The 112,569-nt window shown below is 50.8% G+C and carries 122 protein-coding genes, 3 tRNA genes, 3 pseudogenes, 1 riboswitch and 1 other annotated feature; of the genes and pseudogenes, 66 read left to right on the top strand and 62 right to left on the bottom strand.

Features of this window, described 5'->3' with window-relative positions:
- The 10 genes from cpsG to ugd all read left to right on the top strand — a co-directional run.
- A partial coding sequence (gene cpsG / locus OGY71_RS01280; protein WP_286612702.1) for a phosphomannomutase CpsG occupies positions 1-1,260 on the top strand: 1,260 nt, incomplete at its 5' end.
- Complete coding sequence (locus OGY71_RS01285) at positions 1,250-2,212, top strand: WavE lipopolysaccharide synthesis family protein (RefSeq protein WP_032934492.1); 963 nt, start codon at positions 1,250-1,252, stop codon at positions 2,210-2,212. The genes cpsG and OGY71_RS01285, both read left to right, overlap by 11 nt.
- The gene (locus OGY71_RS01290) at positions 2,209-3,312 is read left to right on the top strand and encodes a glycosyltransferase (RefSeq protein WP_003834223.1); all 1,104 of its coding nucleotides are present in this window, start codon (positions 2,209-2,211) and stop codon (positions 3,310-3,312) included. The genes OGY71_RS01285 and OGY71_RS01290 overlap by 4 nt, the downstream gene beginning before the upstream one ends.
- Position 3,313: 1 nt before the next feature.
- Entirely contained in the window at positions 3,314-4,435 is a 1,122-nt protein-coding gene (locus OGY71_RS01295) for an EpsG family protein (protein ID WP_155848042.1), read from the top strand.
- A 2-nt stretch (positions 4,436-4,437) separates the two neighbouring features.
- On the top strand, positions 4,438-4,815 hold the full coding sequence (locus OGY71_RS01300) for an HAD-IIIC family phosphatase (protein ID WP_003834218.1): 378 nt from the start codon (positions 4,438-4,440) through the stop codon (positions 4,813-4,815).
- The gene (locus OGY71_RS01305) at positions 4,812-6,434 is read left to right on the top strand and encodes a hypothetical protein (protein WP_003834215.1); all 1,623 of its coding nucleotides are present in this window, start codon (positions 4,812-4,814) and stop codon (positions 6,432-6,434) included. The genes OGY71_RS01300 and OGY71_RS01305 overlap by 4 nt, the downstream gene beginning before the upstream one ends.
- Positions 6,431-7,168, top strand: coding sequence for a glycosyltransferase family protein (locus OGY71_RS01310; RefSeq protein ID WP_003834213.1), 738 nt, complete (start codon positions 6,431-6,433; stop codon positions 7,166-7,168). The genes OGY71_RS01305 and OGY71_RS01310 overlap by 4 nt, the downstream gene beginning before the upstream one ends.
- Complete coding sequence (locus OGY71_RS01315; protein WP_155848043.1) at positions 7,159-8,586, top strand: polysaccharide biosynthesis protein; 1,428 nt, start codon at positions 7,159-7,161, stop codon at positions 8,584-8,586. Before OGY71_RS01310 ends, OGY71_RS01315 begins: the two co-directional genes overlap by 10 nt.
- A 106-nt stretch (positions 8,587-8,692) precedes the next feature.
- Positions 8,693-10,099, top strand: a complete 1,407-nt coding sequence (gene gnd / locus OGY71_RS01320) for an NADP-dependent phosphogluconate dehydrogenase (protein WP_008785171.1) — start codon at positions 8,693-8,695, stop codon at positions 10,097-10,099.
- A 234-nt stretch (positions 10,100-10,333) separates the two neighbouring features.
- Positions 10,334-11,500: a UDP-glucose 6-dehydrogenase gene (gene ugd / locus OGY71_RS01325; RefSeq protein WP_003834206.1), complete on the top strand. Its 1,167-nt coding sequence runs from the start codon at positions 10,334-10,336 to the stop codon at positions 11,498-11,500.
- Positions 11,501-11,560: 60 nt separating this feature from the next.
- Here the strand turns inward: ugd and OGY71_RS01330 are convergent.
- Positions 11,561-11,856, bottom strand: a pseudogene (locus tag OGY71_RS01330) (protein CapI); the annotation flags it as partial.
- 158 nt (positions 11,857-12,014) lie between these two features.
- On the opposite strand from OGY71_RS01330, the gene wzzB reads away from it, so the two are divergent.
- Positions 12,015-12,998: an LPS O-antigen chain length determinant protein WzzB gene (gene wzzB, locus OGY71_RS01335; protein WP_286612711.1), complete on the top strand. Its 984-nt coding sequence runs from the start codon at positions 12,015-12,017 to the stop codon at positions 12,996-12,998.
- A gap of 55 nt (positions 12,999-13,053) precedes the next feature.
- On the opposite strand, the gene hisIE is transcribed toward wzzB, so the two are convergent.
- The 9 genes from hisIE to hisL form a co-directional block, all read right to left on the bottom strand.
- Complete coding sequence (hisIE, locus tag OGY71_RS01340) at positions 13,054-13,665, bottom strand: bifunctional phosphoribosyl-AMP cyclohydrolase/phosphoribosyl-ATP diphosphatase HisIE (RefSeq protein WP_003834201.1); 612 nt, start codon at positions 13,663-13,665, stop codon at positions 13,054-13,056.
- Positions 13,659-14,435, bottom strand: coding sequence for an imidazole glycerol phosphate synthase subunit HisF (hisF, locus tag OGY71_RS01345; RefSeq protein ID WP_003834199.1), 777 nt, complete (start codon positions 14,433-14,435; stop codon positions 13,659-13,661). Before hisF ends, hisIE begins: the two co-directional genes overlap by 7 nt.
- Positions 14,417-15,154 carry a 1-(5-phosphoribosyl)-5-[(5-phosphoribosylamino)methylideneamino]imidazole-4-carboxamide isomerase gene (gene hisA, locus OGY71_RS01350; RefSeq protein WP_003834196.1) on the bottom strand — a complete coding sequence of 246 codons (738 nt, stop codon included), beginning with the start codon at positions 15,152-15,154 and terminating at the stop codon, positions 14,417-14,419. The genes hisF and hisA overlap by 19 nt, the downstream gene beginning before the upstream one ends.
- On the bottom strand, positions 15,154-15,744 hold the full coding sequence (gene hisH, locus OGY71_RS01355; protein ID WP_001103544.1) for an imidazole glycerol phosphate synthase subunit HisH: 591 nt from the start codon (positions 15,742-15,744) through the stop codon (positions 15,154-15,156). The genes hisA and hisH overlap by 1 nt, the downstream gene beginning before the upstream one ends.
- Positions 15,744-16,811: a bifunctional histidinol-phosphatase/imidazoleglycerol-phosphate dehydratase HisB gene (gene hisB, locus OGY71_RS01360; RefSeq protein ID WP_003834194.1), complete on the bottom strand. Its 1,068-nt coding sequence runs from the start codon at positions 16,809-16,811 to the stop codon at positions 15,744-15,746. The genes hisH and hisB overlap by 1 nt, the downstream gene beginning before the upstream one ends.
- A complete protein-coding gene (hisC, locus tag OGY71_RS01365; RefSeq protein WP_003834193.1) occupies positions 16,808-17,887 on the bottom strand; it encodes a histidinol-phosphate transaminase in 1,080 nt (359 codons plus the stop codon). Before hisC ends, hisB begins: the two co-directional genes overlap by 4 nt.
- Complete coding sequence (gene hisD, locus OGY71_RS01370; RefSeq protein ID WP_063940463.1) at positions 17,884-19,188, bottom strand: histidinol dehydrogenase; 1,305 nt, start codon at positions 19,186-19,188, stop codon at positions 17,884-17,886. Before hisD ends, hisC begins: the two co-directional genes overlap by 4 nt.
- A gap of 127 nt (positions 19,189-19,315) precedes the next feature.
- Positions 19,316-20,215 carry an ATP phosphoribosyltransferase gene (hisG, locus tag OGY71_RS01375; RefSeq protein WP_003834191.1) on the bottom strand — a complete coding sequence of 300 codons (900 nt, stop codon included), beginning with the start codon at positions 20,213-20,215 and terminating at the stop codon, positions 19,316-19,318.
- A gap of 44 nt (positions 20,216-20,259) precedes the next feature.
- Positions 20,260-20,382, bottom strand: a sequence feature (His leader region).
- Positions 20,358-20,405 (bottom strand): his operon leader peptide, encoded by a 48-nt coding sequence (hisL, locus tag OGY71_RS01380; RefSeq protein ID WP_100250077.1) that lies wholly within the window; start codon positions 20,403-20,405, stop codon positions 20,358-20,360. (Overlaps the previous feature by 25 nt.)
- Positions 20,406-20,579: 174 nt before the next feature.
- Between hisL and OGY71_RS01385 the strand changes: the two genes are divergently transcribed.
- The 4 genes and pseudogenes from OGY71_RS01385 (at position 20,580) to plaP (ending at position 24,006) form a co-directional block, all read left to right on the top strand.
- A complete protein-coding gene (locus OGY71_RS01385) occupies positions 20,580-21,404 on the top strand; it encodes an SDR family oxidoreductase (RefSeq protein ID WP_003834190.1) in 825 nt (274 codons plus the stop codon).
- A 41-nt stretch (positions 21,405-21,445) separates the two neighbouring features.
- Positions 21,446-22,430: pseudogene (locus OGY71_RS01390) on the top strand (LysR family transcriptional regulator).
- Positions 22,431-22,592: 162 nt separating this feature from the next.
- A complete protein-coding gene (gene yoeI / locus OGY71_RS23155) occupies positions 22,593-22,655 on the top strand; it encodes a membrane protein YoeI (protein ID WP_099045591.1) in 63 nt (20 codons plus the stop codon).
- On the top strand, positions 22,645-24,006 hold the full coding sequence (gene plaP / locus OGY71_RS01395) for a putrescine/proton symporter PlaP (protein WP_003834188.1): 1,362 nt from the start codon (positions 22,645-22,647) through the stop codon (positions 24,004-24,006). The genes yoeI and plaP overlap by 11 nt, the downstream gene beginning before the upstream one ends.
- Before the next feature lie 57 nt (positions 24,007-24,063).
- On the opposite strand, the gene sbcB is transcribed toward plaP, so the two are convergent.
- The gene (sbcB, locus tag OGY71_RS01400) at positions 24,064-25,488 is read right to left on the bottom strand and encodes an exodeoxyribonuclease I (RefSeq protein WP_003834187.1); all 1,425 of its coding nucleotides are present in this window, start codon (positions 25,486-25,488) and stop codon (positions 24,064-24,066) included.
- 399 nt (positions 25,489-25,887) lie between these two features.
- On the opposite strand from sbcB, the gene phsA reads away from it, so the two are divergent.
- From phsA to OGY71_RS01435, 7 genes are all read left to right on the top strand, one after another.
- Entirely contained in the window at positions 25,888-28,161 is a 2,274-nt protein-coding gene (gene phsA, locus OGY71_RS01405; RefSeq protein WP_275145709.1) for a thiosulfate reductase PhsA, read from the top strand.
- A 14-nt stretch (positions 28,162-28,175) separates the two neighbouring features.
- Entirely contained in the window at positions 28,176-28,754 is a 579-nt protein-coding gene (gene phsB / locus OGY71_RS01410) for a thiosulfate reductase electron transport protein PhsB (protein ID WP_003834185.1), read from the top strand.
- Positions 28,751-29,518, top strand: a complete 768-nt coding sequence (phsC, locus tag OGY71_RS01415) for a thiosulfate reductase cytochrome B subunit (RefSeq protein WP_191222409.1) — start codon at positions 28,751-28,753, stop codon at positions 29,516-29,518. The genes phsB and phsC overlap by 4 nt, the downstream gene beginning before the upstream one ends.
- A 139-nt stretch (positions 29,519-29,657) precedes the next feature.
- Positions 29,658-30,830, top strand: coding sequence for a serine-type D-Ala-D-Ala carboxypeptidase DacD (gene dacD / locus OGY71_RS01420; RefSeq protein WP_032934491.1), 1,173 nt, complete (start codon positions 29,658-29,660; stop codon positions 30,828-30,830).
- 123 nt (positions 30,831-30,953) lie between these two features.
- Complete coding sequence (sbmC, locus tag OGY71_RS01425) at positions 30,954-31,421, top strand: DNA gyrase inhibitor SbmC (protein ID WP_008785156.1); 468 nt, start codon at positions 30,954-30,956, stop codon at positions 31,419-31,421.
- 107 nt (positions 31,422-31,528) lie between these two features.
- Positions 31,529-32,587, top strand: a complete 1,059-nt coding sequence (locus tag OGY71_RS01430; RefSeq protein WP_003834178.1) for an FUSC family protein — start codon at positions 31,529-31,531, stop codon at positions 32,585-32,587.
- Between the two features lie 238 nt (positions 32,588-32,825).
- Entirely contained in the window at positions 32,826-33,161 is a 336-nt protein-coding gene (locus tag OGY71_RS01435) for a DUF496 family protein (protein WP_003834176.1), read from the top strand.
- 40 nt (positions 33,162-33,201) lie between these two features.
- Here OGY71_RS01435 and OGY71_RS01440 read toward each other — a convergent pair whose 3' ends face one another.
- The 21 genes from OGY71_RS01440 to pduA all read right to left on the bottom strand — a co-directional run bounded on the left by OGY71_RS01440 (position 33,202) and on the right by pduA (position 49,962).
- Positions 33,202-34,068 (bottom strand): L-threonine kinase, encoded by an 867-nt coding sequence (locus OGY71_RS01440; protein WP_286612719.1) that lies wholly within the window; start codon positions 34,066-34,068, stop codon positions 33,202-33,204.
- A gap of 92 nt (positions 34,069-34,160) precedes the next feature.
- Complete coding sequence (locus tag OGY71_RS01445) at positions 34,161-35,375, bottom strand: acetate/propionate family kinase (RefSeq protein WP_003834172.1); 1,215 nt, start codon at positions 35,373-35,375, stop codon at positions 34,161-34,163.
- Entirely contained in the window at positions 35,360-35,812 is a 453-nt protein-coding gene (pduV, locus tag OGY71_RS01450) for a propanediol utilization protein PduV (RefSeq protein ID WP_125363437.1), read from the bottom strand. Before pduV ends, OGY71_RS01445 begins: the two co-directional genes overlap by 16 nt.
- A gap of 4 nt (positions 35,813-35,816) precedes the next feature.
- Positions 35,817-36,167 (bottom strand): propanediol utilization microcompartment protein PduU, encoded by a 351-nt coding sequence (gene pduU / locus OGY71_RS01455; RefSeq protein WP_003834168.1) that lies wholly within the window; start codon positions 36,165-36,167, stop codon positions 35,817-35,819.
- Positions 36,167-36,721 (bottom strand): propanediol utilization microcompartment protein PduT, encoded by a 555-nt coding sequence (gene pduT / locus OGY71_RS01460; RefSeq protein ID WP_003030201.1) that lies wholly within the window; start codon positions 36,719-36,721, stop codon positions 36,167-36,169. Before pduT ends, pduU begins: the two co-directional genes overlap by 1 nt.
- Before the next feature lie 2 nt (positions 36,722-36,723).
- Positions 36,724-38,079 (bottom strand): cobalamin reductase PduS, encoded by a 1,356-nt coding sequence (gene pduS, locus OGY71_RS01465; RefSeq protein WP_126317740.1) that lies wholly within the window; start codon positions 38,077-38,079, stop codon positions 36,724-36,726.
- Positions 38,076-39,188: a 1-propanol dehydrogenase PduQ gene (locus OGY71_RS01470; protein ID WP_003834163.1), complete on the bottom strand. Its 1,113-nt coding sequence runs from the start codon at positions 39,186-39,188 to the stop codon at positions 38,076-38,078. Before OGY71_RS01470 ends, pduS begins: the two co-directional genes overlap by 4 nt.
- Before the next feature lie 10 nt (positions 39,189-39,198).
- The gene (gene pduP / locus OGY71_RS01475) at positions 39,199-40,584 is read right to left on the bottom strand and encodes a CoA-acylating propionaldehyde dehydrogenase PduP (protein ID WP_063940453.1); all 1,386 of its coding nucleotides are present in this window, start codon (positions 40,582-40,584) and stop codon (positions 39,199-39,201) included.
- Complete coding sequence (gene pduO / locus OGY71_RS01480; RefSeq protein ID WP_191222411.1) at positions 40,581-41,588, bottom strand: two-domain cob(I)yrinic acid a,c-diamide adenosyltransferase PduO; 1,008 nt, start codon at positions 41,586-41,588, stop codon at positions 40,581-40,583. Before pduO ends, pduP begins: the two co-directional genes overlap by 4 nt.
- 8 nt (positions 41,589-41,596) lie before the next feature.
- Positions 41,597-41,872, bottom strand: a complete 276-nt coding sequence (locus OGY71_RS01485) for a EutN/CcmL family microcompartment protein (RefSeq protein ID WP_003030211.1) — start codon at positions 41,870-41,872, stop codon at positions 41,597-41,599.
- Between the two features lie 3 nt (positions 41,873-41,875).
- On the bottom strand, positions 41,876-42,367 hold the full coding sequence (gene pduM, locus OGY71_RS01490) for a microcompartment protein PduM (protein ID WP_191222412.1): 492 nt from the start codon (positions 42,365-42,367) through the stop codon (positions 41,876-41,878).
- Positions 42,364-42,996 carry a phosphate propanoyltransferase gene (locus OGY71_RS01495; RefSeq protein ID WP_008785145.1) on the bottom strand — a complete coding sequence of 211 codons (633 nt, stop codon included), beginning with the start codon at positions 42,994-42,996 and terminating at the stop codon, positions 42,364-42,366. The genes pduM and OGY71_RS01495 overlap by 4 nt, the downstream gene beginning before the upstream one ends.
- Positions 42,996-43,460, bottom strand: coding sequence for a BMC domain-containing protein (locus tag OGY71_RS01500; protein WP_148361809.1), 465 nt, complete (start codon positions 43,458-43,460; stop codon positions 42,996-42,998). Before OGY71_RS01500 ends, OGY71_RS01495 begins: the two co-directional genes overlap by 1 nt.
- Before the next feature lie 24 nt (positions 43,461-43,484).
- A complete protein-coding gene (gene pduJ / locus OGY71_RS01505) occupies positions 43,485-43,760 on the bottom strand; it encodes a propanediol utilization microcompartment protein PduJ (protein WP_001057752.1) in 276 nt (91 codons plus the stop codon).
- A gap of 19 nt (positions 43,761-43,779) precedes the next feature.
- Positions 43,780-44,130, bottom strand: a complete 351-nt coding sequence (locus OGY71_RS01510) for a glycerol dehydratase reactivase beta/small subunit family protein (RefSeq protein ID WP_111465407.1) — start codon at positions 44,128-44,130, stop codon at positions 43,780-43,782.
- Positions 44,120-45,952: a diol dehydratase reactivase subunit alpha gene (locus OGY71_RS01515; protein ID WP_003839013.1), complete on the bottom strand. Its 1,833-nt coding sequence runs from the start codon at positions 45,950-45,952 to the stop codon at positions 44,120-44,122. Before OGY71_RS01515 ends, OGY71_RS01510 begins: the two co-directional genes overlap by 11 nt.
- Positions 45,953-45,967: 15 nt before the next feature.
- The gene (pduE, locus tag OGY71_RS01520; RefSeq protein WP_003834133.1) at positions 45,968-46,486 is read right to left on the bottom strand and encodes a propanediol dehydratase small subunit PduE; all 519 of its coding nucleotides are present in this window, start codon (positions 46,484-46,486) and stop codon (positions 45,968-45,970) included.
- 14 nt (positions 46,487-46,500) lie between these two features.
- Positions 46,501-47,175, bottom strand: coding sequence for a propanediol dehydratase medium subunit PduD (pduD, locus tag OGY71_RS01525; protein ID WP_003834131.1), 675 nt, complete (start codon positions 47,173-47,175; stop codon positions 46,501-46,503).
- A gap of 10 nt (positions 47,176-47,185) precedes the next feature.
- Positions 47,186-48,850, bottom strand: coding sequence for a propanediol dehydratase large subunit PduC (gene pduC, locus OGY71_RS01530; protein WP_003030249.1), 1,665 nt, complete (start codon positions 48,848-48,850; stop codon positions 47,186-47,188).
- An 18-nt stretch (positions 48,851-48,868) separates the two neighbouring features.
- The gene (pduB, locus tag OGY71_RS01535; protein ID WP_003834129.1) at positions 48,869-49,681 is read right to left on the bottom strand and encodes a propanediol utilization microcompartment protein PduB; all 813 of its coding nucleotides are present in this window, start codon (positions 49,679-49,681) and stop codon (positions 48,869-48,871) included.
- The gene (gene pduA / locus OGY71_RS01540) at positions 49,681-49,962 is read right to left on the bottom strand and encodes a propanediol utilization microcompartment protein PduA (RefSeq protein ID WP_003030255.1); all 282 of its coding nucleotides are present in this window, start codon (positions 49,960-49,962) and stop codon (positions 49,681-49,683) included. Before pduA ends, pduB begins: the two co-directional genes overlap by 1 nt.
- Positions 49,963-50,487: 525 nt before the next feature.
- On the opposite strand from pduA, the gene pduF reads away from it, so the two are divergent.
- The 23 genes from pduF to ldtA all read left to right on the top strand — a co-directional run bounded on the left by pduF (position 50,488) and on the right by ldtA (position 70,552).
- Positions 50,488-51,297 carry a propanediol diffusion facilitator PduF gene (pduF, locus tag OGY71_RS01545; protein ID WP_003030258.1) on the top strand — a complete coding sequence of 270 codons (810 nt, stop codon included), beginning with the start codon at positions 50,488-50,490 and terminating at the stop codon, positions 51,295-51,297.
- Positions 51,298-51,500: 203 nt separating this feature from the next.
- A complete protein-coding gene (pocR, locus tag OGY71_RS01550; protein WP_003834122.1) occupies positions 51,501-52,412 on the top strand; it encodes a transcriptional regulator PocR in 912 nt (303 codons plus the stop codon).
- 332 nt (positions 52,413-52,744) lie between these two features.
- Positions 52,745-52,919: riboswitch (cobalamin riboswitch) on the top strand.
- An 88-nt stretch (positions 52,920-53,007) separates the two neighbouring features.
- Positions 53,008-54,387 (top strand): cobyrinic acid a,c-diamide synthase CobB, encoded by a 1,380-nt coding sequence (locus OGY71_RS01555; protein ID WP_003834119.1) that lies wholly within the window; start codon positions 53,008-53,010, stop codon positions 54,385-54,387.
- Positions 54,384-55,343 carry an adenosylcobinamide-phosphate synthase CbiB gene (gene cbiB, locus OGY71_RS01560; RefSeq protein ID WP_003834117.1) on the top strand — a complete coding sequence of 320 codons (960 nt, stop codon included), beginning with the start codon at positions 54,384-54,386 and terminating at the stop codon, positions 55,341-55,343. Before OGY71_RS01555 ends, cbiB begins: the two co-directional genes overlap by 4 nt.
- A 10-nt stretch (positions 55,344-55,353) precedes the next feature.
- A complete protein-coding gene (locus OGY71_RS01565) occupies positions 55,354-55,986 on the top strand; it encodes a cobalt-precorrin-8 methylmutase (RefSeq protein WP_003834115.1) in 633 nt (210 codons plus the stop codon).
- A complete protein-coding gene (gene cbiD, locus OGY71_RS01570; RefSeq protein ID WP_003834113.1) occupies positions 55,983-57,119 on the top strand; it encodes a cobalt-precorrin-5B (C(1))-methyltransferase CbiD in 1,137 nt (378 codons plus the stop codon). Before OGY71_RS01565 ends, cbiD begins: the two co-directional genes overlap by 4 nt.
- A complete protein-coding gene (locus OGY71_RS01575; protein ID WP_003834111.1) occupies positions 57,113-57,718 on the top strand; it encodes a cobalt-precorrin-7 (C(5))-methyltransferase in 606 nt (201 codons plus the stop codon). Before cbiD ends, OGY71_RS01575 begins: the two co-directional genes overlap by 7 nt.
- Complete coding sequence (locus OGY71_RS01580; RefSeq protein WP_003834109.1) at positions 57,708-58,277, top strand: decarboxylating cobalt-precorrin-6B (C(15))-methyltransferase; 570 nt, start codon at positions 57,708-57,710, stop codon at positions 58,275-58,277. The genes OGY71_RS01575 and OGY71_RS01580 overlap by 11 nt, the downstream gene beginning before the upstream one ends.
- The gene (locus tag OGY71_RS01585) at positions 58,270-59,043 is read left to right on the top strand and encodes a cobalt-precorrin-4 methyltransferase (protein ID WP_003030275.1); all 774 of its coding nucleotides are present in this window, start codon (positions 58,270-58,272) and stop codon (positions 59,041-59,043) included. Before OGY71_RS01580 ends, OGY71_RS01585 begins: the two co-directional genes overlap by 8 nt.
- Entirely contained in the window at positions 59,024-60,079 is a 1,056-nt protein-coding gene (gene cbiG, locus OGY71_RS01590) for a cobalt-precorrin 5A hydrolase (protein ID WP_003834107.1), read from the top strand. The genes OGY71_RS01585 and cbiG overlap by 20 nt, the downstream gene beginning before the upstream one ends.
- On the top strand, positions 60,079-60,804 hold the full coding sequence (locus OGY71_RS01595) for a precorrin-3B C(17)-methyltransferase (protein WP_003030278.1): 726 nt from the start codon (positions 60,079-60,081) through the stop codon (positions 60,802-60,804). Before cbiG ends, OGY71_RS01595 begins: the two co-directional genes overlap by 1 nt.
- A complete protein-coding gene (locus OGY71_RS01600; RefSeq protein WP_191222413.1) occupies positions 60,801-61,586 on the top strand; it encodes a cobalt-precorrin-6A reductase in 786 nt (261 codons plus the stop codon). Before OGY71_RS01595 ends, OGY71_RS01600 begins: the two co-directional genes overlap by 4 nt.
- Before the next feature lie 10 nt (positions 61,587-61,596).
- Positions 61,597-62,391 carry a sirohydrochlorin cobaltochelatase gene (gene cbiK / locus OGY71_RS01605; RefSeq protein WP_191222414.1) on the top strand — a complete coding sequence of 265 codons (795 nt, stop codon included), beginning with the start codon at positions 61,597-61,599 and terminating at the stop codon, positions 62,389-62,391.
- A complete protein-coding gene (locus OGY71_RS01610; RefSeq protein WP_191222415.1) occupies positions 62,388-63,101 on the top strand; it encodes a cobalt-factor II C(20)-methyltransferase in 714 nt (237 codons plus the stop codon). Before cbiK ends, OGY71_RS01610 begins: the two co-directional genes overlap by 4 nt.
- On the top strand, positions 63,098-63,835 hold the full coding sequence (gene cbiM, locus OGY71_RS01615) for a cobalt ECF transporter S component CbiM (protein WP_003834098.1): 738 nt from the start codon (positions 63,098-63,100) through the stop codon (positions 63,833-63,835). The genes OGY71_RS01610 and cbiM overlap by 4 nt, the downstream gene beginning before the upstream one ends.
- 2 nt (positions 63,836-63,837) lie before the next feature.
- Positions 63,838-64,119, top strand: a complete 282-nt coding sequence (locus OGY71_RS01620) for an energy-coupling factor ABC transporter substrate-binding protein (protein ID WP_003030289.1) — start codon at positions 63,838-63,840, stop codon at positions 64,117-64,119.
- Entirely contained in the window at positions 64,106-64,783 is a 678-nt protein-coding gene (locus tag OGY71_RS01625; RefSeq protein WP_003834087.1) for an energy-coupling factor ABC transporter transmembrane protein, read from the top strand. The genes OGY71_RS01620 and OGY71_RS01625 overlap by 14 nt, the downstream gene beginning before the upstream one ends.
- A gap of 8 nt (positions 64,784-64,791) precedes the next feature.
- Positions 64,792-65,607: an energy-coupling factor ABC transporter ATP-binding protein gene (locus tag OGY71_RS01630; protein WP_191222416.1), complete on the top strand. Its 816-nt coding sequence runs from the start codon at positions 64,792-64,794 to the stop codon at positions 65,605-65,607.
- Positions 65,604-67,124 carry a cobyric acid synthase gene (locus tag OGY71_RS01635; RefSeq protein WP_003834085.1) on the top strand — a complete coding sequence of 507 codons (1,521 nt, stop codon included), beginning with the start codon at positions 65,604-65,606 and terminating at the stop codon, positions 67,122-67,124. The genes OGY71_RS01630 and OGY71_RS01635 overlap by 4 nt, the downstream gene beginning before the upstream one ends.
- A complete protein-coding gene (gene cobU, locus OGY71_RS01640; protein ID WP_191222417.1) occupies positions 67,121-67,666 on the top strand; it encodes a bifunctional adenosylcobinamide kinase/adenosylcobinamide-phosphate guanylyltransferase in 546 nt (181 codons plus the stop codon). Before OGY71_RS01635 ends, cobU begins: the two co-directional genes overlap by 4 nt.
- Positions 67,663-68,406 (top strand): adenosylcobinamide-GDP ribazoletransferase, encoded by a 744-nt coding sequence (gene cobS, locus OGY71_RS01645; RefSeq protein ID WP_003834082.1) that lies wholly within the window; start codon positions 67,663-67,665, stop codon positions 68,404-68,406. The genes cobU and cobS overlap by 4 nt, the downstream gene beginning before the upstream one ends.
- A gap of 24 nt (positions 68,407-68,430) precedes the next feature.
- The gene (cobT, locus tag OGY71_RS01650) at positions 68,431-69,495 is read left to right on the top strand and encodes a nicotinate-nucleotide--dimethylbenzimidazole phosphoribosyltransferase (protein WP_003834080.1); all 1,065 of its coding nucleotides are present in this window, start codon (positions 68,431-68,433) and stop codon (positions 69,493-69,495) included.
- Positions 69,496-69,622: 127 nt separating this feature from the next.
- Positions 69,623-70,552: a L,D-transpeptidase gene (gene ldtA, locus OGY71_RS01655; RefSeq protein ID WP_164562638.1), complete on the top strand. Its 930-nt coding sequence runs from the start codon at positions 69,623-69,625 to the stop codon at positions 70,550-70,552.
- A 24-nt stretch (positions 70,553-70,576) separates the two neighbouring features.
- Here ldtA and OGY71_RS01660 read toward each other — a convergent pair whose 3' ends face one another.
- From OGY71_RS01660 to mtfA, 5 genes are all read right to left on the bottom strand, one after another.
- A complete protein-coding gene (locus OGY71_RS01660) occupies positions 70,577-71,260 on the bottom strand; it encodes an ABC transporter ATP-binding protein (protein WP_191222418.1) in 684 nt (227 codons plus the stop codon).
- A gap of 10 nt (positions 71,261-71,270) precedes the next feature.
- Positions 71,271-72,959, bottom strand: coding sequence for an ABC transporter permease (locus OGY71_RS01665; RefSeq protein WP_125112520.1), 1,689 nt, complete (start codon positions 72,957-72,959; stop codon positions 71,271-71,273).
- Entirely contained in the window at positions 72,943-73,980 is a 1,038-nt protein-coding gene (locus OGY71_RS01670) for an extracellular solute-binding protein (protein ID WP_148361817.1), read from the bottom strand. Before OGY71_RS01670 ends, OGY71_RS01665 begins: the two co-directional genes overlap by 17 nt.
- 260 nt (positions 73,981-74,240) lie before the next feature.
- A tRNA-Asn gene (locus tag OGY71_RS01675) sits at positions 74,241-74,316 on the bottom strand.
- Positions 74,317-74,448: 132 nt separating this feature from the next.
- The gene (gene mtfA / locus OGY71_RS01680; protein ID WP_003834071.1) at positions 74,449-75,213 is read right to left on the bottom strand and encodes a DgsA anti-repressor MtfA; all 765 of its coding nucleotides are present in this window, start codon (positions 75,211-75,213) and stop codon (positions 74,449-74,451) included.
- A 93-nt stretch (positions 75,214-75,306) separates the two neighbouring features.
- Between mtfA and OGY71_RS01685 the strand changes: the two genes are divergently transcribed.
- Positions 75,307-75,396, top strand: a tRNA-Ser gene (locus tag OGY71_RS01685).
- A gap of 169 nt (positions 75,397-75,565) precedes the next feature.
- On the opposite strand, the gene ompC is transcribed toward OGY71_RS01685, so the two are convergent.
- The gene (gene ompC, locus OGY71_RS01690; RefSeq protein ID WP_286612725.1) at positions 75,566-76,711 is read right to left on the bottom strand and encodes a porin OmpC; all 1,146 of its coding nucleotides are present in this window, start codon (positions 76,709-76,711) and stop codon (positions 75,566-75,568) included.
- 441 nt (positions 76,712-77,152) lie between these two features.
- Here ompC and OGY71_RS01695 point away from each other — a divergent pair, with 441 nt between their 5' ends.
- The 3 genes from OGY71_RS01695 to OGY71_RS01705 all read left to right on the top strand — a co-directional run bounded on the left by OGY71_RS01695 (position 77,153) and on the right by OGY71_RS01705 (position 79,800).
- A complete protein-coding gene (locus tag OGY71_RS01695; RefSeq protein WP_191222419.1) occupies positions 77,153-77,845 on the top strand; it encodes a phosphohydrolase in 693 nt (230 codons plus the stop codon).
- A 76-nt stretch (positions 77,846-77,921) separates the two neighbouring features.
- On the top strand, positions 77,922-79,340 hold the full coding sequence (locus OGY71_RS01700; RefSeq protein ID WP_410198769.1) for a DNA cytosine methyltransferase: 1,419 nt from the start codon (positions 77,922-77,924) through the stop codon (positions 79,338-79,340).
- Complete coding sequence (locus OGY71_RS01705; RefSeq protein ID WP_191222420.1) at positions 79,333-79,800, top strand: very short patch repair endonuclease; 468 nt, start codon at positions 79,333-79,335, stop codon at positions 79,798-79,800. Before OGY71_RS01700 ends, OGY71_RS01705 begins: the two co-directional genes overlap by 8 nt.
- On the opposite strand, the gene yedA is transcribed toward OGY71_RS01705, so the two are convergent.
- Positions 79,792-80,712 carry a drug/metabolite exporter YedA gene (yedA, locus tag OGY71_RS01710; protein WP_003834062.1) on the bottom strand — a complete coding sequence of 307 codons (921 nt, stop codon included), beginning with the start codon at positions 80,710-80,712 and terminating at the stop codon, positions 79,792-79,794. The two genes, OGY71_RS01705 and yedA, sit on opposite strands and share 9 nt — an antisense overlap.
- A 178-nt stretch (positions 80,713-80,890) precedes the next feature.
- On the opposite strand from yedA, the gene OGY71_RS01715 reads away from it, so the two are divergent.
- Positions 80,891-81,802: a DUF808 domain-containing protein gene (locus tag OGY71_RS01715; protein ID WP_003834061.1), complete on the top strand. Its 912-nt coding sequence runs from the start codon at positions 80,891-80,893 to the stop codon at positions 81,800-81,802.
- 77 nt (positions 81,803-81,879) lie between these two features.
- The gene (locus tag OGY71_RS01720) at positions 81,880-82,065 is read left to right on the top strand and encodes a YodC family protein (RefSeq protein ID WP_003834060.1); all 186 of its coding nucleotides are present in this window, start codon (positions 81,880-81,882) and stop codon (positions 82,063-82,065) included.
- A gap of 206 nt (positions 82,066-82,271) precedes the next feature.
- On the opposite strand, the gene yodD is transcribed toward OGY71_RS01720, so the two are convergent.
- A complete protein-coding gene (gene yodD / locus OGY71_RS01725) occupies positions 82,272-82,499 on the bottom strand; it encodes a YodD family peroxide/acid resistance protein (protein WP_003030417.1) in 228 nt (75 codons plus the stop codon).
- Positions 82,500-82,662: 163 nt separating this feature from the next.
- On the opposite strand from yodD, the gene dsrB reads away from it, so the two are divergent.
- The gene (gene dsrB / locus OGY71_RS01730; protein WP_003030419.1) at positions 82,663-82,851 is read left to right on the top strand and encodes a protein DsrB; all 189 of its coding nucleotides are present in this window, start codon (positions 82,663-82,665) and stop codon (positions 82,849-82,851) included.
- A gap of 54 nt (positions 82,852-82,905) precedes the next feature.
- Here the strand turns inward: dsrB and rcsA are convergent, their stop codons facing one another.
- The 14 genes and pseudogenes from rcsA to fliF form a co-directional block, all read right to left on the bottom strand.
- Positions 82,906-83,529 (bottom strand): transcriptional regulator RcsA, encoded by a 624-nt coding sequence (rcsA, locus tag OGY71_RS01735; protein WP_003030421.1) that lies wholly within the window; start codon positions 83,527-83,529, stop codon positions 82,906-82,908.
- Between the two features lie 233 nt (positions 83,530-83,762).
- Positions 83,763-84,603: pseudogene (gene fliR, locus OGY71_RS01740) on the bottom strand (flagellar biosynthetic protein FliR).
- An 8-nt stretch (positions 84,604-84,611) separates the two neighbouring features.
- Positions 84,612-84,881, bottom strand: coding sequence for a flagellar biosynthesis protein FliQ (gene fliQ / locus OGY71_RS01745; RefSeq protein WP_003030425.1), 270 nt, complete (start codon positions 84,879-84,881; stop codon positions 84,612-84,614).
- Between the two features lie 9 nt (positions 84,882-84,890).
- On the bottom strand, positions 84,891-85,628 hold the full coding sequence (gene fliP, locus OGY71_RS01750; RefSeq protein WP_003834056.1) for a flagellar type III secretion system pore protein FliP: 738 nt from the start codon (positions 85,626-85,628) through the stop codon (positions 84,891-84,893).
- Positions 85,628-86,005, bottom strand: coding sequence for a flagellar biosynthetic protein FliO (gene fliO / locus OGY71_RS01755; protein ID WP_103014243.1), 378 nt, complete (start codon positions 86,003-86,005; stop codon positions 85,628-85,630). Before fliO ends, fliP begins: the two co-directional genes overlap by 1 nt.
- Positions 86,005-86,418, bottom strand: coding sequence for a flagellar motor switch protein FliN (fliN, locus tag OGY71_RS01760; RefSeq protein WP_003030433.1), 414 nt, complete (start codon positions 86,416-86,418; stop codon positions 86,005-86,007). The genes fliO and fliN overlap by 1 nt, the downstream gene beginning before the upstream one ends.
- Positions 86,415-87,419 carry a flagellar motor switch protein FliM gene (fliM, locus tag OGY71_RS01765; protein ID WP_286612727.1) on the bottom strand — a complete coding sequence of 335 codons (1,005 nt, stop codon included), beginning with the start codon at positions 87,417-87,419 and terminating at the stop codon, positions 86,415-86,417. Before fliM ends, fliN begins: the two co-directional genes overlap by 4 nt.
- Positions 87,420-87,423: 4 nt before the next feature.
- The gene (gene fliL, locus OGY71_RS01770) at positions 87,424-87,891 is read right to left on the bottom strand and encodes a flagellar basal body-associated protein FliL (RefSeq protein WP_003834054.1); all 468 of its coding nucleotides are present in this window, start codon (positions 87,889-87,891) and stop codon (positions 87,424-87,426) included.
- A 104-nt stretch (positions 87,892-87,995) separates the two neighbouring features.
- Positions 87,996-89,210, bottom strand: a complete 1,215-nt coding sequence (gene fliK, locus OGY71_RS01775) for a flagellar hook length control protein FliK (protein ID WP_286612728.1) — start codon at positions 89,208-89,210, stop codon at positions 87,996-87,998.
- Positions 89,207-89,650: a flagellar export protein FliJ gene (fliJ, locus tag OGY71_RS01780; RefSeq protein WP_003834052.1), complete on the bottom strand. Its 444-nt coding sequence runs from the start codon at positions 89,648-89,650 to the stop codon at positions 89,207-89,209. The genes fliK and fliJ overlap by 4 nt, the downstream gene beginning before the upstream one ends.
- Before the next feature lie 21 nt (positions 89,651-89,671).
- The gene (gene fliI, locus OGY71_RS01785) at positions 89,672-91,042 is read right to left on the bottom strand and encodes a flagellar protein export ATPase FliI (RefSeq protein ID WP_191222422.1); all 1,371 of its coding nucleotides are present in this window, start codon (positions 91,040-91,042) and stop codon (positions 89,672-89,674) included.
- Positions 91,042-91,749, bottom strand: coding sequence for a flagellar assembly protein FliH (fliH, locus tag OGY71_RS01790; RefSeq protein WP_003834049.1), 708 nt, complete (start codon positions 91,747-91,749; stop codon positions 91,042-91,044). Before fliH ends, fliI begins: the two co-directional genes overlap by 1 nt.
- Positions 91,742-92,740 (bottom strand): flagellar motor switch protein FliG, encoded by a 999-nt coding sequence (gene fliG, locus OGY71_RS01795; protein ID WP_003834047.1) that lies wholly within the window; start codon positions 92,738-92,740, stop codon positions 91,742-91,744. The genes fliH and fliG overlap by 8 nt, the downstream gene beginning before the upstream one ends.
- Positions 92,733-94,406, bottom strand: a complete 1,674-nt coding sequence (gene fliF / locus OGY71_RS01800) for a flagellar basal-body MS-ring/collar protein FliF (protein ID WP_286612729.1) — start codon at positions 94,404-94,406, stop codon at positions 92,733-92,735. Before fliF ends, fliG begins: the two co-directional genes overlap by 8 nt.
- Before the next feature lie 216 nt (positions 94,407-94,622).
- Between fliF and fliE the strand changes: the two genes are divergently transcribed.
- Entirely contained in the window at positions 94,623-94,937 is a 315-nt protein-coding gene (fliE, locus tag OGY71_RS01805) for a flagellar hook-basal body complex protein FliE (RefSeq protein WP_003834044.1), read from the top strand.
- Positions 94,938-94,992: 55 nt separating this feature from the next.
- On the opposite strand, the gene yedF is transcribed toward fliE, so the two are convergent.
- Together yedF and yedE are read right to left on the bottom strand one after the other, a co-directional pair.
- Positions 94,993-95,226 carry a sulfurtransferase-like selenium metabolism protein YedF gene (gene yedF, locus OGY71_RS01810; protein WP_000790504.1) on the bottom strand — a complete coding sequence of 78 codons (234 nt, stop codon included), beginning with the start codon at positions 95,224-95,226 and terminating at the stop codon, positions 94,993-94,995.
- On the bottom strand, positions 95,223-96,428 hold the full coding sequence (gene yedE / locus OGY71_RS01815; protein WP_003839093.1) for a selenium metabolism membrane protein YedE/FdhT: 1,206 nt from the start codon (positions 96,426-96,428) through the stop codon (positions 95,223-95,225). The genes yedF and yedE overlap by 4 nt, the downstream gene beginning before the upstream one ends.
- A 185-nt stretch (positions 96,429-96,613) precedes the next feature.
- On the opposite strand from yedE, the gene yedD reads away from it, so the two are divergent.
- Positions 96,614-97,027, top strand: coding sequence for a lipoprotein YedD (yedD, locus tag OGY71_RS01820; protein ID WP_003030454.1), 414 nt, complete (start codon positions 96,614-96,616; stop codon positions 97,025-97,027).
- Between the two features lie 40 nt (positions 97,028-97,067).
- Here yedD and amyA read toward each other — a convergent pair whose 3' ends face one another.
- From amyA to fliD, 4 genes are all read right to left on the bottom strand, one after another.
- On the bottom strand, positions 97,068-98,555 hold the full coding sequence (amyA, locus tag OGY71_RS01825) for an alpha-amylase (protein ID WP_003834042.1): 1,488 nt from the start codon (positions 98,553-98,555) through the stop codon (positions 97,068-97,070).
- 68 nt (positions 98,556-98,623) lie between these two features.
- The gene (fliT, locus tag OGY71_RS01830) at positions 98,624-98,995 is read right to left on the bottom strand and encodes a flagella biosynthesis regulatory protein FliT (RefSeq protein ID WP_003030458.1); all 372 of its coding nucleotides are present in this window, start codon (positions 98,993-98,995) and stop codon (positions 98,624-98,626) included.
- Positions 98,995-99,402: a flagellar export chaperone FliS gene (fliS, locus tag OGY71_RS01835; RefSeq protein ID WP_003834041.1), complete on the bottom strand. Its 408-nt coding sequence runs from the start codon at positions 99,400-99,402 to the stop codon at positions 98,995-98,997. Before fliS ends, fliT begins: the two co-directional genes overlap by 1 nt.
- A 15-nt stretch (positions 99,403-99,417) precedes the next feature.
- The gene (fliD, locus tag OGY71_RS01840; protein ID WP_003834040.1) at positions 99,418-100,821 is read right to left on the bottom strand and encodes a flagellar filament capping protein FliD; all 1,404 of its coding nucleotides are present in this window, start codon (positions 100,819-100,821) and stop codon (positions 99,418-99,420) included.
- Between the two features lie 255 nt (positions 100,822-101,076).
- Between fliD and OGY71_RS01845 the strand changes: the two genes are divergently transcribed.
- The 8 genes from OGY71_RS01845 to sdiA all read left to right on the top strand — a co-directional run bounded on the left by OGY71_RS01845 (position 101,077) and on the right by sdiA (position 108,459).
- Complete coding sequence (locus tag OGY71_RS01845; RefSeq protein ID WP_003834039.1) at positions 101,077-102,582, top strand: FliC/FljB family flagellin; 1,506 nt, start codon at positions 101,077-101,079, stop codon at positions 102,580-102,582.
- A 162-nt stretch (positions 102,583-102,744) separates the two neighbouring features.
- Complete coding sequence (locus OGY71_RS01850; RefSeq protein ID WP_003030465.1) at positions 102,745-103,464, top strand: RNA polymerase sigma factor FliA; 720 nt, start codon at positions 102,745-102,747, stop codon at positions 103,462-103,464.
- A 57-nt stretch (positions 103,465-103,521) separates the two neighbouring features.
- Complete coding sequence (gene fliZ / locus OGY71_RS01855) at positions 103,522-104,073, top strand: flagella biosynthesis regulatory protein FliZ (protein ID WP_003030467.1); 552 nt, start codon at positions 103,522-103,524, stop codon at positions 104,071-104,073.
- A 100-nt stretch (positions 104,074-104,173) separates the two neighbouring features.
- Positions 104,174-104,974: a cystine ABC transporter substrate-binding protein gene (gene tcyJ, locus OGY71_RS01860; RefSeq protein ID WP_123267421.1), complete on the top strand. Its 801-nt coding sequence runs from the start codon at positions 104,174-104,176 to the stop codon at positions 104,972-104,974.
- Positions 104,975-105,081: 107 nt separating this feature from the next.
- Positions 105,082-106,068 (top strand): D-cysteine desulfhydrase, encoded by a 987-nt coding sequence (dcyD, locus tag OGY71_RS01865; protein WP_032943823.1) that lies wholly within the window; start codon positions 105,082-105,084, stop codon positions 106,066-106,068.
- Positions 106,069-106,088: 20 nt separating this feature from the next.
- Positions 106,089-106,757, top strand: a complete 669-nt coding sequence (gene tcyL / locus OGY71_RS01870; RefSeq protein WP_003030474.1) for a cystine ABC transporter permease — start codon at positions 106,089-106,091, stop codon at positions 106,755-106,757.
- A complete protein-coding gene (tcyN, locus tag OGY71_RS01875; RefSeq protein WP_003030477.1) occupies positions 106,754-107,506 on the top strand; it encodes an L-cystine ABC transporter ATP-binding protein TcyN in 753 nt (250 codons plus the stop codon). Before tcyL ends, tcyN begins: the two co-directional genes overlap by 4 nt.
- A gap of 230 nt (positions 107,507-107,736) precedes the next feature.
- On the top strand, positions 107,737-108,459 hold the full coding sequence (gene sdiA / locus OGY71_RS01880; protein ID WP_008785095.1) for a quorum-sensing transcriptional regulator SdiA: 723 nt from the start codon (positions 107,737-107,739) through the stop codon (positions 108,457-108,459).
- A 66-nt stretch (positions 108,460-108,525) separates the two neighbouring features.
- On the opposite strand, the gene OGY71_RS01885 is transcribed toward sdiA, so the two are convergent.
- Both OGY71_RS01885 and OGY71_RS23250 read right to left on the bottom strand, forming a co-directional pair.
- The gene (locus OGY71_RS01885) at positions 108,526-108,750 is read right to left on the bottom strand and encodes a DUF2594 family protein (protein WP_003030482.1); all 225 of its coding nucleotides are present in this window, start codon (positions 108,748-108,750) and stop codon (positions 108,526-108,528) included.
- Positions 108,751-108,769: 19 nt separating this feature from the next.
- Positions 108,770-108,913, bottom strand: a complete 144-nt coding sequence (locus tag OGY71_RS23250) for a hypothetical protein (protein WP_420262128.1) — start codon at positions 108,911-108,913, stop codon at positions 108,770-108,772.
- Between the two features lie 296 nt (positions 108,914-109,209).
- On the opposite strand from OGY71_RS23250, the gene uvrY reads away from it, so the two are divergent.
- From uvrY to OGY71_RS01905, 4 genes are all read left to right on the top strand, one after another.
- Positions 109,210-109,866, top strand: coding sequence for a UvrY/SirA/GacA family response regulator transcription factor (gene uvrY, locus OGY71_RS01890; RefSeq protein WP_003834023.1), 657 nt, complete (start codon positions 109,210-109,212; stop codon positions 109,864-109,866).
- Positions 109,863-111,695, top strand: a complete 1,833-nt coding sequence (uvrC, locus tag OGY71_RS01895) for an excinuclease ABC subunit UvrC (protein WP_125112504.1) — start codon at positions 109,863-109,865, stop codon at positions 111,693-111,695. Before uvrY ends, uvrC begins: the two co-directional genes overlap by 4 nt.
- Positions 111,696-111,750: 55 nt before the next feature.
- Positions 111,751-112,299: a CDP-diacylglycerol--glycerol-3-phosphate 3-phosphatidyltransferase gene (pgsA, locus tag OGY71_RS01900; protein ID WP_003030490.1), complete on the top strand. Its 549-nt coding sequence runs from the start codon at positions 111,751-111,753 to the stop codon at positions 112,297-112,299.
- Between the two features lie 151 nt (positions 112,300-112,450).
- Positions 112,451-112,526, top strand: a tRNA-Gly gene (locus OGY71_RS01905).
- Positions 112,527-112,569: the final 43 nt, after the last annotated feature.

The following is a 112,569-nucleotide window of genomic DNA, read 5'->3' on the forward strand; positions in this document are numbered from 1 at the left end:
GGCGGCGATGTGCGCCTGACCAGTGAGACGCTGAAGCTGGCGCTGGCGAAAGGACTGCAGGATGCAGGCGTGGATGTGCTGGATATTGGCATGTCGGGTACCGAAGAGATTTATTTTGCCACTTTCCACCTGGGCATTGACGGCGGTATTGAAGTGACCGCCAGCCATAATCCGATGGATTACAATGGCATGAAGCTGGTGCGGGAAGGGGCTCGGCCCATCAGCGGTGATACCGGTCTGCGCGACGTGCAGCGCCTGGCGGAAGCCAATGACTTCCCGGCGGTTGATGAGACAAAACGTGGCCGCTACCAGCGCATTACTACCCGTGATGCCTACATTGACCACCTGCTGGGTTACATCAATCCAGCCAACCTGAAACCGATGAAGCTGGTGCTCAATTCCGGCAACGGCGCGGCAGGTCCGGTGGTTGACGCCATTGAAGCCCGTTTTAAGGCGCTGGGCGTGCCGGTCGAGTTCATCAAAATTCACAACATGCCGGATGGCAACTTCCCCAACGGTATTCCCAATCCTCTGCTGCCGGAATGCCGGGCCGACACGCGCAATGCGGTGATTGAACACGGCGCGGATATGGGGATTGCCTTCGACGGTGATTTTGACCGCTGCTTCCTGTTCGATGAAAAAGGTCAGTTCATTGAAGGCTACTACATTGTCGGCCTGCTGGCGGAAGCGTTTCTGGAGAAGAATCCGGGGGCGAAAATTATCCACGACCCACGCCTGTCCTGGAACACCGTGGATGTGGTGACGGCGGCAGGCGGTAAACCGGTGATGTCTAAAACCGGGCACGCGTTTATCAAAGAGCGGATGCGCCGTGAAGATGCCATTTATGGCGGTGAAATGAGTGCGCACCACTATTTCCGCGATTTTGCCTATTGCGACAGCGGAATGATCCCGTGGCTGCTGGTGGCGGAGCTGCTGTGTCTGAAAGGGCAGTCGCTGGGCGAACTGGTTCGTGACCGGATGGTGGCCTACCCGGCGAGTGGTGAAATAAACAGTACGCTGGCAGAGCCGACGGCGGCGATTGCGCGCGTGGAGCAGCATTTTTCCCGTGAGGCGTTGTCAGTGGACAGAACGGACGGTATCAGCATGTCGTTTGTCGACTGGCGCTTCAATTTACGCTCTTCCAATACCGAACCGGTGGTGCGTCTAAATGTTGAAACAAAAGGAAATAAAAATCTTTTAGAGATTCAAACTTCTTTTATTTTAAGTATTCTGAGACAAAAAAAACGAGATGGAAAATAAAGATATCACTTTTGTAGTCCAAGGGCCAGTGAGAGAAAGGACGATGGACACACTGGAGAGTATTCGAAATAATTTTAAAGGATCGAAAATAATATTGTCTACATGGGAAGGAAGTCATGTAGATAATCTTTCTTATGATAGCGTTGTGTATAGTAAGGACCCCGGTGAAATTAATATAACGAAGAATAATCATATAGTAGGTAAAGAAAATACAAATAGGCAAATAGTTTCTACTCACAGCGGGTTGCTTAATGTACAAACAAAATATGCAGTTAAAATTAGAACAGATACGCCTATTTTAAGTAACGCTATCATAGAATTATATTATAAAGCACAAGACTATTATCGTGATCCGGCATTTTCGTTTCTAGAAGAACGGGTGATTGTCTCTTCTATAAATACAATTGACCCTAATAGTTATATAAAATTTCCATATCATATTTCTGACTGGTTTTTTTTCGGAAAAACAACTGATTTGTTGAAAATATGGAACGGGAAAATTATTCCCGAAGATGAATATTTTACAGAGCAGGATATTCAAGAAAAGATATTTTGTTCAAGAGGATTCGATTTTGGACGTTTCACCGCTGAACAACTTGTTCTTTATTATTTTTTAAAGAACAATGGTGTGGATGATCACAATTATTTTTGTGATGTTTCTGATAATAAAATCGAAAGATCAATAAAATGTATACTCGCAAATTTTTATTGTTCTAGCCCCAAAAAAATGGGATTGTTTTTTCTCAAATATGAAGATCTTATTCGCTTAAAATTTAATTTTAAAAGTTTTCGTAGATTTATGGGTTTCTATTTAGTAACTATAAATGAAAGCGTATGGCGGGATTACTACAAAAGTTACTATGGACTGCGTACAACAATAACAGAAAAAATAGAGATTGAAATAAGAAAAATATTGCTATTTTGCATGAAGCGAATAAAGAAGAAAAAATGAAATTATTATTTATCTATACTCACAATGGTTACAGAGATTTCTTTCTGCATAAAGATGTTGGGATGGTTCCATCATTTTTATCAGGCAATAATGAAGTAGATTCCCTTTTTTATGTTGAGTCTAAAAAAGGAAGAATGAAGTTCAAGAACTTACGAATTTCATATACAGGTAAAAATTGGTTTATTAGCAATTTTTGTTCATTTCTTTTTTTACTTAAGAATCGACTGCGTTGTAGTGATTATGATTTACTTGTATTTCATCTCAGTATTAGAAACATAATACCGATAATACTCTTTAAGTTACTGTTCAAAGGCAATGTTATATGCAAGATGGACCTGAATACGGAAAGTGCTAAAGCTTATTGTGATAACTCTGGTGGTATTCTTAAACGTATATTAATGAAATTGATGGCTTGGCTAACAGACCATTTTTATGTAGAAACTTCAAGAAATTATGAAATAGTTAAAAATGGTATTTTTGGCATTGATATCTCAAAAAAAATAGAATTATTGCCCAATGGTGTTGACGAAAAACTAGTTATTTCAGTTGTGAACGATGGAGGCATCGTGCTAAGGAATAAGGTAATAACTATTATTTCTCGATTCGAATCTGAAGATAAGGCACCACATAGAATCCTTGATGTTGTTGAAATTATGTCTGACTTAAGTCTTCATGATTGGCAGTTCAATATTATCGGGAGTTTTCCTGACACATTTATAAATAAATTAGAGAGGAAAGCTAAACAGTTCAATGTAAATGTAACATGTACCGGAAAGAATAAAGAATTAAATGAAGTATATGAAGAATTATATAGAAGTGAAATATTTTTATGTCTGTCGAGAGAAGAGTCTTATTGTATCTCATTAGTAGAAGCTGCTGTGTTTAACAACTATATAATAACAACAAATGTTGGTGTGGCTGAGGATTTATCTAAAATTTATGAGAAGGTTGATATAATGAATAATTATACAAAAAAAGAATTGAATGAACTTATTAAAAATGTCACTGAAAAATATGAAAGCGGAAATGCAAAGATATCTAAGGAAACGTTAAATTTTTACTCATGGGATAAAATAGTTCATCGAACCTTGAGAAAATAATATGGGAATATATTTAGTATTATTAACTATAGTTGCTATTATTTCAGTTATTATTCTTTTGATAAATAAAAAACAAGGCATTAAATTTACCCTCACTGTTTATATTGTTCTACTATTTTTGTTTTCCGGACTCAGGTACCACACCGGATGGGATTGGGAAGCATATGATTATTTTTTTGATGAGTTAGCAAAAGCTAATATCATCACCTTGTTTCATTATAATATATTTGGTTATGAGCCGGGTTTTGTTTTTTTTACATATATATCATCAGTTTTGAATATTCCCCCGTTCTTGTTTTTTTCTATTATAACAGTTTCGCTAATAATTTCGTCTGCTCACAGATATTTAGGTAAATATGTATTTATTTTTTGCCTTCTATATTTATATTACGGATATTTCCATAATTTTTCAATAGTAAGGCAGGGAGTGGCTGCTGCGCTGTTTGCGTACTCAATTAGATTTCTTATTTTAAAGAATAATAAATTCTACGTTGTAATTATGATTGGAGCATTATTTCATATATCCGCTATTATGTTATTTGCTATTCCATTGCTATGTAGATGGTCAAAAAAAATTCCATTTACGCCCATAGTGTTACTATCATTAATTACAGTTTTATTTCCAATTAGTGAGATGTTCGGATTAAAAACCATATTATCGACTGTGCCAGCATTAAAAAATTACTTAAATAATGATACTTTATCTTACAAGGTGGGTTTTTCATTAAAATACGTAGAGCTACTTCTTATCTTTTACTGTTTTTATGATGGTAGATTTGTTGAGCTTATGAAAAAGAATTTTAGTGAGCAAAATTTTTATATTTTTAGAAGCCTAATTTTAATTGAGTTGCTCATTTATTCTTTATTCAATGATTTTAGTATTTTTTACGAAAGACTTAGTGTCTATTTTGAATTTTCTCATGCAATAGCAATTGCGATGATTATATCTGCATTTAAATATCGACGCGTACAATTTTTATTACTAATGATCTTGTTACTAATTGTATTTTTTAGATATTATCAGTTAGTTAATTCTCCCGTTCGTGTTCAGGGTGAAATGTCTCATCTTGAACGATTTGAAAACTATTGCAGCATTTTCACTAAAGAGGCATGTCAAAGGTAAAAATGAAGAAAATTATTGTTGATCTTGATAATACCATTACTATTCATAATGAAGAGCCATATTGTTCAAAACCTGTTAACATGGATGTTGTTAATAAATTAAGAGAATATAAACAAAAAGGATTTAGCATAGTTATTTATACAGCAAGGAATATGAAAACATATTCAGGTAATGTTGGGAAAATTAATGTTCATACTATACCTATAATAATAGAGTGGCTAAATAAGAATGATATTCCTTATGATGAATTAATTGTTGGAAAACCTTGGTGTGGTACTGATGGGTTTTATGTAGATGATAGAGCGCTCAGACCATCTGAGTTTATTAATTTATCTGAAGAAGAAATTAATACGTTACTCAATATCGAGAAAGAAAAATGATCATTATAAATTCTGCTGCTTTTGTTAATGACGACCTCAGGGCTGAATTTGGATTACTTCCGCCATGTTTTTTACCATTAGGGAATAAAAGACTTTATAGTTATCAAATTGAGTCGTTAAGGATAACATTTCCAGAAGAAACTATAGTTATTTCATTGCCTAAAGAATACGAACTGGGAAGATATGATGCACTTTTTTTTAAAGAGCATAATATCACAATAATTCAAACGCCATTTCGGTTAAGTCAAGGGGAAAGTCTATATGAAATATTGAACAATATTACTATAAAACATAATGAGCGGCTCATCATTAATTATGGGGATACATTATTTAATGATATTCAAGATGATGGTGATGACTATTTCTATGTGTCTAAAAATGTTGGTTATTACAACCGTGCTCCTGTAAGAGTTAACAATTCTAGCTTTAAAATAGAGAAAAACTATCCAGCAGTGGATGATGGAGAACTAGTCATATCTGGTTTTTTTTGCATTAGCAATGTCAGTTTGTTATTGCAATATTTACTGGGTCAAAATTTTGATTTCTTATCTGCAATAGAATCATATTATTCAAAAGTTTTCGCAAAAGTTATTATTCCTAATACTTGGCATGATTTTGGGCATTTAAATAGTTTTTTCACATCAAGAACTAATATTACTACTGAGCGTGAATTCAACACTCTTTTGATCAATGCCGATTGTGTGAAGAAAAAAAGCAAGAAAAAACAAAAAATGTTAGGTGAAGCTAATTGGTTCAAAAAATTACCAAGCGAGTTATCTATTTACACACCGAGAATATTTAACGTAAAAGAAGATGCTCTTTATGCCGAGTATACTATTGAGTATCTCTACAATTTGCCTTTATCTGATATGGCCGTATTCTGTGAACTCCCAAAATCTTGTTGGATAAATGTTTTTAATTCATGTAAAAATTTCTTGATGAGGTCTTTAGATTTTTCCAGCCAGAATAGAGTTTCCGAAGATGTCGATCTGGATGAGTATAACGGGTTGTATCTTGATAAAACTTTACAGCGGTTGCATGATTTTGAAAAAACAACAAATATTAATCTTCATAAAGCAATATTTTTTAATGGCGTTTGTTATCCATCTATTATTGAATTGGCATATGTAACATCTAAATATATAGAGCCCACCAAAAATGATGATGTTATAGTTTGTCATGGCGATTTTTGTTTTAGTAATATACTCTACGATTTTAGAATGCAAAGGGTAAAACTCATTGACCCAAGGGGAATCAATTCTAAAAACGAATTAAGCATCTGGGGCGATTTAAGGTATGATTTGGCAAAACTGAATCATTCTGTATCAGGGTTATATGATTTAATTATTGCAGGGCAGTTTTCTATTAACTATGATTATGAAAATAACTCTATTGATTTTGAGTTATATGATGAAAATTACAAGTGTATTATTGATGCGTACAATAAAATATTTTCTAATTCCCAAGCTTTCAGTTATTCTTCATTAGAAATAACTTGTATTACAATTCATCTTTTTTTATCTATGTTACCACTCCACTCTGATTCTAAAGTAAGACAGGAAGCATTTATCGCTAATGCTTATAGATTATTTAGTCAATTAAACATGGAGAATGTATGACTACTATTATTATCCCCATGGCAGGTCAGTCATCCCGTTTTTATAATGCTGGATATAAAATTCCAAAATATAGATTAATGATTGACGGTAAGTCAGTTTTTTATCATTCACTTGAAAGTTTCCATAATTTTAAGAATAACTATTATTTATTTATTGGAGTTAAGGGGGTGCTAGACATATCCTTTGTGAAAGGAGAGCTAAAATTATTAGGGATTGACGATTATGATATTGTTCTATTGGATGAAATGACAAATGGCCAAGCAGAAACTGTATTTAATGGTTTGCAGAAAATTAATAAAAAAACAATAAATGATATTTTTATCTTCAATATAGATACGTTTAGAAGGGAAATAGTTTTCCCTGATACTTTTGATTTAAAAAAATGCGCTGGATATTTGGAAACTTTCATTGGGAGCGGGAATAACTGGAGTAATGTCCTCCCATCAAGTAGTGAACCTTATATGGTTTCTATGACCGCAGAGAAACAGTCTATTTCTCAATATTGTTGTACTGGGCTGTATTATTTCAGCCATGTTGAATTCTTCAATGAGTCATATTGTGATTGGATTGAGCAAAATAGAGGTGAGACGGAGGTCTATATTGCACCACTGTATAATTTTCTAATTAAAAAGGAACATAAGATTTGCTTTACAGTAATTGACAAGAAGGAAGTGGTTTTTTGTGGAGTTCCCTCTGAATATGAAGAAATTCAGAATGGATTTTCATGGAAATGATGGGGAATAAATCATTAACTGGTAAAGGGGTTATATTAACCTTTTCTTTTATACCAGTACAAGTTTTAGTTGCTCTTTTTTTTAACTTTTTTTTGGCAAAAAATGCCAGTGCAGAAATGCTAAATGAATGGTTTGCCTTTGTCTCGTTTACGGCTTTTTTCAGTCTACTTGAATTTTCTTATCCAACATTAGCTGTTAATTTTTTTAATGGTAAGCATGGTAATGCTAAAGGTGCATTCTCTTACTTTATTAAACATTCTCTAATAGTGGTGGTGCCATTTCAATTATTATTTACATTTGGTTATGCTTTTTTGATTAATTCGTCTTTCTTTTTTTTTGGCCTGGGGTTGATAATAAGGAGTCTTGCGAATTTAATTAATTCTTATCTATATGCAAATAAATATATAGTTATTGATAAATCATATCGATTTATTTCAGCAGTTATTATGCCTGTTTCATTCATCCTAGCTGCTCATATCTTCGCTCTCAAGATAAACTTACATGAGCTAATGATTGCATGGTTTATAAGTTCTCTGGTATGTTTATGTTATGCTATCGTATTTTGCTATATTAATTTTCGTGAGAAAGATTATAATGTAGATGGTTCGTTTTCTTTACCTTTTAAAAATAACATCAAACTGTTTTTGACAGTGCTTCCTGCTATATTTATTTATACATTGTCAATTCATTATTTAGAATTGTTTGGAGCTAAAAATAAGCAGGGCGATGTTATACTGTACGGATTGTTTTTGCAGATTTTCAACATTTATAATCTGATTATTATACTGGTGGCTAGCTATTTGATTCCTACTATATCCAAGAAATATCATGAAGGCGAAAGTGTTGTTAGTGTGACGTTTAAAATATTAGATTTGAGTGTAATGTTATCATTGATGGCTATTTCTTTTATAGTCCTGCTAGGAGGGGATGGTTTTAAGTTAATGCTTCAAGATAAAGTTGGGTATATTTCTGAGTATTATGTAATATCTATTGCCATAATATTTTTTATTGAAACATGTCAGGTTGTATTAACATCCATTGGTACGGCGGTTGGTGTGTATAACTTTCATAAGCAAAGTCTTGCATCTGCTGTTATTGTTTTTGTTCTGTCATATTTTTTTATACCAAAGCATGGGGTTATTGGTTTGATGTCCAGCATCATAACTGCTCAATTGGTCACATGCTTTGTATTTAATCCTCTCTTTGTATTGAAAGTTATAGGTGTAAATAAGCGTGGGTATGCAAAAAAGGTATTCATTCATTTCATTTCGGTCGTGGGGGTTATTTCTTTAGGTTTGCTTACAGTTAATATGAAAATTGAGTTTAAGACCTTAATTTTCCTGATTTTAATATTCGCACTATCACCCTTTCTTTTCGTCAGATTAAAATTTTTATTTCAAGGTTATGGGCGGCAATAAAATTAATAGTTTAGCTATTTCAACTATTAATATATTGAGTTAACATCCAGTAATACAACAAATCGTGCAAGCATTGCGCGGTGACCACACCTGACAGGAGTATGTAATGTCCAAGCAACAGATCGGCGTCGTCGGTATGGCAGTGATGGGGCGCAACCTGGCGCTCAACATCGAAAGCCGTGGTTATACCGTCTCCATCTTCAACCGCTCCCGCGAGAAAACTGAAGAAGTTGTTGCCGAGAACCCGGGTAAGAAACTGGTTCCTTATTACACGGTGAAAGAGTTCGTCGAGTCTCTTGAAACCCCACGTCGTATCCTGTTAATGGTGAAAGCGGGCGCTGGCACTGATGCTGCCATTGATTCCCTAAAGCCATATCTGGATAAAGGCGACATCATTATTGATGGTGGTAACACCTTCTTCCAGGACACTATCCGTCGTAACCGTGAACTGTCCGCAGAAGGTTTTAACTTCATCGGTACCGGCGTGTCCGGCGGTGAAGAGGGCGCCCTGAAAGGCCCATCTATCATGCCTGGTGGCCAGAAAGAAGCGTATGAGCTGGTTGCGCCTATCCTGACCAAGATTGCCGCTGTTGCCGAAGATGGTGAACCGTGCGTAACCTACATCGGCGCTGATGGTGCAGGTCACTATGTGAAGATGGTGCATAACGGTATTGAATACGGCGACATGCAGCTGATTGCTGAAGCTTATTCCCTGCTGAAAGGCGGCCTGAACCTGTCTAACGAAGAGCTGGCTACCACCTTCACCGAGTGGAATGAAGGCGAGCTGAGCAGTTACCTGATCGACATCACCAAAGACATCTTCACCAAAAAAGATGAAGAGGGTAAATACCTGGTTGATGTTATCCTGGACGAAGCGGCGAACAAAGGTACCGGTAAATGGACCAGCCAGAGTTCTCTGGATCTGGGCGAACCGCTGTCGCTGATCACTGAGTCTGTATTCGCGCGCTACATCTCTTCTCTGAAAGACCAGCGCGTAGCGGCATCTAAAGTACTGTCCGGCCCGCAGGCTCAACTGGCTGGCGATAAAGCCGAGTTCGTTGAGAAAGTACGCCGCGCGCTGTACCTGGGCAAAATCGTCTCCTACGCGCAGGGCTTCTCTCAGCTGCGTGCCGCGTCTGACGAGTACAACTGGGATCTGAACTACGGTGAAATCGCCAAGATCTTCCGCGCGGGCTGCATCATTCGTGCGCAGTTCCTGCAGAAAATTACTGACGCGTATGCTGAAAACAAAGGCATCGCGAACCTGCTGCTGGCCCCGTACTTCAAAAATATCGCTGACGAATATCAGCAAGCGCTGCGTGATGTAGTGGCTTATGCTGTGCAGAACGGTATTCCGGTACCGACCTTCTCTGCAGCGGTCGCCTACTACGACAGTTACCGCTCTGCGGTACTGCCGGCTAACCTGATCCAGGCCCAGCGTGACTACTTTGGTGCACATACGTATAAACGCACAGATAAAGAAGGTGTATTCCACACCGAATGGATGGAGTAAGTCTTCTGACGTACACTAGCCCGGTTTTTTGACCGGGCTTTTTTTATCTCAAATTCTATTGATTTAAGTTGATTGCTTAATCTTTTCTTAATATTCCTGGCGTAATCTGATAAAGAAAATCTTAATTGTTTTAACCTTCGTTGACATGATATTCAAAAAGAAGTTAAAACATTATCCTCTTATCAAGATGTACGGCATCATGATTAAATATTAAGATAATACTGAGAGCATGAAATGAAAATCACCATTTCTGGTACTGGGTATGTTGGTCTGTCAAATAGTCTTCTTATCGCCCAACATCATAAGGTCATTGCTCTGGACATTGTTCCCTCACGTGTCGAGATGCTAAATAATAGGATGTCTCCGATAGTTGATCAAGAAATTGAACAGTATCTGCAATCAAAAGATATAAAATTCGAAGCTACACTAGATAAATACTACGCTTATCAGAGTGCAGAGTTTGTTATTATTGCAACCCCAACAGACTACGATCCTAAAACTAATTACTTTGATACTAGCAGTGTCGAGTCAGTCATAAGGGATGTTATTGAAATAAATCCAGATGCCATAATGATAATAAAATCGACAGTTCCTGTCGGTTTTACTCAATCAATGCGTCAAAAATATAGAACAGATAATATCATCTTCTCCCCTGAATTCCTGCGTGAGGGTAAAGCTCTATACGACAACCTGCATCCGTCCCGTATTGTTATTGGTGAACGTTCTGAACGTGCCGAGCGCTTTGCCGGGTTGCTGCTGGAAGGGGCGGTGAAGAAAGATATCCCGACCTTATTTACTGACTCGACTGAAGCCGAAGCCATCAAGTTGTTTGCTAACACCTATCTGGCGTTACGTGTGGCCTACTTTAACGAGCTGGATAGCTATGCCGAAAGCCTTGGTCTGAACTCACGACAGATTATTGAAGGAGTGTGCCTGGATCCGCGTATCGGTAATCACTACAACAATCCGTCATTCGGCTATGGCGGCTACTGTCTACCGAAAGATACTAAGCAGCTGTTGGCGAATTATGCATCTGTGCCGAATAACATTATTGGCGCAATCGTTGATGCTAACCGTACGCGTAAGGACTTCATTGCAGACTCTATTCTTGCCCGTCAACCTAAAGTAGTTGGCGTATACCGTTTAATTATGAAAAGCGGTTCCGATAATTTCCGTGCATCATCCATTCAGGGCATCATGAAGCGCATTAAGGCAAAGGGCGTGCCCGTGATTATTTACGAACCTGTCGTAGAAGAGGACGAATTTTTCCACTCTCGGGTAGTGCGTGATCTTAATATGTTCAAAAATGAAGCAGACATTATTATTTCTAACCGCATGGTGTCAGAATTAGCTGATGTTGCAGAAAAAGTATATACCCGCGATTTGTTTGGTAGTGATTAATCTCGTCTCCATAAAAAAGGCCTTAATATAAGGCCTTTTTTATTTTAATCAGGCCAATAATCAAACTTTGTAGAAATCACGGTACCAGTCAACAAAGTTCTTCACCCTATCTTTTATCGTGGTTTCAGGTTTAAAACCAATTACCTCATACAGTGCTTTAGTGTCCGCGCTGGTTTCCAGCACATCACCTGGCAGTAGCGGTAGCATATTTTTCTTCGCTTAAATACTCAGTGCATCTTCCAAAGCTTGGATATAGTCCATTAGCTCAACCGGTTAACTATTGCCGATATTGTCGACGTGATAGGGCGCATGCTGGCCGCGGGCTTGCGCGTCACTACGGTCCATTGCGTGTCTGCATCAGTCCACTTTTTAAACGTATCGTATTCCAGTAGTGTTTGAAATACCAATCAAAATCCCTGAAACAATTTGATTTTTTTATCATTAATCCTATGGCATTGCCTCAATTTATAGCTAAACTAATCCCAGTTTAAGTCTTTCCTTATCTAGGGTTTCTATGTCTGTAAGTGATAACAACATGTCCGGGCGCAGTCACGATCCGGAACAGATTGATCTGATTGATTTACTGGTACAGTTATGGCGTGGGAAAGTAACAATCGTTATCGCGATTGTTATTGCCATAGTGCTTGCTGTGGGCTATCTGGCAGTTGCTAAGGAGAAATGGACCTCAACAGCCATTATTACTCAACCGGATGTTGGTCAGATCGCCACATATAACAACGCCCTCAATGTGTTGTATGGTGCCAGTGCGCCTAAGGCCACTGACCTTCAGGAAAATGTGATCGGGCGATTCAGCACCTCTTTATCCGCATTGGCTGAAATGCTAGATAATCAGGAAAAACCAGAAAAATTGACGATTGAGCAGTCTGTTAAAGGTCAACCACTACCGTTGGCGATTTCTTATGTGAGTGGCTCACCAGAAGACGCTCAGCGTCAGCTGGCTGAATACATTCAACAAACAGATGAAAAGGTTGCTAAAGAGCTGGAGCTTGACCTGGTTGATAATATCAAGTTGCAAACAACCACGTTGCAAGACTCTCTGAAAACTCAGGAAGTGGTCGCTCAGGAGCAAAAAGATCTGCGAATTAAGCAAATTCAGGAAGCGCTGCGTTATGCAGAGCAGGCCGGGGTGATTAAGCCGCAAATTCAGCAGACGCAGGATGTGACGCAGGACAGTATGTTCCTGTTGGGTAGTGATGCCCTGAAGTCCATGATTGAGCACGAATCTACACGCCCTTTGATATTGTCTGATAACTACTTCCAGACCAAACAAAAGCTGTTGGATATCGAAAGTCTTAAGCTTGAAGGGGCTGAGTTACACGCCTACCGCTATGTGATGAAACCAACGTTACCGATTCGTCGTGACAGCCCGAAAAAAGCGATTACCCTCGTGCTGGCGGTTCTGCTCGGTGGGATGATTGGTGCAGGCGTGGTGCTGGGGCGAAATGCTCTGCGTGGTTACAAAGCCAAAGCTGAGTAAGTCTAAAGTTGACAACAAAAAACCGGGCAGTGCCCGGTTTTTTCATATCCGCAACTTACTGATGACGCTTACGTAAATTCTCAATCACTGTCGTCAGATTGAGATCCTGGTCCTGCAGCAGCACCAGCAGGTGATACATGAGATCAGAAGCTTCATTTGTCAGCTCAAAACGGTCGTTCACCGTCGCGGCCAGCGCGGTTTCTACGCCTTCTTCACCCACTTTCTGTGCGATGCGTTTGGTGCCGCTGGCATACAGTTTCGCGGTGTAGGAGCTGGCTGGGTCAGCGGTTTTACGTTCGGCCAGCAGTTGCTCCAGCTGATACAGGAACAGCCACTGGTGGCTGGCGTCACCAAAGCAGCTTGAAGTGCCTTTATGGCAGGTCGGGCCAATCGGGTTAACCAGCACCAGCAAGGTGTCGTTGTCGCAGTCAGGCGCAATGCTCACCACGTTCAGGAAGTGACCGGAGGTCTCTCCTTTGGTCCACAGACGCTGCTTGGTCCGCGAGAAAAAGGTTACTTTGCCGCTTTCGAGCGTTTTATCCAGCGCCTCCGGGTTCATATAACCCAGCATCAATACTTCACCGGAAACCGCATGCTGCACGATGACTGGCATCAGTCCGTCGGTTTTTTCCCAGTCCAGCTCGCGGCATTGTTGCTTCGTTAACATATCCTGATCTCCACGCCCTGTGTTGCCAGGTACGCTTTTAATTCGCCAATATTGATAATTTGTTTGTGGAAGACGGAGGCGGCAAGCGCGCCGTCAACGTCGGCATCCCGGAAGGCTTCGAGAAAGTGTTCCATGGTGCCCGCGCCACCGGAGGCAATCAGCGGGACGTGGCAAACGTCACGTACTTTTTTCAGTTGTTCCAGGTCATAACCGTTACGTACGCCGTCCTGGTTCATCATGTTCAGGACGATTTCGCCCGCGCCGCGTTTTTGGACCTCCTGCACCCAGTCCAGTGTTTCCCACTGCGTGACGCGGGTACGGCTTTCATCTCCGGTATACTGATTTACATGATATTTACCGGTGTCGGCGTCATACCAGGTATCAATGCCCACCACGATGCACTGCACGCCGAAGCGGTCCGCCAGACGGGTGATAAGCTCCGGTTCGGCCAGCGCCGGGGAGTTGATGGAGATTTTGTCCGCCCCGAAGGAGAGAATGCGCGCCGCATCGTCGATGGATTTAATGCCGCCAGCTACGCAGAACGGAATATCGATCACTTCCGCCACGCGTGATACCCAGCTTTTATCCACTACGCGGCCATCGCTGGAAGCGGTGATATCATAGAACACCAGTTCATCTGCGCCTTCATCGGCATAGCGTTTTGCCAGCGGGACGATGTCACCAATAATCTCGTGATTGCGGAACTGGATGCCTTTTACCACCTGCCCGTCACGGACGTCCAGACAAGGAATTATGCGTTTTGCCAGCATTGAATGGCCTCCTCAACGGTGAACTTTCCTTCCAGCAGGGCGCGTCCGACGATCACGCCGCGAACTCCGGTCCCGCGCAGGGCCGCTACGTCCCCGATTCCGCCAATGCCGCCAGATGACTGAAATGCCACCTGCGGGTATTTGGCGCACACTTCTTCATACAGCGCGACGTTTGAGCCGGCCAGCGTGCCGTCGCGGGAGATATCGGTGCACAGCACGTGCTTCAGGCCGACGGGTAAATAGGTCTCAACCAGTTCTTCCAGTGAAACCCCGGAATCTTCCTGCCAGCCACTGACCGCAACCTGTTTATTACCGTGCTCGTCAATACGAACGTCCAGCGCCAGTACCAGCGCGTCGGCACCAAAACGGGCAAACCAGCTCTTGACTATCTCGGGGGATTTTACCGCCGTCGAACCCACCACCACGCGCGCCACACCTGCGTCAAGAAGCGCCGCCACGTCTGCTTCTGTACGCACGCCGCCGCCAACCTGAACCGGAACGTTGACGCCAGCGACCAGCGTTTTGATCAGCGGGATCTGGCGCTGTGCCGGGTCTTTCGCGCCGGTTAAATCAACCAGGTGCAGCACTTCAGCACCCTGGGCTGCATAATCCTGCAAACGGGGGAGAGGATCGTTGCCGTAATCACGTTGCTTAGCGTAATCGCCCTGATGAAGACGCACCACCGTGCCGTCGATTAAATCTAATGCCGGAATAATCATTACATCTCCAGAAAGTTTTTCAGCAACTGTGCCCCAGCCGCGCCCGAACGTTCCGGGTGAAACTGTACGCCAAAGAAATTGTCCTTTTGTACTGCCGCGGTAAACGGTTCGCCGTAATTGCACTGGGCGATGGTCCACGGGTTTACCGGCATAGCGTAGCTGTGTACAAAGTAGAAATACGCGCCATCTTCAATGCCCTGGAACAGACGGTTCCCCGCCTGCGGATAGACGCGATTCCAGCCCATATGCGGCAGCGGCAGACCGAAATCGGTCATCTTCGGGACGTCCTGCTCAATAATGCCCAGTAGTGAGACACCGTTACTCTCTTCGCTGCGACGGCCCAGCAGTTGCATACCTAAACAGATCCCCAGTACCGGTTGCGTACAGGCTTTAATCAGTTCAATCAGTTCGCGCTCGTGCAACTGGTCCATAGCCGCCTGCGCGGTGCCGACGCCCGGCAGAAACAGTTTATCGGCGCGCAGCACCACGTCCGGGTCACGGCTGACAACGGGATCATATCCATGGCGTGCGACGGCAGATTTTACCGAGTGCAGGTTGGCGCAGCCGGTGTCCAGAATCACCACGTTCATCACAGCACTCCTTTTGAAGAGGGCAGCGTGTCGCCTTCTACACGAATCGCCTGACGCAGCGTACGGCCAAAGGCTTTAAACAGGCTTTCCACGCGGTGGTGGTCATTTTTGCCTTTGGTTTTCAGGTGTAGGGTGACGCCCATGGTGTAGGAGAGTGAACGGAAGAAGTGTTCGATCATCTCCGTGCTCAGATCGCCAACGCGCTGGTAGGTAAACTCCGCGCGGTACTCCAGGTGTGGGCGGCCGGAGATATCCAGCGCGCAACGTGCCAGGCACTCATCCATCGGCAGTACAAAACCAAAACGGTTGATGCCGCGTTTATCGCCTAACGCCAGCTTTAAGGCTTCGCCCAGCGCCAGACCGGTATCTTCAACGGTGTGGTGATCGTCTATATACAGATCGCCCTTGACGGCAATCTCCATGCGAAAACCGCCGTGGGTGGCGATTTGATCCAGCATGTGGTCAAAGAAGCCAACGCCAGTATTGATTTTGCTGCGGCCTTCGCGGTCCAGCCAGACTTTGACGTCAATCTGCGTTTCTTTTGTATTACGCTCAACGTGTGCGTAGCGGTCACGTTTGGTCAACTGCTCGCCGATCATCGCCCAGTTTAGGGTGTCGCGATGGTAACGCAATCCGCTAATGCCCATGTTTTCAGCGAGCTGAATATCGGTCACCCGATCGCCAATGACGTAGCTGTTCGCCATATCCATGGCCTGTTCAACCAGATACTGTTCAACCAGCTTCACTTTTGGCTTACGGCAATCACACTCGTCCGCTGGCAGGTGCGGGCAGATCAATACTTCATCAAACGTCACGCCCTGAGAGGTGAAAATTTGCATCATCAGGTTATGCGGACCGTCAAAATCAGTCTGTGGGAAACTCTGGGTTCCGAGTCCATCCTGGTTAGTAATCATAACCAGCTTAAAACCTGCTTTTTGCAGTTTCAGCAAAACGGGAACAACTTCCGGCTCGAAGGCGAGTTTGTCAAAGCGATCGACCTGAAAGTCACTTGGCGGTTCGGAAATCAGGGTTCCATCACGGTCAATAAAAAGATACTTCTGGCTCATACTTGCTCCGCACGTAAGGCGTCAATGACGCGCTGGCTCTCTTCACGGGTTCCGACAGTAATTCGCAGGCAGCCGCTTAACGAAGGTTGTTTATTCTGATCTCGTAAGATAATGCCCTGATCCCACAAAGATTTAAATACGCTACTTGATGCGGTGAAGCGCGCCAGAACATAGTTGGTTTCAGAATCGAATACCTGCTCTACACAGCGAATTGTTTTCAGGTTATCTACCAGATACTGACGCTCTTCCAGGATCTGCTCTACGCGTTTACGCATGGCGGAAATCCCTTGCGGCGTCAGCGCCTGGGCGGCGATATCTGCCACCGGCGTAGAGAGCGGGTAAGGGGCAATCACTTTTAACAGCAGATTGATAACCTCTTCGTTCGCCAGCGTAAACCCGCAGCGTAAACCGGCGAGCGCAAACGCTTTGGACAACGTGCGTAATATCACCAGATGCGGATACTCAGACAGCCAGCCTGCCAGCGTGGCCTGCGGGCAAAACTCAATATAGGCCTCATCAGCGACCACAATAGCTTTACCCTGCGTCATTTCGAGCAGTGAACGCAGATCCTGCGGGTTTATCAGCTGACCGGTTGGGTTGTTCGGGCTGCAAACGTAGACTACCTTCACGCCACCAAGCTTGTCCGCGATGCCTTGCAAATCCAGTTGCCAGTTCTCAAGGGTCGGAACGGTGCGGCACTCAACGCCAATCGTTTCGGCACTGACGCTGTACATGCCGTAAGTCGGCGGGCAGTAGAGAATGGCATCTTTACCGGGTTCACAAAACGCGCGTACCAGCAGTTCGATCCCTTCATCTGCGCCGCGGCTGACCAGCACCTGCTCCGGTTTGACGCCAGCATACTGCGCGTAATTCTCAATCACCGCTTTCGGCTGACACTCCGGGTAGCGGTTCAGCGTCTGCTGACTGAGCTGGAACTCCACGGCAGTGGGGTATTCATTCGCGTTGAGCCAGACATCGCCGTTACCACCGAGACGACGGGCAGACTGATAGGGCGTTAATTCGCGAACATTCTTACGGGCTAAATCAGTGACGCTGAGAAAGTTGTCAGTGCTCATGCTTGCTCCTTCAGGGCGTTAACGCGCAGGGTGACGGCATTTTTGTGGGCAGTCAGTCGTTCAGCAGCGGCCAGTGTTTCAATGGTTGAGGCCAGGGCAGAGAAACCTTGTGGGGTTAATTCCTGTACGGTCATCCGTTTCTGGAAATCAGCCAGCCCAAGGCTTGAGCAGGTCGCGGTATAGCCGTAGGTCGGAAGAACGTGGTTGGTGCCAGAAGCATAGTCGCCTGCGGATTCTGGCGACCAGTCGCCGAGGAACACCGAACCGGCGCTGGTGATCTCATCAACCAGTTCACGCGCGTTGCGGGTCTGAATAATCAGGTGTTCCGGACCGTAGGCGTTAGATATTTCAACGCACTGCGCCAGATCTTTCGCCACGATTAAGCGGCTGGCGGAGAGTGCCTGACGGGCGGTCTCAGCGCGGGAAAGCTCAGCGAGCTGGCGTTCAACGGCTTTGGCAACGCCTTCGGCAAGCGTAGCGTCTGGCGTCAGGAGAATAACCTGCGAGTCGGGACCGTGTTCTGCCTGAGAAAGCAGGTCAGAGGCAACAAAGTCCGGCGTCGCGCCGCTATCGGCGATAACCAGCACCTCGGACGGGCCAGCAGGCATGTCGATGGCCGCGCCGTCAAGACGCTGGCTGACCTGGCGTTTGGCTTCGGTCACATATGCATTGCCTGGCCCGAAGATTTTATCGACCTTAGGAATAGATTCGGTGCCCAGCGCCAGCGCGGCAATGGCCTGCGCGCCGCCCACATTAAACACCTCTTTTACGCCACACAGCTGCGCGGCGTAGAGGATTTCATCGGCAATCGGCGGCGGTGAGCACAGCACCACTTTTTTGCAGCCGGCGATGCGCGCCGGGGTCGCCAGCATTAATACGGTAGAGAACAGCGGCGCTGAACCTCCAGGAATATACAGGCCCACGGAAGCGATAGGGCGGGTAACCTGCTGGCAACGCACGCCCGGCTGGGTTTCGATATCCACCGGCGGCAGGATCTGCGCGGTGTGGAAAGTATCAATATTTCTCACCGCCGCCTGCATCGCTTGTTTTAGCTCGTTGCTCAGGCGACTGCTGGCTTGCTGGATTTCTTCCTCGGTCACGCGCAGCGCGCCAACCTCGGTTTTATCGAACTTTGCGCTGTATTCACGCAGCGCCCGGTCGCCGTTATTTTTGACGTTCTCAAGGATCTCGGCCACCGTACGGCTGATGCTTTCAGAGGCGGAAATTGCCGGGCGCATCAGCAGTTCGCGCTGCTGCTCAGGGCTACAGCTATTCCAGTCAATCGGGGTATTGAAGCTCATGGTCGTTACTCCATCATCGGGTGTTGCCGGATGGCGGCGCTGCCTTATCCGGCCTACAAGACCCGTAATATCAATAATTGTGACAATTCTTGTAGGCCTGATAAGCGAAGCGCTATCAGGCAACAGATCACTCCATCATCTTCTCAATCGGCAACACCAGAATTGAGCTGGCACCGAGCGCTTTCAGTTTTTCCATTGTTTCCCAGAACAGGGTTTCGCTGCTGACCATGTGCATGGCAACGCGCTGCTGGTCGCCTGCCAGCGGCAGAATGGTAGGGCGCTCTGCGCCGGGCAGCAGGGCGATGACCTCGTCCAGACGCTCGCTCGGCGCGTGCATCATGATGTATTTGGATTCACGGGCCTGAATAACCCCCTGGATACGGGTCAGCAGTTTGTCGATCAGTTGTTGCTTGGCTTCGGCCATTTCGCCGTCGCGCTGAATCAGACAGGCTTTAGAGCGGTAGATCACTTCTACTTCGCGCAGACCGTTGGCTTCAAGCGTTGCGCCGGTGGACACCAGATCGCAAATCGCATCAGCCAGACCCGCACGGGGAGCGACTTCTACTGAGCCGTTTAACAGACAAGATTTAAACGAAACTCCTTTCTGATCGAGATAACGTTTGAGCAGGTGTGGGTAAGAGGTCGCGATACGTTTACCGTTCAGCGCTGCCGGGCCATCCCAGGCTTCATCAACCGGGGTTGCCAGCGAAAGACGGCAGCCGCCGAAGTCCAGACGGCGCAGGGTAAAATAGCGAGGGTCTTCACCCTGGGCCCGGCGGTTGAGCAGTTCCTCTTCCAGAACATTTTCCCCGATGATGCCGAGGTCAACGACGCCGTCCATCACCAGACCTGGGATATCGTCATCACGCACGCGCAGAATATCGATCGGCATGTTCTCCGCCATCGCAATCAGGCGCTGGGTGTGAAGATTAATTTTAATGCCGCAACGGGCCAGTAATTCGCGTGAATCATCGCTTAAGCGGCCTGATTTCTGCATAGCTATGCGTAAACGGGTGTTGTCTAACATTCTTTATTCCTCGTTATCCTGTCTGAATCAGTTTGGGTCACGCACAAAAAAAGCCCCCGGAAGAAATCTTCCGGGGGCTTTCTCATACGCTCATGCACCGCTGGAAGATTTAAATGTCTCCCAGCACACATCGCCTGAAAGACTAGTCAGGATGATGGTGATGATGGTGTTTGAATTGAGCGCGTGTCATAAATTTTCTCGATGAATGTTTATTCATTTGATGTCTTTTAACCTAAACCACTTTAGCTACGGAAAGCAAGGGCTTTTTTTGATCATTAATTCATTTCATATTGATACTATGAATTGTCAGCCACCGTGGGCTGGCGTAGCCTTGCGTTATAGGCCAAAAGTCAGGAGAGAAGGCATGAAAAAGGTCGCAATTGTCGGGTTAGGTTGGTTAGGCATGCCGTTAGCCATGTCGCTGGCGGCGAGAGGCTGGCAGGTTACCGGCAGCAAAACCACATTGGATGGGGTGGAAGCGGCCCGCATGAGCGGTATCGAGAGTTACTCGCTGCGCCTGGAACCTGAACTGGTCTGTGAGGCTGACGATCTCGATGCACTGATGGACGCCGATGCGCTGGTCATTACGCTGCCTGCACGCCGTAGCGGTCCCGGGGAGGCATTTTACCTGCAGGCAATGCAGGAACTGGTGGACAGTGCGCTGGCGTACCGCATCCCTCGAATTATTTTTACCAGTTCGACGTCAGTCTATGGTGACGTTCAAGGAACAGTGAAAGAGGGAACGGCGCGTAATCCGGTCACGGCGAGCGGTCGTGTCCTGAAAGAACTTGAAGACTGGTTGCACAATTTGCCAGGTACGTCGGTGGATATTTTGCGTCTGGCCGGGTTGGTCGGTCCGGGAAGACATCCTGGTCGCTTCTTCGCTGGCAAGACGGCACCTGACGGACATCATGGCGTCAATCTGGTGCATCTGGACGATGTAGTTTCTGCCATCACGTTACTGCTGCAAGCGCCTAAAGGGGGACACATCTATAATATATGTGCGCCTATGCATCCGGCGCGTAACGTGTTCTATCCGCAGATGGCCCGCCAGTTGGGGATGGAGCCGCCGGAATTTCGCGGCGGTACGGATAACGGTAAAGGTAAAGTCATTGATGGCAACCGTATTTGTAATGAGCTTGGGTTTGAGTACCAGTATCCCGACCCGCTGGTGATGCCAATGGAGTGACAATCCAGCAGAGTGCCGCTGTATACCGCCAGGGGGCGAGTATGAAACCACTGCTGGACGTTCTTATCATCCTCGATGCATTAGAAAAAGAGGGCAGTTTCGCGGCGGCGTCGGCAAAATTGTTTAAGACGCCGTCTGCACTTAGCTACACGGTCCATAAGCTGGAAAGCGATCTTAATATTCAGCTACTCGATCGCAGCGGACACCGGGCTAAGTTCACCCGCACCGGACAGATGCTGCTGGAAAAGGGGCGGGAGGTGCTGCACACCGTCCGTGAACTCGAAAAACAGGCGATTAAACTTCACGAAGGCTGGGAGAATGAACTGGTTATTGGCGTAGATGATACGTTTCCCTTTTCACTGCTGGCCCCACTCATCGAATCTTTCTATCAACACCACAGCGTGACGCGCCTGAAATTTATCAATGGCGTGCTGGGCGGCTCCTGGGATGCCCTCATTCAGGGCCGGGCGGATATTATCGTTGGCGCCATGCATGAACCCCCTGCAGCGAGCGAATTTGGTTTTGCACGGTTGGGAGTTTTGGAACAGGTGTTTGTGGTTGCGCCGCATCACCCGCTGGCGCAGGAACAGGAACCGTTAAATCGTCGTACCATTCGCCGTTTTCGCGCCATTGTGGTGGGCGACAATGCGCAGCATGCCAACGTCTCAGGTTCCCAGGTGCTTGACGATCAGGAAGCTATTACCGTTTTTGACTTCAAAACCAAGCTGGAATTGCAAATCAGCGGTCTGGGATGTGGTTATATTCCGCGCTACCTGGCGCAGCGATTTCTGGAGAGCGGCGCACTGATTGAGAAAAAAGTGGTCGCACAAATTGTCTTTGAACCCGTGTGGATAGGCTGGAATGAACAGACCGCCGGGTTGGCCAGTGCCTGGTGGCGGGATGAAATTTTAGCAAATAGTGCTATTGCAGGGGTGTATGTGAAAACGGCTGCTGATAAATCAATCAGTTAAGAAAAAATATTCTTTTGTGGCTACTTCAATCTCTTGTTATTTCTCCCCAATTTAGTGCAAAATACGCCGCTTGCAAAAAATGACATTAACCGACGTTTTAATACGCGTCGGTTATTTTTTTGCATCAAACCAATCATTCATAAAAGAGGCCGGGCTTCGTACCGGATAGATACTTACTTAAAAATCGACAGTTGTTGTCGCTGAGGATTAACAAAAAATGGGGCAATTTTTTGCTTACGCGACGGTTTTCGCCGTAATGGGGGATAACCATGTCGCATAACGCTACTCCAAACACCTCTCGCGTGGAATTACGTAAAACGCTTACGCTGGTTCCGGTTGTCATGATGGGCCTTGCCTATATGCAGCCGATGACGCTGTTCGATACATTCGGTATCGTATCAGGAATGACCGATGGTCACGTCCCGACAGCTTACGCCTTTGCACTGATCGCCATCCTCTTTACCGCACTGAGCTACGGTAAACTGGTGCGTCGCTATCCGTCTGCAGGCTCTGCCTACACTTACGCCCAGAAATCCATTAGCCCGACCGTTGGCTTTATGGTGGGTTGGTCATCACTGCTGGACTACCTGTTCGCACCGATGATCAACATTCTGTTGGCAAAAATTTATTTTGAAGCCCTGGTGCCGTCGATACCGTCATGGATATTCGTGGTGGCGCTGGTGGCCTTTATGACCGCCTTTAACCTGCGCAGCCTTAAATCCGTTGCGAATTTCAACACCGTAATCGTGTTGTTGCAGGTGGTGCTGATTGCAGTGATCCTCGGCATGGTCGTTTATGGCGTGTTCGAAGGGGAAGGTGCCGGTACGCTGGCGAGCAGCCGTCCGTTCTGGTCAGGTGATGCACACGTGATCCCGATGATCACGGGCGCGACCATCCTGTGCTTCTCGTTCACCGGTTTTGACGGTATCAGCAACCTGTCAGAAGAAACCAAAGACGCTGAGCGTGTGATCCCGCGTGCGATTTTCCTGACTGCACTGATTGGTGGCCTGATCTTTATCGTCTCCACCTATCTGTTGCAGCTGTACTTCCCGGATATCTCGCGCTTCAAAGATCCAGACGCTTCACAGCCGGAAATCATGCTGTACGTCGCCGGTAAGTTCTTCCAGGTTGGCGCGCTGATTTTCTCTACCATTACCGTACTGGCGTCCGGTATGGCGGCGCATGCTGGCGTAGCGCGTTTAATGTACGTGATGGGGCGTGACGGCGTGTTCCCGAAAAGTTTCTTCGGTTATGTACACCCGAAATGGCGTACTCCGTCTATGAACATCATTCTGGTTGGTGCGATTGCTCTGCTGGCAATCAACTTCGACCTGGTGATGGCGACGGCGCTGATTAACTTTGGTGCGCTGGTGGCGTTTACCTTCGTTAACCTGTCGGTGATCTCCCAGTTCTGGATCCGTGAGAAGCGTAACAAGACGCTGAAAGACCACTTCCAGTATCTGTTTCTGCCGATGTGCGGTGCGCTGACAGTTGGTGCGCTGTGGGTTAACCTGGAAGAGAGCTCAATGGTTCTGGGTCTGATCTGGGCCGGTATTGGTCTGATTTACCTGGCTTGTGTGACCAAAAGCTTCCGCAACCCGGTGCCGCAGTACGATGAAGATGTCGCGTAATAACGGCATTTAACTAAAAAAACGGAGACATGTTCTCCGTTTTTTTATGCGTGGGACTTATACAATCTCTTCGGCATACTGCCAGAGTGATTTCAGCAGCATCAACTTTTCTTTGTTATCCGCATACTGCTGGCTCAATAACTGCAGTTCATTGGCGTAATTTTGCAAAAACTCCGGTGTGAATACCTGGCGGCGATGGTCCAGCCAGCGTTGCTGTTCTGCTTCGTCCAGCGTTCCCGGGAAGTTACGTGCACGGTAATTAAACAACAGTTTTTCAATGCGCTTATCGACAAAGGAGATATCCAGCGCCGGTAAATTGCGTGGTTCGGTTTCCAGAACGATTTTCATCGCCGCACGGTCAGCATCGCTGAAAAAGCCGTTATAAAGTTGGGCATCTACGTTATCTGATGGTGTAAAGGGTTCTGCATCTGCAAAGATCGCAACCACTTTGTCGCGTATGTGCGGATTTTCGCGCAGAACTTTGAGATTATCCAGACAGTGCTGGCGGTTAATGCCAAGACGGTCGGCATCTTCCGGACGCAGGGTATTCGCCTGTGCCAGTACCGGGCATTTGTTGATGTGCACCAGTTTAACCGGTACGGCCGGGTTATCACCCAGATCCGCTTTAGACGTGTAAAGCCTCTCGCGCAGGGCGTCACTGTCGAGTTCGAGCAGCGGCGAAATATCACCGGCTAAGTCGACCATAATAACCGCGTTGCGATTCTCCGGATGCCACGCCAATGGCGCTACCCAGCTGGTGTTGCCGCGCCATGCGCCGAACATACCAGAGACATGGACCAGCGGCTTCATTTGCGGGACATCAATCAACGCGGCCAGCTTGTGCTTATTACGATGGCTGTAGAGATAATCAAACAGACGCGGCTGGCGCGACTTCACTAATTGCGCCATTGCAATTGTGGCGTATACGTCCGCCATCGCATCGTGAGCATTGGTATGCTCAATACCGTTGGCTTTGGTCAAATGCTCCAGGCGGAAGCTGGGTAAGCCGTCGTCGTTTTCCGGCCAGTTAATGCCTTCAGGGCGCAGGGCATAGCAGGCGCGCATCACATCCAGCAGATCCCAGCGCGAATTATCGTTCTGCCAGCTCCATGCATAGGGATCGTAGAAATTGCGATACAGGATGTTACGCGTCACCTCATCATCGAAGCGCACGTTGTTATAGCCCAGGATACAGGTTTTCGGTACGGTGAACAGGGCGTGGATGCGTGCAGCAAAAGCGGCTTCATTTTCTCCCTTTTCACGTGCTTCCTGCGGTGTGATACCCGTAATCAACACCGCCTCAGGCTGCGGCAGATAATCGTCCGCGGGTTTGCAATAAAAGACTTCTGGTTCACCGATGATGTTGAAATCATTATCTGTGCGGATAGCCGCAAATTGCGCGGGTCTGTCCAGCGCCGGATGGGTACCAAAGGTCTCGTAGTCGTGGAAGAGAAAACCAGGTTGCTGCTTGCCGTCATTCATTGTTCAGTTATGTCCGGGATCAATTTAGCGCTGGTTCAAGAATACCAAAAAATAGCGAGATAATCAGCCATGGCATTATCGAAGCTGGATTGTGCACGCAATAAAATTGAGATAAACAGGGCATTAATGGAATTAATTAATAAATTTCGCACTGTTAAAATAAATTACGGAAATAAAATATCTTGAAGTTGCGGGTTTGTAAATAATCTAACTGATAACCATTATTGTTATTTTCCTCTTCTTTGTTGTGTTCTGGAAACTTTAAAAATCTTTTATAAACAATGGGTTTTTATTTATGTCAATTCGCTGTCATGCATTGTAATGAAATGTGATTGATGTAAAAAATAAATAATCTAAACGCCATATAATTATTGGATATATCTAATAACAGGAGGTTATATGAGCATTAGTCGGCGTAATTTTTTGCGAGGAGTGGGTATAGGCTGTTCAGCCTGTGCGATAGGCAGTTTCCCGCCCGGGGCACTGGCACGAAATTCTCCGGAGAGTATCAAAGGGAAAACATCCCTGACGCCAAGTTTGTGCGAGATGTGTTCTTTTCGCTGCCCAATTCAGGCTCAGGTGATTAATAATAAAACGGTTTTTATTCAGGGGAACCCTAATGCGCCACAGCAGGGGACTCGTGTCTGCGCTCGCGGCGGAAGCGGCGTTAGCCTGGTCAACGACCCTCATCGCATTGTTAAACCCATGAAACGCACAGGACCTCGCGGGAGCGGTGACTGGCAGGTTATTAGCTGGGAACAGGCGTATAAAGAAATCGCCGAAAAAATGACGGCAATAAAAACGCAATATGGTCCCCAGGGAGTCGTCTTCTCGTCTAAATCCGGCTCGCTGTCTGGCCATTTATTCCACCTCGCGACGGCTTTCGGGTCACCGAATACCTTTACTCACGCATCAACGTGTCCTGCCGGTAAAGCCATTGCCGCTAAAGTTATGATGGGTGGTGATTTAGCCATGGATATCGCCAATACCCGTTATATGGTCTCTTTTGGCCATAACCTCTATGAAGGGATCGAGGTTGCTGATACGCATGAGCTGATGACCGCGCAGGAGAAGGGTGCGAAGATGGTCAGCTTCGATCCCCGTTTGTCCGTATTCTCCAGCAAGGCGGATGAATGGCATGCGCTCAAACCGGGCGGCGATTTACCGGTGCTGATGGCCATGTGTCACGTCATGATCAATGAAAATCTGTATGACGCAGACTTTGTGGCGCGCTACACCACGGGGTTTGAGCAACTGGCAGAAGCGGTACAAGAGACCACGCCGGAATGGGCGCAGCAGCTCGCGGATGTGCCTGCTGATGTCATTGTTCGGGTCACCCGCGAAATGGCCGCCTGCGCGCCGCATGCCATCGTCAGTCCGGGCCATCGAGCGACGTTTTCGCAAGAAGAAATTGATATGCGGCGCATGATTTTTACCCTCAATGTGCTGCTTGGCAATATTGAGCGTGAAGGCGGTTTGTATCAGAAAAAAGCGGCGGCAACTTACAATAAGCTGGCTGGCGAGAAGGTCGCTCCGGTGCTGGCAAAACCCGATGTCAAATTACCCAAGCCAACGGCGCAGCGTATCGATCTGGTAGCCCCGCAGTTTAAGTACATCGCGGCGGGCGGTGGTGTGGTGCAAAGCATCATTGATGCTGTGTTAAACCAGACGCCTTATCCGGTGAAGGGATGGATTATGTCCCGACACAACCCTTTCCAAACCGTTACCTGTCGACCAGATCTGGTCAAAACCGTTGAACAGCTCGACCTTGTGGTCAGTTGTGATGTCTATTTAAGCGAAAGCGCGGCGTATGCCGACTACCTTTTGCCTGAATGTACTTACCTTGAGCGCGATGAAGAAGTTTCAGACATGTCGGGCCTGAATCCAGCCTATGCCCTGCGCCAACAGGTAGTGGAGCCTATTGGTGATGCGCGTCCGAGCTGGCAAATCTGGAAAGAGCTGGCCGTGCAGTTAGGCCTTGGCCAATTCTACCCATGGCAGGATATGCAAACGCGTCAGTTGTACCAGCTTAATGGCGATCATGCGCTATCTGCTGAATTGCGTCAGAAAGGGTACCGGGAGTGGGGGATTCCGTTGCTGCTGCGTGAACCTGAAGCGGTGCGTCATTTTGTGGAACGCTATCCGGGCGCGGTGGCGGTTGACAGCGACGGTACCTATGGCGAGCAACTGCGCTTTAAATCTCCGTCAGGAAAAATTGAACTCTATTCCGAAGAGCTGGAAACTCTCTTGCCTGGCTACGGTATTCCGCGCGCGCGCAATTTTGCGCTCAAAGGCGACAGTGAACTCTATTTTATCCAGGGAAAAGTGGCGGTTCATACCAACGGTGCGACGCAATATGTGCCACTGCTTAGCGAGTTGATGTGGGATAACGCGGTGTGGATCCACCCGCAAACGGCCCGTGAAAAAGGCATCAAAAGCGGTGATGACATCTGGCTGGAAAATGCGACCGGCAAGGAAAAAGGTAAAGCGCTGGTCACCGCCGGAATTCGGCCCGATACGCTGTTTGTTTATATGGGATTTGGCGCCAAGGCGGGAGCCAAAACCGCAGCGACAACGCACGGTATTCACTGCGGTAATTTGCTTCCGCATGTTACCAGTCCGGTTTCCGGTACGGTAGTCCACACCGCTGGCGTTACGCTTCGTCGGGCATGAGAAAGGAGAACATCATGAATCAATCTACAAACCCTTATGTCATGCTGCATGACGAGAAACGCTGTATCGGCTGTCAGGCATGTACGGTTGCCTGCAAAGTTTTGAATGATGTGCCAGAGGGATTTAGCCGCTTACAGGTGCAGATCCGTTCACCCGAACATGAACCCGAGGTGCTGTCCCACTTCCAGTTTGTTCGCGTTTCCTGTCAGCATTGTGAAGATGCGCCGTGTGTCAGCGTTTGTCCGACCGGTGCGTCATTTCGCGACGAAAATGGCATTGTACAAGTGGATAAGTCTCGCTGTATTGGCTGCGACTACTGCGTTGCCGCTTGTCCGTTCCATGTCCGTTATCTCAATCCGCAAACGGGAATTGCCGACAAATGTAACTTCTGTGCAGATACCCGACTCGAGAGCGGTCAATCGCCCGCCTGTGTTTCCGTTTGTCCGACGGATGCGCTGAAATTTGGTCGTCGCGACGACCCGGAAATTCAGCACTGGATAAATCAAAAAGAGGTTTATCGCCAGCAGGATACGCGTAGCGGCCCGGTGAGTGTTTATCGGCGTAAAGAGATCCATCAGGAGGGTAAAGCATGAATTCTATCTGGGGAGCAGAGCTTAACTATGCGCCGGACTACTGGCCGCTGTGGCTCATTTATGCAGGCGTTGTTATTGTGCTGATGATTGCGGGCCTGGTTATGCACGCGCTGTTACGTCGGATGCTGGCACCTAAAACAGCAATCGGAGAAGAACATCGGGACTACCTCTATTCGCTGGCAGTTCGTCGCTGGCACTGGGGTAATGCGCTGCTTTTTATCCTGCTTCTGCTGAGCGGCCTGTTTGGACACTTCTCTGTCGGACCGGTGGCATTGATGGTGCAGATACATACCTGGTGCGGTTTCGCCTTGTTGGCCTTCTGGGTTGGTTTTGTGCTAATCAACGCAACCAGCGGCAACGGTTGTCATTACCGGGTGAAGTTTAACGGGTTGATATCACGCTGCTTGTTGCAAACGCGCTTTTATCTGTATGGCATCATGAAAGGTGAGCCGCACCCATTTGCCGCAACGGCAGAGAGTAAATTTAACCCGCTACAACAGCTGGCTTATCTGGCCATCATGTATGCGCTGGTTCCGCTGCTAATCATCACCGGGTTGTTATGCCTCTACCCGCAGGTGGTAGGGGCTGGGCCTGTGATGCTGGTGCTGCATATGGTGTTGGCGATTGTCGGCTTACTGTTCATCTGTGCACATATTTACCTGTGCACGCTGGGTGACACTCCGGGGCAGATTTTCCGCAGCATGATAGATGGCTATCATCGTCATCGCAGCCATCACGCAGAGACAGCACCTCGCAAAGGGTAACGCCAGACGTGGTTGATATCTGAAATCCTATCCTTACAGCAAGAAAATGTGCCTTATGTCACATTTTCTTGCAATTTATCCATGTTTGTTCGCCAGAACTTCCGTAAAAAGAACGGCTATTTCTCCATTTCCTGAGGACATGCTGTTGAAACGCCGTTTGTTTATTGCCGCTTCACTATTTGCGATGATTTTTTCGCCCGCGTATGCGACCGACGTCGCCAGTTTCGCTCCACAGCCTCCAGCAATTAATGCCGGGGCGTGGGTATTAATGGATTACACCACGGGCCAAATCCTGACAGCCGGAAATGAACACCAGCAGCGCAACCCTGCCAGCCTGACCAAGCTGATGACCGGCTATGTTGTCGATCGCGCAATCGACAGCAAGCGTATTAGTCCGACAGATATTGTCACTGTAGGACGAGATGCCTGGGCGAAAGATAATCCGGTATTCGTCGGTTCGTCCTTAATGTTCCTGAAAGAAGGGGATCGCGTTTCTGTGCGCGATCTGAGTCGCGGGTTAATTGTTGATTCCGGTAATGATGCCTGTGTGGCGCTGGCGGATTACATCGCCGGAGGGCAGCCGCAGTTTGTCGCGATGATGAACAACTATGTGCAAAAGCTGAACCTGCGGGACACGCATTTTGAAACGGTACATGGTCTGGATGCGCCAGGTCAGCATAGCTCAGCTTACGATCTGGCTGTGCTGTCGAGAGCTATCATCCATGGAGAGCCGGATTTCTACCATATGTACAGTGAAAAAAGCCTTACCTGGAACGGAATTACGCAGCAAAACCGTAACGGTTTGTTGTGGGATAAAACCATGAACGTCGATGGTCTGAAGACAGGACATACCTCCGGCGCTGGATTCAACCTGATTGCTTCTGCCGTTGATGGGCAGCGCCGCCTGATTGCGGTTGTGATGGGGGCGGAGAGTGCGAAAGGGCGTGAAGACCAGGCGCGAAAACTGCTGCAATGGGGACAACAGAACTTCGATACCGTGCAGGTTTTACGTAGCGGTAAGCAAGTTGGTATTGAACGGATCTGGTATGGCGATAAAGAAAAAATTAGCCTTGGCACAGAGCAGGATTTCTGGATGGCCCTGCCTAAAGCCGAAGTCGCTAATATCAAGGCAAAATATGTTCTTGATAAGAAAGAACTGGTTGCCCCCATTGCTGCCCATCAACGTGTGGGGGAAATTGAACTCTACGATCGGGATAAACTGGTGGCGCACTGGCCTCTGGTTACGCTGGAGTCTGTCAACGAAGGCGGCGTCTTCTCGCGTTTGAGCGATTACTTCCACCACAAGGCGTAGTTTTTCCTGATGTGCCTGACTGGCAAGAGTGCGAATCTGCTCACATAATAATCACTGATTCCTTGTGGCCGTCATACCTAAAAATCACACTGTATATAAATACAGTGTAATAGCGGAGGTTATATGGAGTACGAGATAAAGCAGGTCGAGAAACGCATAATTGCCGGTTTCCATATGGTTGGACCGTGGGAACAAACGGTAAAGCAGGGTTTCGAGCAGTTAATGATGTGGGTCGACGGTAAGCAGATCGTACCGCTGGAATGGATAGCCGTTTATTACGACAACCCTGACGTTGTTCCGGCGGAAAAACTGCGTTGTGATACCGTGGTGTCTGTGCCTGAAGGTTTTGAGATCCCAGAAAACAGCGAAGGGGTGATCCAGACCGAACTGGCGGGGGGCGACTATGCTATCGCCGTTGCGCGCGTTGAAAATCATGACTTCGCGACGCCGTGGTATCAGTTCTTTGAGCGCCTGCTGCAGGATTCGACGTATGCGATAGCCGCTAAACCCTGCTTTGAAGTTTATATGAACAATGGCATGGAGGACGGCTACTGGGACATTGAAATGTACGTGCCGGTACAGTCGAAGTAACTGTTTTTGGTGTAAATCAGGATGAATGTCCTGGTCATCAGGGTGATGTTTTCACTCAAAAAACAGGTACAATTCTGTTCTTTGCAATTCCCTGACGGAGTGCATGAGTGCGTGCAGATAAGTCACTGAGTCCTTTTGAAATTCGTTTGTATCGTCATTATCGTGTGGTGCATGGTGTTCGCATTGCGCTGGCGTTTCTTTTTACTTTTCTGTTGGTTCGCCTGTTGAACATTCCTGAAGGTACATGGCCTCTGATTACGCTGGTGGTAATCATGGGGCCTATTTCCTTTTGGGGGAACGTTGTCCCCAGAGCGTTTGAGCGTATTGGCGGGACAATTCTGGGATCGGTACTTGGGCTGGTGGCCCTTCGTCTGGAGCTCTTTTCACTTCCGCTAATGCTGATATGGTGCGCGGTGGCGATGTTTCTCTGCGGCTGGCTGGCGTTGGGTAAAAGGCCGTATCAGGCGTTGCTGATTGGTATAACGCTTGCGGTCGTTGTGGGTGCCCCCGCTGGAGATATGAACACAGCGTTATGGCGCGGTGGCGATGTTATTTTGGGTTCATTACTGGCAATGCTGTTTACCGGTATCTGGCCGCAGCGGGCATTTATACACTGGCGAATTCAACTGGCGCATTGTGTAACGGGGTACAATCGGGTGTATCAGGCTGCGCTATCTCCCAACCTGCTGGAGCAACCGCGACTGGAGAAGCATTTACAACAGCTTTTAAGTGATGTTGTCAAAATGCGTGGGCTCATCGTCCCCGCCAGCAAGGAAACCCACATTCAAAAATCAATCTTTGAAGCTATTCAAACGGTTAATCGTAACCTGGTCTGCATGCTTGAGCTGCAAATCAATGCGCTTTGGGCCAGCCGTACCAGCCACTTTGTCATGTTGAATGCGCACACTTTGCGTGAAACCCAGCTCAGGACACAACAGGCGCTACTGACGATAACCCACGCATTGTATGAAGGTAATCCACAACCGGTGCTTGCCAATACGGAAAAACTCAATGACACCGTGGTGGAGTTACGTCAGCTTATTGCTGAGCATAAGGGCGATAATGTCGCTGAAACGCCCATTCACGGCTACGTTTGGCTAAATATGGAAATGGCGCGACAGCTGGAGTTGCTCTCTCATTTGATCTGTCGCGCGCTGCGCAAATAAAGAGCAGATGAGGGGATTGGTTCTACTGCTGCTTCGATTCAGCAACGATTAGAGGTATGATACTGAAAAAGGCTAAAACCATTGGTAACTGCAATGGCTTTACCCTCGATAATTCAGGTTTCAACCATGCATGGTCGATGCAGATGCAACTTGAAGTATGGCGGGCATGAAAGTAATGTTGACCCACTTTAGCCGTTGTTTTAACGAATCCGAATCTCACATTATCAGGGGTGTAAAAATGGAAACTACCAAGCCTTCTTTCCAGGACGTGCTGGAATTTGTTCGTCTGTTCCGTCGTAAAAACAAACTGCAACGTGAAATCCAGGACGTTGAGAAAAAGATCCGTGACAACCAGAAACGTGTTCTGCTGCTGGACAACCTGAGTGACTACATCAAGCCTGGAATGAGCGTGGAAGCGATTCAGGGCATTATCGCCAGCATGAAAAGCGATTATGAAGATCGTGTTGATGATTACATCATCAAAAACGCTGAGATCTCTAAAGAGCGCCGCGACATCTCTAAAAAGCTGAAAGCGATGGGCGAAGTGAAAAACGGCGAAGCGAAAGCCGAGTAACGATTTTATGCTTGTTCGGGTCGCTGCTTAGCGGCGGCCCTTATTGCAGTTCGACCCCGCCAGTTACCATCCGCAACAAATGCTGTTCCGGCCAGTGCTCCGTCAATTTTTTCTGCGTCAGCATCCATTTAATGTAGTCCACATCATGACGCTTTCTGTCGAGCATCAGACCGACTACGCTGCCACTGTGCGCAACGTTGACACCGTATAAATCACATTCTTCTACCAGCGCTAAAAGTGAATCAAAATTTGGTTTAGGTAACAGCAACTGGCTGGCGATCGCGCTCAGCGTGGCGGCTTCACCCATCCGATAGGGATTTTGACTGATACAGGCTTCCTGTACCTTTTCCCATGCGCGTTTCAGCGCTGGAGCGCCTGCCAGTAACCCTGACTGGCGTGGCGTACGGTGATAATCAGCAGTAAGCAAGGTTTCCGGACTTTCGAGAACCAGCAGATCGAGTTGAGGCTGGGCTTCACAGGCAATTTGCGTGGAGGCGTCGTTATGATCGAACAGCGTAAGCTGGCGGAAAACGGTGCTGTCGGTAGGTTCCAGCGAAACGCAAAGCTGCGCCAGAGTGGATTCGTCTAGCTGATGCCCCAGATACTGCGCCGTGGCGATTGCCGTGGCGGCGATATCCGCTGTGCTGCTGGCCATCCCTTTAGCGACAGGAATGGTTGACTGGACATCAATTCGAATATCCTGACTCATTTGTGCCGGGTATTGCCAGTGCAGCAATAACCTCTCAACCATCGCCCGCGAAAGTAGACGTTCATCTGTCAGCGGTGAACCTGAAGTGACCTCAACGGTGCTATACCATTCAACCGGGCAGGAGACCAATTTCTCACTGCCCAGTATCCAGCCCTGGATAAGTTCTCCGCACGATGCGGGACATTGCGCAACAGCCACGTCTTCACCTATGTGATCAGCAATCCTCGGCGCATAGTGTCATGGCGATCGCGCTATTACCATGATTTGCCGCAATTTGCGGTGCGGCAGTATTATGCAGGAATGCCCAATGTCACAGTTTCAGATATCGCTAAACGCATAACGTCTTGCGCAATCATTAGCTCTTCATTGGTATTAATCACTGCTACTTTGACCATCGCATTTTCCGTCTGAATGAAGGTGGCATTACGCTGATTTTTTTCCTCATCAACGGCCAGACCCAGGAAATTCAGATTACGACAGATCGCAGCGCGCGCCCGTGCGGAGTTTTCGCCAATGCCACCGGTAAATACCAGGGCATCCAGACCGCCCATCTGCATAATATAGCTACCAATGGTGGCACGAATGCGCTCAGCAAAAAGCGTCAACGCCAGCGCAGCCTGGTGATTGCCCGTATCTGCGGCATGTTCAACGTCGCGGTAGTCAGGTGAGATACCAGAAACACCGAGCAATCCGGACTCATTGTTGAGCAATTGGTTGAGCTGCTGCGGTGTTTTGCCTTCTCGCAGGGCAATCCACGGTAAAATGGACGGATCGATATCGCCACTTCGCGTGCCCATCATCACGCCAGACTGCGGCGTAAAGCCCATTGACGTATTCACCGATTGTCCGCCTTTGATGGCGCAGATGCTGCTGCCGTTGCCCAGATGACAACAAACAACGCGCAGGGCGCTGAGTGGTACACCCAGTTTTTCAGCAAGCTGTGAGCTAACGTATTTGTGGCTGGTACCATGAAAACCATAGCGACGAATACCCAACTCTGCATAGTAACGCCAGGGCAGGGGATAGATGAAAGAAGGCTCATCAAGCGTTTGATGAAAGGCGGTGTCGAACACCGCAACGGCTGGCGTTTTGGGCAATAGCTGGCGGAATACCGCGATCCCCAGCGCATTGACCGGGTTATGCAGAGGAGCCAGTTCCGCGAGGCGCTCGATTTCTGCCAGCGTTTCATCAGTTACCAGCGCTGAGTCTTTAAAGGATTCCCCGCCGTGCGCGACGCGATGGCCCACGCCGTCGATCTCATCCAGACTGCTGATAATGTGGTGGTTGAGCAGTTTTTCCAGGAGCAACGTTACGGCTTCACGGTGATCGGCTACGGGCAAAGTCTCCTGCCATTTCTGCGCTGGCGTTTTTAGGGTGACTTGCGCATCAGACAAACCGATACGTTCAATCAACCCCTGACAGATCATTTCACCCTGCGGCATCGCCAGTAGTTGAAATTTAAGCGAGGAACTACCTGCATTAATGGCCATTATTTTGTGAGACATGAAGGTTCCTTTGCATTCAGAAAAATGAACATCTCATCGACCCCGGTATTCTCCAGCGCGCTGGTGACAAATACTTTTTGCGCACCAGCCTGAACTAACCAACTCTCCACAAGAGAAATACGCTGCGGGTTGGCTAAATCGGCTTTGGTAACGAGGCCAATAACGGGTCGGTTCATTGGTCCGGTAAAACCGGGAGAAAATGGTGACCACGGCGCGTCAGCATTGAGTACCAGCGCAATAATGTCTGCTTCACAGGCGCTGACCAGCAGCGCACTGTACAGGCAGCGGTTCTCAAGATATTCACCCGGCGTGTCTATTGTCGTAGGAGACCAGACTATGGCCTGGGTCTTCTGATAGTGAAGTGCCTCTCCCCGCATGCACTGCGTGAGCGACGTTTTACCGCACTGGCTGGGGCCAATTAGCATGATACGTTTCATGAGATTACGTCCGGGTGATGGGACACGCGGTAAAACGCATCATTTCGCCCAGCGTTCGGGTTACCTGTTTCAGTGCGTACTCAACGGCAGAAACATCACCCGTCAGTACCACCGCGCCGGTAAACCGGTCGAGAAAACCAATCTCTACCGCCCCGGATTTCGTGGCGATATCACAGGCGATGATTGAGGCTTCGCTGGGGGTAATGGTCAGAATACCGATTGCGGAAAGCGAATCGGGTAATCCCAGTTTCTTGAACAAATCTTTACCTGGATTAGCAATAAGATGCGCCAGCGTGACCTGTTTGCCAGGTACATATTCCTGAATCATTCGATCCGTGGTGGGTTGTCTTTCCATTATCCCTCCACCATTTGTCGCCACATGCTTTCATGCGGGCGGGGTATGACCGAGCGGTAAACCAGCAGGCCTTTTTCACCCGCACTTTCACTGGCAACCGTCACCGCGTTATTCACATCGGATACATCGCCAGCAACGACCATGTAGCACTTGCCGCCAATACCAAATGCCATATGGACGCGTACCAGCGTGACGTTGGAGGCTTTAACCGCCCGGTCGGCGGCGCAGATGCAGGCAGCAACGCTCCATGTTTCGACAATACCAACAGCCTGACGCTTATCCACGCTGTTTAGTCCGCTGATTGCGGGGAGTACGCTGGCATGAATGTTGGGGAGTACCAGACTGTCAACGAGCATATCGCCAGCAAGAGATGTTCCAGTGGCAATCGCCTGTTGTACGGCTCCTACGTCACCACCGAGCATGAGTAGAAATTTTCCCGGGCAGATGGTCTTGCTGACCAGTAAATTCACATTCGCGCTTTTTAACATGGCATCGCCAGCTTCCATTCCTTTGGCAATGCTGGTGAGTTCTAAAATCCCTATAGCCTGAGACATGATTAACCTCTAATTACCGTGATGGATTGCTCAGTGATTTCGCTGACAATACCGTCAATACTGGCGTGAACAGGCGCGCCTAATGCACCGGAGGGCACATCGGCAACACATTGACCGCGAACAACGCGTTCGCCTTGTTCTACACATGGGATGGCGCTGGCACCTATATGCTGGCGTAACAACAGCGTCGTTTTATCTGTGGAATAATCAGTTTCAGCCAGTGGCGCATCGTGATACCAGTCGCTAAGACCCAGTTTGGTAATAAGGCGTTTAACTGGGATCAGCCGGTACTTCGCCATTTCATCCTCAGGATTTAGCGGCCCTTCATAACGATGGTTGAGCGCCCGCAATTCACGTTTAAGCATACGGTTGATGCGCATCGGTGAAATCCCAACCGGACAGGCTACGCTTTCACACACATTGCATTCTGAGCAGGTCAGGGCCGTGAGCAGCAGTTGCGGTGTGGCCGCCTGCTGATAATTAACCGCACGAACCAGCAGATGCGGGGATAATTCATGACCGATCAAATGCCTCGGGCACAAATCCGTACACAAACGGCACTGCTCGCAAACGGTCTTTGCTACAGAAAGCACGGTGCGTTCATCCTGCATCCGCCGCTGAATCAACGCATGAGACTTAGGCAAAACCAGCAGGCCCCCGGTGGTCTTGCTGACAGGGGTATCCAGTGAAGTAATCAGGCCGCCCATCATCGGACCACCGTTAATAAAGCCGGGATCGTCAACGGTTGCACCCCCGGCCAGCGCCAGAACGTCACGTAAAGACATTCCGATAGGGACTGTGAGTGTGATAGGACTGGCGACTGCGCCGTTAACGGTCAGGGTACGACGCGTAACGGGGTACTGCTGCTCAACTGCTCTGGCGATGTTGAGCACGGTCTGGACGTTATTGACCACCACGCCGACGCTGACCGGCAGCGCGGCAGGCGGAACTCTCCGACCTGTTGCCATCCAGATGGTCAGAACCTCGTCACCAGCCGGGTAGACATCAGGCAAAATATGTAAGCGGATCCCGGTAGGCAGAAGGGGCGTTAATGCATTGATAGCCTTCTGGTATTTCTCTTTGAGTGCAATAATTCCGGCACTGGCTCCGGTAGCCGTCATGGCATATTGAACACCGCGGATAAGTCGCTCAGCCTGGACGGCCATCAACTGCTGGTCAACTTTCAGCATTGGCTCACATTCAGCCGCATTGACCAGAAAGGTATCGACCTGCGCCTGTAATTTTACGTGAGCAGGAAAGCCTGCGCCTCCGGCTCCGACAACACCCGCTGCGCGAACGCGTTCACGAATGGTCTGCGCATCATAGAGCGTGGACTCTGCCGTCATGGCTGTCTTCATAATAATTCCTCAAGCAGTTCCTGCATGGCACTGGCGTCGGCAACACGAGGATTGGTTTGCAGCGTGACGTCAGCCAGCGCGGCCTGAACCATCGACGGGATACGTTGTGACCAGACTTGCTTTCCGTCTTTAAGCGCGTCAACAAAAGAAGGCAACGCACACTGTTTTTTGAGTAGCTCGATGTGATGGATGAGCGCATTCAATGCCGCTGTATCGTTCGCGTTATCCGGGCATAAATGGCAGGCTTTAGCAAAACGGGCATAGCGCTTCGCAGCCCGCGGATCGCGGGCATTAAAATGAATGACATGGGTCAGCAGCAGCGCATTGGCAAGTCCATGCGGCAGATGAAACTGACCACCCAACTGATGGGCAATCGCATGATTGATCCCCAGTCCAGCCTGACTAAATGCCATTCCCGCGAGCGTTGACGCATTGTGCATTTTCCCCCTGGTTGCCAGACAGTCGCCTTTGCTGACGGCGACAGGCAGGTACTGGAAGACGATTTGAGCCGCTTTTTCAGCCAGTGCATCGGTGAAGTCACTGGCCTTCGTGGATACGTAAGCCTCCAGTGCATGCGTTAACACGTCCATGCCGGTATTCGCGGTGATGGCAGGTGGTACGCTGACGACCAACGTTGGATCAAGAATGGCCATGTCCGGGTAAAGTGCGTTATTGAACAATGGGTATTTAATGCCTTTATCCGGATCGCTAATCACGCAGGCGCTGGTTACTTCAGAGCCTGTGCCGCTGGTGGTGGGAATTGCGACACAGGTTTCAATATCAATACCGAACTGTCGGCTGAACCAGACGATGGCTTTTGCGGCGTCCAGTGCTGAGCCGCCACCAAAACCCATCACGACGTCCGGTCGCAGGGACTGCATTTGTGCAATCCCTTGAACTACCGTACCGATGGTGGGATCGGGGGTGATATCGCTGAAAATGCTGATGCGGTTATCCGCTGGCAGAGCGTTGCGCAGCTTTTCAATCAGGGGAGAACGCGCGAGAAAAGCATCGCAAATAATCCAGATATGCTTATTCGTGAAACGCTTGAGCACATCCAGACTTCCCTGGCCGCTGTACAATCGAGTTTGCAGTGAAAAGCTATTCATAACGGCCCCATTAACGAATAGAAAAACCGTTTGTCAGCACGCAACGACGAGAGCGTGCGAAAGTGCGCGCAGATGTTGTTCCTTCACCGGTTGGCGTCGCAATAGTGAAGGTGGTAAAGCCTTCACCACCAACGCCAATCCCGGCGTAAGAGGGGCCATTTTTCACAAAGATGGAGGTCTGAAGCGTGCGCGCGGCAAGGTTCAAACGTGACACATTTTGCGAATGCATAATGGCGGTGTGATGCAATCCCTCTTCAACCTCCAGGGCCAACGTTAATGCACTGTCAAAATCGCTCACTGTTACGACGGGGAGCATTGGCATTAATTGCTCGCTGGTAACCCACGGGTCGTCAGCCTTGACGATGCCTGTCAGTAATCGAGGTGCTTTTGCCGGAACCGGTATTCCTGCTGCTTCCAGTAAGGTTGCCGGGCTTTTACCCACCAGTTTTTTATTGGCTATGCCTTCTGGTAGACAGACAGCACGCAGTTTGTCTACCTCTTCGCTATTGAGAAGCATCGCACCAAAAGACTGCATCTGTTGAACCAGTCGTTCGGCAACGGCATCAACAACAATCAGGCTCTTCTCAGCAATGCAGGGGAGGTTGTAATCAAAGGATGCGCCATTGATGATATCTTCCGCCGCCTTAACCAGGTCGGCTGTTTCATCAACAATGCAGGGTGGATTTCCTGCGCCTGCGCCGATGACTTTTTTCCCGCTTTTCATGCCCATAGCAACAATGCCTGGGCCACCGGTAATCGCCAGAACTGCGATTTTAGGGTGCGCCATCATCTGCTGGGTAGCCTCAAAAGTGGGTTCTGTGACCGTGACGACAAGATTACGAATTCCGCAGCAACGGAAAGCAATATCTTCAATCATGGCAATCAGCTTGAGTGAAACCTTTTTAGCACCCGGATGCGGACTGAAATAAACGCTATTCCCTGCCGCCAGCATGCTGATGCTGTTGTTAATAATGGTCTCTGTCGGGTTAGTACTGGGGGCGACAGAACCAATCACGCCAAACGGTGAATACTCGAATAACACCATGCCGCCATCGCCGGTTAGCGCCGTGGTAGTGAGATCTTCGATTCCTGGAGTGTTGTCCAGCGCAGCTTTATTCTTGAGGAATTTATCCTCTTTGTTGCCCATTCCTGTTTCAGCTGCGCTCTCAGCGGCCAGTGAAGCAAGATGAGGCGTCAGTTCTTCGCGTAGGGCGTTTATGATGGCGCTGCGGGTTTTCAATGGACATTGCTGGTAACGCAGAAAAGCCTGATGCGCGGCATCGATCGCTTCGCCAACGGACGGAAAAATACCGTTACCCTTAACTTCTGCTTTTGCCGGGGCGAGTTGCTCACTCAAAATGTTACGAATAAGGGTTTCAAGTTCTGAAGTATTCATTGATGTGTTCTCACGTTAATCGCCGCAATGGCCGTTTCTGCAATGTCCATATCCTGTTCAACGCTTCCTCCGCTGATGCCAAGACCCCCGAGGAGTAAACCCTCACGCCATAATGCGTACCCGCCACCGAAGGTGACGACTTTTCCCTGCATATGGCTTTCCAGACCGTAAAGCGCAGCGCCGGGTTGCACTGCCGATGTCAGCTCATGTGTGGCGGTTTTCATCGCCACGGCAGTCCAGGCTTTTTTGGGTGCCAGTTCGCTACTCACGAGTAATGCGTCAGGCATGCGCCAGGTCACCATTTGGGTCCCGTTCGCATCAACAATGCTTATGACGACCGGAACCTGAAGTTCTTCTGCTCTCGTCACCGCAGCGCGAGTGAGTTGGTGGAGCTCCTGAAAAGACAGAGACATAGTCGGCTCCTTTATGGCTGGTGCTTGAACGACAGCGAGATAGCGCTCAGCCACTTTCTGAATGATGTCGTTTTGATGGGCGTCATGATCTTCTGCTCGTGCAAGCGCATATAAGCAGTCGGACAGGCGATTGATATAACGCATCAGCACGTGTCTGACGGATATCTCGGTGGAGAGCTCGACCAGTCGTCTCTCTGCACGGCGTGCCAGCGTACGGGCAAAGTGCAGTCGGCTGGCGGCTTCGCTGCGGCCAGGTAGAATAAAGCTGCGCAGGGGCGGTACTCTTCCCATTGCGGTATCGATGGCCGCTTCCAGTGCTGCAATTTCTTCTGAGCTGATGTAGCGCTGCTCTGGCGTTGGTTCTTCGCTTTCGCTTGCCAGTTCGGCGCTGAACCAAAAAAGCTGCAGCTGGATATTTTCAAGTAACTGCCAGTGCTGCGGGTTTTTCGCTGCACAAATGCACAGACTTAGCGCCGCATTCAGTTCGTCCAGCGTACCGTAGGCTTCCACGCGTGGATGCGTTTTGCTCACGCGCTGTCCGGTAAAGAGGGCTGTTGTTCCGGCATCACCAGTACGGGTATAAATCGCCATAATTCCTCCTAACGAGAAAGCGTGTCGACAATGCCGACGATAGCCAGATCGATGGCCTCATTAGGGCCAGAAAAAACGTGTCTGGCGCTGGAGCCGCTGCTGAGTAATACCAGTTCGCCAGTTCCCGCGCCGACAGAATCAACAGCGACTTCATCTCCACTCACAGGGGACGCAGGAAGCTCTCCGTCAGCACTTACCCGACGTACCAGCAACAGTTTTTTTCCCACCAGTGATGGGGATTTTTGCGTGGAAACCACAACGCCTGTAACCCGTGCCAGATGCATAGCTCACTCCTGCTTAATTAGTTGGACATTTCGCAGACTGACTGCTTCCTGAGCCAGAGCCGTCACGACACACCGACGGCGCAACACCAGTACGCCATCCCTTAATTGGGCGACGTCGGCATAGCTGAGAAGCTTCTCAGGATGCAAAAAGATGATTCGTCCCCGTTCGTCATTGAACTCCAGCGGCAGACGTGCGAGTTTTTTCACGGGGATTGCGGGTAACAATCGGTTTTGTAGTGAAATTTTCACGCGGACTCCGCATGCCAGTGCGTCGTGAATCGTTACCACCGACATGTTGGCTGGGCAGCCTTCGGCAATTTGCTCCAGTAATGGCAGGTCCACTTGCTGGAGATGGACCGACGAGTACTGGCAGCATACTGTCCGTGAATCGATTTCCCGTAACTGCGCGACGCTAAGAGTGAGCGTGCTTTCCGCGCGTTTTTTTAATCGGGAAACAACCTCCTCGATAATGCGTTGCAGCAGTTCGTTGTTCATCGTGAGGTCACCAGTGTGGCGAATGCCTGGGGATTATCAGCGCCTGCAGCATTGGCTTCGTCTGTATCGATATGCATTTCGAGGCGCATATCCGGCGAAACGCGTACGGCGACGTTATCGAAAATCAGTCGACGTTCATCGCCATTAATGGCGACCGAGACTTTATCACCATGGGAAACCCGCAGAATCAGAGCATCAAGCGGCGACATATGGATATGCCGTTGGGCGACGATCACCCCAGATGCTAAGTCCAGTTCAGCAAATGGGCTGACGAGACGAACACCGGGTGTGCCCTGAATATTGCCCGACATCCGCAGCGGAGCAGCAATTCCCAACGTGCGGGCGTCGGTACGAGAAATTTCGACCTGGCTGGTACTGCGCAGCGGGCCGAGTAAACGCACATTTTTTAACTGACCTTTTGGCCCCACCAGCGTGACAGTCTGCTCTGCTGCATATTGTCCTGGCTGCAATAGCCCTTTTTTCTCACTAATGGGGTGATTGGGAAACAAGCGACCGTAATCTTCAGCGCACAGATGAATATGACGATTAGAGATCCCCAGCGGAATCGGGCGCTCGCGCATTTCATCCAGAACCTTAGCGACAGTGGTCTCCAGTTGCTGTTTATCCATTACGCTTCACCTCGTTTGCCAGAGTGAAGACAAAGCGTGCGCGGCTCGCCTTTTTGGCGAGGGCAGGCAGGATCAAGACACAAATTGCAGCTAATCAACTCTGCATCTTGCGGGGCTTCGGGTACATCATGGACTACAAATATCTCTTCATGCGGTACGGCTGGTATGGGTTCTGGCGTTGGCTCAGGCTCCAGGGCAACGCTATGCGACAGGATCCCGTCCCCGGGTCTGGAAATGACTTTGTGAGCCACCAGTCCATCTCGCTGGTCAGCGAAACTGACACCGGTGGAAATGGCCGCCTGGACGGAGGCCACATCCCCGATTATCTTGATCACCGTCCAGCCTGAGCCGTTGGTTTTTTCGAGGCCCACCAGCGTGATGGAGGCGGCTTTCGCCATGACGTCCGCGCAACTGATGGCTAATGCCAGACCACTAACTTCAAGTAATCCCAGTGATTGCTTCACGCTGTGCTCCTTGGTTGCAACGACTTATGCGGATTTAGGTAAAATGGCTTCAACGTCGCTGTGCGGACGCGGGATAACGTGGCAGGATTTCACCTCACCAACGGCGCTTGCGGCTGCGCTTCCAGCATCTACGGCTGCTTTCACCGCGCCGACATCACCGCGAACCATAACGGTGATAAGGCCAGAGCCGATTTTTTCGTAACCAACCAACTGCACGTTTGCGGATTTCACCATGGCATCAGCGGCTTCAATAGCGCCGACAAGCCCTTTTGTTTCAACCAGTCCCAGTGCGTTATTCATACTGCTTTTCTCCTATGGGTTATGAGTGGCATTCCCGGAACGGAATGCCTTTAACCAGCCGCGCAGCGTTGTTACCAATGCTGCGGCGATCGTGGCTATTTTGTTGATACGTCAGCGTAAAAAGTGGTGCTGACGTGGGTAAGTTTTTGTAGTGCACGACCAGTTTTTCGCGGCTACAGCCAATACCGACCAGCAATGGAGACTGGCAGGCGGCCAACCATGCGTTGTGGATAACGTCAGCTGAGCCACTCTCCTGAATCACAAAGGGGATCCCTTCTTCTTCAATACCCAGCAGTACGTCATTCCAGACGTCAGCGCAGTCAGCACTGGTGAAGATAACGATGGCTGGTGTGGTGAGATTACTTTCCATGAGCGAATGCCTTATGCCAGGAGAGAATCAGTCCTGTCGCAACCGCATTGCGCGGACCTTCGGTACCACGAATGTTGCCGCGCCCGGCAACCAGTCGATAATGCGCCAGAGCATCGGTGACCAGCTGTGGAACTTCAAAATCCAGAGATGAGCCGCCAACCAGCACCACAAAGGGAATATCCCGAATGTTCCCGGTCGGACTGACCTGACGTAGCGCTCTGAGTGCGTTAGTAACGAAAACGCGCTCCTTGGCGCTTCGACGAATGGCCCGTACTTTCTCCAGCGCCAGTTCACCAGGCAGTGGCACCAGTTCATCGGGTTTCACTACGCACACGCGCGCAAAAACCGTTGGTGGGAGAGGCGTAGGGAAGAACTGAACGCTGCCGTCTTCGTGGCGAAGGTGGAACAAGCTCTCAACTTTCGCCAACGGATACTTTTTAATCTCTTCAGCGAGATAACGGTCATCCAGACCCAGTTCACGGGCAATGATCATCGTGACCATATCGCCTGCGCCTGCCAGGTGCGTGGCAATAATTTCGCCCTTAGGATTGATGATAGAAGCGTCGGTTGAACCCGCGCCGAGATCCAGAATAGCCAGTGGTCGTGTTGTGCCCGGAGTTGTTAAGGCTCCCAGAATGGCAGCTTCGGCTTCGGCCCCGCCAACCTGGACGTCAATGTTGAGCTTTTGCGTGATCTCTTGTGCAATCATCGCCATTTGCAGGCGGTCTGATTTCACCATGGAGGCTATGCCGACAGCCTGTTCCAGTGAGAACTCACCTGCAAGTCCACCCGTCACGCTGACGGGAACCGAGGTATCGACCGCCAGCAGATCCTGAATAAAAATTTCATGACTGGGTTTGTTGGTTAATTCAGCCATCGTCTGGCGCACATGCTCCAGCATGCCGCCAATATTGGTGCCAGCTTCTCCGGTAACGTTATCCAGTTTTGGGCATTCACCAACCGCTTTCATAATCGCTTCGGCGCCCGCGGCAACGTCGACCCGTACGGTACGACCTTGAGACTGTAGCTCCAGATTTCCGGCAGGAATCGCTCGCGCTTTCACATCACCTGACGGCGTTTTCACCACCACGGCTGAACGGTTGCCGATCAGCGCCCGTGCCATCGGAACAATGTTTTTAGTCTCATCGGCATTGAGGCCAAAGACAGTTGCAATGCCGTAGGGGTTAGAAAGGGTTTCAATGACCTTTCCTGGTACAGCGACCTCAATGGCAGCCAGCATCCCCAACGGGATACGGTCGATATGAAGGACTTCATCGACGATGGGCAGGGGGTGAGTCAGACGATTGCTGACCAACACGCCATCGTCCTGTTGTAAAATAACACCTGTCAACTGGTATCCAGCACGGACGGAGGCATTAATCATCGTAGCGACATCGGCGAAATCAAATGCCGATGACACCACCAGAATATAGGGCGTATCCGCCGGGCGACTGAGAAGGTCTTCCGGCGTAATAGTGACGCCCACGCCTAACCCGACACCGCCCGGTGTTTTAGGGTTATGGCCGATCATGGTGGATTCAGTGATGATGGTTTCGGTTATTGTTTCCATCGCCACATCGCCAATGACCGGGGTGGCTTCGTTAATACGGATGAGCGAAATATCACTGACATTGATACCGGCGTTTTTTGCCGCCAGCGTAAGGGCCTCCTGAATGCCAAACACATTACGTAATGTGCCCTTAATTCCGGTGGTTTCTGCCAGCGCGCTGCCGGTGATGCTCAGCACGCCAGACTCATCGAGAGTAGCCAGAGCGACTTCCGTTGATGAGTTGCCTATGTCAATGCCAGCTATATATCGCATGATCCTTTCCCTGAGTTAGTCGTCGCCTTTGAGTTTTTTACGCTCAACGTACAGCGCTGCCGCTTCACGAACGAAAGCTGCACAGATTTTTGCCTGATAACGATTTTCGAGATCGTCGGCGATAGCCATCAGCTCATCTTTTGTTGAGCGGTACGGGCGCAGCGCGTTGTAGATCTCAAGAATGCGATCGTCAGGAACAGCGGTTAGCTCGGCTGCGCGCTCGAAGTTCATCGCCAGCCTGTCACGTCCGGCATCTTTGGCGATTTCCGCCTGCAGGCGCAGTGTTTCTGGGGTGATGCGCATGTCCTGCGCGGTCACTTTGTTGCTCAGAACATTTTCAAGCGTGAAGTCGTCCAGCGTTTTGTTGGTCGCAGTTTTTACCCACTCAGGATGTTTATTCGCGAGAGGGTAATCCGTGACTTTCGCGGTATGTGCTGATGAACTCACCGCGGGCGGAGTCGCGGACTCGCCTTGCAGGCTGTTCATCCGGCTCAACACATCCCGAACCATCGATTCAATTGCGTCGGTATTCATGGAGGTATCCTTTATCAAAGCGCCACGCGCAGTTCCTGCGGGTTTTTGCCTGTCACAACGTATTTGGTCTCTTTAATGTGCAGAATGGCTGATTTCGCCTGGTACTTAGGACGGGCCATCTGGTCATTCAAAGTAGGGACCGGTTGCGGAGATTCACGCTTGGCATAACGCGCGGCGTTTTTACCGATCTGACGATAGGTTTCCAGCGTCAGAAGCGGTGCCTGAGGGAACAGCTCCAGGTTTGAAAGCGGCGGTAACCCCTGCTGGTGGATAACCGTGGTACCTTTTGACTGGATGCCGATAGAGATCCCGGAACCGCTCAGACGGTTCCCCTCAACGGCGACAAACGCCACATCGGAGGATTTAAAGCAGCGGATAACGCGCGCTTTAATGCCTTCTTCTTCAATACCGGCAATCACTTCGCGCAAGATATTCTTATGCGGGATCCCTACGATATTGACGGTTTGCGAGAGCCCGAACGCCGGCCCTACGGCAATAATCACTTCGTCCTGTTGCTGGCCTTGTTTGGCTTCACCAATCTCGGTCAGAAAGCTGTCTCCCTGTGTCGCCGCAGCCTGAGGTGCGCTTGCCGCTGTAGATGCGCGGAAAGAGACGGGTTTGTCGCTGGTCTGCATTTCAGACAACACATCTTCAATTATCTGGCGCAGCAGTTTTTCATTAATTTCCATTTTTCACCCCTTAGCCAAGCTCGTTGGGATCAAGTGCGCCAGGGATGTTTTTGATCTCTTCCCAGCGTTCGCCCTGCAGGCGATAACCTGTTGCCGGACCGGCATAGTCGTTAACATCATTGACAGCGGATAGCACCTGTCCGTCGCCAACGATAATGGCGGAGGTATGCAGGTAATCCCCGGTTAACTTGGCTTTCTGGATGTTGAGCATGTCCTGAGCGACATCGGTAAATCCGCCCTGAGCAAGGGCTTTCACCACTTCCAGACCGTTACGGTTTTTATTGATGATCTCTTGTGCAAACTTGATGTCTTCAACGATGTTACGTTCCGGCATATCTTTCGAACCGTGGGCGTAGGTCGCAGCTTCCACTTCTTCATCAGTTATTGGTGGTAATCCCATCCCGGCAAAGACGGCCTGCAGCGCACGTGCCGCTTTGTTACGAATGGCGATAACATCTTCTTCACGAACCGGACGCAGACCACCGTCTACTTTCAGGTCGCGCTGAAGAACGTTGTAGTCGTCAAAATCTTCAGCATCCTCGTTCGAACCCGCAAACATGTTGTCGTAGTTCGGCACCGCGGAATAACCAGAAGAAATGAAGTCAGTACCCGGCAGGAACTGCATCAGCAGACGCGCAGTACGACGCATATCCGAGTGGGTAAAGGTTTGGTCGTTGCTGGAGGCGCATTCCAGATCCAGAGAGGAACAAATCAGGTTTTCAGCCAACACTGCACGAATGCCTGACGGCACGGCGGAAGGGACACCGATGCAGCTTACTGAACCGTTTTGCAGGCCCTGTACGCCCGCCGCTTTGGTGATGTAAATGCAGCGGGCTTCCAGATAAAGCATCGATTTGCCTTCGGCGTAACCCATCTGAACTTCTGAGCCAGAGCCGGAGGTAAAGCGCATTTTCAGACCACGGGATGCATAGGACGAGGCGAGGAAGCCTTTCGACCATGGCGTGTCATCGCCGTCGGTAAAGACGGGTTCAGTACCATAGACGGAGATGGTTTCCGCGTAGCAGGTGTGGCCTAGCATGCCGAGTTTAAGTTCGGTAGCTTCTTCCAGCGAGCACTGGGTTAATACGCCAGGGCGTCCAACCTGCGAGCCGACTAACAGCGCAATGGCGTTAAATGGCGCATAACGTGCAACGGCAACGGTTGTTTCCTGTTCGTCAAACCCGCGCCATGCGCCTTCAGCGGCATCAGCGGCAATCTGCACCGGGTTATCTTTGACGTTAGTGACGTGCGCTTGTTGAGAGGGTGTACGACGAGCACGCATTTTCTGCATCGCCATCATCATCTCAACGACGTTCATATGGGACACCACTTCGACAATTTTTGCCGGCGTCATTGCGGTGGTCAGCGGCACTATGTCTTTGCGCTTCACGTTAGGGTCGCAAAGCATATTGGCCAGTTTGACCGAATCCATCGCCATGACTTCTTCAGCGCGCGCCAGGTTAATGCCGTAGCGGGCAATGAAATGGTCGATTAAGTCAAATTCACTGGCGGATTTACCGTCCAGTTCAGTGACTGTACCGTTGACGATTTTAATCGACGGTTTGGGGTCGTTCGGGCTTTCCATCGCAATGAAGCCTTCTTCGATCCACTCCTTAACGAAACCATCCTGATTCACAGGGCGCTTCGCCAGTGCTTCAAATCTTTTCGATCTCATGAATCAGCCTCACTGATATCAGATGTAGGACGGACGATCGTTTTTCGGCTCTGAGCCGAGGGTCCCGAGTACGGTTTTACCGATTTCACGGGCGGAGATAACGGCCTGACGAACAGCGCCAGAGTCACCCGAAATAACCAGAATGGCTTCGTTACTGAAGCTGGTGCCATGGGCAGGGGAGCTGTAGGCCACAACTTCCACGTTGGCTGATTTCAGGGCCGTATCGGCCATCAGGACACCAACGGATGCCGGCGCGCCGACGATAACGCCACAGGCACGGCCAATCGGTGCGCCAAAGGCTTTTTCAAGTGCGTAGCTGGCGCGTGCGGTGTACTGCATTTCGATGTGACCCGCTTCATTGGCATAAACATCGCCAAAGGTGCGATCCAGTTCTTTCAGTGCGACTTCAATGCCGCGTTTCACGTCGGAAACATCGTTGCCGCCAAGAATAATCAGCGAGCCATGACCTGCGCCGCCTTTGGTATCACGTGGTAACTCAATACTGACGACTTCAGTATTGGTGGCTTTTACCGCTTCATCGGCGGCCATGATGTGCGGGCCTGCGCCAGTACGGGCGCCAAGGATGCCAATGGAGCGATACCGTTTTTCAAGTTTCATTGCGTCCAGTAGGGCGCTGTCTACGTTGGCGATTACCAGACCGACGGTGTCGCCAATCGCGGTACCGACAAACTCCGTTAAACTGCAGCTTTTCTCTGCCATAGCCGTTTCTCGTGTTGGAGGATTATTTTCAGGGATAGCCTGCTGTTCCGGCGTTGCCACGCGAGCAATCACCTGCGCCATGATCTGTTCAACCAGCTCATTGCTGCTCATTAGCTAATTCCCTTCGGTAAGATTTTTTCTACATCGGTATGCGGGCGTGGGATGACGTGTACGGCTTTCACTTCTCCCACATTACGGGCTGCGGCGGCACCTGCATCTGTTGCTGCTTTGACTGCGCCGACATCGCCACGAACAATGACTGTTACCAGCCCCGAACCAATTTTTTCGTAGCCGACCAGCATTACATTGGCTGACTTCACCATTGCATCTGCGGCCTCTATGGCTGCAGTTAAGCCTTTGGTTTCTACCATTCCTAACGCTTCTTGTTGCATAAAGACCTCGCCTGGGTTGTCCCGATTTTCATGACTATAAAAAGAAGCGAGGAAAAAGAATGGCTGAGTTGAAAGTAAGAGTGAAAAAATAGTGGGGTTATGGTGAGATAAAATTGCTATGCACAATTATAACAATTTGTTTTTATTGATTATTTTTGGTTTTAGCAATGTGACTATTTGGTTATGTTAATTCCATATTTACACTTTTCCGAGTGACAGTTTAAATATCATTTGCTATGCGAGAAAAATGAAATTGTGATGATCGTTTGAAAATGGAATTCTGCTGTTCGCAATATTTTATTATTTTGAAAATGTACTTTTAATAGGGTAAATCCTCGTTTTACCGCCTGCTTTATTAAAGGTGATGGCAAGAATTTGCTATCACAACACGATTTTTAAGGGCATGTCGCTTGCAGATTGCCAACAATTTGCCGATACAGATTTTTATAGTAAGCCTTGAAGTAATCTTCCTGCCAGCAAGGAGTCCGCTGGTAAAGACACGAACTCTGCTTAGAAGGTGTCACAATGAACGATTCACTAAGAGCGCAATGTATTGCTGAGTTTTTGGGTACCGGACTATTTTTGTTTTTTGGTATTGGGTGCCTGAGCGCCCTGAAGGTCGCGGGTGCCAGTTTGGGATTGTGGGAGATCTGCATCATATGGGGCTTGGGGATCTCGCTTGCAGTTTACCTGACAGCCGGGATTTCTGGGGCCCATCTCAACCCCGCGATTACCATCGCACTTTGGTTGTTTGCCTGTTTTCCGGGGCGTAAAGTACTGCCTTATTCTGTCGCTCAGATAGCGGGTGCCTTTGGTGGCGCTATGCTGGCCTATTTGTTGTACGGCAGCTTATTTATTGAGTATGAATCAGCCCACCAAATGGTACGCGGCAGTCTGGAAAGCCTGCAACTTGCCAGCATTTTTAGTACGTATCCTGCCGCCGCACTGAGTGTCTGGCAGGCCGCACTGGTCGAAGTGGTGATTACCTCCATTCTGATGGGGATGATTATGGCGCTAACGGACGACGGTAACGGTGTTCCCAAAGGCCCGTTAGCACCACTGCTGATTGGTATTCTGGTTGCTGTTATCGGCGCATCAACCGGTCCACTTACCGGCTTTGCGATGAACCCGGCACGTGATTTTGGTCCTAAATTGTTTGCCTGGATGGCCGGGTGGGGTGATGTTGCGATGACAGGTGGGCGTGATATCCCATATTTTATTGTGCCGATTGTGGCTCCCATCATCGGCGCCTGTGCGGGCGCAGCAATTTATCGTTATTTTATTGGCAAAAATTTACCGTGTAATTCGTGTAAGTTGGAGGAAAACGAGAGCTAGCTTCACGAAAGATGTTTATTATTGAAAGGTAAAAACTGTTTTCGTGATCCGGTTTCCTGAACGGCTTAAAAAGTCTCCCAACAATGGGAGACTTTTGTTATGTTCAATGCTGACTTTCATCAGCGCGCCGGATCGCGAGATGAAAATGAATGTGTGAATAATATGTTTTATTTATAACAATAAATTAACTGAGAGGTTTTATCATGATTTCTGCGAGTGCCCTGAACTCAGAACTCATTAATAAAATCGCACAGGATTTTGCACAGGCCACCAGTCTGGCTGTTGTGGTTGTCAATATTCACGGTGATGAAATTTCTGAGCTTTTTAATTTCACTCCTTTTTGCCAGTTGATGCGCCAGCATCCTCAGCATAGTACGCGTTGTCGTATGAGCGACCGCTGTGGAGGGTTGGAAGCCTCTAAATCCGATCAACCCTGCATTTATCGCTGCCATGCCGGGCTTACCGATTTCTCAATTCCGCTGGTCATCGCGGGACACCTGGTAGGGTTCGTGCTTTGTGGACAAGTACGCTTAAGTAACGATGTAGGCCTCGTTGATATTCTGAACGTCGATGACCGCTGGCAAGCCGATCCCGAACTGGTAAACGAGTTCCGTAATGTACCTGAAATGGACTATTCTCGAGTCATTGCTTCAGCGGATTTACTCAAGCTCATCGTCGAAAATTGCCTTAAGAAACAACTTAATTTTGTTGTTATCAAAGATAACCCGCAGCAGTCAGAGCCGGTACGCGCTAACCGTAGTACCAACCCTCATGACAGTAAAATGAAAAAAGCCCTGCGCTATATTGATGCACATTTATCAGACGATCTGCGTCTGGAAGATGTTGCCTCTCATGTTTTCCTTAGCCCGTACTATTTCAGCAAATTGTTCAAAAAATATCAGGGTATTGGTTTTAACGCATGGGTAAACCAGCAAAGAATGGCCAGTGCCAAAGAGCTGCTTTGTCACAGTGACTGGAGCATAGCCAGCATTGCGCGTAATTTAGGCTTTTCGCAAACAAGTTATTTTTGCAAAGTTTTCCGCCAGACCTATCAGGTTACGCCGCAGGCATTTCGCCAGCAAATAAATGTCATTTCACGCGGTGAATCCGCTTAAATAGCAATATTTTGCTATTGCCGATTTTTGATATCGGGTGCTATGTCAGTCATTATAAAATGAAATGTGACAACAGCAGTCAATAAATTGTCATAGCGCAACAAAATAATGGTATTAGAGGGATAAACTGCACCAGTTTTTATTTTTGTGATGAGATACAGTGTCTGCGCGAATGACTTTCTTTATTCTTAGCTGATACTTTCATTCAAAAAGTGAACGTATGAATAAGTGGGTTAAGGCCAGAAAATTGGCTGAATGAACTCGGAAAGATATTAAATTGAATTATTGTCATGAGGTTGTGAAATTACCTCATAACAGAGAGCTTAATTAACCAGGCTCTTGAACTGACAGGTTTGCCACATTTGTGGTAGGGAAGGGGGTGAGAATCCCCCGCAGCCCCCGCTGCTGTGATGCTGACGACCCCGTATGGACCACTGATCGCAAGATTGGGAAGGACGGGTGAGGATGACGCTAAGCCAGAAGACCTGCCTGTCAGTGACTACCAACAACTTCGGTGGGAAGTGGGTGGTTCAGATGCATACAGTCGAGAGACTGGGTATCTCTACACCCCTACCACCCTGAACAGGATCAGGGTATGGCGGCCAATTTTCACGCATTTGTTCTTGCAGGTACCGGAAGCGGCTGTGGTAAAACCACGGTGACGCTGGGCTTGTTGAGCTTGTTGAAAAAACGCGGTTTGCGCGTCCAGCCTTGCAAAGTAGGTCCTGATTACCTTGATACCGGCTGGCATACAGCGGTATGCGGTACCGCTTCCCGCAATCTTGATAGCTTCATGCTTCCCGTCCCCACGCTGAACGCTCTATTCAACGAGCAGATGCAACATGCGGATATTGCCGTTATTGAAGGTGTGATGGGGCTGTATGACGGCTATGGTACCGACCCAAACTACTGCAGCACCGCCGCGATGGCTAAACAGTTAGGCTGTCCGATCATCTTACTGGTTGATGGTAAAGCCGTTTCCACTTCAATCGCCGCAACGGTAATGGGGTTTCAGCATTTTGATCCCACCCTGAACATCGCCGGGGTTATTGTTAATCGGGTTAACAGCGAAACGCATTACCAGTTACTGAAAGTCGCAATCGAACGTTACTGCGATGTACCCGTCTTGGGCTACGTACCCCGTATGGAGGGCGTTGCCCTTCCCGAACGTCATCTGGGTTTAGTAACCGCACGTGAGTCGGTTATCAATCAGCAACCGTGGCAGGCTTTTGCCGCGACACTGGAGCAAACCCTTGATATTGACGCGCTGCTGACATTAAGCCAGTCAACCAATCTTCCTGCTGGCGAATGGCCAACGCTGCCCGCCGCAGACGCCGGAGCAGGGCTAACGGTTGCAATTGCCGATGACGAAGCCTTCAACTTCTACTACCCGGATAACATTACGCTGCTGGAACGTACGGGGCTAAATATTGTTCGTTTTAGCCCGTTGCACGACACCTGTTTGCCGGACTGTCAGATGATTTGGTTAGGTGGCGGATATCCTGAGCTACACGCTGCGGCGCTGGCTCGCAATGTCTCGATGCTGAATCAACTGCGAGAGGCACATCAACGTGGCGTCGCGATTTATGCAGAGTGCGGGGGGCTGATGTATCTCGGCAGTTCGCTTGAGGACAGCAACGGCGATACCTGGCTGATGGCGGATATCATTCCCGGCCACAGCAAAATGGGGAAACGTCTGACCCGATTTGGCTACTGCGAAGCGCAGGCCGCGCAGCAAACATTGTTAGCTGCAGAAGGTGAAGTGCTGCGCGGACATGAATTCCACTACTCTGATTTTACTCCTGAAACGCCAGCGGTGATGAACTGTCGCAAAGTGCGCGATGGTAAAACGCTGCAAGCCTGGTCCGGCGGCTGGCAGGTCGGAAACACCTTCGCCAGCTATCTACACGTTCATTTTGCTCAACGTCCGCAGATGCTTAACCATTGGCTGGCAGCCGCGAGGAGTGCGCTATGACGATCCTTGCGTGGTGTGTTGCCTGGCTGCTTGATTTTATCATCGGCGATCCGCAGAACTGGCCGCATCCGGTGCGCTGGATTGGCAATCTGATTTCTGCCGTGCAGCGAATTGTTCGGCGTTACTGTCATAGCGACCGTGCGCTGCGCATTGGCGGTGCGGTGATGTGGATTGTGGTGGTTGGTCTGACCTGGGCTGTGTCCTGGGGCGTGCTGGCACTGGCAGAATCTGTTCATCCCTGGTTGGGTTGGGTGGTAGAGGTATGGATGATCTTTACCGTGCTGGCCGGGCGCTGCCTGGCAAAGGCCGCGCAGGATGTCGAACGTCCGCTGCGGGCCGGTGACCTTGCTCAGAGTCGGGAAAAATTGTCATGGATTGTGGGGCGTGACACCTCACAACTGCAACCGCAGCAGATCAATCGCGCGGTGGTGGAAACCGTGGCTGAAAACACCGTAGACGGCATTATCGCGCCGTTGTTCTTTCTCCTCCTCGGCGGTGCGCCCCTGGCGATGGCCTACAAAGCGGTAAACACCCTTGACTCCATGGTGGGCTACAAACATGAAAAATACCGCGCTATTGGTATGGTCAGCGCGCGTCTGGACGATGTTGCGAACTTTATTCCTGCAAGACTGAGCTGGCTGTTGCTGGGCGTGGCGGCATTTTTATGCCGTAAAGACGGCTCGCGAGCTTTACAGATTGGCTGGCGCGATCGCTACAACCACAGCAGCCCAAACTGTGCGTGGTCAGAGGCATCCGTAGCCGGGGCATTAGGCATTCGTCTGGGTGGTCCTAATGACTACTTTGGCGAGCGCGTTGAGAAACCGTGGATCGGTGATGCTCAACGCGACATTTCGGTAGACGACATTTCCCATACGATTCGACTGATGTGGGTGGCATCGACGCTGGCACTGGCGCTGTTTATTGCGCTGCGGTGGCTGTGGGTCGGTGTAGCCTGAGGACAACATAATGCAATATATCCAGCAACCCCAGGCGATTGAAGCCAAAAGTTTCGACATTATTGGCGAGATCATCCGTGAAACGCGTCCGGACTATCAGTTTGCCAGTCCGTTACATGAAGCCATTATCAAGCGTGTTATTCACACGACGGCAGATTTTGACTGGCTGGACATTCTGTGGTTTTCCCGTGATGTGCTGGAGCAGTTTTGTGCTGCGCTTAGCCGTTCGAGCGTGATTTATACCGACACCACGATGGCGCTTTCCGGGATCAATAAAACGCTGCTGGCAAAATTCGGCGGTGAATGCCGCTGCTACATCAGCGACCCGCGGGTTGTGCGTACGGCAAAAGAGCAGGGTATTACCCGGTCCATGGCGGCCGTTGACATTGCGGTGAAGGAAGAGGGGGAAAAGCTGTTTGTCTTTGGCAACGCGCCGACTGCGCTGTTCCGCCTGCTTGAGCATGATGTTGCCGTCAGCGGTGTGGTGGGTGTACCGGTCGGGTTCGTTGGTGCTGAAGAGTCGAAAGATGCCCTGACCCAAAGCAATTTGCCCGCCATTGCAGCGTTAGGCCGCAAAGGGGGAAGCAATGTCGCCGCCGCTATCGTCAACGCCATGCTTTATCACATGCAGGGGGCGCGATGAGCGAGGCCTTCGATACGCCGGTGTGGCACAACGGTAAAGCGCTGCGTAAAGGATATACCACGGGATCGTGCGCCACGGCAGCGGCAAAAGTTGCCGCGTTGATGGTATTGCGCCAACACCTCATCCATCAGGTTTCCATCGTGACGCCTTCCGGGGTGACGCTGTGCCTGAGCGTGGAGTCACCGCATATCGAAGGGCAGCAGGCAATAGCGGCCATCCGCAAAGACGGTGGAGATGATGTGGACGCCACCCACGGCATGCTGATTTTTGCCCGCGTGACGTTAGACGATAGTGGCGTGATTGCCTTACAGGGCGGTGAAGGGGTCGGTACGGTAACCCGCAAAGGGATTGGCCTGCCGGTGGGCAGTTCGGCGATTAACCGTACACCTCGCCAGACCATTGAATCTGCCGTCCGCGAAGCGATTGGCCCAAATCGTGGGGCGCAGATTGAAATCTTCGCGCCAGAAGGCGAAGAACGGGCGCAAAAAACCTACAACTCGCGCCTTGGCATTTTGGGCGGCATTTCGATTATTGGCACCACGGGTATTGTCACGCCGATGTCGGAAGAGAGCTGGAAGCGTTCACTGTCGCTGGAGCTGGAAATTAAGCGGGCGGCGGGGCTGGAGCGTGTCGTACTGGTGCCTGGAAACCACGGCGAGCGTTTTGTTCGCGAGCAGATGGGTATCGACACCCAGGTTGTGGTCACCATGAGCAACTTTGTCGGTTACATGATTGAAGAAGCCGTACGTCTGGGGTTCCGGCAAATCGTGCTGGTGGGGCACCCCGGTAAGCTCGTCAAAATCGCGGCGGGGATCTTCCACACTCATAGCCATATTGCCGATGCCCGCATGGAAACGCTGGTGGCCCACCTCGCGCTACTTGGCGCACCGCTGGAACTGCTGACGCTGGTCAGCGACTGCGATACCACCGAGGCGGCGATGGAACACATCGACGCATACGGTTTTCAGCACATTTATAACCACCTGGCTAAGCGCATCTGTATGCGTGTCCTGCAAACGCTGCGCTTTACCAAAAATCCCCCGACCTGCGACGCTATCATGTTTTCTTTTGATAATCAGGTGCTTGGCAGTAATCGCCCGGTCGCAGAGATTGCTGAGGAGATGCAATGTTAACCGTTGTAGGGATGGGGCCAGCCGGTTTGCATTTGATGACGCCTGCGGCGCGTGAAGCGGTCGCGACGGCGGATGTTCTGGTCGGTGGAAAGCGGCATTTGCAGCAATTCCCGGATTTTGCCGGTGAACAGTTTGCTCTTGGCGCCAATATCCCGGAACTCCTGAGCTGGATTAGTGCGCACCAGGAGAAGCATGTTGTGGTACTGGCGTCTGGCGACCCGCTGTTTTACGGCATCGGGACGCGCATGGTGGCGCATTTTGGCATTGAGAACGTGCGGATAATTCCCGGTATTAGCGCGGTGCAGTACCTGTGCGCGCAGTCCGGTATTGATATGAACGATATGTGGCTGACCAGTAGCCATGGCCGCAGCGTCTGTTTCGACGAGCTGGCGCGGCATAACAAGGTGGCGATGGTGACTGATGCGCTGTGTGGCCCGCGTGAAATCGCACAGCAGCTCATTGCCCGAGGCAAGGGGCATCGCTGGATGGTGATTGGCGAAAACCTGGCGATGGAAAACGAACAGATCCATTTCCTGCCTGTGCGTGAAGTTAACGCTGACTATGACATGAATGCAGTGGTGATCCTTGATGAAAGATGAGCTGTTTCTGCGTGGAGAGAAAGTGCCGATGACTAAAGAAGCGGTACGCGCACTTGCCCTCTCAAAACTTGAATTACACCGCGCCAGTCACCTGATTGATATTGGTGCCGGAACCGGCAGTGTGTCGATAGAGGCGGCGTTGCAATATCCCGGATTACGTGTAACGGCCATCGAACGTAACCCGGCGGCGCTTAGGTTGCTGGATGAAAACCGCCAGCATTTTGCCTGCGCAAATATCGATATTTTTCCCGGTGTTGCACCCATGACCATCACGGAAAAAGCCGATGCCATCTTCATGGGCGGCAGCGGCGGCCATTTGACCGAACTGATTGACTGGTCGATGCGCCAATTGCATCCCGCAGGGCGTTTGGTGATGACGTTTATCCTCCAGGAAAACCTCAACACCGCGCTGGCACATCTGGACCATCTTGGCGTACAGGGAGTGGATTGCCTGCAGTTACAGGTTTCCTCGCTTGCCACGCTTGGCAGTGGTCACTATTTCAAACCGAATAACCCCGTATTTGTTATCGCCTGTCAGAAGGAAGGAAACCATGTCTGAGATTTTTGATCCCCGTAGCGTGTGGTTTGTTGGCGCAGGTCCTGGCGATCGCGAGCTGATTACCCTCAAAGGTTACCGGTTGCTGCAGCAGGCGCAGGTTGTTATCTACGCCGGATCGCTGATTAACACTGAACTGCTGGAGTATTGCCCTGCCGGTGCTGAATGTCACGACAGCGCTGAACTGCATCTGGAGCAGATCCTTGATCTGATGGAAGCTGGAGTGAAAGCGGGCAAGACCGTTGTGCGCCTGCAAACCGGCGATGTCTCGTTGTACGGTTCCGTACGCGAGCAGGGTGAGGAGCTGACCAAACGCGGGATTGACTGGCAGGTGGTGCCTGGCGTCAGCGCGTTCCTCGGCGCGGCGGCGGAGCTGGGTGTGGAGTACACCGTACCTGAAGTTTCACAGAGTCTGATCATTACGCGCCTGGAAGGCCGCACCCCGGTACCGGAACGTGAACAGTTGGAGTCTTTTGCCAGTCACCAGACATCTATGGCGATTTATCTTTCCGTCCAGCGCATTCATCGGGTGGCTGAGCGTCTGATTGAAGGCGGCTATCCGGCGACCACGCCCGTGGCGGTGATCTATAAAGCGACCTGGCCGGAAAGCCAGACTGTGCGCGGGACCCTGGCGGATATTGGCGACAAGGTTCGCGATGCGGGCATCCGTAAAACGGCCCTTATTCTGGTCGGTAATTTCCTGGGCTCGGAGTATCACTACTCCAAACTCTATGCGGCGGACTTTAGCCATGAATACCGTAAAGCCTGAGTCAATTGCGCTTTTTTGCCTGACTCCTGGTGGCGTTGTGCTGGCGAAACGTCTGGCAGCCATGCTGCCGGTTACCTGTTTTACCAGTGAAAAGCTGCTGGAGGAGGGGTTTATTCCCTTTGAAAACGGTTTTGCGAATACCGCCCGCGAAGCGTTTACGAATTACTCGGCGCTGATTTTTATCGGTGCGACCGGCATTGCGGTCCGCGTACTGGCCCCGCTGGTCAATGACAAATTCTGCGATCCGGCAGTGGTGGTCATTGATGAACGTGCCCAGCATGTCATCAGCCTGCTCTCCGGCCACGCGGGCGGTGCCAATGCGTTGGCGCGTTATCTGGCGGGCATGTTGGGCGCTGACCCGGTTATCACTACCGCGACGGATGTGAACGATATGGCGGCACTGGATACGCTGGCATTTCAACTGAATGCCCGGATGAGTGATTTCCGTTCGGCGGTGAAGATCGTGAATCAGATGCTGGTCAGCAATAAACGGGTTGGTCTGTGGTGGGATGACGAACTGACGCAGGATGTCAGCCATTGCGACCGGCGCGGATTTATTACGGTTACCGATCTTAACCAGCTCCCTGAACTGGATGCGTTGGTGTGCATCACCTTACGCACCAATTTACCTGACCTGCCTGTTCCGCACTGGAAGTTGGTGCCACAGCGGGTTGTGGCCGGAATTGGCTGTCGCCGTGATACGCCGTTCCCTCTGCTGGCTGCGCTGCTTGCCCGGCAACTTGAAGCTCAACAGCTCGATCCGTTGGCGCTAAAAGCGATTGGCAGCATCACGCTGAAAAAAGATGAACAGGGACTTATCCAACTGGCTTCGTGCTGTCGCGTTCCTTTCGAAACCTTTACCGCTGACGCGCTGCGTGAGCATGAGCACCGTTTTCCGGCCTCATCGTTTGTTCGCAAAACGGTAGGTACAGGAAGCGTTTCCGGTCCTGCAGCCTGGCTGTTGAGCCACGGAAAACTGTTAGGCGAGACCCTGCGAGAACAGGGCGTCACCATCACTTTGGGAGTTTCACACTGATGTTAAGCGTAATTGGAATTGGCCCTGGCTCGCAGGCAATGATGACCATGGAAGCCGTTGAAGCACTGCAGGCAGCGGAAATCATCGTTGGCTATAAAACCTACACCCATCTGGTAAAAGCGTTCACGGGTGACAAGCAGGTGATCAAAACCGGAATGTGCAAAGAGATTGAACGCTGCCAGGCGGCGATCGAACTGGCACAGGCGGGTCATAACGTGGCGCTGATCAGTAGCGGTGACGCGGGGATTTACGGTATGGCCGGGCTGGTGCTCGAACTGGTCAGCAAGCAAAAGCTGGATGTTGAGGTCAGGCTAATACCTGGCATGACCGCTAGTATTGCCGCGGCCTCTTTGCTGGGCGCGCCGCTGATGCACGACTTCTGCCACATCAGCTTAAGCGATCTGTTAACGCCATGGCCGGTTATTGAAAAACGCATCGTTGCCGCCGGTGAGGCAGACTTTGTTATCTGTTTCTACAACCCGCGCAGTCGGGGTCGCGAAGGTCATCTGGCGCGCGCATTTGAGCTGCTTTCCGCCAGCAAAAGCGCGCAAACGCCGGTTGGTATTGTGAAGTCTGCCGGACGTAAAAAGCAGGAAAAATGGTTAACCACGCTCGGTGAAATGGATTTCGAACCGGTTGATATGACCAGCCTTGTGATCGTGGGTAACAAAACAACCTATGTTCAGGACGGCCTGATGATCACGCCACGAGGTTATGTGCTGTGAATTACGGTGATGTGCTGGTCATGGGCGGTACGAGCGATGCGCGCATGCTGTGCCAGCAACTGGATGCGGCAAACGTGGCCTACACCCTGTCAGTTGCAACCCCAACAGGGAAACAACTGGCGGGAGACATCAAAGGCCTGGTGCGCTGCGGGCGTCTGGAGCGCGAACAAATGATTGCCTGGCTACAGGAAAATCGGACGCGCTGGGTGATCGATGCCTCGCATCCGTACGCCGAGGTGGTGAGCCGCAACATCATGAGCGCCTGCGAAGCGGCGGGCGTACTGCTAAGCCGCTACCAGCGCCCTGAGCAGTTGAGTGGGTTAACTCACCCGCACCTGTATACCGTACAAAGCATTCCGCAAGCCTGTGAGGTGGCGCGACGCTTCGGCGATCGTGTGCTGCTGACGACCGGCAGTAAAGATCTGGCCATCTGGCGCGAAGGGTTGCCTGAAAAAACGCTGCTGGCGCGCGTTCTGCCTGTACCTGAGGTCATTCAGCAATGCGCGGATCTGGGATTTGGCGTCGGTGAAATCTTCGCACTGTGCGGGCCGTTTAGCGCCGAGTTCAATGCCGCGTTTTATCGCCAGTGTCAGGCTGATGTGGTGATCTCTAAGGCTTCAGGCGCTGAAGGTGGTTATCAGGAAAAAGTTCAACCCTGTCTGGATGCCGGTATCCCCTGCATCGTGATTACACGTCCGGCACCGTTGGTGACGGGAGAAGAGTTACTGGAAAGTCAGGCCGCCTTTGGGGCGCGTTTAACGCGCTGGCTGGCCGCTGCTTAAGGAGTTAGAGATGAAAAAGGCGCTTCTGGTGGTCAGCTTTGGCACCAGCTATCACGACACCTGCGAGAAAAATATTGTGGCCTGTGAGCGCGATCTCGCAGCCAGTTGCCCCGACCGCGACCTGTTCCGGGCGTTTACCTCCGGGATGATAATCCGCAAGCTCAAGCAGCGCGACGGCATTGATATCGATACGCCGCTGCAGGCGCTGCAAAAGCTGGCGGAGCAGGGGTATCAGGATGTGGCTATTCAGTCGCTGCACATTATCAATGGCGACGAATACGAAAAAATTGTCCGCGAAGTGCAAAGTATGCGTCCGCTGTTTTCACGCCTGACGCTGGGTGTACCGCTGCTGAGCAGCCATGAAGATTACGCCCAGCTGATGCTGGCGCTGCAACAGCAGATGCCGACGCTTGGCGAAAATGAAAAAGTGGTGTTTATGGGGCACGGCGCCAGCCACCATGCTTTTGCCGCCTATGCCTGTCTCGACCACATGATGACGGCGCAGCGCTTTCCCGCGCGGGTTGGGGCGGTTGAAAGCTATCCGGAAGTGGGTGTGTTGATTGAAAGTTTATCTCAGGAAGGGGTGACGGCGGTGCATCTGATGCCGCTGATGTTAGTCGCTGGCGACCATGCCATCAACGATATGGCCTCCGACGAAGATGATTCCTGGAAAACGTTGTTCAATGCAGCAGGGATCCCGGCTACGCCGTGGCTTAGTGGTCTGGGTGAGAACCCGGCGGTTCGCGCCATGTTCGTGGCACATTTACAGCAGGCGCTTAATGTGGCGCTGGAGGAAGCTGCATGAGCGGAAAACTGTACGCATTAAGCACCGGGCCAGGTGCTTCCGACCTGATTACCGTGCGTGCGGCACGCACGCTGGGCGCGCTGGATATTCTCTATGCGCCTGCCGGGCGTAAAGGCGGCGACAGTCTGGCATTGTCGATTGTACGTGAGTATATCGGCGAGCAGACCGAAGTCCGCTGCTGCCATTTTCCCATGAGTGCCGACAGCGCTGAAAAAGAGGCCGTCTGGGATGAAGTTGCTGCCGCGCTGGTTCAGGAAGTCGAAGCCGGTAAGCTGGTGGGGTTTATTACTCTCGGCGATGCGATGCTGTTCAGCACCTGGGTCTTTTTACTTCAGCGTATTGGTTGTCCTGACTGGCTGGAAATCGTTCCTGGCGTCACGTCTTTCGCCGCGATTGCCGCGCGTTCCAAAACGCCGCTCGCTATGGAGCAGCAGTCACTGGCGGTGGTCTCCTGTACCGCACCGGAAGCGGAAATCCAGCAAGCATTAAAACAGCATGACAGTCTGGTGTTGATGAAAGTGTACGGTCGTTTTGCGCGTATCAAAGCGCTGCTGCAACAAGAGGGTTTGTTGGACTGCGCATTAATGATGTCTGAAGCCACGCTGCCGGGTGAACAGTGCTGGCGTCATCTCGATGAGGTGAGCGACGATCAGCCGCTGCCTTATTTCTCGACCATTCTGGTCAATAAACAGTGGGAGTATGCACAATGAAGCTTGAACAACAGCTAAAACAGCTGTCTTTCAGCGGGTTGGCTGCGGCGCTATTACTGATGATTGTTCCTGAACAAGCGTTCGCCATGCACATCATGGAAGGTTTCTTGCCGCCAATGTGGGCGCTGGCCTGGTGGCTGCTGTTTTTACCCTGCCTTTGGTACGGGCTGGTACGTTTGCGCCAAATCGTGCAAGAGGATAACCACCAGAAGGTTTTGCTGGCCCTGTGTGGCGCCTTTATTTTTGTGCTGTCGGCGCTGAAAATTCCTTCTGTTACCGGAAGCTGCTCACATCCTACCGGTGTAGGCCTGGCGGTTATCCTGTTTGGACCGGGCGTGGTAGCCATCCTTGGAGCGATTGTTCTGCTGTTCCAGGCTCTGCTGTTGGCACACGGTGGTTTAACGACGCTCGGCGCGAACGGCATGTCGATGGCGGTAATTGGCCCGGTAGTGGGTTACATGGTGTGGAAAATGGCCTGCCGCGCAGGGCTGCGTCGTGATGTCTGCGTCTTCCTGTGTGCGATGCTGGCGGATCTCGTCACCTATTTTGTGACCTCGGTACAGCTGGGCGTTGCGTTCCCGGATCCCTCTGCTGGTGCTACCGGCTCAATCATTAAGTTCATGGGGATTTTCTGCCTGACGCAGATCCCAATTGCGATTGCGGAAGGGTTACTTACCGTGCTGATTTACGATCAGCTAACCAAACGCCAGTTGATAACCGCACAAGGGCATTAACGATGAAAAAGACGCTGATTATATTGGGCATGGTAGTGGCGCTGGTGATCCTGCCGTTCTTTATCAACCACGGTGGGGAATACGGCGGTTCAGATGGTGAGGCGGAAAGCCAGATTCAGGCTATTGCCCCGCATTATGAGCCCTGGTTCCAGCCGTTGTATGAACCCGCAAGCGGTGAAATTGAAAGTCTGCTGTTTACACTCCAGGGATCGCTGGGCGCAGCTGTGATTTTCTATATCCTGGGTTACACCAAGGGTAGGCAACGCCGTGATGACCGGGCTTGACAGGCTTAGCTATCAAAGCCGTTGGGTTCATGTCTCGCCGGTGCGGAAATTTCTGCTCTGGCTGGTGATGATGATTCTGGCGTTTACTCTGCCCCCATTGGGGCAGGGTATTGAGCTTTTACTTATTGCCGCGCTGAGCTGCTGGCTGCTGCGTATTTCCTTCTGGCGCTGGTGCCGTTGGATGGCATTACCGTTTGGTTTTCTCACGGTTGGCGTGGTGACCATTTTGTTTAGCATCAGCCGCGATCCACAGACGCTGTTGGCCAGCATACCTGTGGGAAGTTATTGGTTGGGGATCAGCGCACCAGGTCTCGTAACCGCCAATGAAACCTTCTGGCGCAGCCTTGCCGCGCTGGCGGCAACTTTCTGGCTGGTGCTGAATCTGCCGTTTCCGCAATTAATTATCTTACTCAAACGCGCGCATGTTCCTCGCCTGCTAACTGAGCAGATCCTGCTGACCTGGCGGTTTATTTTTATCCTGTTAGACGAGGCGCTGGCTATTCATCGCGCACAAACGCTGCGTTTTGGTTATCGTAGCTTGCCGTTGGGCTACCGCTCTCTGGCAATGCTGGTGGGATTGCTGTTTACCCGCGTGTTGATCCGCTACCAGCAAATGACCACCACACTGGATATCAAACTGTATCAGGGTGATTTTCACCTGTAAGGAAAAGTATGCTTGCCACCTCAGCGCTTTGGTTTCGCTATCAGGATGACCCGATCCTCAAAGGGCTAACGCTGGATTTTTCGACGCATGCCGTCACCGGACTGGTAGGGGCTAATGGCTGCGGGAAATCCACGCTGTTTATGAACCTGAGTGGCTTATTGCGCCCACAGCAAGGCGCGGTGATGTGGCAGGGCAAACCGCTGGATTACAGCAAGCGCGGCCTGCTGGCGCTGCGTCAACAGGTGGCAACGGTATTTCAGGACCCCGATCAGCAAATCTTTTATACCGATATCGACAGCGATATCGCCTTTAGCCTGCGCAATCTTGGGGTGGATGAGGCTGAAATCGCTCGCCGCGTGGAAGATGCGCTTACGCTGGTCGACGCCCAGCATTTTCGCCATCAGCCCATTCAGTGTTTAAGCCATGGGCAAAAAAAACGCGTAGCGATTGCCGGGGCGTTGGTGTTGCAGGCGCAGTATTTGCTGCTGGATGAACCTACTGCGGGCCTCGACCCATCAGGTCGCACGCAGATGATTGAGATTATCAAACGCATCGTAGCGCAAGGAAATCACGTCGTAATTTCCAGCCATGATATCGATCTTATCTATGAAGTCAGCGATGCGGTGTACGTTTTACGCCGGGGCGAAGTACTCACGCACGGCGCGCCAGGCGACGTGTTCGCCCAGACTGAACTGATTGAACAAGCGGGATTAACTCAGCCCTGGCTGGTGAAGCTGCATACAGAGCTGGGCTTCCCGCTGTGTAAAACAGAGGCTGAATTTTTTAGCTGTATGCGAGAGAACGCACTGAAGGAGGCGTCATGACGCAGGCAATAATGTTGCAGGGAACGGCATCTGATGTGGGTAAAAGCGTATTGGTCGCCGGGCTGTGTCGTATTTTTTATCAGGATGGACTGCATACCGCGCCGTTCAAATCGCAGAACATGGCGCTGAACTCTGGCATTACGCCAGAGGGAAAAGAAATGGGCCGCGCGCAAATTTTTCAGGCTGAAGCCGCAGGTATTACGCCAGATGTGCGTATGAACCCGGTGCTGCTTAAACCGACCAGCGATCGAAAAGCGCAGGTGGTGCTGATGGGCAAAGTGGCGACCGATATGGACGCGGTGAGTTACCACGAGTACAAGCCACGTCTGCGGGAACAGATCCTGTCAGTTTATAACAGCCTGGCGCAGGAGTTTGATGTGCTGGTGCTGGAAGGTGCGGGGAGCCCGGCAGAGATTAACCTGCGCGATCGCGATATCGTCAATATGGGTATGGCAGAGATGGCTCAGTGCCCTGTCGTTTTGGTGGCGGATATCGATCGTGGCGGAGTGTTTGCTTCCATTTACGGCACGCTGGCGCTGTTGCACGATCACGAACGCGCGCGGGTAAAAGGGGTGATCATCAATAAGTTTCGCGGTGATGTGACGCTGCTGCACTCTGGTATCGAGCAAATTGAAGCGCTGACCGGTGTTCCGGTACTGGGCGTGATGCCATGGCTGGATGTTGATCTGGAAGATGAAGATGGCGTTGCGCTGCAAAAGGGCAAGTATTTGCGCACTGACAAACGCGACATCGACATCGCCGTTGTTCAAATTCCACACATATCTAACTTTACTGATTTTAATGCGCTTGCTGCGCAGCCGGATGTGCGCGTGCGCTATGTTCGTCAGCCTGAAGAGTTGGCGGGGGCCGATCTGGTGATTTTGCCGGGTAGTAAAAATACCCTTGGCGATCTGGTGTGGCTGCGTGAAAGTGGGATGGCACATGGCGTCGTGCAATTACATCGTAATAACGTACCGGTGGTGGGGATTTGCGGCGGCTATCAAATGCTCGGTGACACCATCATTGATGAAGTAGAGTCGGGACTCGGTACGCTGCCGGGGCTGGGCTTGCTCAATACAGTCACCCATTTTGCCCAGCACAAAACCACGACCCTGGTTGAGGGAAAAATGTCCTCATCGCTGCCTGACTGGTTGGCGGGCACGGCGGGGTTATCCGTTCGCGGTTATGAAATTCATATGGGCGAAACAGCATTAACCGATGAATGCCGGTCGGTGATGACGTTGCACAAAGACGGCGGCAACGTTGCTGACGGCGCGGTCACTCCGGATGGCCTGGCGTTCGGCACCTATCTTCACGGTCTTTTCGACAGCGATGATTTCACCCGAGCGTTGATCAATGGCCTGCGAGAACGTAAAGGGTTAGCTCCGCTGGATTCCACCTTCCATTACGCGCAATATAAATCGCAGCAGTTTGATCTGCTGGCGGATGCGATGCGGCAACACATCGATATTGAGAAAATTTATACCATCATGCAGCAACACCGGGAGCCAGTATGATGATTCTGGTTACTGGCGGCGCGCGAAGCGGTAAGAGTCGGCATGCGGAAGCGCTGATCGCTGATTCCCCAAACGTTTTGTATATTGCGACTTCGCAGATTTTTGATGAGGAGATGGCTGCGCGAATTCAGCATCATCGCGATGGACGTCCTGCGCACTGGCGGACAGCCGAACGTTGGCAACATCTTGATGAACTGATCACGGACATGAACGATCCTCAGGAAGCTATTCTGCTGGAATGCATCACCACGATGGTGACCAACTTGCTGTTTGCGCTGGGCCGTGAAAGCGATCCGGACAGCTGGGATTACGCGGCGATGGAGCAGTCTATCGAAGGTGAAATCCGTTCGCTGATCGCAGCCTGTCAGCGCTGCCCGGCAAAGATCGTGTTGGTCACAAACGAAGTGGGAATGGGGATTGTGCCGGAGAACCGTCTGGCGCGGCATTTTCGTGATATTGCAGGACGCGTGAACCAGCGACTGGCGGCGGCAGCGGATGAGGTCTGGCTGGTGGTATCAGGAATTGGAGTCAAAATTAAATGAGTAAGTTGTTCTGGGCAATGCTCTCTTTTATCAGTCGCTTGCCCGTTCCTGCTCGCTGGTCGCAAGGACTGGATTTCGAGCATTATTCCCGCGGTATTGTGATGTTTCCCCTGATTGGCGTCGTGTTGGGAGGGCTGACGGGGCTGGTCTTTATGGCGCTCCAGCCCTGGTGCGGTATTCCGTTGGCGGCCCTTTTTGCGGTGCTGACGCTGGCGTTGCTGACCGGGGGATTTCATCTGGATGGTCTGGCGGATACCTGTGACGGCATTTTTTCGGCGCGCCGACGCGAGCGGATGCTGGAAATCATGCGCGACAGTCGTCTGGGCACCCACGGTGGACTGGCGTTAATTTTCGTTTTACTGGCGAAGGTGCTGGTGGTGAGTGAACTGGCTTTGCGTGGCACGCCGATGCTGGCCGCGCTGGCAGCTGCATGTGTCGCCGGGCGAGGAACGGCGGTGTTGCTGATGTATCGGCATCGCTATGCCCGCGAAGAAGGGCTGGGCAACGTTTTTATTGGCAAAGTCACCGGGCGTCAAACCTGCGTTACGTTGGGATTAGCGGCGATCCTTGCCGCTGTGCTACTTCCCGGCATGCGCGGCGTGGCAGCGCTAGTTGTCACAATAGTGGCGATTTTTATTCTTGGGCAGTTATTAAAACGCACGTTGGGTGGGCAAACCGGCGATACGCTGGGCGCTGCCATTGAACTTGGCGAGTTGATTTTCTTGCTGGCTCTGCTCTGAGTCAGCCCACATACTGGAACCCTTATGCAGACTTTAACCTCTTTACTCCGCACGATCCCATCACCCGACAGTGCCGCGATGCTGCGCGCGCAGCAGCATATCGACGGCTTGCTTAAGCCGCCGGGAAGTTTGGGGCGACTCGAATCTCTCGCCGTACAATTGGCCGGGATGCCTGGCCTGAAGGGTGTGCCGCATGTGAATGGCAAAGCGATGCTGGTGATGTGCGCCGATCACGGTGTGTGGGATGAAGGGGTTGCCGTTTCGCCTAAAGTTGTCACGGCTATTCAGGCTGCCAATATGACGCGTGGAACGACCGGCGTCTGCGTCCTGGCCGCTCAGGCGGGGGCGAAGGTCCATGTGATAGATGTTGGGATTGATGCTGAACCTATTCCCGGTGTGGTGAATATGCGTGTGGCACGCGGCTGTGGCAATATAGCCGAAGGTCCAGCAATGAGCCGTTCGCAGGCAGAAGAGCTGTTGCTGGAAGTCATCCGCTATACCCATGAACTGGCAAAAGACGGCGTAACGCTGTTTGGTGTCGGTGAGCTTGGTATGGCAAATACCACACCTGCGGCGGCCATTGTCAGTGTGCTGACCGGCAGTGATGCTGAGGAAGTCGTGGGTATTGGCGCTAACCTTCCTCTTTCTCGGGTGGGGAATAAGGTAGACGTTGTGCGCCGGGCAATTGCCGTCAATCAACCGGATCGCCTTGACGGTGTCGATGTGCTGGCTAAGGTTGGCGGGTTTGATCTTGTCGGTATGGCGGGGGTGATGCTTGGTGCGGCCTCCTGTGGCCTGCCGGTCGTGCTGGATGGTTTTCTTTCGTATTCTGCTGCTCTGGCGGCCAGCCAGATTGCACCGCAGATTAAACCCTACCTAATCCCGTCACACTTCTCCGCTGAGAAGGGTGCCCGCACCGCGCTGGCGCATCTTGAATTAGATCCTTATCTGAATATGGGGATGCGTTTAGGTGAAGGTAGCGGGGCCGCGCTGGCGATGCCGATTATTGAAGCTGCCTGCGCTATGTACAAAAATATGGGGCAGTTAGCCGCCAGCAATATTGTGCTTCCAGATGGTAAGGAAGCGTAGTTACCGCTCAACCTGAACCTCGCCTGATGGCGAGGTTTTTTTATGCGCAGATATGTCGTAACCCACTAAAACAGATAATAAAAGCTATACTTAACGGATATCTGTTGCGACGAAGGAAAGGAAAAAGATGCGTCGTGTAAAACTGCTTTGTTCACTCATTATGCTGCTTGCGAGTCAGGGCGCACAGGCGGTGAGTTATCCGCTGCCGCCAGAGGGGAGTCGCCTGGTGGGTAGTCCTTTGACTATTACGGTTCCACCAGGAAACACCAAGCCGCTGGAGGCATTTGCCGCTCAGTACGGGCAGGGGTTGAGCAATATGCTTGAAGCCAATCCGGGCGTCGATGTTTTTCTGCCTAAATCGGGTTCAACGCTGGTTGTGCCGCAGCAACTGATACTTCCGGATACCGTGCGCGAGGGGATTGTCATCAACGTCGCCGAGATGCGGCTTTACTATTATCCTGCTGGCAGCAATACGGTTGAGGTTTTACCCATTGGCATTGGTCAGGCGGGTAGAGAAACGCCGCGTAACTGGGTGACGGCGGTCGAACGTAAGCAGGAAGCACCAAGCTGGACGCCGACGCCAAATACCCGACGTGAATACGCCGCTCGCGGTGAAAGCTTGCCGGCTTTTGTTCCTGCCGGGCCAGAAAATCCGATGGGCCTGTATGCAATTTATATTGGCAGGCTTTATGCCATTCACGGGACAAATGCCAATTTCGGTATTGGTTTGCGGGTAAGTCAGGGGTGCATCCGTTTGCGGAATGATGACATCAAGTACCTGTTTGATACGGTGCCTGTAGGGACGCGTGTACAATTAATTGACCGACCGGTGAAATACAGCGAAGAGCCGGACGGTAGTCGCTGGGTGGAAGTACATGAGCCGCTGTCACGAAACCGTTCGGAATACGAGTCTGACAGAAAGGTGCCTTTACCAGTCACTCCCGCTTTGCGCACCTTTATCAGCGGGAATGACGTGGATGTGAGCCGCGGGAGCCAGGCACTGGAAAGACGTTCCGGTATGCCGGTGAACATCAACCTGGTACAGAAGCATTATTAATTTTCAGGGCGACTTTGTTGACCTTCAGGTCGGATGGGTCGCTTTTTTAATTTGATACTGCCCCATTTTTACCACGCCAATATGGTCAGCCATTAGTTGGGCTTCGTGTTCACTGTGGGTAACCAACAGCGCCGTTTGCCCGGCGGCGCGCAAAATATCCCGTACCTCGTTGCCAAGACGCTCACGTGTGCGCTTATCCAGGCTGGAGAAGGGTTCATCCAGCAACAGGATTTCCGGATGTGGCGCCAACGCGCGCGCAAGTGCGATACGCTGTTGTTGCCCGCCGGAAAGCTCATGCGGATAGCGGTTGGCATGGCTGTGTAACTCCACCATTTTCAACAGCTCAGTCACTCTGGCCTGTTGTTCCTCACGCGGCATGCGACGCAATCCAAAGGCCACATTTTGCTGCGCGGTCAGATGGGGGAATAACGCATACTCCTGGAAGACCATGCCGACATGACGTTTTTCCGGTGGCAGATGAACGCCGGGACCGGCAACACGTCGCTGTGACACATAGATCTCTCCGTTTTGCAGGCGTTCAAATCCGGCAACTGCGCGTAGTACCGTGGTTTTTCCGCAGCCTGAAGCACCCAGCAGACAGGCAATTTCACCTTTACGTACCGACATTGAAAATCCGCTCAGTACCGATTGCTGGCTGTTGCCATAAGCAACGTGTACATCCTCGAGTCGTAATGCAATTTCTGACATTGTTGCTCTCTTAACCACGGCGAGTCATTTGGTGACGCACCAACAAAATAACCGGTAGCGTGCCAGCTAAAACAATCATTAGCGCGGCGATAGCACCTTCTTCATAGGTTCCACGTGCGGCTTCCGCATACAGTAACGTTGCCAGCGTTTCAAAATTGACCGGGCGCAAAAGCAACGTTGTTGGCAGCTCTTTCATGGCATCAGCAAAAACCAGCAGGGCACTGCTGACTAATGCCGGGCGCAGCAGGGGAAAATGGACTCGTGCAAACGTCCCCGCACCATTCTCGCCCAACAGACGAGACGCCTGTTCCAGCGAAGGTGGAATGCGGCCCAGACCAGAATCCAGCGCGCCAATGGCAATCGCCTGGAATCGCATGGCACAACAAATTACCAGCAGGATCCCTGCGGACATCAGCGGCAGGCCGCGAACATCCAGTAAATCGGCCAGCCAGCGGTCGACAGCCATGGCGGGGGGTAAAAAACCAATCGCCAGAATTGTGCCGGGAACCGCATAGCCTAAAGAGGCCAGACGCATCACGCCGCGACGAAATCCCGGCATGGCGTTGTCTGCAGCGCTATGGCGCGCGCTCCAGGCCACCAGCATACTGACACAAACCACCACCAGCGTGGTTCCCGCTGCCAGCGATAGCGTATTTTGCAATGCTGACAGTAACGAAGAGGAAAGGGGGTTCTCATCGCCTATGCGTTTGGCGCTTTCCCACAGTAAAAACAGTACCGGTGCCAGAAAACCCAGTACAACCGGCAGTGAAATAACGCCACCGAGCAGCCAACCGCGCCAGCCCTGCACGCGCGAAGGTTGAATTTCCCGCAGGCTGCGGCTGCTGAATCCTTGTTTTCTGCGACCATAAAATTCCAGTGTCAGAATCAGGAATATAAACATCAGCATCATGCAGGCAATTTGCGCCGCAGCAGATAAATCAGAACGCGAGATCCATGTGGTGTACACGGTAACGGTTAACGTCTGTACCCCGAGAAACTCCGATGCGCCAATATCGTTGAGCGTTTCCAGCAGTGCCAGGCTGATCCCAACGGCCAGTGCCGGACGGGCCATGGGCAAAGCAACACGAAAAAAGGTTCCGGTTGCGCTGCATCCCAGCGTGCGTGCGGCTTCCAGTAAATGGGCTGGCTGGCTGATAAACATAGCGCGGGTTGTCAGATACACGTATGGGTAAAGCACTAATCCGAGCAGGATGATTGCGCCGGAAAGTGAGCGTAAATCTGGCAGCCGGAACTGTCTTGGGCTGTCAAAGCCCAGTAAAAAACGGATAAAGGTTTGCAGGGGGCCAATCGGATGCAGCAGATCGAGCCACGCAAAGGCCACAATGTAGGTTGGCATTGCCAGCGGCAACAGTAACGCCCAGCTAAGAATTTTACGTCCAGGAAAATCCCATGCCGTTACCGCCCATGCGCTGCCTACGCCAATCACGCCGACCATCACCGCGACACCGGCTAATAACAGCACGGTATTTTTTAGTGCGGCAGGCAGTACATACGTCAGGAGATTATCCCAGTGAGATAAATCGGCCTGGGTAGCCTGCCAAATCAGCGCAATGATCGGTGTCAGAACGCCAAGCGCTACGCACAGCGCGCCAAGATGTAGCGGCGTTAATAATGACTGCGGCCCGGAAACCAGGCCGCGTAACGTCGGAAACTGCAGAGGTTTATTGATCGAATCCAACTTTATCTACCAGCAGACTAGCTTGTTTACGATATTTAACGATTTCGGTTAACGGCGTTTTATCGACGTTGATTTCACCAATAGTTGCGCTGATAACCGGATCAAGCGTCACGCCTTTCAGTACCGGGTATTCGAAGTTCGCTTTCGCATACTGCTGCTGGGCAGGTGCGGAAACCAGATATTCCATCAGCTTAACGGCATCGGCTTTATTTGGCGCATAGCGGGCTACAGCTGCGCCACTGATGTTGACGTGTGTACCGCCATTTTCAAAGGTGGGTTTAACGACTTTAATCGCATCGCCCCACTGACGTGCATCACTGCCTTCTTTGGCGTTTTTCATATGGCCGACGTAATAGGAGTTGGCGAGACCAATATCGCAAATTCCGCCGAGAATATCGCGAGCAACATCGCGGTCGCCACCGGTAGCTTTACGCGCCAGGTTAGCTTTCACACCGCGCAGCCATTCTTCGGTCTTTGCTTCACCGTGATGAGCAATCATTGCGGCGATCAGCGCCGTGTTATACGGGTGCTGTCCGGAACGAATACAGACTTTACCTTTGTACTCAGGGCTGGCGAGTTGTTCGTAATGCCAGTTATCGATTGGCAGTGACTTCTCGGCATACAGCACGCGGGCACGCATCGACAGCGCAAACCACTGATTATCTGCGCCGCGCAGATTAGCCGGAATAGCGGTTTTCAGTGCTTCTGACTCTACTGGCTGAGTTACACCCGCTTCCACTAAATCAATGAGGTTACCGGCATCGACGGTCATCAGCAGGTCGGCAGGTGAATTTTTACCTTCAGCTTTAACGCGCTCAAGCATACCGTCCTTGATATAGACCGTACTGACTTTGATGCCGCTGGTTTTGGTCCAGCTATCAAGCAAAGGCTGGATCAGACCCGGTTCACGGGTGGTATAGAGCGTTAACGTTTCCTGAGCGAAAGCCGGTAGGCTAACAGAGAAGACCAGGGCAGAGGCAAGTGTGATACGGCGCAGTCCGGCGCGAGGCAGAGAATTCATCGTTTATATCCCAGAGTAATTGGAACGTACAGTGAACCGAGCGGGGGCTCGTTCCTTTGGCTCGCGTACAATAAATGATAATCACTAGCACTTACAATAATTGCAAAGTTTAAACGATTTACATTTACATAACTTTAATCAACGTTGTGATGCGGCATGTAACAGCGGTGCAGAGCAGGCAGGGGGCTTATTAGAGGGTTTTTTATAGCGAACGGAAAAGCAAAAAGCCTGCTTAGTTTCCTGAGCAGGCTTCTTAAATATGGCTCCTCTGACTGGACTCGAACCAGTGACATACGGATTAACAGTCCGCCGTTCTACCGACTGAACTACAGAGGAATCGTGTGAACGAGGCGCATATTACTGACCTCACCATGAGGTGTCAACAGTAAAATTAGCACGTCATTTCAATTGGTTAATTAATCTTCAAATTCAGCGTTAATGCGCATTTGGTGAGCGACAATGGCCACCTTAGCGGGTATCGCGTAACCGCTCCATGGGGTTCTGGCGGTAAAACTGAATAAAACGTTGCCATAAGGCCGGAAAGCGTGGTGCAAATAATTCAGGGGCACTGAAGAAATACTCCGATAGAACGGCAAAGCATTCGGCAGGATCGGTCGCTGCGTAGGCATCTATACTGCACGCGGTGTCACCGACCAGATCAATTTCATCCTGAATGTTATTCATTGCGGCATGCAGGTCGTGCTCCCAGCTGGCGATATCGCGCAGGGGGATTGCCGGAACACCGCTGGCACGGTCGCCATTACGCATATCAAGCTTATGTGCCACTTCATGGATGATCAGATTAAAGCCGGAGGCATCAAAAGAATCCTGAATGTCGAGCCAGTTAAGGATTATCGGACCTTGTTGCCAGCTCTGCCCGGACTGTACAACGCGTTGATTATGCACCAGCCCAATATCGTCCTCCCATTCATCGTCCACGACAAACGGGGCAGGGTAGATCAGAACTTCATGAAACCCGTCGAGCCACTCGATCCCTAATTCCAGAACAGGTAAACAGAAAAGCAGCGCAATACGCGCACTTTTCAGTGGGTCAAGTTCAAACCCCTGAAGCGCTACCAGTCTTTTTTGCTGTAAAAAACGCTCGCCCAGGGCGATAAGCCTGGCTTGTTCTTGCTCGGTGAGATTCACCAGAAGAGGTATAGCCAGGGCGTCGTCCCACGGCCAGTCGTCACTCCGGGTTGTTTCTTGCTCTTTCCAGGGCCACTTAATCATCGTTTTGCTCGCAAACTCGTCACTTGAACGAAATTGACGGAACGGGGTCTGTTAAAATGCCAAATTACCTGGCATCATGGCAACCGCCAAAACGGAGAGATGCCAGAGCGGCTGAATGGACCGGTCTCGAAAACCGGAGTAGGGGCAACTCTACCGGGGGTTCAAATCCCCCTCTCTCCGCCACTATTCAAGCACTTGCACGCCTCGCTTTCAACGACAGTTCTCATGGATGTTTTTTTCTTTGAGTATCCTCACAAGTTTATCGTTGTAATGCCCGTGTGATAAAAAAATACGTTTCGTATAAATAAAAAGCCCGCTTCATATGAAGCGGGCTTGCTTGTTTTTGCGTCAATTAGAACTGATAGATCATACCAACACCCACGACATCATCAGTGGAAATACCGACAGCGTCGTAGAATGCATCATCACCGTCCAGCAGGTTGATTTTGTAATCAACGTAGGTGGAGAAGTTTTTGTTGAAGTAGTAGTTAGCACCAATAGATACGTACTTAACCAGATCTTTGTTGTTGTACTTATTGGTAATGAATCCCATGTCTTCAGTCAGGTCCTTACCTTTAGACTGCAGGTAAGAAATTTCCGGACGCAGACCGAAATCAAACTGGTATTGAGCCGTCATTTCGAAGTTCTGAGTTTTGTTAGCAAAACAGTTATCACATTTGCTACTACTTCCTACTGGGGTCATATTGCGGGTTTCCGCATACATGGTTGCCAGATAGATGTCGTTAGCATCGTATTTCAGACCAACGGTCCAGGCTTCTGCTTTTTCACCATTTGCAGTGGTACCATACTGTTGTTCATTGGTACGGTCAGACGTTGAGAATGCTGCACCAGCAGTGATACCCATGCCGAAGTCGTAAGTGGTGGACATACCGAAACCGTCACCGTTCTGTTTGCGCACATTACGACCGTTGTTGGTTCCTTCCTGACCAAAGACAGAGTTTTCGCTCTCATTTGCACCTTGATACTGCAGTGCAAAATTCAGGCCCTCAACCAAGCCAAAGAAATCAGTGTTGCGGTAAGTTGCTACACCGTTGGTACGGCCTGTCATAAAGTTATCAGTGTAGGTGTATGAATCACCGCCCCATACAGGCAACATATCGGTCCATGCTTCGATGTCATACAGCACGCCATAGTTACGGCCATAGTCGAAGGATCCATAATCACTGAATTTCAGACCCGCAAAACCCAGACGAGTAGCAGTATTCGCACTACCATCTTCAACTTCATTTGCCTGAATGTTGTATTCCCACTGACCAAAACCGATCAGATCAGAATTAATCTGAGTTTCACCTTTAAAACCCAGACGTACATATGTAGCGTCCCCGTCCTCAGTAGTATCTTCGGAGAAGACATGACGTGCATCGACTTTACCGTACAGATCCAGTTTATTGCCGTTCTTATTATAGATTTCAGCCGCATTTGCTGCGCCTGCAGCTAATAAAGCAGGGAGAAGCAGTGCCAATACTTTTCTTTTCATTATGTATTCCCTTTGCATGATAATTAAAATGAATATGTAGCACTATCCGAGTGACTACATTTGGATACTATCTATGAAGTTCATTTAATTTAAAATATAACATGTAACAAATGTATTTAAAATATTTCCAAGTGTTTCTTGAGTGCCTTTTTATAACTTTGAATGTATGTGCATTACATTGTTATTTGCAAAATAAATCATTTTTAATCAATGCATTATGTATGGTGCATTATTTATTTTTGGAGTGCATTTTATTTGTCATGAGAATTTGTTTTTGTTATTCATATAATATATTTGTCGATATTGGGATTTTGGGTTTTATAAATTCATGAGGGTTTTGTTTTCGGTGTGATAATAAAAAATAATTATGTGATGGGGCAGGCAGTGGTTTGCAATGAAAATTGTTGCTAAGGTGATTTTCTTTCTGCAAAGGGAGATAGCATGAAACTGCACGACTGGCAGTCGCGATTTGAAGCCTGGTTAGCTGATAACCATTCCGGACAAGATGCTGCGCATGACATCTTTCACTTTCGACGTGTGTGGATGACGACGCAAAAGCTGAGTACAGCTGCCACCGTGGACTGGCTGGTGGTGCTGACCGCATGCTACTTCCACGATCTCGTCAGCCTGCCGAAGAACCATCCTGAGCGTTATCGTTCGTCGGTACTGGCAGCTCTGGAAACACGTCGCGTTTTGATGCGCGATTTTCCGGATTTTCCACGACAGCGGTTATCGGCAGTGTGTCATGCCATTGAGGCACACAGTTTTAGCGCCAAAATCGCGCCAGAAACCCTTGAAGCCAAAATCGTGCAGGATGCTGACCGGCTTGAGGCGCTGGGTGCAATTGGTTTAGCGCGCGTGTTTGCCGTTTCAGGGGCGTTGGGGGTTTCGCTGTTTAATGCGGAAGATCCGTTTGCCCGCAAGCGTAGCCTTGACGATAAACAGTACGCGCTCGATCACTTCCAGACCAAATTATTGACGTTGCCGTTGACGATGCAAACCGAACGAGGGCGGCATTTGGCACAACATAATGCGGATTTTTTACTGACGTATATGGCGAAGCTGAGTGCGGAGTTAAAAGGAGAATACGAAATGCTGGATCTTGACGCGATTCAACCCTTTAAAGCGCGCTAGTCGCCAGTTCGGCTGAAACGTCAATCGCGCTAATTTATGTTAATCTGTCGGTTATCCATTTCTGCCGGTTAAATGTATGCAGGATAATTTTTCAGTAGCAGGCTCCATGAACCCGATGACAGATGAAAACGAGACCGACGTGCAGGTGATGTTGGCCAAGTTGCTTGAAATATATGACGTGAAAACACTGGTTGCTCATCTGAATGGCGTTGGCGAGAACCGCTGGAGCCCGGCCATCTTTAAGCGAGTGGTTGCTAATGAAACATGGCATCGCCTCAGCGACCGCGAGCTCATTCATCTGAATACTTTGTTGCCGAAACCACCTGCGCATCATCCGCACTATGCCTTTCGCTTTATCGATCTTTTTGCTGGCATTGGCGGTATTCGTCGCGGCTTTGAAGCGATTGGCGGGCAGTGCGTGTTTACCAGTGAGTGGAACAAGCATGCTGTGCGCACCTATAAAGCGAACAACTACTGCGATCCGCTCCAACACCGCTTTAATGAAGATATTCGTGATATCACACTCAGCCATCATGACGGGGTGAGTGACCAGCAGGCGGCAGAACATATTCGCCAGCATGTTCCTGAACACGACGTGCTGTTGGCCGGATTCCCTTGCCAGCCATTTTCTCTGGCTGGTGTATCAAAGAAAAACGCGTTAGGGCGGGCCCATGGTTTCGCCTGTGATACGCAAGGCACGCTATTTTTTGACGTGGTGCGCATTATCGATGCGCGTCGGCCAGCCATATTTGTGCTCGAAAACGTCAAAAACCTGAAGAGTCACGATCAGGGCAAAACGTTTCGCATCATTATGCAAACGCTGGACGAGCTGGGTTATGACGTGGCGGATGCGGCGGATAACGGTCCGGACGATCCGAAAATTATCGATGGGCAACATTTTTTGCCTCAGCATCGCGAACGTATCGTGCTTGTCGGCTTCCGACGCGATCTAAATCTGAAATCAGACTTCACGCTGCGGGATATCGTCACGCGTTATCCGCCGCGGCGTACCACGCTGGCGGAACTGCTTGAGCCGACCGTCGATGCGAAATATGTGCTGACGCCGGTGCTGTGGAAATACCTCTATCGCTATGCGAAAAAGCATCAGGCGCGGGGCAATGGATTTGGCTATGGCATGGTGTATCCCGGTAACCCTGATAGCGTAACGCGCACATTATCTGCGCGTTATTATAAGGATGGGGCGGAGATCCTGATTGACCGTGGCTGGGATATGGCGCTGGGTGAAAAAGATTTTGACGATCCGCAGAATCAGCGCCACCGCCCACGCAGACTTACGCCCAGAGAGTGCGCGCGTCTGATGGGGTTTGAATCTCCGCAGGGCTATCAGTTCAGGATCCCCGTGTCGGATACCCAGGCTTATCGCCAGTTTGGTAATTCGGTGGTCGTTCCGGCATTTGCGGCGGTGGCCAGGCTGCTGGAGCCGAAAATCAGGCAGGCAGTTGCTATTCGCGAGAAAGAGAATCAGCGTGGCTGACGTTCACGATAAAACAACACGCAGTAAAAATATGCGGGCGATAGCTACCCGCGATACCGCAATTGAAAAACGCCTTGCCAGCGTGCTGACAGAGCAGGGGGTAACTTTTCGCGTGCAGGATGGGACGTTACCCGGTCGCCCCGATTTTGTGGTGGATGATTATCATTGTGTGATTTTTACTCACGGCTGTTTCTGGCACCACCACGATTGCTATTTGTTTAAAGTCCCCGCGACACGAACGGAATTCTGGCTGGAAAAAATAGGCAAAAATGTCCAGCGCGATGCGCGGGATTGTGAAAAGTTGCAGGTTCTGGGCTGGCGCGTACTGATTGTCTGGGAGTGTGCCCTGCGTGGTCGCGAAAAGCTGGACGATGAAGCGTTATCTGAACGTGTCATCGAGTGGATCTGCGGCGGTGGTGACACCGCGCAGATCGACACTCTCGGTATTCATTTACTGTAACGTTTTTTCCGACGGGGTAGCAACGGCATCCGCTTTAACAGGGAACAGGTATTTCCCCAACGTCACCAGCACCACAGCAAACACGATCACGCCGAGTGCCAGCCATTCGATAGGAGCCAGTCTTTCTCCCCCCAGACCGGTACCTAACAGCACGGCAACAACCGGATTGACGTAGGCATAGCTGGTGGCTAGCGCCGGGCTGACATTGCGGATCAGGAACATATACGCATTAATGGCAATAATGGAACCAAACAGGGCCAGGTAAGCCACCGCCATAAAGCCTGAAAATGTTGGCATGGTGGTCAGTTTTTCCCCGGAGAGTAGCGATGCACACATCAGCACTATACCGGCGGCTAACATTTCAATGGCTCCGGCCATCATGCCAACGGGTAGGGTAATGCGTGAACCGTACACCGAGCCAAACGCCCAGCTTATCGAACCGATCAGGATTAAAATAGCGCCCCACGGATTGCCACTTAAATTGCCTCCGCTGTTTAGCATGATGATCCCTGCTAGCCCAATCGCTATCCCCAACCATTCCAGCTTGCGCGTTTTGATGCCAAAAAAGTGGCTAAAACACAGCGTAAATAGCGGGACGGTGGCGACCACCACGGCGGCAATACCAGAAGGGACATTTTGATGTTCTGCGACGGTGACCAGCCCATTACCCACTGCCAGCAGCAGGATACCAATTAACGCGGCGTTCAGGATTAGGCGTAAGGGGGGCAGCTTATGCCCGCGAATAAGTAAGAAACTTGTTAATAAAATTCCCGCGGAGAGAAAACGTACGGCTGCCATCATTAACGGCGGCCAGCTTTCAACGCCAATGCGAATAACGAAGTACGTGGAACCCCAAATGATGTACAGCGCGAATAGCGCACTGAAAAGCGGTAACAATTGCCTGAAACGCATAATCCCTCACGGTAGAAATAAAAAGGTGCAACATAGTAAACGTCAAAACTATCTTACTGGCGAGATTTATAATTACGTGTCGATGTTAAAAACTTGTTGACCAGAAAGGTCAGTTTCAGCATGGCGTGTTTTACTTCATACTTATGACTGCAAAAAAATAATATTGAGGATAAAAATTTTGGCAGGAAGTAGCTTACTGACCTTACTCGATGATATCGCCACGCTGCTGGATGATATCTCAGTGATGGGAAAACTGGCCGCGAAAAAAACCGCGGGCGTGCTGGGGGATGATCTGTCGCTTAATGCGCAGCAGGTGTCGGGCGTGCGGGCTAACCGCGAACTCCCGGTAGTCTGGAGCGTGGCGAAAGGATCGTTTGTTAACAAAGTTATTCTGGTGCCGTTGGCATTATTGATAAGCGCATTTATTCCCTGGGCGATCACCCCCTTATTAATGGTAGGCGGGGCATTTCTCTGTTTTGAAGGGGTGGAAAAGGTTCTGCATACCCTGGAGGCGCGTAAGCACAAAGAAAGCCCGGAAGAGCGTCAGCAGCGTCTGACTGCTCTGGCCGCACAGGATCCACTCACCTTTGAGAAAGATAAAATCAAAGGGGCAATACGTACCGACTTCATTTTGTCTGCCGAGATTGTCGCGATTACGCTGGGTATTGTCGCGGACGCACCCTTGCTGAATCAGGTGTTGGTACTATCTGGTATCGCGTTAGTGGTGACCGTGGGCGTGTATGGCCTGGTTGGGATTATCGTTAAGCTTGATGACATCGGGTACTGGTTGGCAGAAAAGCGTAGCCTGCTTGCCCAGTCGCTAGGCAAAGGGTTGCTGGTGGTTGCCCCCTGGCTTATGAAAACACTTTCTGTGGTCGGCACACTGGCGATGTTTTTAGTGGGAGGCGGCATTGTGGTACACGGAATATCGCCGCTGCATCATGCGATTGAACATTTTGCTCAGCAGCAAAGTACATTGATTTCGCTAATGCTTCCGACCCTGCTTAACCTGGTGCTCGGCTTTATCATCGGTGGGATTGTCGTTCTGCTGGTAAAAGCTGTCGCCAGAGTGCGCGGAGTTTCGCACTAATTGTTACAGGACTGATTACGCAAAACGCCTCTTTGTCATCTAAGGTGTAAAGGTTTCTCTTGATACAGGAGGCGGGTATGGTCTTTTCTGTCAGTGAGGAAGTCACCTCCAAAGAGGGTGGCCCACGTATGATCGTTACCGGGTATGCCAGCGGAATGGTGGAGTGTCGCTGGTACGACGGCTTTGGTGTTAAACGGGAAGCATTCCGTGAAGATGAACTGGTGGTGCCTGGCGAGCGAAGACAGCTCTCCCAGGATGCCTGAACATTAGGCTCGACCGTAACCTGGTGATCTCTCACCCATTAGTTATATTTATCATTCCGGTGAGAATTATTTACTTGTCAGGCAAAAAAATTGCAGATAAGGTTTGGTTCACATCAGATTTTCTGGTGTAACGAATTTACAAGTGCTTCTTGCATAAGCAAGCTTGATCCCGACCCGATAAGGGCCGGGATTTTTTTCGCCCTCAGTCAGCGATTGATCTCCGACACGCTAAAGTCATGGATATCAAGCTCGAACGCATCGGCCAGTTCATGCCATGTATGGTAATCACGCCCGTCAACGCTGACGCGCTCCGGGTCATCCTGGCTACGATGAATTTCACTCTCGCAGATTTCGTTGATTGCCTTTAGCAGCGCGTCGACATCGACGCTGACTTCACGTTTGGCCGTATCGCTGTACTCTTTCGCGGTTTTCATCCTCATACCTCTCAACCGTTAAGGATACCGGGGGAGCGTACCCAAACATCAGATACGCACAACTTAAGTATAGACCGTCGATAAAACCCGCAATCGCGCGTGCACAGCGCTGCCAGAAAAAGGAATTTGTTCTACACTGGCACAAAGCCACAGGAGGAAAACTATGAAGGTGAATGATCGGGTCACAGTCAAAACGGACGGCGGTCCTCGTCGACCGGGCGTGGTACTGGCAATCGAAGAGTTTAGTGAAGGCACCATGTACCTGGTTTCGCTGGAAGACTACCCGCTCGGTATCTGGTTCTTTAATGAATCAGGTCATCAGGATGGTATCTTTGTGGAAAAAGTGGAGTGACATGAGTTCTGCTGTTTGATTCTGACTGGTGGAGTCGCCACCAGTCAGAACGTCTTAGCGCATATTCACAAAGATACCATTGGTGACGTTATCCGTAAGCCTCACAACGTGATAGATAACTTGCTTATTATGCGTTTTAATCTTTCGTTTTATATTCCCCTTATGGGATGACACCGTCTTGGCTTTGATATTCATTTGATCTGATATCTGTATGGTTCCCTGACCCTCCATCCACATACGCAGCATGCTGGATTCGGTTCGACTTAATGATAATGTCGGCAGATTCACATCAATAGCAATATCTACTTCCTTTTTCAGAATATCGCCAAGTAGTTTATCCAGTGAGTCAGGTTTAATCGATTTAGAACTAATCAATAAATTTTTTCTGACGAGTAGATATTCATCAAAATGCACGTTGGCAATTGCCATAAACACAATAAATAATGTGCTGGGATGCTGATTAATGATTTGCTTTATTTGCTGGCTATTAGCAGGATCGTGGATAAAGCAGTCCTCATTAATAAACACCACTGCGGGTTGTTGAGAGACACAGGCGAGACTGAGTTCATCAACGTTGGAAATGTTGTTGATTTCCCTTTTTTTCACTCCCCGACTTACCAGATATCCGGTTAACCCTAGTCGGGTGTAACTGCATAAATCCATAATAATCGTTGACATGGCATACCCTCACTCAATGCGTAACGATAATTCCCCTTACCTGATTATTTCATCACAACTAAACGGAATAATAACGACCCAAGATGACGCTTTCGCTGTTTTTCAGGCGAATTTACTATCCCGTAAAGTTGCGTATAATTTGCCAGGAAACATCTTAAAGTAAAGTGAATGTTGCGTTATGTGAGTGAGGCAAAAACAAATAAGCCGCGACAGAGATATCCTGGTGGATGTTGTCACTTTTTAAATTTAGGACAATCCTTAGTAAAACAGGATAAAAAATAAGGGTTATTATTTTCCAGGCATTTCGCTGACGATATCGGCCAGTAAATTAAAAATTTCACTGAATAATCGTTCGCAGAATGGCGCAATTAATGGCATTAGCGCCGCCATTAGTGAAATACCTACGGTCAGAGTGAGAGGAAAGCCGATGACGAAAACCGACAGCTGTGGCGCCATGCGATTTAACAAACCAAGTGCGAGGTTCAGCGTGAGCAGCAGCGTCATTACCGGTAGGGCCAGCATTAGCCCGTTGAGGAAAATCAGGCTGCCCGCCCGTGCCAGTGCAAGAAACGCATTGCTGTTCACCGGATTGCCGCCGATGGGCAGAGTATGAAAAGTATCTACCAGCAGCGATATCAGCCATAAATGGCCGTTAAAGGTCAGGAACAGCAGCATGGCGAGCATGTCGATCAGTCGAGCCAGTACCGGCATATTCAGACGGCTACCGGGATCGAAGAACGTCGCGAAGGAAAGGCCCATTTGCAGGCCAATTAATTCCCCGGCGGTACGTACTGCGGCAAACGCAAACTGCATGGTGAAGCCTAAAGCGATACCGATCAGGATTTGTTGCATTGCCTGCCAAAGCGCGCCAACAGAAAAGATGGGGACGTCAACGGCGGGAATCGATGGGGCGATAACGACGGTAATCATCAATCCCAGCCCCAGCTTTACCCGTTTAGGGATGGCTCGTTCACTGAGGATGGGGGCCGTTGAGATGAGCGCCAGTATGCGCAGCAAAGGCCAAAAGTATAAATTCAGCCAGTGGAGCCACTCAACGCTGGACACCTGCAACATAACGTTGTCTACCCAATGATATAGGGGATATTGCTGAACAGCGTACGCACGTAGTCGAGCAGCAGGTTAAGCATCCACGGGCCAGCAACAATGATGGCAATAAACACCGCGACAATTTTGGGGATGAAGGACAGCGTCATTTCGTTAATCTGGGTCGCCGCCTGCAGAATACTGATGATAAGACCTGTGACCAGAGCGACCAACAGCAAAGGCGCAGCAAGGGCCAGGGCGACTTTCATCGCCTCTGTGCCCATCATCATGACCGATTCAGGAGTCATTTCGCGCCTCTAACTGTAAAAGCTTTGTGCCAGCGAGCCGACAAGCAGCTGCCAACCGTCTACCAACACAAACAGCATCAGCTTGAACGGCAACGCGATTGTGGCGGGCGGTACCATCATCATCCCGAGCGCCATCAGCACGCTGGCAATCACCAGGTCGATAATCAGAAACGGGATAAAAATGGTAAAGCCTATCTGGAATGCTGTTTTCAACTCACTGGTGACATAAGCAGGCAGCAAAATTCGCATCGGCACGGCTTCTGGTCCCTGTAACGGACCGCTGTTTGCTAAGCGCGCGAAGAGTGCCAGATCGGCTTCACGGGTCTGGCGCAACATAAACTCACGCAGCGGCTGGGCGCCTTTCTCCATTGCTTCCTGCATGGAGATCTTCTCTTCGCTGAACGGTTGGTATGCGTCAACGTAGATTTTATCGATCACCGGCGACATGATGAAAAAGGTCAAAAAGAGCGCCAGGCCCAGGAGCACCTGGTTAGGCGGTGCAGAGGGGGTACCCAGCGCATTTCGCAGTAGACCGAAAACGATGATGATGCGGGTGAAGCTGGTCATCATCAGTAAAATTGCAGGCAGGAACGTCAGCGAGGTGATGAACACCAGCGTCTGCACGGGCAACGTCCAGTTTTGTCCGCCGCCCGGCAACGGCTGACTGACCAGACCCGGGAGTTGGGCGAGGGCAACGGGGCTGAAAAGCCACAAGCCTGCCAGCGTAAGGGATAACAAACGGCGCATCAGGATCTCCCAGGACGCTTCAGCAAACTCTTCATCATGGCCTGGAAATCCGCAGGGGAGGCCGTTTTTTCTTCTGCATCGGCAGGTGCCGGGGGCAGGGTGTGCAGGACGTTAATCTGCGAGGCTGTGACGCCAAGTACCAGACGGGCATCTTCGACCTCGACAATCACCACGCGCTCACGTGGACCCAGTGAGGTGCTGGCCGTAACTTTCAACCCGCGCGTACCGGCACTTTTGGGGGCAAACCCTAGACGTTTAATGACCCAGGCCGCCGCCAGGATCAAGACGATGATCCCGAGCAGCGCGCCGCTTACCTGCACCAGCGGTGAGCCGGGAACGGCGGCGGGTTGAGAAACGGTAGCCTGGGTATTCATGATTAACGGCTCAGACGGCGCATACGTTCAGACGGGGTGATAATGTCAGTGATACGCACACCGTATTTATCCGCAACTACGACGACTTCGCCCTGCGCAATCAGATAACCGTTGATCAGAATATCCAGCGGTTCGCCTGCCAGACCATCCAGTGCGACAACCGAACCCTGCGTCAGACGCAGCAGCTCTTTGATGGTCATGCGGGTACGGCCCAGTTCGACGGTCAGCTTGACCGGAATGTCCATGATCAGGTCGATGTCCTGCAAAGCACCGCTGACGTCGCCGCCACCTAACTGCTGGAATACCGCATCGGCCGCACTTTTGGTGGGCGTGGTTTTTTGCTCGTTTAACGCGTCAGCCCACAGATCGTCCAATGCGCCAGTGTTCTCATCGGACGGATTATTCATATCACTCATTTGGGCTGTTCCTCATTCAGCGAATTCAAAATCGGGTTTATCAGATGTTCTACGCGTAACGCATACTGACCGTTTATGGTGCCATACTGGCTGGTCAGCACAGGCACGCCGTCCACATGAGCAATAATGCGGTCGGGTTTTTCAATCGGCAGTACATCGCCGGGTTTCAGTTTTAAAATCTGGGATAGCCGCAGCGGAATGTCGGCAAAGTTTGCCACCAGCTCCAGCTCAGAATGCTGAACCTGACGCACCAGATTATTGCGCCAGTTCTGATCTTCATTCCGTGAGTTTTCCAGCGGCGGATTCACCAGCAGCTCACGCAGTGGTTCAATCATGCTGAATGGCAGACAGATGTTAAATTCACCGGTCAGGTTGCCAATTTCAACGTGGAACGGGGTATTCACCACGATGTCGTTCGGAGAGGTGGTGATATTGGTAAATTTCACCTGCATCTCGGAACGAACGTATTCCACTTCCAGTGGGTTGATGGCCTTCCACGCGTCGCTATAGCTTTCCAGCGCCAGCTTCAGCATGCGGTTGATAACGCGCTGTTCCGTGTGTGTAAATTCGCGACCTTCGACTTTCGTCGGGAAACGACCGTCACCGCCAAACAGGTTGTCTACGGCGATAAATACCAGACTCGGTGAGAACACCACCAGACCCGTACCGCGCAGCGGCTTCAGGTGGATTAAGTTCAGGTTGGTCGGAACCGGTAAGTTGCGCGCAAATTCATGGTATGGCTGGATACGGATCGCACCCACGGTAATATCTGGGCTACGGCGCAACAGGTTAAATAACCCCATACGGAACTGGCGCGCAAAGCGTTCGTTAATGATCTCCAGCGCCTGTAAACGCTCACGTACCACGCGACGCTGAGTGTTGGGATCATAAGGACGAATATCGCTTTCTTTTGCGATACCTGAAATGGGTTCGTCTTTGGTTTCGCTATCGCCGTTGAGCAATGCGTCGATTTCAGCCTGAGAAAGAATACTGTCGCCCATGTCTTTACCGCAGAATAAAAGCTGTATAAAGAACGTCGGTGACAACCTGTTTCGGCTGTCCAACAACGAGCGGAGTCGCCAGCGTCTCTTTGATGGCGGTAATCAGCTGTTGCTTACCTTCCTCGGTGGCGAGTGTGGCTGCATTCTGACGAGAGAACAGCAGCAGCAAGCGGCTGCGCACTTCCGGCAGATATTCATTAAGACGTGAACGTGTCGCCTCATCTTTCATGCGCAACGTGATACCGATATACAGCACACGGTCTGCATCACCCAGATTGACGGTAAAGGTATCCAGCGCAAAGAACACCGGGGCTGGCGGTGGAGGCGGTTCCGCTTTGACGCTGGCGGACGGCTGCTGCTGCATGCGCCAGTAGCTATAACCCGCAGTTGCGCAGGCGGCGAGGGTAATTAATACCAGCAGAGGGATCCAAATAGCGCGTTTACTTTTTTTGTTAATCGCGGAGTCAGTCATCAGATACGGGCTTCCTGTTTCGGTACAGCTTATGGGCTGATTATCCCGTGTCCTGTCCACGACAAAGCGTGGAAAAGACGCGGATAATCATGCTACCTCTGGCGTTAGGCGAAGATGTCTACTGCGCCATCGCCGCGGGCAGCGGCTTGCAGTGAGGCTGGGGTTGCCAGGATGGTGTCATCTTCAGCAGCAAAAATATCTTGTCCCTGAGCGCGACCCGCCTGCTGTTGCTGCCCGGAAGACTGCTGTTGTCCGGCGAAGCTTTCACTGCTGATGTTGCTTTGCCCCAGTTGGATCCCGCTTTCAGCCAACTGCGTACGCAGCATCGGTAATGCAGCTTCCAGTGCGGCGCGCACGTGACTGTGCGGTGAAACCATTTGCAACTGTGCGAGGTTGTCGTCCATCTTGAGGGAAATATGTACCTGACCCAGGTCCTGCGGATGCAGACGCAGCTCTGCGCTTTGCTGGCCCTGGCGCGTGAACAATGTGACGTGCTGGCTCAGCGATTGCTGCCATTCATGGCTACCTAACGGAGCGCTTAACACCGGCGCGGCCGTCGGTAACGGTTGTGCGTGTGTCTGTGGACCACTTAGCGGGGCCGCAGTCATGCCAATGCTGGTCGGTGACGGGGTGCTATCGATTTCAGCTCTGGCGTTCGCCGCCGCTGTCAGCGGGGTTAGTGCTGGATTGTTTGCCTGATTAGCACCACCACCAGCAATTGTGACATCCGCTTTGCCTTTTTTGGCATCACCCGGCAGCAATTCGTCTGCGTTATCAGTCGTCGCGCCGTGTGCAGCGCCACGTGACAACGCCGAAAGCGTGGCATCAACAGGGGCTGGTGCGCTGTCGACGGCAGGCGTAGCCAGCGGTTGTCCTGGCAGCATGGCGAACAACGCGCTCAGGTTGGCGAGATCGTCATCACTCAGCGTAGTGTTTTTTTCGTCCTGCTGAGCGACTTTGCCCAGCGTCGTCAGAGCATTAGCTTTCAGTGAAGGCGTGAGGGCGGACAACAGTTGCTGAGCGTCCGTCATGTCGGTAAGAGAAGCCTCGGTTTGCAGCTCCTGTTGCGCCAACAGATCGGTTAATTTGACTGACTGCGCGGCATCGCCATTTTTTTGCAGTAACCCTTTTTGCAGCTTACTGCTGGCCGCCTGTAAGTCGGCAAGCGACAGAGGTGCGTCTTTACCTTGCGCGTCGCCCGCGCCTAATGCGCCAGCCAGCAGCGCTAAAAAATCCTCGGGTGAATCTACCGCTTTGCCTGACTGAAGACCTGCGGCTACGTCGGTGTCGGTGGTAATCAGTTGGGGTAAAGTAATCATTCGGGTTTCCTCATAGCTGCGCGCTGAGCAAATTCATCCATTTTTTTCTGATCCAGACGGTTTTCGGCCAGTAACGCCGCCGAGGTTTGTCTGTCCTGCAACGTCTGCCACGCCTGTAATCGTTGTTTTTTGTCGCGCCAACTGTTCAAAGCCATGTCCACTTTTTGCGTCCACTGATTGAGCTGTTGGCGGTGTTGCTCAATCGCTTTTTCCAGCGTCTGAATAAATTGCTGGTAGTTAATCCAGCGATTGCTGGTAATACCCTGGCCCATATCGGTATTCAGATTGTTGCGATACTCATGCTGATAATCGATCAGCATTTTTAACTGTTCTTCCGCCTGCTGACAGCCACGACGCATCTCTCCTAATAAGACAGCGGCGTCATCTACCTCTTTTTCAGCCAGGTCTTTCAGTGTTGCTAACGCACCATGTTGTGCCATGACCTATGCTCTCCTGCTTAATCACACACCAGGGAAAATCAGTTCTAAAGCTTGTAGAGAATCTTCCCAGTCAGCCCGTTCAAAGATGCCTTGTTGTAAGAATGCTTCCAGCTGTGGCCATAAGGTGATGGCTTTATCCAGCATCGGATCGCTGCCTTTGGCATACGCCCCCACGCTGACCAGATCGCGGTTACGCTGGAAGCTGGACAGCAGCTGTTTAAAGTTACGTACCCGTGCATAGTGTTTTTCACTAATGAGCGCGGTCATGGCGCGGCTGATTGAAGCTTCAATATCGATGGCCGGATAGTGACCTGCTTCGGCTAAATGACGAGACAGCACGATGTGCCCGTCCAGTATCGCGCGCGCGGAATCGGCAATCGGGTCCTGCTGGTCGTCACCCTCGGTCAGTACTGTATAAAACGCGGTAACTGAACCGCCGCCGTGGATACCGTTCCCGGCCCGTTCAACCAGCGCCGGTAATTTGGCGAATACTGACGGCGGATAACCTTTGGTTGCCGGCGGCTCGCCGATTGCCAGGGCTATCTCACGTTGCGCCATCGCATAGCGGGTGAGGGAATCCATAATCAGCAATACGTGCTGTCCACGATCGCGGAAATCTTCGGCGATGCGCGTGGCGTAGGCCGCGCCTTGCATACGTAACAGCGGCGAGACATCCGCCGGAGCGGCAATCACTACCGAGCGTGCGCGACCGTCAGCGCCGAGAATATTTTCAATAAAATCTTTAACTTCGCGGCCACGCTCGCCAATCAGGCCCACGACGATGACGTCGGCCTGGGTATAGCGCGCCATCATGCCGAGCAGGACGCTTTTACCGACGCCGGAGCCTGCGAAAAGTCCCATACGCTGGCCGCGACCTACGGTTAACAACGCGTTGATGGGGCGTACGCCGGTATCCAGGACGTGTTCTATTGCGGTACGTTGCAGCGGGTTAAACGGCGGTGTAATCAGCGCGCCGGTTTCGGTGGTGTCCGGGGCGGGCAGTCCGTCGAGCGGTTTGCCGCTGCCGTCCAGCACACGCCCCAGCAGAGCAGGGCCAAGCGGTAATTGCTTCCCGCTTTGCAGACCTTCTCCGGCAATGTTCTTCGCGTAGACGCGCGCGCCGGGCAGAACGCCTTCGACCTCTTCGAGCGGCATCAGAAACAGACGTTGACCGTTAAAGCCTACGACTTCGCTTTCAACTTCCTGGGTTTCGTTGCCATCCTGGCGTTCAATGACGCAGGTGGCACCCAACGGCAGCTGTAACCCCGTGGCTTCCAGCACCAGCCCGGTGGCGCGGGTCAGGCGACCGTAACGACGCACTGCAGGCAGCAGCGACATTTTCTCTTCGAAGTTGTCCAGCGTATTGAGCCAGCGAGTCAGGCGAGTGGTCATTACACGACTCCCGGCGCTGCCAGACGGCAGAGTTCTTGCCAGCGAGTGGCGACGCTGGCATCCAGATCGCCTTCGTCTGCTGAGACTTTACAACCGCCGTGATGCAGCGTGGGATCGCCGCGCAGCCGCCAGCCGTGCAGGCTGAGCGTGGCACCGAGCATCTCCTCAACACGCTGGAGATCGTCCGGATGGACGCGCAGCTGCGGTTTACCGCTAAACAGCGGTTCCTGTTGCAATAACTGTTGAATCTGCTTAATCAGCGCAGCGTTATCCACGATAGGCGTCTGACCAATCACCTGACGCGCAGCTTCCAGCGCCATTTGCATCAGGCGCGAGGCAATGACGCTGTCCAGTGCGTCCAGCGTATTCTGAAACTCGCTCACCAACTGCTGCATGCGGGCATGGATCGGCGCATGCTGCGCGCGCGCCTGGTTCTGGCCTTGCTCCAGCCCCTGGCTCAGACCTTCCTGATAGCCTTGTTCATGACCCTTTTGTCGACCTTCTGCCAGCCCCGCGTTATACCCTTGCTCATGGGCCTGCATTTGCAGCTGTGCGAGCTGTTGTTCAAGCTGTTGCTCTGCTGAAAGCTCGGGTTCTTCCGTCTCTTCGGACAGCGGCGTTTCGCTGTGGTCAGCCAGCACGAACTCTGCCATTGGTGGGGCGAGATCGTCCGGAGTCCAGACTTTCCACGGCAGTTCGTTAGACATAGGTATCCTCGCCGCTGCCGATCACCATCTCGCCGGTTTCCGCCAGACGACGCACAATAAGCAGAATCGCTTTCTGTTCGTTTTCCACCTGCGACAAGCGCACCGGACCGCGGTTGGCAAGGTCGTCGCGCAGAATATCGGCAGCACGTTGCGACATGTTGCGCAGGAACTTCTCGCGTAGTGGCTGTTCGGCACCTTTCAGCGCAATCAGCAGCGATTCGGAATCCACTTCCTGCAGCAGACGCTGGATACTGCGATCGTCGACTTCCACCAGGTTTTCGAACAGGAACATCTCGTCGATAATTTTCTGCGCCAGTTCGCCGTCGAATTCGCGTACGGCGGTAATAACCGCTTCTTCCTGCTGGGTTTTCATCAGGTTGATAATTTCTGCCGCCGTTCTCACGCCGCCCATTTTGCTGCGCTTGAGGTTCTGGCCATCGAGCAGACCGTTCAGTACCTCGGTCAGTTCTGCCAGCGCGGCAGGCTGCACGCCGCCGAAGGTGGCGATACGCAGCATCACGTCGTGACGTAAACGCTCGTCGAACAGCGCCAGAATATCGGCGGCCTGGCCCCGTTTGAGGTGTACCAGAATGGTGGCGATAATCTGCGGATGCTCGTCGCGGATAAGGTCGGCGGCGCTTTGCGGCTCCATAAAGTTGAGCGTTTCAATGCCGCTGGTGGTATCGCGGGTTTCCAGAATATCTTCCAGCAGGCTGGAGGCGCGTTCCTCGCCCAGCGCTTTCACCAGCACGGAGCGCAGATATTCGTTGGCGTTGATATTCAGCGCGGCAAACTGTTCTGCTTCTTGCTCAAACTCGGCCAGCACTTCCGTCAACTGTTTGTTGGAGATCTGGCGTACGTTCGCCATCGCTGTACTCAGCGCCTGAACCTCGCGCGTGGAAAGGTGTTTAAACACCTCTGCCGCGCGATCTTCGCCAATGGTCATCAGCAGGATGACGCTTTTATCGGTACCGGTAAGGGCATTACTCATGATCGTTACTCATCCACTGGCGAATGACCAGCGCCACGACGCGCGGATCGTTATCTGACATTTCACGAATACGCTGGCTCATCACTTCTGCACCCAGACGCTGATTCGTACGACGCTGCTGGGTCTGTTCGTCTTTGCTGAGGCGAACTTCTACCGCTTCTTCGGTTTCCTGACGGATACGCGTTTGTTCTTGTACCGCTTTTGCTTCTTCGCTGCGGCGAACCAACTGCGGGCGAACAGCTTTGCGCCACAGGATCCAGGCAACTAGCAGAACCAGCAACCAACGGCCTGCGGTCATCAACTGATCAAGAAAGAACGGCTGTTTCCAGAACGGCAGCTCGCCAATGGAATCGTCGGTCGCCGTGAACGGAGAGTTCACCACGTTCAGGGTATCGCCACGTTTGTCGGAGAAGCCCATCGCTTCGCGAGTCAGGTCCTCAATCTGTTTCATCTGATCGGCGGTTAACGGCAGCGGTTTGCCGTCCGGCAACGTTTTATAGTTGACCACCACTGCAACCGAGAGACGCTGCACATCGCCGACGTTCATTTTGGTGTGGCGAATGGTACGGTCGACTTCATAGTTGCTGGTTTCATTGCGCTGCGTACTGCGTGGACCGGCATTATTGTTGTTATTTGCCGTCTGCGTGGTTTGCGCATTTTGCTGATTAGCCGGAGGGTTGGCGATTGGCGCGGTATTCGCCGGTGCTGGCTGATTGGACAACGCGCCCGGTACGCCGCCCGGTGCTCCGCTCCCGATCTGCTCGCTGACGTTTAACTGGCGTGAACGCAGCACGGCCTGGGAATCATCACCGTTTGGGCGGTACTGTTCTTCGGTTTGCTCTTTATTAGCAAAATCCAGCTGCGCGGTGACCTGCGCATGTACGTTACCGTTGCCGACAATCGGCGACAGGATCGATTCGATACGACGTTGAACGCGGCCTTCGACATCGCTGGCGTATTTCAACTGCGCATCGTTGAGATCGCGGCTGCTGGTGTTCGACTGAGTTAACAGATGACCTGCCTGGTCGACCAGCGTAACGTTGCCCGGCGGTAACCCTGCGACAGCGCTGGAAACCAGATGTGTAACTGCACTGATCTGACCTTCATCCAGTGCGCGACCCGGTTCAAGATTCACGGTCACGGAGGCCGAAGGCGCTTTTTGCTCACGCACAAACAGCGACGGTTTCGGCATTGCCAGATGCACGCGGGCGCGTTTTACCGGTCCAAGCGTTTCAATGGTACGGGCTAATTCACCTTCCAGCGCACGCTGGTAGTTGACCTGCTCGCTAAACTGGCTGATACCAAACTTTTCCTGATCCAGCAGTTCAAAACCAACGGCGCCGCCTTTCGGCAGACCTTGCTGCGCCAGACGTAAGCGCAGTTCGTGGACTTTATCGGCAGGAACTTCTATAGCACCGCTTCCCTCAGTAAAACGATAGGGAACGTTCATCTGCGTCAGTTGGGTGACAATCGCGCCACCATCCTGATCGGAAAGATTGCTGAACAGCGTGCGATAGTCAGGTGCTTTGGCCCACAGGACCATCGCCACGATGATAGCGACGGCAGCGGCTCCCGCCACAATCAAAGGAATTCTGGGATTCGCGCGCAGGCGGTTTAACCACTCGAGAGGTTTAAGCTGGGTTGCAGTCGATGCTGTCGCACTCATCTCGCACCTCGTGGCTTATCGTGGACGGCGTTTTTTGCAAAGTGGAACAAGACTCACTCCCGGGTCAGCAAACTCGAAAAATTGACGGTCTCATTATTTGCGGTTTCGAATTTTTCTATGCGTTAAAAACCGTGGTTTTTTATCGTTATTTAACGCCTTTATCTTATTGACTAACTGGTAATCTCAGCTACGTAAAAAATCATCCAGGGGATCAGAATGTCGGCAATACAGGGGATTGAAGGGGTCATCAACCAGTTACAAGCCACGGCGATGTCAGCAAAAACGCAGGATATGCAGCCACAACCGACCGTGAGTTTTGCCGGGCAACTGCATGCTGCGTTAGACCGAATCAGCGATGTGCAAACCGCGTCCCGTACCCAGGCTGAGAAATTTACCTTGGGTGAGCCGGGTATTGCGTTAAATGATGTGATGACCGATATGCAAAAAGCGTCGGTATCAATGCAGATGGGGATTCAGGTGCGTAACAAACTGGTGTCGGCCTACCAGGAAGTGATGTCCATGCAGGTGTAGGTTTAACGTGCAGAGATTGTTTGCCGGATAAGCGCAGCGGCCATCCGGCAACCAGTTACTTCTGAATCAAATAGCGGATCGTTGGACCATCCTGCTGAATATCCAGCACCGTATAGCCGTGATTACGCGCATCCAGTGGAATATTGTTGATTGACTGCGGGCAATCGCTCACCACTTCCAGAATTTCACCTTTCTTCAATTGCGGCATCGCTTCCAGCGTGGCGACAGCCGGGTATGGACACGGTTCGCCGACCATATCGAGGCGATAATCAGGCACGATATTTTTCATACAGACTCCTTGGCAGGCGTCAGTCCTGCGCGACGGAAGAAGCGTTTTTCCCAGCCGATAATGAGCATCAGCGCGGCAAACAACAGCAGATAGGTTACCAGCAGACCACCGAGCGGACCGAAGGTGTTGAGCAAATTCACTTTGTCCCAGTTGGTGGCAAGCGCGGGAGCAAAATCATCCCAGTAGTAGGCCAGAATGGTCGAGCCAATAACGTTGCCCAGACCAACCCACCAGTAATGCACCTGGCCTTCAACGGCGCGATACATCCAGCCGGTTTCGCATCCGCCCGCTAAAACGATGCCAAAGCCGAACAGCAAGCCGCCGATCACCGCATTTGGACCCGCCCACATGATTTTAGGCTCGACGCCCAGTTGCACGTAGCTAAAGATACCGATGGCGCTGACCGCCATCCCGAAGATGATTGCTTTTGCCATATGGGTGCGACCAGAAATCCACAGGTCGCGGAAGGCGGAGGTGAAGCAGATTTGCGCCCGTTCAATCAGCAGACCGAACCCAACGCCAAACAGCATCGCCAGACCGAGCTTGGGTTTATCCATCGCGGTGAGCAGCGCCCAGCCGATCATGCCGATAAACACCAGCATGCCAAGGCGGAAACGGCGACGGGCCTGATCTGGCTTTTGCGTCAACGGCGAAGCGGCGGAGACTTTCTGCATTTTGACCGGAATACGAAACATCGGCAGCAGGGTAAAGCGTGCGCCAAACCATGAGCCGATTGCCGTTGCCAGCGCGAAAAACCAGGCATGTAGCGAGAACTGTGGAATGCCTGTGAAGAATGCGGCCAGGTTGCAGCCCATCGCGAGCCGGGCGCCGAATCCGGCGATCATCCCGCCGACTATCGCCTGCATAATACGCACCCGACTGCGCGGCATGCGTAACTTGACGTTGTTAGCCCACAGCGCGGCAGCAAAACAGCCACCGAACATACCGAGGATCATCATGCCGTCAATGCGGGTCAGGGGCGAGCCTTCGAGATGGATCAGTTTGTAGTATCCCCACTCTTCGGCGTGCACGCCAAACAGTTGCAGGATTTGCCCACCCCAACGGGTGAATTCACCGGTAACGGCCCAGAAGGTTCCCGTAATGCCGAAATAATAAGTGGAGAGAATACCCGCTGCGATGACCGCAGGGGCGGGGGCCCAAAATTTAATTAACCAGGCCTGTTTGAAGTGTTGCCATGACATGCGTTGCGCCTCTGAACTCAGAAGGTATGTAACAAGAAGTGTGGATACTACACCGTTCAGAATTTTTGACTATGAGTAATAAGAGGTAATACCGTCTGGATCAATCTTTCTCAATGCCGCTGAAAGGCTGGCGACATCAGGCCTTTAATGCCACAATCCCATTTTCTTCGCATGCAGGATGAATGATGAAAAAATTAGCAATCGTTGGTGTATTTCTGGCGCTTACCGGATGCGCCGAAGTAGAAAATTATAACGACGTGGTGAAAACGCCAGCGCCAGCCGGTCTGGAAGGATACTGGCAGTCAAAAGGTCCGCAACGCAGTCTGGTAAGCCCGGAAGCGATTGCCAGCCTGGTGATAACGAAAGAGGGCGATACGCTGGATTGTCGCCAGTGGCAGCGGGTGATCGCGCTGCCGGGGAAACTGACGATGCTCTCTGGCGATCTCACCAACGTGACGGTGAAACGCGAGCTGTATGAGATCGAGCGCGAAGGCAATACGCTGGAATATGACGGTATGACGCTGCAGCGGGTGGATCGCCCGACGCAGGAGTGCGCTGACGCGTTAAAGAAAACGCCGCTGGCCACACCGCTGCCATAAACCGTACGCCCCGGTAGCCCATGGCCACCGGGGTTGAATTTTATATCACTTCTTCAATGACCCACACGCTGACGCTCCCGCCGTTACAGTAAAACGTTGCTTCACCGTTTTCATCGGTGACCACGCTTTCCTCGCGATTTCCCAGATAGTCACGCCAGGTTTTATTGCCGTAATTCGCGCCGAGATTGATGGTCTTTTCCCCGTCATCGCCGTTTGACAGTACCACCACACAGCCGGGATCGTCGTCCGTTCCGCTGCGGCTAAAAGCGATACAGTTAGGATGATCGAAAAAGAGTGTCTGTACCCCGTGTGCAAAGCGCTGGCGCGCGAGGATCAGTTCATCAAGCTGTTCAATGATCGGCATGTCGATAGGATAGGTTTCGCCATCGCCGCCGGTGTCTTCGTAATGCGCTCCGTAGAGGTCAGGGTAAAACACCGACGGTACGCCATTTTCACGCAGCAAGATCAGCGCATAGGCCAGCGGCTTAAACCACGGCTCGACGGGGGCTTCGAGTGCCTGTAAAGGTTGGGTGTCGTGATTGGCCACCAGCGTGACGGCATGAAACGGATCTGCTTCTACCAGGGTATCGGTGAAAATCTGGCTCATGTCATAATCGCGGCCCTGACGGGACGCTTCGTGGAATTTCATCTGCAAAGGGGCGTCGAACAGCATGGTTTTCCCCTCCACCTGATTAATGTAGGTTTGCAGCTTGTCGACTTCGTGGGACCAGTATTCCGCGACGATAAACAGCGGTTTTGGCGCGACTTCCTGCACGTGCTCAATCCACTCTTTATAAAACCAGGCCGGAATGTGCTTGACGGCATCCAAGCGAAAGCCGTCGCAATGGGTTTGATCCATCACCCAGCGCGCCCAGTATTTGATTTCCTCGGTGACGGCGTGATTACGAAAATCGATATTTTCTCCCATCAGATAATCAAAATTACCCAACTCATCATCAACCTGATCGTTCCAGCCTTCGCCGGTGTAATCGTTAACGATTTTGAAAATGCCGTCTTCGGTGGGATTCTCTATATGGTCAATGCCGCTGAAGCATTTGAAATCCCAAATGAATTGCGAGTACTGGCCTGCGCGGGCAGGGAAGGTGTAGCGCGTCCAGCCTTCGCATTCGATAATCTCATCGTCTATTTGCGTGCGGTCCTCGGCGTTAACCCGTTGGACGCGGATCTTTTCTTTCTCATCCGCGCCCATTTTGTGGTTAACCACCACGTCCAGCAGTACGGCAATATCATTGTGTTTCAGCGCGTCAATCGCCGCCAGCAGCTGGTTTTTATCGCCGTATTTGGTGGCGACGGTTCCCTTTTGGTCGAATTCGCCCAGATCAAACAGATCGTAGGAGTCGTAGCCAACGGAATAGCCGCCGGACGCGCCTTTATAGGCGGGAGGCAGCCATACCATATTGATGCCGATATCATTGAGTCCGCCTGCGCGTTCGGCAAGTTCGGGCCAGAGTTGACCGCCATCAGGGTAATACCAGTGGAAGTACTGCAATAACGTGGGATTTTTCATCTTCCGTGCTCCAGAAGTCGTTTGGCCGACCTCTGGAGTATGGAAGATAATTCAGACGAGACGGGAAATTATTGTGGGGCAGTGGGGGCGTCGGGGACTAACAGCATGCCGGAAAGACGGCCATAGGCGTTATTCAACGTCTTTTGGCGCGTCGACTGACCGATAAGATTGCTGAGTTCATCGAGGCGTTGCTGCAATAATGTTTTGAGCAGTTGCTCGTTATCCAGCGTCTGTTTAATGTACCCGGCGACTAAGTCCTGAATACTTCGCGTAATGCCCGGTGGAGTTTGCTCTTCCATGACCACTTCAATACTTTGCAGATAGGTAACTTCCTGTTCCAGTAAAAGGTCCCATTCACCGCGCTGCGCCAGTTCCAGCAACGAGTGACTGAGTAGCGCGATGCGCTGCCAACGGTTGATAAACTCCACGGCTGAGGTCATTAACGAGACTCCTGGGACGACGCGTTCGGTGAGATCTGTTTCCAGGCATCCGCAATGTTGCCGAGTAACCCTTCGACTTCTTCAATGGCTTGACAATCATTATTCAGATTAGCGTGCAGTAAACGGCGAACCATATAGTCATACAATGAAGAGAGATTGGTGGCGAGTTCTCCCCCTTTTTCGTGGTCCAGGCCGGCTTTCAGGCCATTATCAATAATATTGATGGCTTTACTTAACGCTTCACCTTTGGCGACGATATCACCCTGCTGCATAAACAGGCGAGCGCGCACCAGGGCGCTGTTCGCGCCATCAAACAACATTTCGATCAACTGATGTGGGTTGGCGCTCATTACGGCGCTTTCCACACTGATCTGTGCATAGGCTTTGGTACCGCTCGCGGTGTACATGCTTACCTCGTGTTATCAGGAATTACTCATCGCAGCAAATTGTTGACCCAAATACGTACTGGTGCTGTTCAGCTTACTCATCATGGAATCCAGTTGGGTAAACTGCGCTTTATAACGTGCCACGACTTCATCAATACTGTTGCTGACGGTCAGATACTGCTTAGTCAGCAGTTTCAGGTTGGCGTTAATATTGTCTTGCGCATTATCGATAATGCCGTCATCGGCCAGATAGCTTTTTACTTCGGTGGCAATCTTAGTGGTAATACCGGTCTCTTTGCCGTCGCCAACCAACAGTTCGCGAGTGGCAGCGGTATTATCTTTCAGTGCCTTAGCCAGCTTTTCTTCATCGATTTTTAGCTTGCCGGTACCACCGTCCTGCGTAATGCCGATCTCAGACATGGTTTTAAACGAGGATTCGCTGCCGCTGTTAGCAAATGGCGCACGAATGCCGTTTTGAATGGTACGGAGAACGCTATCACCCAGTAACGCGCCGTTATCTGCGCTGGCCGCTTCACCCGGTTCTACTTCTTTATATTTAGTCAGCGTGCCAAAGGTATCCACCAGCGAGTTATAGGCTTCTACCCAGGCCTTAATTGCTGTTGTGGCCTTTTCATCACTTTTTGTTACAGTGATCGACGCATCTTTTACTTCTTTGGTAAGTTGGAGCGTGATGCCCTGCGGTGCGTCAGTTACGGTATTGCTTTGACGTTCAATATCAATGCCGTTGACAGTCAATTGCGCATTTTGCGCCCCGACCAGTTGCTTCATTTTCCCACTGCCCGCTTTGCTGTCATAGGACAGTAAATCGCTCAGTTTCGAATCATTTGATACTGAGATGGTCATTTCGCTTTCAGTGCCGCTTTCTGCGGTTAACACCAATTGGTAGTCGCCTTCTTTAACCTTCACCAGGCTGGCGGAAATACCGCTGTCCGCGTCGTTAATGGCATCACGAATATCCTCCAGAGAGGTTTCGCCTTTGCCTAATTTGATTTCCAGTGGTTCTTTACGGCCTGGCTGCGAAATCGTAATCGTACGTTCATCAACGCTGGTATCGCCCAACTGCTCTTTAGTCGAGGTAATTTTCGCCGTAGTCGATAATGACTGTGCCTGCGCCAGTTGAGTGACGCTGACGGTGTATTTGCCCGGAGCTGCGCCTGCGGTGGTACTGACTTTTAAATCTTCTGTGCTGCTGGTGGCTGTGGTGCTTTTAAACAGATCGGCACTGTTCAGTGCGGTGTTCGCTGTCTGAAATTTTTCTAATGCACTTTTCAGCGTGCCATACGCGGTCAGACGCGAGGTGTTAGCGCTCTGCTGCTGGGTAATCGGCGTTAAACGCTTTTTCTCAGCAGTGGTTAAGTTTGTCAGCAATGTATCCAGCGGTAAGTTCGAACCAACGCCCAGTGATGTAAATGAAGGCATGCCTAATTCCTTGTGATTGCAAACAGTAGTTAACCGCTTTATCGGCAATCTGCGCGCAAAGTTTAATAATAGTTTTGCAAAAATAATGCGCGGAATAGTGGTGCATATAGAGGGTATTTCAGCGGCTAAGAAAAAAAACGACGGAAAGTAAAAATTTTCTAAAGTTCGAAATTAAGGTGCCGATACAAGGGTTACGGTGAGAAACCGTGGGCAACAGCCCAATAACATCAAGTTGTAATTGATAAGGAAAAGATCATGGCACAAGTCATCAATACAAACAGCCTGTCGCTGTTGACCCAGAATAACCTGAACAAATCTCAGTCTTCTCTGAGCTCCGCTATCGAGCGTCTGTCCTCTGGTCTGCGTATCAACAGCGCGAAAGATGATGCTGCTGGTCAGGCGATTGCTAACCGCTTCACCTCTAACATCAAAGGTCTGACTCAGGCGTCCCGTAACGCCAACGATGGTATCTCCATCGCGCAGACCACTGAAGGTTCTCTGTCTGAAATCAACAATAACCTGCAGCGTGTTCGTGAGCTGGCGGTTCAGTCTTCTACTGGTACTAACTCCCAGTCTGACCTCGACTCCATCCAGGCTGAAATCACTCAGCGTCTGAACGAAATCGACCGCGTATCCGGTCAGACCCAGTTCAACGGCGTGAAAGTGCTGGCGAAAGACAACACCCTGACCATCCAGGTTGGTGCCAACGATGGCGAAACCATCGATATCAACCTGCAGGAAATCAACTCCAAAACCCTGGGTCTGGATTCACTGAACGTGCAGCAGAAATATAAGGTTTCTGATGTGGCTGCTGATTTTGGGTATCAGGATAAGGCTGCTGCTACAATCGATAAAGCAGACATGGCCGCTGCATTAACCACTATCAAAACCAAAGATGCTGCGGCAACTGCTGTAGCTATTAAAGGTGAAGTCCAGTTTGATGCAGAAAATAACAAGTATTATGCAGAATTAGATGTTACGGGTGGTGCTGCTACAACCAGTGGTGTTTATGAAGTTAAGGTTGCAACAGATGGAAAAGTGACATTAGCCGACGCTGATAAAGATGTTCTGCCAAAAGTCACAAAAGATGTTAAATCATACCAAGAAGCTGTGCCAATTGATCTTACTAATGCAAAAGCAGCTTTGATTAAAGGCGGGGCTGATAATACTGATGCTGGTACTGCTAAACTAGTCAAAGTTTCCTTTACTGATAACAACGGTAAAGCTATTGATGGTGGTTATGCTCTCAAAACTGATAGTGGCAAATACTATGCAGCTTCTGTAGACGATAATAAAGCAGTGTCCATTAAAGAAGTAGAATATACTGATAAAAATGGTAAGGCCGCAACTGCTGCAGTGCAACTCGGTGGTGTCAACGGTAAAACGGAAATTGCTAACGTCGGTGGTAAGGATTATCTCGCAGAGAAAGTAAAAGATCACAATTTCAAAGCCGAGCCAAAATTGAATGAAATTGCGACTGCTACTACCGATAGCCCGCTGGCTAAAATCGACGCGGCACTGGCGAAAGTTGCTGACCTGCGTTCCGACCTGGGTGCGGTACAGAACCGTTTCAACTCTACCATTACCAACCTGGGTAACACCGTAAACAACCTGTCTGAAGCCCGTAGCCGTATCGAAGATGCTGACTACGCGACCGAAGTGTCCAACATGTCTCGTGCAAACATTCTGCAACAGGCAGGTACTTCTGTACTGGCACAGGCTAACCAGACCACGCAGAACGTTCTGTCTCTGCTGCGTTAATTTACGCTTACTGCGCAAACCCCGCTCCGGCGGGGTTTTTTACATTTAGCTTTACCCGTAACCCCCAAATAACCCCCCATTTCACCCACTATTCACCCAATTAAAACCCCTGCAGAAACGGATAATCATGCCGATAACTCATTTAACGCAGGGCTGTTTATCGTGAATTCACTGTATACCGCTGAAGGTGTAATGGATAAACACTCGCTGTGGCAGCGTTATGTACCGTTGGTGCGTCACGAAGCATTGCGCCTTCAGGTGCGTTTGCCGGCGAGCGTAGAACTGGATGACCTGCTACAAGCGGGCGGCATCGGGTTATTGAATGCCGTTGACCGATATGACGCTTTGCAAGGAACGGCATTTACCACTTACGCAGTGCAGCGTATTCGTGGAGCAATGCTGGACGAACTACGTAGCCGGGATTGGGTGCCGCGTAGCGTTCGGCGCAATGCTCGCGAAGTGGCACAGGCGATGGGACAACTGGAGCAGGAATTAGGGCGCAACGCGACGGAAACCGAAGTGGCGGCGCGTCTGGCTATTCCTGTGCAAGAGTATCGTCAGATGTTGCTCGATACCAATAACAGCCAACTCTTCTCTTATGACGAGTGGCGGGAAGAGCATGGCGATAGTATTGAGCTGGTGACGGAAGAACATCAGCAGGAAAACCCGTTACAACAGCTACTTGAGGGTAATCTCCGCCAGCGCGTGATGGACGCGATCGAGGCGTTGCCGGAGCGCGAAAAGCTGGTGTTAACGCTGTACTACCAGGAAGAGCTGAATCTGAAAGAGATTGGCGCGGTACTGGAAGTCGGGGAATCACGGGTCAGCCAGTTGCACAGTCAGGCCATCAAACGTCTACGCACTAAGCTGGGTAAGCTATAGGGGTACATTATTACCCCTGAACAATGCCGCATTACGAATTGACTACCAGGAGTTCTCATGACGGTGCAGCAATCAAAAAGACGGCCTCTAAGCCGCTACCTCAAAGATTTCAAACACAGCCAGACGCATTGCGCCCATTGCTTTAAGTTGCTCGACAGGATCACGCTGGTTCGTCGCGGGCAAATTGTGAATAAAATCGCCATCGCTCGACTGGACACTTTGTTGGATGAAGCCGAGTGGGAGCAGGAGAAAAAAGAGTGGGTGGCACTGTGTCGTTTTTGCGGTGATTTGCATTGCAAAGAGCAGAGCGACTTTTTCGACATTATCGGTTTTAAACAGTTTTTATTTGAGCAGACCGAAATGAGTCACGGCACGGTACGTGAATACGTTGTCCGCCTGCGTCGCCTCGGGAATCACCTGACCGAACAAAATATCTCTCATGACCTGCTGCAGGAAGGGTTCCTCGACGAAAACCTTGCCCCGTGGCTGCCGGAAACCAGCACCAACAATTACCGCATCGCCTTGCGTAAGTATGAGCAGTTTAAAGCCCATACCCATATGGGACATATGCAGAAATCCTCCTGGACAGCCAGTTCTGATATATATTAAAAACGAATAAGGTGTAACAGAGTCGTGTTTGTGGAACACAGCAAACGCTTTACACTATGCTCATAAATAGCAGTCACTAATGACAATATTCGGGGTAACTATGAAATTAGCACTTCTGGGACGTCAGGCTCTGATGGGTGTAATGGCTGTTGCACTTGTCGCTGGAATGAGCGTAAAGACTTATGCAGATGAAGGTCTGTTAAATAAAGTTAAAGAGCGTGGCACGCTGCTGGTGGGCCTGGAAGGGACCTATCCCCCGTTTAGTTTTCAGGGCGATGATGGCAAGTTGACCGGTTTCGAAGTGGAGTTCGCTGAGGAACTGGCCAAGCACCTTGGGGTGAAAGCTAATCTGAAGCCGACCAAGTGGGACGGTATGCTGGCCTCTCTTGATTCCAGGCGCATTGACGTGGTCATCAACCAGGTGACCATCTCTGACGAACGTAAGAAAAAATACGATTTCTCTACCCCGTATACGGTTTCTGGTATTCAGGCGCTGGTGAAGAAAGGTAATGAAGGCGTTATTAAGACCGCTGCCGATCTGAAAGGTAAAAAAGTCGGCGTTGGTCTGGGCACCAACTATGAAGAGTGGCTGCGCCAGAACGTGCAGGGCGTGGATATTCGTACCTATGATGATGACCCGACCAAATACCAGGATCTGCGTGTAGGCCGTATCGACGCCATTCTGGTTGACCGTCTGGCGGCGCTGGATCTGGTCAAGAAAACCAAAGATACGCTGGCTGTGACCGGTGAAGCATTCTCCCGCCAGGAGTCCGGCGTGGCGCTGCGCAAAGGCAATGAAGATCTGCTGAAAGCGGTTGATGCGGCCATTGCTGAAATGCAGAAAGACGGTACGCTGAAAGCGCTGTCTGAAAAATGGTTTGGAGCGGATGTGACGAAATAATCGGCATCCGATGAAAAAAGGCGCCTTTAACAGCGCCTTTTTTTATTTCATTGCGCCTGAGCGTGCATAATAAAAAGAACATCACAACAACGAATACCGGAGGCTGTATGCCGCTGCATAACTTAACGCGCTTTCCACGTCTGGAATTTATTGGCGCGCCAACGCCGCTCGAATATCTTCCACGCTTCTCCGACTACCTCGGGCGCGATATTTTCATCAAACGCGATGACGTCACGCCGATGGCAATGGGCGGCAATAAGCTGCGTAAGCTGGAATTCCTGGCCGCAGACGCACTGCGTGAAGGCGCTGATACGCTGATAACCGCGGGTGCGATTCAGTCTAACCATGTGCGCCAGACGGCGGCGGTAGCAGCTAAGCTTGGCCTGCACTGCGTAGCTCTGTTGGAAAATCCGATTGGCACCACGGCGGAAAACTATCTCACCAATGGCAACCGTCTGCTGCTGGACCTGTTTAATACGCAGATCGAAATGTGCGATGCGCTGACCGACCCGAATGCGCAACTTCAGGAACTGGCTACGCGCATTGAAGCACAGGGCTTCCGCCCGTATGTGATCCCGGTTGGCGGTTCTAACGCGCTGGGCGCACTGGGTTATGTGGAAAGCGCGCTGGAAATTGCCCAGCAGTGTGAAGGGGCCGTTGCACTTTCTTCCGTTGTGGTTGCCTCAGGCAGTGCGGGAACGCATGCCGGACTGGCCGTGGGCCTGGAACAACTGATGCCAGACGTCGAGCTTATCGGCGTGACTGTCTCGCGCAGCGTGGCGGATCAAAAACCCAAAGTTGTTACGCTGCAGCAGGATATTGCCCGAGAACTGGAACTGACGGCCTCCGCGGATATCCTGCTATGGGACGATTATTTTGCGCCAGGCTACGGTACGCCAAACGAAGAGGGCATGGAGGCGGTAAAATTGCTGGCGCGCCTGGAAGGCATTTTGTTGGATCCGGTGTATACCGGTAAGGCGATGGCGGGTTTGATTGACGGTATCAGCCAGAAACGCTTTAAAGACGAAGGGCCAATCCTCTTTATTCATACCGGTGGGGCACCAGCACTGTTTGCCTACCATCCTCATGTGTAACAACCAGGTCGAAAACGCTAATGCATGAAAGTATCCAACTGGTAATTGATTCTCTGCCGTATCTGCTCAAAGGCGCGGTTTTTACGCTGCAACTGAGTATCGGCGGCATGTTTTTTGGCCTCGTGCTGGGGTTTATCCTGGCGCTGATGCGTTTGTCGCCGCTGTTGCCTGTGCGCTGGCTGGCGCGTTTTTATATCTCTATTTTTCGCGGAACACCGCTGATTGCCCAGCTGTTCATGATCTATTACGGTCTGCCACAGTTTGGTATTGAGCTTGATCCCATCCCGGCGGCGATGATTGGCTTGTCGCTGAATACGGCTGCCTACGCTGCGGAAACCCTGCGTGCGGCAATCTCTTCCATCGACAAAGGACAGTGGGAGGCGGGTGCCAGTATTGGTATGACGCGCTGGCAGACCATGCGCCGGGCAATCCTGCCGCAGGCTGCGCGCGTTGCGTTGCCGCCGCTGAGCAACAGCTTTATCAGTCTGGTGAAAGATACTTCTTTGGCCGCCACTATTCAGGTACCGGAACTGTTCCGTCAGGCGCAGCTGATTACCTCGCGTACGCTGGAAGTCTTTACGATGTATCTGGCGGCCTCGTTGATTTACTGGGTGATGGCGACGGTGCTTTCTGCGCTGCAAAACTATTTTGAAGAACAACTGAATCGCCAGGAGAGAGAGCCGAAATGAGTGCTATCGAAGTCAGAAACCTGGTCAAAAAATTTCATGGGCAAACGGTGCTGCATGGGATCGATCTTGACGTCAAACCTGGTGAAGTAGTCGCGATTATCGGGCCGAGCGGATCGGGCAAAACCACGCTGCTGCGTAGCATTAATTTGCTGGAGCAACCGGAGGCGGGCACCATTAAAGTGGGTGAGATTACCATTGATACCGCGCGTTCGTTGACCCAGCAGAAAGGGCTGATTCGTCAGTTACGTCAGCACGTCGGTTTTGTGTTCCAGAACTTTAATTTGTTCCCGCATCGGACGGTGCTGGAAAACATTATTGAAGGGCCGGTGATAGTCAAAGGTGAACCAAAAGCTGAAGCGACAGCTCGTGCGCGTGAATTGCTGGCGAAAGTTGGGCTGGCAGGTAAAGAAACCAGCTATCCGCGGCGTTTATCGGGCGGACAGCAGCAGCGCGTAGCGATTGCCCGAGCGCTGGCGATGCGACCTGAGGTTATTCTTTTTGATGAACCGACCTCCGCACTTGATCCTGAACTGGTTGGCGAGGTACTTAATACCATCCGCCAACTGGCGCAGGAAAAACGCACCATGGTGATTGTGACGCATGAAATGAGCTTTGCTCGCGATGTTGCCGATAGAGCGATATTTATGGATCAAGGACGGATTGTAGAGCAGGGACCAGCAAAATCCTTATTCACGCATCCGCAGCAGCCGCGTACCCGTCAGTTTCTTGAAAAGTTTTTGATGCAATAAATAGTACATATAGCGCTCGCTGGGATTGTTTCTGGCGAGTGCTCTTCGCATAACTATTTATAATTATTGCTTTATTATTAACGCTTGAATCTGTTACTTCCTTCCACTGTTGAGTAATACTCAAGTAATTGTTCATTTGTCCGATAATTTGCATATATAAAATACATTTATGTGTTAGCTTGTTTCATATGTTTGGATGATTATCAATCTCAGGGGCATTACCACTTAGTATGCAGGATCATGATTTCTTCACCTGGCGACGGAGCATGCTGTTACGCTTTCAGGAAATGGCGACGGCAGAGGATGTCTATACGGAATTACAACAACAGACGCAGCACTTAGAGTTCGATTTTTACGCGCTCTGTGTTCGTCATCCGGTACCTTTCACCCGACCTAAAACGTCTCTTCATACGACCTATCCCAAAGCATGGGTGGCGCATTATCAGTCCGAAAATTATTTCGCCATTGATCCGGTGCTGAAACCTGAAAACTTCAGTCAGGGGCATTTACCCTGGAACGATACTCTGTTTCGCGATGCGCAACCTTTGTGGGACGCCGCACGCAATCACGGTTTACGCAAAGGGATGACGCAATGCTTAATGTTGCCTAATCGGGCGTTGGGTTTTTTATCAGTATCGCGTGCAAGTATCCGTAACAGTCGCCTTGCGAGCGATGAAGTGGAGCTCAGGATGCAGCTTCTGGTACGGGAAAGCCTGTCTGTACTGACGCGGCTGGAAGATGACATGGTTATGGCGCCAGAAATGCGCTTTAGCAAGCGGGAAAAGGAAATATTGAAATGGACGGCCGAGGGGAAGACCTCTTCAGAGATAGCCATCATTCTGTCGATTTCCGAAAATACAGTGAACTTCCACCAGAAGAATATGCAAAAGAAATTCAATGCGCCAAACAAAACGCAGATAGCCTGTTATGCCGCGGCAACCGGGCTTATCTGAGTAAATTATCGTTCTGAGTGTCAGACGCAAAACCGGCTGAGAGCATTGCTATCAGCCGGTTTCTTTTTACTGGCGGTAAGCTTGTTTAATTTGCTTAACCGTGTTGGAAAATACCGCCGCCTGTGATTGATCTTCAATCAGCGCGAGCTGTTTTTCCATTTTAAGAATCACGCGGCCTGCATCGGCTTGACCCATTGCCTGCAGCATCAGCGTTAACATGGCTTTCAGGCAGGTGACTTCATTGGCCAGTTCCTGGTTATTCTCAGCAGTGGAAAAGTCAGGCGTACTCATTTATTTTCCTCGTTATGTTTCAATGAAAAAGTGCGATGTCAAATCTTAAGGCGGCGGAGTATACCATAAGCGAGGCTAAAAATATCTGTGGTTGTTTTTTGCGCGGATGAATGTTGTGGACATTAAAATAAACAATATGTTGCAGTGCATATATTTTCTCCACATGTTGTTTATTTCGAGTATTTTCCTCGTTAATTATTGTTACAACTTTGACTGCCTATTTTGCATTCAGCGGAGGAATATGAATTTTTTGTCACTATTCTGAAACAGCTATGCAGATATAACCGTGGCAGAAGGCTGTCAGGACTGAAAGTTTCCACTCGTCGTACAATCTAATTTCCAAAAACGAGAGCAAAATCGAAAGTCGGGCGTTTTTTACATTTCAAAGTTGAGATAAAACCCGTTAACATAGGACCGATTAACTATCGGTAGCGTTATCCCTATTCTGGAGATATTCCTTTGATCAACGTTTTTCTTGTTGATGACCACGAACTGGTGCGCGCAGGGATACGACGCATTCTGGAAGATATAAAAGGCATAAAAGTTGTCGGCGAAGCGTGCTGCGGTGAAGATGCGGTAAAATGGTGCCGCTCAAATTCCGTTGACGTTGTGCTGATGGATATGAATATGCCCGGTATTGGCGGTCTGGAAGCAACCCGCAAAATTGCGCGTTCCACGGCAGACATTAAAGTGATCATGCTGACGGTACACACTGAAAACCCATTACCTGCAAAAGTTATGCAGGCAGGGGCCGCAGGGTATCTCAGCAAAGGCGCCGCCCCCCAGGAAGTAGTGAGTGCGATTCGTTCGGTTTTTTCCGGGCAGCGTTATATTGCCTCCGATATCGCTCAGCAAATGGCGCTCAGCCAGATTGAGCCTGAGAAAACGGAAACACCGTTTGCCAGTTTGTCTGAACGCGAGTTGCAGATTATGCTGATGATCACCAAAGGTCAGAAGGTCAATGAGATCTCAGAGCAACTGAATCTTAGCCCTAAAACGGTGAACAGCTATCGCTATCGAATGTTCAGTAAATTAAACATTCACGGCGATGTAGAGCTGACTCACCTGGCAATTCGCCATGGCCTGTGTAATGCGGAGACATTAACAAGCCAGTGACCGATCAGTTTGATGCCAAAGCGTTCCTGAAAACCGTGACCAGTCAGCCCGGCGTCTATCGTATGTATGATACCGCCGGGACGGTTATCTATGTCGGGAAAGCGAAAGACCTGAAAAAAAGGCTTTCCAGCTACTTCCGTAGTAATCTTGCGTCACGCAAGACCGAAGCGCTGGTCGCGCAAATCCAGCAAATTGATGTCACGGTAACGCACACTGAAACCGAAGCGTTATTGCTTGAGCACAACTACATCAAGCTGTATCAGCCGCGCTATAACGTATTGCTGCGCGATGATAAATCCTACCCTTTTATATTCCTTAGCGGCGATACCCACCCGCGTCTGGCGATGCATCGCGGGGCAAAGCATGCCAAAGGCGAGTACTTTGGACCGTTCCCTAACGGTTATGCGGTGCGTGAAACGCTGGCGCTGTTGCAGAAAATATTTCCTATCCGCCAGTGCGAAAACAGCGTTTATCGCAACCGTTCTCGACCTTGTCTGCAATATCAGATTGGCCGCTGTCTCGGTCCGTGTGTCGCGGGTCTGGTGAGTGAGGAAGAGTATGCTCAGCAGGTCGAGTATGTTCGTCTGTTCTTGTCCGGAAAAGACGATCAGGTATTAACGCAGCTGATCGCCCGCATGGAAAAGGCCAGCCAAAATCTCGAGTTTGAAGAGGCTGCGCGCATTCGTGACCAAATTCAGGCCGTACGCCGCGTAACAGAAAAACAGTTTGTCTCTAATACCGGAGACGATCTGGACGTCATTGGCGTGGCGTTTGACGCCGGTATGGCCTGTGTGCACGTTCTGTTTATTCGCCAGGGTAAAGTGCTGGGCAGCCGCAGCTATTTCCCGAAAGTACCCGGTGGCACGGAACTCGGCGAGGTCGTCGAAACCTTTGTCGGGCAGTTTTATCTGCAGGGGAGCCAGATGCGTACCTTACCCGGGGAAATCCTGCTCGATTTTAATCTTAGCGATAAAACCCTGCTGGCAGACTCTCTGTCTGAACAGGCCGGCAGGAAGATTAACGTGCAGACGAAACCGCGAGGAGATCGCGCACGTTATCTGAAGCTGGCGCGGACCAACGCGGCAGTGGCGCTCACCACAAAACTTTCTCAGCAGTCGACGATTACGCAACGTCTGACGGCGCTGGCATCGGTGTTGAAGTTACCTGCGGTGAAGCGTATGGAGTGCTTCGACATCAGCCATACGATGGGCGAGCAGACGGTAGCCTCCTGCGTGGTCTTTGATGCCAATGGCCCGCTGCGCGCAGAATATCGGCGTTACAATATTACCGGAATTACGCCGGGTGATGATTATGCGGCGATGAATCAGGTTTTGCGTCGGCGTTACGGTAAGGCGATTGAAGAAAGTAAGATTCCGGACGTCATATTGATCGACGGCGGGAAAGGTCAGTTAGGGCAGGCGAAAGCCGTTTTTGCTGAGCTGGACGTTCCCTGGGACAAGCAGCACCCACTCTTGCTGGGTGTGGCAAAAGGGGCCGATCGTAAAGCCGGTCTGGAAACGCTGTTCTTTGAGCCGGAAGGTGAGGGCTTTAGCCTGCCGCCGGATTCGCCAGCATTGCACGTTATCCAGCATATCCGCGATGAATCTCACGATCATGCGATTAGCGGGCATCGTAAAAAGCGGGCGAAAGTGAAAAGCACCAGTACGCTTGAGACCATCGAAGGTGTCGGGCCAAAGCGTCGCCAGATGTTGTTGAAATATATGGGAGGTTTGCAAGGTCTTCGTAACGCAAGTATCGAAGAAATTGCAAAAGTGCCGGGTATTTCGCAAGCTCTGGCAGAAAAGATCTTCTACTCGTTGAAACATTAGGCCCTCTGTAGCAACATAGGGGTAATTTCACTGACAACAGATAGTTATCCGTCATATGCAATTTAATATCCCTACGTTGCTCACGCTGTTTCGCGTCATCCTGATCCCATTCTTTGTATTGGCTTTTTACCTGCCATTCACCTGGGCTCCCTTTGTTTGTGCGCTGATCTTCTGTATCGCAGCGGTCACTGACTGGTTTGACGGTTTTCTGGCGCGCCGCTGGAACCAAAGCACGCGTTTTGGCGCCTTCCTCGATCCGGTCGCTGATAAGGTGCTGGTGGCTATCGCGATGGTCCTGGTGACCGAGCATTACCACAGCTGGTGGGTGACGCTTCCTGCCGCAACAATGATTGCGCGTGAAATTATCATCTCTGCACTGCGTGAATGGATGGCCGAACTGGGTAAACGCAGCAGCGTAGCCGTATCCTGGATCGGTAAAGTGAAAACCACATCGCAAATGGCTGCTCTGGCCTGGCTGCTGTGGCGTCCAAATATCTGGGTAGAGTATGCTGGGATCGCACTTTTCTTCGTCGCCGCGATACTGACTTTGTGGTCAATGTTCCAGTATTTGAGCGCTGCACGTGGAGATTTGCTTGATCAGTGATCGTTTCGACGCAAATTTCAGCAAACGATCGTTAGTGGTGAAAAATATCGTTGACTCATTGCGTCAGGTAAGTAGAATGCAACGCATCGAACGGCAGCATTGATTGCCAGACGATAACAAAATCAAGTGATTAACAAAGTTACTTGGTGATGCGGGAATAGCTCAGTTGGTAGAGCACGACCTTGCCAAGGTCGGGGTCGCGAGTTCGAGTCTCGTTTCCCGCTCCAAATTTAAGACATCGGCAATAGCGGATGTCTGGCTGTAAAGCCA

The sequence above is a fragment of the Citrobacter sp. Cpo109 genome (assembly GCF_030332565.1).
In the GTDB taxonomy this organism is placed as follows: domain Bacteria; phylum Pseudomonadota; class Gammaproteobacteria; order Enterobacterales; family Enterobacteriaceae; genus Citrobacter; species Citrobacter portucalensis.

Excerpts from the sequence above, each read along its gene's own strand:
- ldtA (WP_164562638.1), top strand. The coding sequence starts at position 69,623 with ATGCGTCGTGTAAAACTGCTTTGTTCACTCATTATGCTGCTTGCGAGT.
- fliQ (WP_003030425.1), bottom strand. The coding sequence starts at position 84,881 with ATGACTCCTGAATCGGTCATGATGATGGGCACAGAGGCGATGAAAGTC.
- fliI (WP_191222422.1), bottom strand. The coding sequence starts at position 91,042 with ATGACCACTCGCCTGACTCGCTGGCTCAATACGCTGGACAACTTCGAA.
- amyA (WP_003834042.1), bottom strand. The coding sequence starts at position 98,555 with ATGAAAAATCCCACGTTATTGCAGTACTTCCACTGGTATTACCCTGAT.
- fliM (WP_286612727.1), bottom strand. The coding sequence starts at position 87,419 with ATGGGCGACAGTATTCTTTCTCAGGCTGAAATCGACGCATTGCTCAAC.
- cbiG (WP_003834107.1), top strand. The coding sequence starts at position 59,024 with ATGAATACCGTAAAGCCTGAGTCAATTGCGCTTTTTTGCCTGACTCCT.
- wzzB (WP_286612711.1), top strand. The coding sequence starts at position 12,015 with ATGTCTGTAAGTGATAACAACATGTCCGGGCGCAGTCACGATCCGGAA.
- pduS (WP_126317740.1), bottom strand. The coding sequence starts at position 38,079 with ATGAAGACAGCCATGACGGCAGAGTCCACGCTCTATGATGCGCAGACC.
- cbiM (WP_003834098.1), top strand. The coding sequence starts at position 63,098 with ATGAAGCTTGAACAACAGCTAAAACAGCTGTCTTTCAGCGGGTTGGCT.
- fliF (WP_286612729.1), bottom strand. The coding sequence starts at position 94,406 with ATGAGTGCGACAGCATCGACTGCAACCCAGCTTAAACCTCTCGAGTGG.
- OGY71_RS01495 (WP_008785145.1), bottom strand. The coding sequence starts at position 42,996 with ATGGATAAACAGCAACTGGAGACCACTGTCGCTAAGGTTCTGGATGAA.
- yodD (WP_003030417.1), bottom strand. The coding sequence starts at position 82,499 with ATGAAAACCGCGAAAGAGTACAGCGATACGGCCAAACGTGAAGTCAGC.
- OGY71_RS01635 (WP_003834085.1), top strand. The coding sequence starts at position 65,604 with ATGACGCAGGCAATAATGTTGCAGGGAACGGCATCTGATGTGGGTAAA.
- fliD (WP_003834040.1), bottom strand. The coding sequence starts at position 100,821 with ATGCCTTCATTTACATCACTGGGCGTTGGTTCGAACTTACCGCTGGAT.
- OGY71_RS01565 (WP_003834115.1), top strand. The coding sequence starts at position 55,354 with ATGCAATATATCCAGCAACCCCAGGCGATTGAAGCCAAAAGTTTCGAC.
- ugd (WP_003834206.1), top strand. The coding sequence starts at position 10,334 with ATGAAAATCACCATTTCTGGTACTGGGTATGTTGGTCTGTCAAATAGT.
- OGY71_RS01310 (WP_003834213.1), top strand. The coding sequence starts at position 6,431 with ATGACTACTATTATTATCCCCATGGCAGGTCAGTCATCCCGTTTTTAT.
- OGY71_RS01620 (WP_003030289.1), top strand. The coding sequence starts at position 63,838 with ATGAAAAAGACGCTGATTATATTGGGCATGGTAGTGGCGCTGGTGATC.
- OGY71_RS01435 (WP_003834176.1), top strand. The coding sequence starts at position 32,826 with ATGGAAACTACCAAGCCTTCTTTCCAGGACGTGCTGGAATTTGTTCGT.
- tcyJ (WP_123267421.1), top strand. The coding sequence starts at position 104,174 with ATGAAATTAGCACTTCTGGGACGTCAGGCTCTGATGGGTGTAATGGCT.
- sbmC (WP_008785156.1), top strand. The coding sequence starts at position 30,954 with ATGGAGTACGAGATAAAGCAGGTCGAGAAACGCATAATTGCCGGTTTC.
- plaP (WP_003834188.1), top strand. The coding sequence starts at position 22,645 with ATGTCGCATAACGCTACTCCAAACACCTCTCGCGTGGAATTACGTAAA.
- fliH (WP_003834049.1), bottom strand. The coding sequence starts at position 91,749 with ATGTCTAACGAACTGCCGTGGAAAGTCTGGACTCCGGACGATCTCGCC.
- OGY71_RS01845 (WP_003834039.1), top strand. The coding sequence starts at position 101,077 with ATGGCACAAGTCATCAATACAAACAGCCTGTCGCTGTTGACCCAGAAT.
- pduB (WP_003834129.1), bottom strand. The coding sequence starts at position 49,681 with ATGAGCAGCAATGAGCTGGTTGAACAGATCATGGCGCAGGTGATTGCT.
- gnd (WP_008785171.1), top strand. The coding sequence starts at position 8,693 with ATGTCCAAGCAACAGATCGGCGTCGTCGGTATGGCAGTGATGGGGCGC.
- OGY71_RS01630 (WP_191222416.1), top strand. The coding sequence starts at position 64,792 with ATGCTTGCCACCTCAGCGCTTTGGTTTCGCTATCAGGATGACCCGATC.
- fliS (WP_003834041.1), bottom strand. The coding sequence starts at position 99,402 with ATGTACACCGCGAGCGGTACCAAAGCCTATGCACAGATCAGTGTGGAA.
- phsA (WP_275145709.1), top strand. The coding sequence starts at position 25,888 with ATGAGCATTAGTCGGCGTAATTTTTTGCGAGGAGTGGGTATAGGCTGT.
- pduU (WP_003834168.1), bottom strand. The coding sequence starts at position 36,167 with ATGGAAAGACAACCCACCACGGATCGAATGATTCAGGAATATGTACCT.
- fliK (WP_286612728.1), bottom strand. The coding sequence starts at position 89,210 with ATGATTACTTTACCCCAACTGATTACCACCGACACCGACGTAGCCGCA.
- ompC (WP_286612725.1), bottom strand. The coding sequence starts at position 76,711 with ATGAAAAGAAAAGTATTGGCACTGCTTCTCCCTGCTTTATTAGCTGCA.
- cobU (WP_191222417.1), top strand. The coding sequence starts at position 67,121 with ATGATGATTCTGGTTACTGGCGGCGCGCGAAGCGGTAAGAGTCGGCAT.
- OGY71_RS01585 (WP_003030275.1), top strand. The coding sequence starts at position 58,270 with ATGTCTGAGATTTTTGATCCCCGTAGCGTGTGGTTTGTTGGCGCAGGT.
- OGY71_RS01515 (WP_003839013.1), bottom strand. The coding sequence starts at position 45,952 with ATGCGATATATAGCTGGCATTGACATAGGCAACTCATCAACGGAAGTC.
- yedA (WP_003834062.1), bottom strand. The coding sequence starts at position 80,712 with ATGCGTTTCAGGCAATTGTTACCGCTTTTCAGTGCGCTATTCGCGCTG.
- OGY71_RS01385 (WP_003834190.1), top strand. The coding sequence starts at position 20,580 with ATGAAAAAGGTCGCAATTGTCGGGTTAGGTTGGTTAGGCATGCCGTTA.
- fliZ (WP_003030467.1), top strand. The coding sequence starts at position 103,522 with ATGACGGTGCAGCAATCAAAAAGACGGCCTCTAAGCCGCTACCTCAAA.
- pduV (WP_125363437.1), bottom strand. The coding sequence starts at position 35,812 with ATGAAACGTATCATGCTAATTGGCCCCAGCCAGTGCGGTAAAACGTCG.
- sdiA (WP_008785095.1), top strand. The coding sequence starts at position 107,737 with ATGCAGGATCATGATTTCTTCACCTGGCGACGGAGCATGCTGTTACGC.
- yedD (WP_003030454.1), top strand. The coding sequence starts at position 96,614 with ATGAAAAAATTAGCAATCGTTGGTGTATTTCTGGCGCTTACCGGATGC.
- OGY71_RS01445 (WP_003834172.1), bottom strand. The coding sequence starts at position 35,375 with ATGTCTCACAAAATAATGGCCATTAATGCAGGTAGTTCCTCGCTTAAA.
- dsrB (WP_003030419.1), top strand. The coding sequence starts at position 82,663 with ATGAAGGTGAATGATCGGGTCACAGTCAAAACGGACGGCGGTCCTCGT.
- OGY71_RS01300 (WP_003834218.1), top strand. The coding sequence starts at position 4,438 with ATGAAGAAAATTATTGTTGATCTTGATAATACCATTACTATTCATAAT.
- OGY71_RS01285 (WP_032934492.1), top strand. The coding sequence starts at position 1,250 with ATGGAAAATAAAGATATCACTTTTGTAGTCCAAGGGCCAGTGAGAGAA.
- pduF (WP_003030258.1), top strand. The coding sequence starts at position 50,488 with ATGAACGATTCACTAAGAGCGCAATGTATTGCTGAGTTTTTGGGTACC.
- OGY71_RS01470 (WP_003834163.1), bottom strand. The coding sequence starts at position 39,188 with ATGAATAGCTTTTCACTGCAAACTCGATTGTACAGCGGCCAGGGAAGT.
- fliG (WP_003834047.1), bottom strand. The coding sequence starts at position 92,740 with ATGAGTAATGCCCTTACCGGTACCGATAAAAGCGTCATCCTGCTGATG.
- hisIE (WP_003834201.1), bottom strand. The coding sequence starts at position 13,665 with ATGTTAACGAAGCAACAATGCCGCGAGCTGGACTGGGAAAAAACCGAC.
- mtfA (WP_003834071.1), bottom strand. The coding sequence starts at position 75,213 with ATGATTAAGTGGCCCTGGAAAGAGCAAGAAACAACCCGGAGTGACGAC.
- pduC (WP_003030249.1), bottom strand. The coding sequence starts at position 48,850 with ATGAGATCGAAAAGATTTGAAGCACTGGCGAAGCGCCCTGTGAATCAG.
- fliJ (WP_003834052.1), bottom strand. The coding sequence starts at position 89,650 with ATGGCACAACATGGTGCGTTAGCAACACTGAAAGACCTGGCTGAAAAA.
- pduA (WP_003030255.1), bottom strand. The coding sequence starts at position 49,962 with ATGCAACAAGAAGCGTTAGGAATGGTAGAAACCAAAGGCTTAACTGCA.
- cbiK (WP_191222414.1), top strand. The coding sequence starts at position 61,597 with ATGAAAAAGGCGCTTCTGGTGGTCAGCTTTGGCACCAGCTATCACGAC.
- hisA (WP_003834196.1), bottom strand. The coding sequence starts at position 15,154 with ATGATTATTCCGGCATTAGATTTAATCGACGGCACGGTGGTGCGTCTT.
- OGY71_RS01885 (WP_003030482.1), bottom strand. The coding sequence starts at position 108,750 with ATGAGTACGCCTGACTTTTCCACTGCTGAGAATAACCAGGAACTGGCC.
- OGY71_RS01555 (WP_003834119.1), top strand. The coding sequence starts at position 53,008 with ATGGCGGCCAATTTTCACGCATTTGTTCTTGCAGGTACCGGAAGCGGC.
- pduM (WP_191222412.1), bottom strand. The coding sequence starts at position 42,367 with ATGAACAACGAACTGCTGCAACGCATTATCGAGGAGGTTGTTTCCCGA.
- OGY71_RS01595 (WP_003030278.1), top strand. The coding sequence starts at position 60,079 with ATGTTAAGCGTAATTGGAATTGGCCCTGGCTCGCAGGCAATGATGACC.
- pduT (WP_003030201.1), bottom strand. The coding sequence starts at position 36,721 with ATGTCTCAGGCTATAGGGATTTTAGAACTCACCAGCATTGCCAAAGGA.
- OGY71_RS01700 (WP_410198769.1), top strand. The coding sequence starts at position 77,922 with ATGCAGGATAATTTTTCAGTAGCAGGCTCCATGAACCCGATGACAGAT.
- OGY71_RS01660 (WP_191222418.1), bottom strand. The coding sequence starts at position 71,260 with ATGTCAGAAATTGCATTACGACTCGAGGATGTACACGTTGCTTATGGC.
- OGY71_RS01295 (WP_155848042.1), top strand. The coding sequence starts at position 3,314 with ATGGGAATATATTTAGTATTATTAACTATAGTTGCTATTATTTCAGTT.
- pduJ (WP_001057752.1), bottom strand. The coding sequence starts at position 43,760 with ATGAATAACGCACTGGGACTGGTTGAAACAAAAGGGCTTGTCGGCGCT.
- fliP (WP_003834056.1), bottom strand. The coding sequence starts at position 85,628 with ATGCGCCGTTTGTTATCCCTTACGCTGGCAGGCTTGTGGCTTTTCAGC.
- OGY71_RS01580 (WP_003834109.1), top strand. The coding sequence starts at position 57,708 with ATGAAAGATGAGCTGTTTCTGCGTGGAGAGAAAGTGCCGATGACTAAA.
- phsB (WP_003834185.1), top strand. The coding sequence starts at position 28,176 with ATGAATCAATCTACAAACCCTTATGTCATGCTGCATGACGAGAAACGC.
- hisB (WP_003834194.1), bottom strand. The coding sequence starts at position 16,811 with ATGAGCCAGAAGTATCTTTTTATTGACCGTGATGGAACCCTGATTTCC.
- cobT (WP_003834080.1), top strand. The coding sequence starts at position 68,431 with ATGCAGACTTTAACCTCTTTACTCCGCACGATCCCATCACCCGACAGT.
- pduD (WP_003834131.1), bottom strand. The coding sequence starts at position 47,175 with ATGGAAATTAATGAAAAACTGCTGCGCCAGATAATTGAAGATGTGTTG.
- rcsA (WP_003030421.1), bottom strand. The coding sequence starts at position 83,529 with ATGTCAACGATTATTATGGATTTATGCAGTTACACCCGACTAGGGTTA.
- OGY71_RS01695 (WP_191222419.1), top strand. The coding sequence starts at position 77,153 with ATGAAACTGCACGACTGGCAGTCGCGATTTGAAGCCTGGTTAGCTGAT.
- fliE (WP_003834044.1), top strand. The coding sequence starts at position 94,623 with ATGTCGGCAATACAGGGGATTGAAGGGGTCATCAACCAGTTACAAGCC.
- OGY71_RS01485 (WP_003030211.1), bottom strand. The coding sequence starts at position 41,872 with ATGCATCTGGCACGGGTTACAGGCGTTGTGGTTTCCACGCAAAAATCC.
- hisD (WP_063940463.1), bottom strand. The coding sequence starts at position 19,188 with ATGAGCTTCAATACCCCGATTGACTGGAATAGCTGTAGCCCTGAGCAG.
- OGY71_RS01720 (WP_003834060.1), top strand. The coding sequence starts at position 81,880 with ATGGTCTTTTCTGTCAGTGAGGAAGTCACCTCCAAAGAGGGTGGCCCA.
- pduE (WP_003834133.1), bottom strand. The coding sequence starts at position 46,486 with ATGAATACCGACGCAATTGAATCGATGGTTCGGGATGTGTTGAGCCGG.
- hisC (WP_003834193.1), bottom strand. The coding sequence starts at position 17,887 with ATGAGCACTGACAACTTTCTCAGCGTCACTGATTTAGCCCGTAAGAAT.
- fliL (WP_003834054.1), bottom strand. The coding sequence starts at position 87,891 with ATGACTGACTCCGCGATTAACAAAAAAAGTAAACGCGCTATTTGGATC.
- fliN (WP_003030433.1), bottom strand. The coding sequence starts at position 86,418 with ATGAGTGATATGAATAATCCGTCCGATGAGAACACTGGCGCATTGGAC.
- tcyL (WP_003030474.1), top strand. The coding sequence starts at position 106,089 with ATGCATGAAAGTATCCAACTGGTAATTGATTCTCTGCCGTATCTGCTC.
- dcyD (WP_032943823.1), top strand. The coding sequence starts at position 105,082 with ATGCCGCTGCATAACTTAACGCGCTTTCCACGTCTGGAATTTATTGGC.
- OGY71_RS01575 (WP_003834111.1), top strand. The coding sequence starts at position 57,113 with ATGTTAACCGTTGTAGGGATGGGGCCAGCCGGTTTGCATTTGATGACG.
- phsC (WP_191222409.1), top strand. The coding sequence starts at position 28,751 with ATGAATTCTATCTGGGGAGCAGAGCTTAACTATGCGCCGGACTACTGG.
- hisF (WP_003834199.1), bottom strand. The coding sequence starts at position 14,435 with ATGCTGGCAAAACGCATAATTCCTTGTCTGGACGTCCGTGACGGGCAG.
- pduP (WP_063940453.1), bottom strand. The coding sequence starts at position 40,584 with ATGAATACTTCAGAACTTGAAACCCTTATTCGTAACATTTTGAGTGAG.
- yedF (WP_000790504.1), bottom strand. The coding sequence starts at position 95,226 with ATGAAAAATATCGTGCCTGATTATCGCCTCGATATGGTCGGCGAACCG.
- OGY71_RS01290 (WP_003834223.1), top strand. The coding sequence starts at position 2,209 with ATGAAATTATTATTTATCTATACTCACAATGGTTACAGAGATTTCTTT.
- OGY71_RS01315 (WP_155848043.1), top strand. The coding sequence starts at position 7,159 with ATGGAAATGATGGGGAATAAATCATTAACTGGTAAAGGGGTTATATTA.
- yedE (WP_003839093.1), bottom strand. The coding sequence starts at position 96,428 with ATGTCATGGCAACACTTCAAACAGGCCTGGTTAATTAAATTTTGGGCC.
- cobS (WP_003834082.1), top strand. The coding sequence starts at position 67,663 with ATGAGTAAGTTGTTCTGGGCAATGCTCTCTTTTATCAGTCGCTTGCCC.
- fliT (WP_003030458.1), bottom strand. The coding sequence starts at position 98,995 with ATGACCTCAGCCGTGGAGTTTATCAACCGTTGGCAGCGCATCGCGCTA.
- OGY71_RS01510 (WP_111465407.1), bottom strand. The coding sequence starts at position 44,130 with ATGGAAAGTAATCTCACCACACCAGCCATCGTTATCTTCACCAGTGCT.
- OGY71_RS01625 (WP_003834087.1), top strand. The coding sequence starts at position 64,106 with ATGACCGGGCTTGACAGGCTTAGCTATCAAAGCCGTTGGGTTCATGTC.
- tcyN (WP_003030477.1), top strand. The coding sequence starts at position 106,754 with ATGAGTGCTATCGAAGTCAGAAACCTGGTCAAAAAATTTCATGGGCAA.
- hisH (WP_001103544.1), bottom strand. The coding sequence starts at position 15,744 with ATGAACGTGGTGATTCTGGACACCGGCTGCGCCAACCTGCACTCGGTA.
- sbcB (WP_003834187.1), bottom strand. The coding sequence starts at position 25,488 with ATGAATGACGGCAAGCAGCAACCTGGTTTTCTCTTCCACGACTACGAG.
- hisG (WP_003834191.1), bottom strand. The coding sequence starts at position 20,215 with ATGTTAGACAACACCCGTTTACGCATAGCTATGCAGAAATCAGGCCGC.
- OGY71_RS01305 (WP_003834215.1), top strand. The coding sequence starts at position 4,812 with ATGATCATTATAAATTCTGCTGCTTTTGTTAATGACGACCTCAGGGCT.
- dacD (WP_032934491.1), top strand. The coding sequence starts at position 29,658 with ATGCTGTTGAAACGCCGTTTGTTTATTGCCGCTTCACTATTTGCGATG.
- OGY71_RS01670 (WP_148361817.1), bottom strand. The coding sequence starts at position 73,980 with ATGAATTCTCTGCCTCGCGCCGGACTGCGCCGTATCACACTTGCCTCT.
- pocR (WP_003834122.1), top strand. The coding sequence starts at position 51,501 with ATGATTTCTGCGAGTGCCCTGAACTCAGAACTCATTAATAAAATCGCA.
- pgsA (WP_003030490.1), top strand. The coding sequence starts at position 111,751 with ATGCAATTTAATATCCCTACGTTGCTCACGCTGTTTCGCGTCATCCTG.
- OGY71_RS01610 (WP_191222415.1), top strand. The coding sequence starts at position 62,388 with ATGAGCGGAAAACTGTACGCATTAAGCACCGGGCCAGGTGCTTCCGAC.
- cbiD (WP_003834113.1), top strand. The coding sequence starts at position 55,983 with ATGAGCGAGGCCTTCGATACGCCGGTGTGGCACAACGGTAAAGCGCTG.
- pduO (WP_191222411.1), bottom strand. The coding sequence starts at position 41,588 with ATGGCGATTTATACCCGTACTGGTGATGCCGGAACAACAGCCCTCTTT.
- cbiB (WP_003834117.1), top strand. The coding sequence starts at position 54,384 with ATGACGATCCTTGCGTGGTGTGTTGCCTGGCTGCTTGATTTTATCATC.